This window comes from Klebsiella sp. JN_Kp126 (assembly GCF_033843325.1).
Classification (GTDB): domain Bacteria; phylum Pseudomonadota; class Gammaproteobacteria; order Enterobacterales; family Enterobacteriaceae; genus Klebsiella; species Klebsiella michiganensis.
Window position 1 is genome coordinate 1 of the sequence record NZ_JAWXQV010000086.1, and the last position, 114462, is coordinate 114462.

Annotated in this window: 108 protein-coding genes, 2 pseudogenes and 1 riboswitch (1 of these 111 only partly in view); of the genes and pseudogenes, 61 read left to right on the top strand and 49 right to left on the bottom strand. The window is 57.0% G+C overall.

Going from position 1 to position 114462, the window contains the following annotated elements; all coding sequences use genetic code 11:
• Both SIK97_RS21780 and SIK97_RS21785 read left to right on the top strand, forming a co-directional pair.
• Window positions 1-123: hypothetical protein (locus SIK97_RS21780; protein WP_224119073.1), on the top strand; the 123-nt coding region annotated here is incomplete at its 5' end.
• A 3-nt stretch (window positions 124-126) separates the two neighbouring features.
• Window positions 127-528 (top strand): annotated as a pseudogene (locus tag SIK97_RS21785) (glycoside hydrolase family 88 protein); the annotation flags it as partial.
• A 120-nt stretch (window positions 529-648) separates the two neighbouring features.
• Here SIK97_RS21785 and argS read toward each other — a convergent pair.
• Window positions 649-2382, bottom strand: coding sequence for an arginine--tRNA ligase (argS, locus tag SIK97_RS21790; RefSeq protein ID WP_025106115.1), 1734 nt, complete (start codon window positions 2380-2382; stop codon window positions 649-651).
• A 229-nt stretch (window positions 2383-2611) separates the two neighbouring features.
• Between argS and SIK97_RS21795 the strand changes: the two genes are divergently transcribed.
• Both SIK97_RS21795 and cutC read left to right on the top strand, forming a co-directional pair.
• Entirely contained in the window at window positions 2612-3181 is a 570-nt protein-coding gene (locus SIK97_RS21795) for a VOC family protein (protein WP_014838837.1), read from the top strand.
• Between the two features lie 76 nt (window positions 3182-3257).
• The gene (cutC, locus tag SIK97_RS21800) at window positions 3258-4001 is read left to right on the top strand and encodes a copper homeostasis protein CutC (protein WP_047723530.1); all 744 of its coding nucleotides are present in this window, start codon (window positions 3258-3260) and stop codon (window positions 3999-4001) included.
• Between the two features lie 223 nt (window positions 4002-4224).
• On the opposite strand, the gene cmoB is transcribed toward cutC, so the two are convergent.
• Genes cmoB through SIK97_RS21825 form a run of 5 tightly spaced genes read right to left on the bottom strand, consistent with a single transcriptional unit; the run spans window position 4225 to window position 7857 of the window.
• Complete coding sequence (gene cmoB / locus SIK97_RS21805) at window positions 4225-5247, bottom strand: tRNA 5-methoxyuridine(34)/uridine 5-oxyacetic acid(34) synthase CmoB (protein ID WP_004852151.1); 1023 nt, start codon at window positions 5245-5247, stop codon at window positions 4225-4227.
• Window positions 5244-5987 (bottom strand): carboxy-S-adenosyl-L-methionine synthase CmoA, encoded by a 744-nt coding sequence (gene cmoA, locus SIK97_RS21810; RefSeq protein ID WP_009652021.1) that lies wholly within the window; start codon window positions 5985-5987, stop codon window positions 5244-5246. Before cmoA ends, cmoB begins: the two co-directional genes overlap by 4 nt.
• 39 nt (window positions 5988-6026) lie before the next feature.
• Complete coding sequence (locus tag SIK97_RS21815) at window positions 6027-6422, bottom strand: MAPEG family protein (RefSeq protein ID WP_025106117.1); 396 nt, start codon at window positions 6420-6422, stop codon at window positions 6027-6029.
• Window positions 6423-6475: 53 nt separating this feature from the next.
• Window positions 6476-7294: a DUF72 domain-containing protein gene (locus SIK97_RS21820; RefSeq protein WP_047723532.1), complete on the bottom strand. Its 819-nt coding sequence runs from the start codon at window positions 7292-7294 to the stop codon at window positions 6476-6478.
• Window positions 7291-7857, bottom strand: a complete 567-nt coding sequence (locus SIK97_RS21825) for a hydrolase (RefSeq protein WP_046878055.1) — start codon at window positions 7855-7857, stop codon at window positions 7291-7293. The genes SIK97_RS21820 and SIK97_RS21825 overlap by 4 nt, the downstream gene beginning before the upstream one ends.
• A 268-nt stretch (window positions 7858-8125) precedes the next feature.
• Here SIK97_RS21825 and aspS point away from each other — a divergent pair, with 268 nt between their 5' ends.
• The 6 genes from aspS to ruvB all read left to right on the top strand — a co-directional run bounded on the left by aspS (window position 8126) and on the right by ruvB (window position 13517).
• The gene (aspS, locus tag SIK97_RS21830; RefSeq protein ID WP_047723535.1) at window positions 8126-9913 is read left to right on the top strand and encodes an aspartate--tRNA ligase; all 1788 of its coding nucleotides are present in this window, start codon (window positions 8126-8128) and stop codon (window positions 9911-9913) included.
• A 1-nt stretch (window position 9914) separates the two neighbouring features.
• Window positions 9915-10358: a dihydroneopterin triphosphate diphosphatase gene (gene nudB, locus SIK97_RS21835; RefSeq protein WP_004852138.1), complete on the top strand. Its 444-nt coding sequence runs from the start codon at window positions 9915-9917 to the stop codon at window positions 10356-10358.
• A 30-nt stretch (window positions 10359-10388) separates the two neighbouring features.
• Window positions 10389-11129, top strand: coding sequence for a YebC/PmpR family DNA-binding transcriptional regulator (locus tag SIK97_RS21840; RefSeq protein WP_004122063.1), 741 nt, complete (start codon window positions 10389-10391; stop codon window positions 11127-11129).
• A gap of 154 nt (window positions 11130-11283) precedes the next feature.
• Window positions 11284-11805, top strand: coding sequence for a crossover junction endodeoxyribonuclease RuvC (gene ruvC / locus SIK97_RS21845; RefSeq protein ID WP_014229855.1), 522 nt, complete (start codon window positions 11284-11286; stop codon window positions 11803-11805).
• A gap of 81 nt (window positions 11806-11886) precedes the next feature.
• On the top strand, window positions 11887-12498 hold the full coding sequence (gene ruvA / locus SIK97_RS21850; RefSeq protein WP_004103390.1) for a Holliday junction branch migration protein RuvA: 612 nt from the start codon (window positions 11887-11889) through the stop codon (window positions 12496-12498).
• Window positions 12499-12506: 8 nt separating this feature from the next.
• A complete protein-coding gene (gene ruvB, locus SIK97_RS21855; RefSeq protein ID WP_004852130.1) occupies window positions 12507-13517 on the top strand; it encodes a Holliday junction branch migration DNA helicase RuvB in 1011 nt (336 codons plus the stop codon).
• Between the two features lie 208 nt (window positions 13518-13725).
• Here ruvB and znuB read toward each other — a convergent pair whose 3' ends face one another.
• Both znuB and znuC read right to left on the bottom strand, forming a co-directional pair.
• Entirely contained in the window at window positions 13726-14511 is a 786-nt protein-coding gene (gene znuB / locus SIK97_RS21860; protein WP_014229854.1) for a zinc ABC transporter permease subunit ZnuB, read from the bottom strand.
• Window positions 14511-15263: a zinc ABC transporter ATP-binding protein ZnuC gene (gene znuC, locus SIK97_RS21865; RefSeq protein WP_014229853.1), complete on the bottom strand. Its 753-nt coding sequence runs from the start codon at window positions 15261-15263 to the stop codon at window positions 14511-14513. Before znuC ends, znuB begins: the two co-directional genes overlap by 1 nt.
• A gap of 78 nt (window positions 15264-15341) precedes the next feature.
• Between znuC and znuA the strand changes: the two genes are divergently transcribed.
• The 3 genes from znuA (at window position 15342) to lpxM (ending at window position 18716) form a co-directional block, all read left to right on the top strand.
• Window positions 15342-16286 (top strand): zinc ABC transporter substrate-binding protein ZnuA, encoded by a 945-nt coding sequence (gene znuA / locus SIK97_RS21870; RefSeq protein ID WP_004852123.1) that lies wholly within the window; start codon window positions 15342-15344, stop codon window positions 16284-16286.
• Window positions 16287-16301: 15 nt separating this feature from the next.
• The gene (gene mepM, locus SIK97_RS21875; protein ID WP_057173088.1) at window positions 16302-17624 is read left to right on the top strand and encodes a murein DD-endopeptidase MepM; all 1323 of its coding nucleotides are present in this window, start codon (window positions 16302-16304) and stop codon (window positions 17622-17624) included.
• Between the two features lie 117 nt (window positions 17625-17741).
• Window positions 17742-18716 carry a lauroyl-Kdo(2)-lipid IV(A) myristoyltransferase gene (lpxM, locus tag SIK97_RS21880; protein WP_047723542.1) on the top strand — a complete coding sequence of 325 codons (975 nt, stop codon included), beginning with the start codon at window positions 17742-17744 and terminating at the stop codon, window positions 18714-18716.
• Between the two features lie 69 nt (window positions 18717-18785).
• On the opposite strand, the gene pyk is transcribed toward lpxM, so the two are convergent.
• Both pyk and SIK97_RS21890 read right to left on the bottom strand, forming a co-directional pair.
• Complete coding sequence (pyk, locus tag SIK97_RS21885; protein ID WP_047723544.1) at window positions 18786-20228, bottom strand: pyruvate kinase; 1443 nt, start codon at window positions 20226-20228, stop codon at window positions 18786-18788.
• A gap of 125 nt (window positions 20229-20353) precedes the next feature.
• The gene (locus tag SIK97_RS21890) at window positions 20354-21259 is read right to left on the bottom strand and encodes a MurR/RpiR family transcriptional regulator (RefSeq protein WP_161505349.1); all 906 of its coding nucleotides are present in this window, start codon (window positions 21257-21259) and stop codon (window positions 20354-20356) included.
• Window positions 21260-21584: 325 nt separating this feature from the next.
• On the opposite strand from SIK97_RS21890, the gene zwf reads away from it, so the two are divergent.
• The 3 genes from zwf (at window position 21585) to SIK97_RS21905 (ending at window position 25771) form a co-directional block, all read left to right on the top strand.
• On the top strand, window positions 21585-23060 hold the full coding sequence (gene zwf / locus SIK97_RS21895) for a glucose-6-phosphate dehydrogenase (RefSeq protein WP_004122041.1): 1476 nt from the start codon (window positions 21585-21587) through the stop codon (window positions 23058-23060).
• Between the two features lie 220 nt (window positions 23061-23280).
• Window positions 23281-25092, top strand: coding sequence for a phosphogluconate dehydratase (gene edd / locus SIK97_RS21900; RefSeq protein ID WP_025106126.1), 1812 nt, complete (start codon window positions 23281-23283; stop codon window positions 25090-25092).
• A 37-nt stretch (window positions 25093-25129) separates the two neighbouring features.
• Window positions 25130-25771 carry a bifunctional 4-hydroxy-2-oxoglutarate aldolase/2-dehydro-3-deoxy-phosphogluconate aldolase gene (locus tag SIK97_RS21905; RefSeq protein WP_004103368.1) on the top strand — a complete coding sequence of 214 codons (642 nt, stop codon included), beginning with the start codon at window positions 25130-25132 and terminating at the stop codon, window positions 25769-25771.
• A 45-nt stretch (window positions 25772-25816) separates the two neighbouring features.
• Here SIK97_RS21905 and purT read toward each other — a convergent pair whose 3' ends face one another.
• Complete coding sequence (gene purT, locus SIK97_RS21910; RefSeq protein WP_004852102.1) at window positions 25817-26995, bottom strand: formate-dependent phosphoribosylglycinamide formyltransferase; 1179 nt, start codon at window positions 26993-26995, stop codon at window positions 25817-25819.
• A gap of 135 nt (window positions 26996-27130) precedes the next feature.
• On the opposite strand from purT, the gene SIK97_RS21915 reads away from it, so the two are divergent.
• The 3 genes from SIK97_RS21915 (at window position 27131) to ptrB (ending at window position 30509) form a co-directional block, all read left to right on the top strand.
• Window positions 27131-27490 carry a YebG family protein gene (locus SIK97_RS21915; protein ID WP_025106127.1) on the top strand — a complete coding sequence of 120 codons (360 nt, stop codon included), beginning with the start codon at window positions 27131-27133 and terminating at the stop codon, window positions 27488-27490.
• Window positions 27491-27634: 144 nt separating this feature from the next.
• Window positions 27635-28315, top strand: a complete 681-nt coding sequence (locus SIK97_RS21920; RefSeq protein WP_047723549.1) for a tellurite resistance TerB family protein — start codon at window positions 27635-27637, stop codon at window positions 28313-28315.
• A 133-nt stretch (window positions 28316-28448) separates the two neighbouring features.
• Complete coding sequence (gene ptrB / locus SIK97_RS21925) at window positions 28449-30509, top strand: oligopeptidase B (RefSeq protein ID WP_033836507.1); 2061 nt, start codon at window positions 28449-28451, stop codon at window positions 30507-30509.
• Window positions 30510-30515: 6 nt separating this feature from the next.
• On the opposite strand, the gene exoX is transcribed toward ptrB, so the two are convergent.
• The gene (gene exoX / locus SIK97_RS21930; RefSeq protein ID WP_014229839.1) at window positions 30516-31175 is read right to left on the bottom strand and encodes an exodeoxyribonuclease X; all 660 of its coding nucleotides are present in this window, start codon (window positions 31173-31175) and stop codon (window positions 30516-30518) included.
• Between the two features lie 78 nt (window positions 31176-31253).
• A complete protein-coding gene (locus SIK97_RS21935) occupies window positions 31254-31484 on the bottom strand; it encodes a DNA polymerase III subunit theta (protein ID WP_004103351.1) in 231 nt (76 codons plus the stop codon).
• Window positions 31485-31619: 135 nt separating this feature from the next.
• Here SIK97_RS21935 and yobA point away from each other — a divergent pair, with 135 nt between their 5' ends.
• From yobA to SIK97_RS21950, 3 genes are read left to right on the top strand one after another with little or no spacing between them, the layout of a single operon-like run.
• Window positions 31620-31994 (top strand): CopC domain-containing protein YobA, encoded by a 375-nt coding sequence (gene yobA, locus SIK97_RS21940; protein ID WP_014229838.1) that lies wholly within the window; start codon window positions 31620-31622, stop codon window positions 31992-31994.
• Window positions 31995-31998: 4 nt separating this feature from the next.
• Window positions 31999-32868: a copper homeostasis membrane protein CopD gene (copD, locus tag SIK97_RS21945; RefSeq protein WP_057173089.1), complete on the top strand. Its 870-nt coding sequence runs from the start codon at window positions 31999-32001 to the stop codon at window positions 32866-32868.
• A 16-nt stretch (window positions 32869-32884) separates the two neighbouring features.
• Window positions 32885-33223 (top strand): YebY family protein, encoded by a 339-nt coding sequence (locus tag SIK97_RS21950; protein WP_004103344.1) that lies wholly within the window; start codon window positions 32885-32887, stop codon window positions 33221-33223.
• Between the two features lie 384 nt (window positions 33224-33607).
• On the opposite strand, the gene SIK97_RS21955 is transcribed toward SIK97_RS21950, so the two are convergent.
• From SIK97_RS21955 to SIK97_RS21985, 7 genes are all read right to left on the bottom strand, one after another.
• Complete coding sequence (locus SIK97_RS21955) at window positions 33608-34567, bottom strand: spore coat protein U domain-containing protein (protein WP_057173090.1); 960 nt, start codon at window positions 34565-34567, stop codon at window positions 33608-33610.
• A 14-nt stretch (window positions 34568-34581) separates the two neighbouring features.
• The gene (locus SIK97_RS21960) at window positions 34582-36912 is read right to left on the bottom strand and encodes a fimbria/pilus outer membrane usher protein (protein WP_047723554.1); all 2331 of its coding nucleotides are present in this window, start codon (window positions 36910-36912) and stop codon (window positions 34582-34584) included.
• A 2-nt stretch (window positions 36913-36914) separates the two neighbouring features.
• Window positions 36915-37679, bottom strand: coding sequence for a molecular chaperone (locus tag SIK97_RS21965; protein ID WP_025106133.1), 765 nt, complete (start codon window positions 37677-37679; stop codon window positions 36915-36917).
• An 18-nt stretch (window positions 37680-37697) separates the two neighbouring features.
• A complete protein-coding gene (locus SIK97_RS21970) occupies window positions 37698-38216 on the bottom strand; it encodes a spore coat U domain-containing protein (RefSeq protein ID WP_004852079.1) in 519 nt (172 codons plus the stop codon).
• Between the two features lie 22 nt (window positions 38217-38238).
• Window positions 38239-38790, bottom strand: coding sequence for a spore coat U domain-containing protein (locus SIK97_RS21975; RefSeq protein WP_032694913.1), 552 nt, complete (start codon window positions 38788-38790; stop codon window positions 38239-38241).
• Window positions 38791-39369: 579 nt separating this feature from the next.
• Entirely contained in the window at window positions 39370-39513 is a 144-nt protein-coding gene (locus SIK97_RS21980; RefSeq protein WP_009651986.1) for an Ecr family regulatory small membrane protein, read from the bottom strand.
• A gap of 111 nt (window positions 39514-39624) precedes the next feature.
• Window positions 39625-40569 carry a VirK/YbjX family protein gene (locus SIK97_RS21985; RefSeq protein WP_004852075.1) on the bottom strand — a complete coding sequence of 315 codons (945 nt, stop codon included), beginning with the start codon at window positions 40567-40569 and terminating at the stop codon, window positions 39625-39627.
• Window positions 40570-40733: 164 nt separating this feature from the next.
• Between SIK97_RS21985 and pphA the strand changes: the two genes are divergently transcribed.
• Window positions 40734-41387 (top strand): protein-serine/threonine phosphatase, encoded by a 654-nt coding sequence (gene pphA, locus SIK97_RS21990; RefSeq protein WP_025106137.1) that lies wholly within the window; start codon window positions 40734-40736, stop codon window positions 41385-41387.
• Here the strand turns inward: pphA and SIK97_RS21995 are convergent.
• The 5 genes from SIK97_RS21995 to yebS form a co-directional block, all read right to left on the bottom strand.
• Complete coding sequence (locus SIK97_RS21995) at window positions 41384-41575, bottom strand: YebW family protein (protein ID WP_004122014.1); 192 nt, start codon at window positions 41573-41575, stop codon at window positions 41384-41386. The genes pphA and SIK97_RS21995 overlap by 4 nt on opposite strands.
• Window positions 41576-41672: 97 nt before the next feature.
• Complete coding sequence (locus SIK97_RS22000) at window positions 41673-41912, bottom strand: YebV family protein (protein ID WP_004852069.1); 240 nt, start codon at window positions 41910-41912, stop codon at window positions 41673-41675.
• A 115-nt stretch (window positions 41913-42027) separates the two neighbouring features.
• On the bottom strand, window positions 42028-43461 hold the full coding sequence (gene rsmF, locus SIK97_RS22005) for a 16S rRNA (cytosine(1407)-C(5))-methyltransferase RsmF (protein ID WP_071957332.1): 1434 nt from the start codon (window positions 43459-43461) through the stop codon (window positions 42028-42030).
• A 78-nt stretch (window positions 43462-43539) separates the two neighbouring features.
• Window positions 43540-46173 (bottom strand): PqiB family protein, encoded by a 2634-nt coding sequence (locus tag SIK97_RS22010; protein WP_046878044.1) that lies wholly within the window; start codon window positions 46171-46173, stop codon window positions 43540-43542.
• Window positions 46142-47425, bottom strand: a complete 1284-nt coding sequence (gene yebS, locus SIK97_RS22015) for a membrane integrity lipid transport subunit YebS (RefSeq protein WP_025106140.1) — start codon at window positions 47423-47425, stop codon at window positions 46142-46144. Before yebS ends, SIK97_RS22010 begins: the two co-directional genes overlap by 32 nt.
• Before the next feature lie 132 nt (window positions 47426-47557).
• Between yebS and SIK97_RS22020 the strand changes: the two genes are divergently transcribed.
• The 4 genes from SIK97_RS22020 (at window position 47558) to htpX (ending at window position 52023) form a co-directional block, all read left to right on the top strand.
• Window positions 47558-48055: a GAF domain-containing protein gene (locus tag SIK97_RS22020; protein ID WP_014229825.1), complete on the top strand. Its 498-nt coding sequence runs from the start codon at window positions 47558-47560 to the stop codon at window positions 48053-48055.
• 97 nt (window positions 48056-48152) lie between these two features.
• Window positions 48153-48836, top strand: coding sequence for an RNA chaperone ProQ (gene proQ / locus SIK97_RS22025; protein ID WP_004852059.1), 684 nt, complete (start codon window positions 48153-48155; stop codon window positions 48834-48836).
• A 19-nt stretch (window positions 48837-48855) separates the two neighbouring features.
• Window positions 48856-50904: a carboxy terminal-processing peptidase gene (gene prc, locus SIK97_RS22030; protein ID WP_047723566.1), complete on the top strand. Its 2049-nt coding sequence runs from the start codon at window positions 48856-48858 to the stop codon at window positions 50902-50904.
• A gap of 237 nt (window positions 50905-51141) precedes the next feature.
• Complete coding sequence (gene htpX / locus SIK97_RS22035) at window positions 51142-52023, top strand: protease HtpX (RefSeq protein WP_014229823.1); 882 nt, start codon at window positions 51142-51144, stop codon at window positions 52021-52023.
• 72 nt (window positions 52024-52095) lie between these two features.
• Here htpX and SIK97_RS22040 read toward each other — a convergent pair whose 3' ends face one another.
• On the bottom strand, window positions 52096-53469 hold the full coding sequence (locus tag SIK97_RS22040) for an MFS transporter (protein WP_032750368.1): 1374 nt from the start codon (window positions 53467-53469) through the stop codon (window positions 52096-52098).
• A gap of 177 nt (window positions 53470-53646) precedes the next feature.
• Here SIK97_RS22040 and kdgR point away from each other — a divergent pair, with 177 nt between their 5' ends.
• A complete protein-coding gene (gene kdgR / locus SIK97_RS22045) occupies window positions 53647-54438 on the top strand; it encodes a DNA-binding transcriptional regulator KdgR (protein ID WP_004103314.1) in 792 nt (263 codons plus the stop codon).
• Between the two features lie 44 nt (window positions 54439-54482).
• On the opposite strand, the gene SIK97_RS22050 is transcribed toward kdgR, so the two are convergent.
• Complete coding sequence (locus SIK97_RS22050) at window positions 54483-54722, bottom strand: YobH family protein (RefSeq protein ID WP_032750366.1); 240 nt, start codon at window positions 54720-54722, stop codon at window positions 54483-54485.
• 159 nt (window positions 54723-54881) lie between these two features.
• Between SIK97_RS22050 and mgrB the strand changes: the two genes are divergently transcribed.
• From mgrB to rlmA, 6 genes and pseudogenes are all read left to right on the top strand, one after another.
• Window positions 54882-55025 carry a PhoP/PhoQ regulator MgrB gene (mgrB, locus tag SIK97_RS22055; RefSeq protein WP_002911375.1) on the top strand — a complete coding sequence of 48 codons (144 nt, stop codon included), beginning with the start codon at window positions 54882-54884 and terminating at the stop codon, window positions 55023-55025.
• Window positions 55026-55099: 74 nt separating this feature from the next.
• On the top strand, window positions 55100-55390 hold the full coding sequence (locus SIK97_RS22060; protein ID WP_004103312.1) for a YebO family protein: 291 nt from the start codon (window positions 55100-55102) through the stop codon (window positions 55388-55390).
• A gap of 610 nt (window positions 55391-56000) precedes the next feature.
• Window positions 56001-56146: pseudogene (locus tag SIK97_RS22065) on the top strand (DUF2627 domain-containing protein).
• A gap of 12 nt (window positions 56147-56158) precedes the next feature.
• Window positions 56159-56368 (top strand): transcription antiterminator/RNA stability regulator CspE, encoded by a 210-nt coding sequence (gene cspE / locus SIK97_RS22070; protein WP_001062678.1) that lies wholly within the window; start codon window positions 56159-56161, stop codon window positions 56366-56368.
• Between the two features lie 189 nt (window positions 56369-56557).
• A complete protein-coding gene (ftsI, locus tag SIK97_RS22075) occupies window positions 56558-58303 on the top strand; it encodes a peptidoglycan glycosyltransferase FtsI (RefSeq protein WP_047723571.1) in 1746 nt (581 codons plus the stop codon).
• Window positions 58304-58363: 60 nt separating this feature from the next.
• Window positions 58364-59158, top strand: coding sequence for a 23S rRNA (guanine(745)-N(1))-methyltransferase (gene rlmA, locus SIK97_RS22080; protein ID WP_047723573.1), 795 nt, complete (start codon window positions 58364-58366; stop codon window positions 59156-59158).
• 3 nt (window positions 59159-59161) lie between these two features.
• Here the strand turns inward: rlmA and mntP are convergent, their stop codons facing one another.
• From mntP to manX, 5 genes are all read right to left on the bottom strand, one after another.
• Window positions 59162-59728: a manganese efflux pump MntP gene (gene mntP, locus SIK97_RS22085; RefSeq protein ID WP_014229818.1), complete on the bottom strand. Its 567-nt coding sequence runs from the start codon at window positions 59726-59728 to the stop codon at window positions 59162-59164.
• Window positions 59729-59799: 71 nt separating this feature from the next.
• Window positions 59800-59954, bottom strand: a riboswitch (yybP-ykoY riboswitch).
• A 198-nt stretch (window positions 59955-60152) separates the two neighbouring features.
• Window positions 60153-60611 carry a DUF986 family protein gene (locus SIK97_RS22090; protein WP_004852044.1) on the bottom strand — a complete coding sequence of 153 codons (459 nt, stop codon included), beginning with the start codon at window positions 60609-60611 and terminating at the stop codon, window positions 60153-60155.
• A 53-nt stretch (window positions 60612-60664) separates the two neighbouring features.
• Entirely contained in the window at window positions 60665-61516 is an 852-nt protein-coding gene (locus SIK97_RS22095) for a PTS mannose transporter subunit IID (protein ID WP_004103307.1), read from the bottom strand.
• 12 nt (window positions 61517-61528) lie between these two features.
• The gene (gene manY / locus SIK97_RS22100) at window positions 61529-62329 is read right to left on the bottom strand and encodes a PTS mannose transporter subunit IIC (protein ID WP_004103305.1); all 801 of its coding nucleotides are present in this window, start codon (window positions 62327-62329) and stop codon (window positions 61529-61531) included.
• Between the two features lie 60 nt (window positions 62330-62389).
• Window positions 62390-63358: a PTS mannose transporter subunit IIAB gene (gene manX, locus SIK97_RS22105; protein WP_004103303.1), complete on the bottom strand. Its 969-nt coding sequence runs from the start codon at window positions 63356-63358 to the stop codon at window positions 62390-62392.
• 446 nt (window positions 63359-63804) lie between these two features.
• Here manX and yoaE point away from each other — a divergent pair, with 446 nt between their 5' ends.
• Window positions 63805-65364: a CNNM family cation transport protein YoaE gene (yoaE, locus tag SIK97_RS22110; protein WP_057173091.1), complete on the top strand. Its 1560-nt coding sequence runs from the start codon at window positions 63805-63807 to the stop codon at window positions 65362-65364.
• A 38-nt stretch (window positions 65365-65402) separates the two neighbouring features.
• Here the strand turns inward: yoaE and SIK97_RS22115 are convergent, their stop codons facing one another.
• The 4 genes from SIK97_RS22115 to pabB all read right to left on the bottom strand — a co-directional run bounded on the left by SIK97_RS22115 (window position 65403) and on the right by pabB (window position 70564).
• Window positions 65403-66968 (bottom strand): EAL domain-containing protein, encoded by a 1566-nt coding sequence (locus tag SIK97_RS22115; protein WP_057173092.1) that lies wholly within the window; start codon window positions 66966-66968, stop codon window positions 65403-65405.
• A 131-nt stretch (window positions 66969-67099) separates the two neighbouring features.
• Window positions 67100-68464: an L-serine ammonia-lyase gene (gene sdaA / locus SIK97_RS22120; RefSeq protein ID WP_014229814.1), complete on the bottom strand. Its 1365-nt coding sequence runs from the start codon at window positions 68462-68464 to the stop codon at window positions 67100-67102.
• A gap of 162 nt (window positions 68465-68626) precedes the next feature.
• Complete coding sequence (locus SIK97_RS22125) at window positions 68627-69205, bottom strand: CoA pyrophosphatase (protein WP_057173093.1); 579 nt, start codon at window positions 69203-69205, stop codon at window positions 68627-68629.
• A gap of 3 nt (window positions 69206-69208) precedes the next feature.
• Complete coding sequence (gene pabB, locus SIK97_RS22130; protein ID WP_046878458.1) at window positions 69209-70564, bottom strand: aminodeoxychorismate synthase component 1; 1356 nt, start codon at window positions 70562-70564, stop codon at window positions 69209-69211.
• A gap of 90 nt (window positions 70565-70654) precedes the next feature.
• Between pabB and SIK97_RS22135 the strand changes: the two genes are divergently transcribed.
• Window positions 70655-70834: a YoaH family protein gene (locus SIK97_RS22135; protein WP_004103292.1), complete on the top strand. Its 180-nt coding sequence runs from the start codon at window positions 70655-70657 to the stop codon at window positions 70832-70834.
• 14 nt (window positions 70835-70848) lie between these two features.
• Here SIK97_RS22135 and SIK97_RS22140 read toward each other — a convergent pair whose 3' ends face one another.
• Window positions 70849-72861 (bottom strand): heparinase II/III family protein, encoded by a 2013-nt coding sequence (locus tag SIK97_RS22140; RefSeq protein WP_057173094.1) that lies wholly within the window; start codon window positions 72859-72861, stop codon window positions 70849-70851.
• Window positions 72861-74099 carry an alginate lyase family protein gene (locus tag SIK97_RS22145; RefSeq protein WP_025106145.1) on the bottom strand — a complete coding sequence of 413 codons (1239 nt, stop codon included), beginning with the start codon at window positions 74097-74099 and terminating at the stop codon, window positions 72861-72863. Before SIK97_RS22145 ends, SIK97_RS22140 begins: the two co-directional genes overlap by 1 nt.
• 525 nt (window positions 74100-74624) lie before the next feature.
• Between SIK97_RS22145 and SIK97_RS22150 the strand changes: the two genes are divergently transcribed.
• From SIK97_RS22150 to SIK97_RS22170, 5 genes are read left to right on the top strand one after another with little or no spacing between them, the layout of a single operon-like run.
• The gene (locus SIK97_RS22150; protein WP_025106146.1) at window positions 74625-75914 is read left to right on the top strand and encodes an ABC transporter substrate-binding protein; all 1290 of its coding nucleotides are present in this window, start codon (window positions 74625-74627) and stop codon (window positions 75912-75914) included.
• An 11-nt stretch (window positions 75915-75925) separates the two neighbouring features.
• Window positions 75926-76867, top strand: coding sequence for a carbohydrate ABC transporter permease (locus tag SIK97_RS22155; protein ID WP_077254503.1), 942 nt, complete (start codon window positions 75926-75928; stop codon window positions 76865-76867).
• A 9-nt stretch (window positions 76868-76876) separates the two neighbouring features.
• Window positions 76877-77716: a carbohydrate ABC transporter permease gene (locus SIK97_RS22160; RefSeq protein ID WP_009651976.1), complete on the top strand. Its 840-nt coding sequence runs from the start codon at window positions 76877-76879 to the stop codon at window positions 77714-77716.
• A 10-nt stretch (window positions 77717-77726) separates the two neighbouring features.
• Complete coding sequence (locus SIK97_RS22165; protein ID WP_014229809.1) at window positions 77727-78821, top strand: ABC transporter ATP-binding protein; 1095 nt, start codon at window positions 77727-77729, stop codon at window positions 78819-78821.
• A 7-nt stretch (window positions 78822-78828) separates the two neighbouring features.
• The gene (locus SIK97_RS22170; protein WP_014229808.1) at window positions 78829-79968 is read left to right on the top strand and encodes an alginate lyase family protein; all 1140 of its coding nucleotides are present in this window, start codon (window positions 78829-78831) and stop codon (window positions 79966-79968) included.
• 170 nt (window positions 79969-80138) lie between these two features.
• Here SIK97_RS22170 and SIK97_RS22175 read toward each other — a convergent pair whose 3' ends face one another.
• Window positions 80139-80483 (bottom strand): RidA family protein, encoded by a 345-nt coding sequence (locus tag SIK97_RS22175; protein ID WP_004113724.1) that lies wholly within the window; start codon window positions 80481-80483, stop codon window positions 80139-80141.
• 132 nt (window positions 80484-80615) lie between these two features.
• Between SIK97_RS22175 and SIK97_RS22180 the strand changes: the two genes are divergently transcribed.
• The 5 genes from SIK97_RS22180 (at window position 80616) to rnd (ending at window position 87008) form a co-directional block, all read left to right on the top strand.
• Window positions 80616-82526 (top strand): ATP-dependent DNA helicase, encoded by a 1911-nt coding sequence (locus tag SIK97_RS22180; protein ID WP_048263760.1) that lies wholly within the window; start codon window positions 80616-80618, stop codon window positions 82524-82526.
• A gap of 67 nt (window positions 82527-82593) precedes the next feature.
• A complete protein-coding gene (gene tsaB / locus SIK97_RS22185; protein ID WP_004852009.1) occupies window positions 82594-83289 on the top strand; it encodes a tRNA (adenosine(37)-N6)-threonylcarbamoyltransferase complex dimerization subunit type 1 TsaB in 696 nt (231 codons plus the stop codon).
• Between the two features lie 43 nt (window positions 83290-83332).
• Entirely contained in the window at window positions 83333-83917 is a 585-nt protein-coding gene (locus SIK97_RS22190) for a Slp family lipoprotein (protein ID WP_004852007.1), read from the top strand.
• Between the two features lie 208 nt (window positions 83918-84125).
• Window positions 84126-85811, top strand: a complete 1686-nt coding sequence (fadD, locus tag SIK97_RS22195; protein WP_100248262.1) for a long-chain-fatty-acid--CoA ligase FadD — start codon at window positions 84126-84128, stop codon at window positions 85809-85811.
• Window positions 85812-85892: 81 nt separating this feature from the next.
• Complete coding sequence (gene rnd, locus SIK97_RS22200) at window positions 85893-87008, top strand: ribonuclease D (RefSeq protein WP_004852003.1); 1116 nt, start codon at window positions 85893-85895, stop codon at window positions 87006-87008.
• A gap of 64 nt (window positions 87009-87072) precedes the next feature.
• On the opposite strand, the gene minE is transcribed toward rnd, so the two are convergent.
• Genes minE through minC form a run of 3 tightly spaced genes read right to left on the bottom strand, consistent with a single transcriptional unit; the run spans window position 87073 to window position 88880 of the window.
• Window positions 87073-87342 (bottom strand): cell division topological specificity factor MinE, encoded by a 270-nt coding sequence (minE, locus tag SIK97_RS22205; RefSeq protein WP_002910902.1) that lies wholly within the window; start codon window positions 87340-87342, stop codon window positions 87073-87075.
• Window positions 87343-87345: 3 nt separating this feature from the next.
• On the bottom strand, window positions 87346-88158 hold the full coding sequence (gene minD, locus SIK97_RS22210; protein WP_004103267.1) for a septum site-determining protein MinD: 813 nt from the start codon (window positions 88156-88158) through the stop codon (window positions 87346-87348).
• 23 nt (window positions 88159-88181) lie between these two features.
• The gene (gene minC, locus SIK97_RS22215; RefSeq protein ID WP_004852000.1) at window positions 88182-88880 is read right to left on the bottom strand and encodes a septum site-determining protein MinC; all 699 of its coding nucleotides are present in this window, start codon (window positions 88878-88880) and stop codon (window positions 88182-88184) included.
• 126 nt (window positions 88881-89006) lie between these two features.
• Between minC and SIK97_RS22220 the strand changes: the two genes are divergently transcribed.
• The 3 genes from SIK97_RS22220 (at window position 89007) to SIK97_RS22230 (ending at window position 90506) form a co-directional block, all read left to right on the top strand.
• A complete protein-coding gene (locus SIK97_RS22220; RefSeq protein WP_004138522.1) occupies window positions 89007-89288 on the top strand; it encodes a YcgL domain-containing protein in 282 nt (93 codons plus the stop codon).
• 17 nt (window positions 89289-89305) lie between these two features.
• Window positions 89306-89965, top strand: a complete 660-nt coding sequence (locus SIK97_RS22225) for a fumarylacetoacetate hydrolase family protein (RefSeq protein ID WP_047723588.1) — start codon at window positions 89306-89308, stop codon at window positions 89963-89965.
• Between the two features lie 94 nt (window positions 89966-90059).
• A complete protein-coding gene (locus tag SIK97_RS22230; RefSeq protein WP_004851995.1) occupies window positions 90060-90506 on the top strand; it encodes a YcgN family cysteine cluster protein in 447 nt (148 codons plus the stop codon).
• An 8-nt stretch (window positions 90507-90514) separates the two neighbouring features.
• On the opposite strand, the gene SIK97_RS22235 is transcribed toward SIK97_RS22230, so the two are convergent.
• From SIK97_RS22235 to nhaB, 3 genes are all read right to left on the bottom strand, one after another.
• Window positions 90515-90859, bottom strand: a complete 345-nt coding sequence (locus tag SIK97_RS22235) for a DUF1971 domain-containing protein (RefSeq protein WP_004103255.1) — start codon at window positions 90857-90859, stop codon at window positions 90515-90517.
• Between the two features lie 116 nt (window positions 90860-90975).
• A complete protein-coding gene (gene dsbB / locus SIK97_RS22240; protein ID WP_014229804.1) occupies window positions 90976-91506 on the bottom strand; it encodes a disulfide bond formation protein DsbB in 531 nt (176 codons plus the stop codon).
• A gap of 129 nt (window positions 91507-91635) precedes the next feature.
• Window positions 91636-93189: a sodium/proton antiporter NhaB gene (nhaB, locus tag SIK97_RS22245; protein WP_025106151.1), complete on the bottom strand. Its 1554-nt coding sequence runs from the start codon at window positions 93187-93189 to the stop codon at window positions 91636-91638.
• A 245-nt stretch (window positions 93190-93434) separates the two neighbouring features.
• Between nhaB and fadR the strand changes: the two genes are divergently transcribed.
• A complete protein-coding gene (gene fadR, locus SIK97_RS22250) occupies window positions 93435-94154 on the top strand; it encodes a fatty acid metabolism transcriptional regulator FadR (RefSeq protein ID WP_004851987.1) in 720 nt (239 codons plus the stop codon).
• 59 nt (window positions 94155-94213) lie between these two features.
• Here fadR and SIK97_RS22255 read toward each other — a convergent pair whose 3' ends face one another.
• Complete coding sequence (locus SIK97_RS22255; RefSeq protein WP_004138526.1) at window positions 94214-95746, bottom strand: SpoVR family protein; 1533 nt, start codon at window positions 95744-95746, stop codon at window positions 94214-94216.
• Between the two features lie 321 nt (window positions 95747-96067).
• Here SIK97_RS22255 and SIK97_RS22260 point away from each other — a divergent pair, with 321 nt between their 5' ends.
• Both SIK97_RS22260 and dadX read left to right on the top strand, forming a co-directional pair.
• Window positions 96068-97366 (top strand): D-amino acid dehydrogenase, encoded by a 1299-nt coding sequence (locus SIK97_RS22260; RefSeq protein WP_004851984.1) that lies wholly within the window; start codon window positions 96068-96070, stop codon window positions 97364-97366.
• Window positions 97367-97378: 12 nt separating this feature from the next.
• Window positions 97379-98449: a catabolic alanine racemase DadX gene (dadX, locus tag SIK97_RS22265; RefSeq protein WP_057173640.1), complete on the top strand. Its 1071-nt coding sequence runs from the start codon at window positions 97379-97381 to the stop codon at window positions 98447-98449.
• A gap of 16 nt (window positions 98450-98465) precedes the next feature.
• Here the strand turns inward: dadX and SIK97_RS22270 are convergent, their stop codons facing one another.
• Window positions 98466-100199 carry a potassium/proton antiporter gene (locus tag SIK97_RS22270; RefSeq protein ID WP_004851981.1) on the bottom strand — a complete coding sequence of 578 codons (1734 nt, stop codon included), beginning with the start codon at window positions 100197-100199 and terminating at the stop codon, window positions 98466-98468.
• Between the two features lie 92 nt (window positions 100200-100291).
• The gene (gene ldcA / locus SIK97_RS22275) at window positions 100292-101206 is read right to left on the bottom strand and encodes a muramoyltetrapeptide carboxypeptidase (RefSeq protein WP_057173638.1); all 915 of its coding nucleotides are present in this window, start codon (window positions 101204-101206) and stop codon (window positions 100292-100294) included.
• Window positions 101207-101301: 95 nt separating this feature from the next.
• Between ldcA and emtA the strand changes: the two genes are divergently transcribed.
• Window positions 101302-101913, top strand: a complete 612-nt coding sequence (gene emtA / locus SIK97_RS22280; protein ID WP_009651970.1) for a membrane-bound lytic murein transglycosylase EmtA — start codon at window positions 101302-101304, stop codon at window positions 101911-101913.
• Between the two features lie 104 nt (window positions 101914-102017).
• On the opposite strand, the gene SIK97_RS22285 is transcribed toward emtA, so the two are convergent.
• Window positions 102018-103766, bottom strand: a complete 1749-nt coding sequence (locus SIK97_RS22285; RefSeq protein ID WP_025106154.1) for an alpha,alpha-trehalase — start codon at window positions 103764-103766, stop codon at window positions 102018-102020.
• Window positions 103767-104284: 518 nt separating this feature from the next.
• Between SIK97_RS22285 and SIK97_RS22290 the strand changes: the two genes are divergently transcribed.
• The 8 genes from SIK97_RS22290 to SIK97_RS22325 all read left to right on the top strand — a co-directional run.
• Window positions 104285-105643 carry a glycoside-pentoside-hexuronide (GPH):cation symporter gene (locus SIK97_RS22290; RefSeq protein ID WP_057173636.1) on the top strand — a complete coding sequence of 453 codons (1359 nt, stop codon included), beginning with the start codon at window positions 104285-104287 and terminating at the stop codon, window positions 105641-105643.
• 102 nt (window positions 105644-105745) lie between these two features.
• Complete coding sequence (locus tag SIK97_RS22295) at window positions 105746-107137, top strand: carbohydrate porin (RefSeq protein ID WP_057173635.1); 1392 nt, start codon at window positions 105746-105748, stop codon at window positions 107135-107137.
• An 83-nt stretch (window positions 107138-107220) separates the two neighbouring features.
• Window positions 107221-110001, top strand: a complete 2781-nt coding sequence (locus SIK97_RS22300) for a glycoside hydrolase family 3 protein (RefSeq protein WP_057173633.1) — start codon at window positions 107221-107223, stop codon at window positions 109999-110001.
• A 21-nt stretch (window positions 110002-110022) separates the two neighbouring features.
• Window positions 110023-110913: an alpha/beta hydrolase gene (locus tag SIK97_RS22305; protein WP_038424661.1), complete on the top strand. Its 891-nt coding sequence runs from the start codon at window positions 110023-110025 to the stop codon at window positions 110911-110913.
• A gap of 207 nt (window positions 110914-111120) precedes the next feature.
• A complete protein-coding gene (locus tag SIK97_RS22310) occupies window positions 111121-112560 on the top strand; it encodes a circularly permuted type 2 ATP-grasp protein (protein WP_014229793.1) in 1440 nt (479 codons plus the stop codon).
• Window positions 112554-113483, top strand: coding sequence for an alpha-E domain-containing protein (locus SIK97_RS22315; RefSeq protein ID WP_004103215.1), 930 nt, complete (start codon window positions 112554-112556; stop codon window positions 113481-113483). The genes SIK97_RS22310 and SIK97_RS22315 overlap by 7 nt, the downstream gene beginning before the upstream one ends.
• On the top strand, window positions 113480-114295 hold the full coding sequence (locus SIK97_RS22320) for a transglutaminase family protein (RefSeq protein ID WP_047723596.1): 816 nt from the start codon (window positions 113480-113482) through the stop codon (window positions 114293-114295). Before SIK97_RS22315 ends, SIK97_RS22320 begins: the two co-directional genes overlap by 4 nt.
• 18 nt (window positions 114296-114313) lie before the next feature.
• A protein-coding gene (locus SIK97_RS22325; protein ID WP_032749981.1) for a proteasome-type protease crosses the window boundary here: on the top strand, window positions 114314-114462 show its 5' end (the start). Its footprint extends 604 nt past the window's final position; only the first 149 of its 753 coding nucleotides appear in the window; its start codon is at window positions 114314-114316; the stop codon falls past the right edge of the window.

Genomic DNA, 114462 nt, shown 5'->3' on the forward strand with positions numbered 1-114462 from the left:
CGCTTAGGCATGGAAGTTTTGCGGCATTCTGGCTACACAATAACAAGGGAAGACTCACTCGTGGCTGCAACCCTGCTTACTCAAAATCTATTCACACATGGTTACGTTTTGGGGAAATTATGAGGGGATCTCTCAGAGAACAGCGCGGTACGGCGTTATCTGGTGCAGGTGCTGAATGCGCAGATTGCGGCGCTGGCCCGCTGTCAGGACGATAGCGGCCTGTGGCATACGCTGCTTGACGATCCTGACTCCTATCTGGAAGCGTCGGCGACCGCCGGTTTTGCTTATGGGATCCTCAAAGCGGTGCGCAAGCGCTACGTGAGCCAGGCGTATGCGGAGGTTGCGGAAAAAGCGATTCGCGGCATCGTGCAGAATATCTCAGCGCAAGGGGAGCTGCTGCAAACGTCGTTCGGTACCGGCATGGGTTCGAATCTGGATTTTTATCGCGACATTCCGCTGACGTCGATGCCGTATGGCCAGGCGATGGCGATCCTGTGCCTGACGGAGTATCTGCGGAAGTATTTCTGAGAAGGTCGGAATTTCCCCGGTGGCGCTTACGCTTACCGGGGATACAATGATGCTGCAGGTCTGATGAGCGTGGCGCCATCAGGCGTTATAAACCAAACCCGGCTTTCGCCGGGTTTGGTTTTACATCCGTTCTACGGTTTCGATACCCAGGGTATCCAGACCCAGCTTCAGCGTTTTCGCCGTCAGCAGCGCCAGCTTCAGGCGGCTGTTGCGCGTCTCTTCGCTTTCGGCGCTCAGGATCGGGCAGTGCTCGTAGAAGCCGGAGAACAGACCCGCCAGATCGTACAGGTAAGAACACATCACGTGCGGCGTGCCTTCACGCGCGACGACCGTCAGGGTTTCTTCAAACTGCAGCAGACGGGCCGCCAGCTGGGCTTCGCGCTCTTCGGTGATGACCACCGGCGCCGCCGCCAGCGCGCTTTCATCGATATCCGCTTTGCGGAACACGGAGAGCACGCGGGTATAGGCATACTGCATATAAGGCGCGGTATTGCCCTCAAAGGCCAGCATGTTGTCCCAGTCAAAGATGTAGTCGGTGGTGCGGTTTTTAGACAAGTCGGCATATTTCACCGCGCCGATCCCGACCGCGTTCGCCAGTTTTTCCAGCTCATCGGCGGGCATCTCCGGGTTTTTCTCCGCCACCAGACGGCGCGCGCGCTCCAGCGCTTCGTCCAGCAGGTCGGCGAGCTTCACGGTACCGCCGGCGCGGGTTTTAAACGGTTTGCCATCTTTGCCGAGCATCATGCCGAACATGTGGTGCTCCAGCGGGACGGAATCCGGCACGTAGCCGGCTTTACGCACGATGGTCCACGCCTGCATCAGGTGCTGGTGCTGGCGAGAGTCGATGTAGTAAAGCACGCGGTCAGCATGCAAATTTTCGTAGCGGTATTTTGCGCAGGCGATATCGGTGGTGGTGTAGAGATAGCCGCCATCCTTCTTCTGGATGATAACGCCCATCGGTTCGCCTTCCTTGTTTTTGTACTCATCAAGGAACACCACGGTCGCGCCTTCGCTTTCTACCGCCAGACCTTTGGCTTTCAGATCGGCAACGATACCCGGCAGCATCGGGTTATAGAGGCTTTCACCCATCACGTCGTCGCGGGTCAGGGTAACGTTGAGGCGGTTATAGGTTAACTGGTTTTGCGACATGGTGATGTCGACCAGCTTGCGCCACATTTCGCGGAAGTACTCGTCGCCGCCCTGCAGCTTAACGACATAGCTGCGCGCGCGCTCGGCGAAGGCTTCATCTTCATCGTAGTGTTTTTTCGCTTCGCGATAGAAACCTTCGAGGTCGGCCAGCGCCATTTCACCGGCGTTTTCCTGCTGCTGTTTTTCCAGGTACGCGATGAGCATGCCGAACTGGGTGCCCCAGTCGCCCACGTGGTTAGCGCGGATCACTTTATGGCCGAGAAACTCCAGCGTACGCACCGCGGCGTCGCCAATAATGGTGGAGCGCAGATGGCCTACGTGCATCTCTTTCGCCACGTTCGGCGCGGAGTAATCGACGACCACCGTCTGCGCCTGCGGCTGAGCCACGCCCAGACGTTCCGATTTCAGCGCGCTGCTGACGTTTTCCGCGAGGAAGGCCGGATCGAGGAAAATATTAATAAAGCCAGGGCCGGCGATCTCTACCTTATTGGCAATCCCGCTCAGATCGAGATGAGACAGTACCTGCTCTGCAAGTTGTCGCGGCGCCATGCCCAGTTTTTTGGCAACGGCCATCACGCCGTTGGCCTGATAGTCGCCGAACTGGACTTTTGCTGACTGGCGGACCTGAGGTTCGCAATCGGCAGACGCGCCTGCCGCGATCAGGGCCTGACTGACTTTTTCTGAGAGAAGAGCCTGAATATTCACCGAAACACCTTACGTTAACACGCCGTCACCCTGATGGGGCGGCGCGGGAATGTGGACAAATTAGGGCAGGAGTATACTGCATTTGCACCCACGCGTCAGCACCGCGCGGAGGTTGCTGAGCCTCGCGCTCAACGAATAACCGTTCGCGGGACGCTGCCGGCGATTGCCGGTTGGTTGGTCGCGGAAAACGCGATAGATTAGCGCTTTTTAGCGAGTACCGAGGCTTACGATGGCGAACTGGCAGCAGATAGATGAACTGAACGATATTTCCGCGGACCTGCCGCGCTTTACCGAGGCGCTGAACGCGCTTGCTCACCGGCTCGGTCTCGATATTACGCCCCATGACGCCGACCATATTTCCCTGCGCTGTCACCAGAACGCTACGGCGGAGCGCTGGCGTCGCGGCTTTGAACAATGCGCTACTCTGCTGTCGGAAAATGTCATTAACGGTCGACCCATCTGCCTGTTCAGGCTGGATGAGCCGGTGGTCGTAGCGCACTGGCGTTTTAGCATCGTTGAACTGCCGTGGCCGGGCGAAAAGCGCTATCCGCATGAAGGCTGGGAGCATATTGAAATCGTTCTGCCGGGCGATCCTGAAACGCTCAATACCCGCGCGCTGGCGCTGCTTTCCGATGAAGGGCTGGGCCAGCCGGGCATTTTTGTGAAGACCAGCGCGCCGAAAGGAGAGCGTGAGCGTTTACCGAATCCGACCCTGGCGGTAACGGATGGCAAAGTGACGATCAAATTTCACCCGTGGTCGATTGAGCAAATTGTCGCCAGCGAACACGCTGAACGATAACAGTGTGAAGCGACGCGGCGTCTGCCGGAAGAAATCGTGACATTCTGTAGTGCCTGCCCTATCGACGGAGAGAAGAATGACCTTACTGGAAGTCTGTTGTTACAGCATGGAGTGCGCGCTGGAGGCCCAGCGCCGGGGCGCCGATCGCATCGAGCTATGCGCCGCGCCGCAGGAGGGAGGGCTGACGCCTTCGCTGGGGGGACTGAAATCGGTGCGTGAAGCGGTGACCATTCCCGTTCATCCGATTATTCGCCCGCGCGGCGGTGATTTTTGCTATACCGCCGGCGAATTTGCCGCGATGCTTGATGATGTGGCCGCGGTGAAGGATCTCGGTTTTCCCGGCATGGTGATCGGCGTTCTGGACGCCGACGGTCGGGTGGATAGGGCGCGAATGAAAAAAATAATGGCGGCGGCGGGAACCCTGGCCGTCACCTTTCATCGGGCCTTTGATATGTGCGCCGACCCGCGCCAGGCCAGCGCTGAGCTGGCTGAACTCGGCGTTCAGCGTATCCTGACTTCGGGCCAGCAGTCTTCAGCCGAAAAAGGAATTTCATTAATCAGGGAACTTATTTCCCAAAGCGATACTCCTATTATTATGGCCGGTGCAGGCGTCCGCGCCGCCAACCTGCCGCTATTTTTGCAGGCAGGGGTAAAAGAGGTGCATACCTCGGCAGGCCAGTGGTTACCGTCCCCGATGCGCTTTCGCAATCCCGGACTGTCGATGTCTACGGATGCCGAAGCAGATGAATACTTACGCTACGCCGTCAATGGCGAAGCGGTAGCGGAAATGAAGAAGATTATTTCCGCACAGAGAGATTAAGACCCTAAATAATTCGAGTTGCGAGAAGGCGGCGACGCAGGGGATCCACAGGAGCTTACTCAAGTAAGTGACTGGGGTGAGCGAGGAAAGCCAACGCACATGCAACTTGAAGTATGACGGGGATAAACCGTTTTTTGCTGCACATCATGTCGCCCAATATGATGATTGCCCGTACCAGGCCCCTGCCCATTAAACAGGGGCCTTTTTTTATCCTGAAAACGCGTTAGCCAGGCTGCTTGTCGGCCCGCTTTTTCGCCGCCAGCGACTGTTCTGTTTCCGGTTTGGTGGCAATAAGCACCGCGCGCAGCGGGGCAGGGTAGCCTTCGCGGGTTTTGCTGCTATCCTGCGGATCGAGGAAGTCGGCCAGAGACTCGGTGGTCATCCACTCGGTGCGGCGCTGCTCTTCGGTGGACGTCACGCACGCGTCGACGATGCGTACATCGATAAATCCGCATTTCTCCAGCCACTGCTTTAGCGCGGCGGCAGAAGGGATAAAGTAGACGTTGCGCATCTGCGCATAGCGATCGCCCGGCACCAGCACGGTATTTTCGTCGCCCTCGACGACCAGCGTCTCCAGCACCAGTTCGCCGCCGGGAACCAGCTGATCTTTGAGCTGCCACAGGTGATCGAGCGGGGAGCGGCGGTGGTACAGCACGCCCATCGAAAAGACGGTATCAAAGGCGTTCAGCGCCGGAAGCTGCTCAATGCCCAGCGGCAGCAGATGCGCGCGCTGATCGTTGCCCAACAGTTTTCGCACCGCTTCAAACTGGCAAAGGAACAGCTGGGTGGGATCGATGCCTACCGCCAGACGAGCCCCGGCGCCAATCATCCGCCACATGTGGTATCCGCTGCCGCAGCCGACATCAAGGATGGTACGTCCGGTGAGGTCGGAAAGGTGCGGCAGTACGCGTTCCCACTTCCAGTCGGAACGCCATTCGGTGTCGATATTCACGCCGTAAAGCGACCAGGGCCCTTTACGCCACGGCATCAGATTCTTCAGCAGGTTTTCAATCCGCAGACGCTGACCGTCGCCCAGCGGCGTTTCGCTCTCCGCGGTGACGCTATGCAGCAGATCCAGTCGGTAGGGCGAAAACTCGGGCAGAAACTCGACGGCCCGCTCCCATTCCCGGTATTTCCCGTGCAGCGCGTCACGCTGCCAGGCCGCCACCTGGGCGGGCAGCGTCTCCAGCCAGTGCGACAGCGGGCTTTTGGCAATTAACTGATAAAAGTTGCTGAAATCAATCATGCCTGGTCCCCGGATTTTACGGCGATTAACGATCCGAAGTTAAAGCACTGGAACCACAGTTCGGCATGTTCGAAACCGGCCTTGCGCAGGCGCGCTTTGTGGGTTTCGACGGAATCGGTGAGCATCACGTTTTCCAGCATGCTGCGCTTTTGGCTGATTTCCAGCTCGCTATAGCCGTTGGCGCGTTTGAAATCATGATGCATGTTGAACAGCAGTTCGCCGACGTTGTCATCTTCGAAGCTGAATTTTTCCGACAGCACCAGCGCGCCGCCCGGATTGAGTCCCTGATAGACCTTATCAAGAATGGCCTGGCGTTCGCCCGGTTCGAGAAACTGGATGGTGAAGTTCAGCACCACCATCGAGGCGTTTTCTATCGTGACGTGGCGAATATCGCCTTCAATCACTTCGACCGGCGTCGGCGCCTTATAGGCATCAATATGGCGACGGCAGCGTTCGACCATGGCCGGCGAATTATCAACGGCGATGATTTTGCAGCCGGCATGCGCAATATTGCGGCGCACGGACAGCGTGGCTGCGCCAAGCGAGCAGCCGAGATCGTAAACCTGGGTATCCGGCTGAACGAAACGTTCCGCCAGCATGCCGATCATAGAAATGATATTGGAATAGCCGGGAACAGAGCGCTGGATCATATCCGGGAAGACTTCAGCAACCCGTTCATCAAAGGTCCAGTCGCCGAGGCTGGCAATCGGCGCGGAAAAAAGCGTATCGCGGTGAGACATAACGTTAAACCCGAAAAATCGAAAACGGCGTATTGTGCGCTAACGGACGGAGAAAACCAACTCCCAGGGCATATACCAGAAGTTCGCCAGCACCATCAGCAACAACGAACACCACGTCGCGCTCATGCCGGAACGACGCCAGCGGTAGAGACGATGATGAAAGCCATAGGAGTGCATCAGGCGCCCGGCGATCAGTAAAATACCGCAGACGTGGACCATCCAGGTCTGCGCGCCGTTCATTTCCATAAACAGCAGCAGAATCAGGCCAATGGGAATATATTCCACCGCGTTTCCGTGCACGCGTATAGCAACCTGCAGTTCGCTAAAACCGCCGTCGCCGTAGCCAACGCGATATTGCGTCCTCAGTCGTACAACGTCCCAGGAAAACTTAATAAGCAATAACGCACCTAAAACCGCATACAGCGCGCTGACCATACTCAAAACTCCCTTTTATCGCTTCCGGTGGCTCAATTGAGGATAGCAGGATATCAGAAAAGAGAGGTTTGCTGCGGAATTGAAGGTGCCACCCCTATTTCCGGTAGGGCGGCGCGCAGATCGCTCCACAGGGTGTCGACCAGTTCCGGCGCCTGGGCGATATCCGGGGTATGGAGGAACAGGTACGGCGTGGTTGTCTGCGCCCATTTTGGCAGCGTGCGTAACCACACGCTAAACAGCTCACGATTTTGCGCCATGTCATCGCTGCCGATAAAACGCACCATCGGATGGTGGGCCGTCACCAGCGCATGGACGGGGACTTTTGGCTTCTTTCTTTGCGCGTCGAGCATCGCCGGGCTGCGGGCGACGGCGCTATGAACCGGACGGCTATCCAGGATGACGCGGTTGACGTTTCGCTGATGCAGCCCGCGATTGAGCTGCTGTTCCGCTTCCTCTTTGGCGAAAAACTCCGGATGCCTTACCTCAACGCCGTAGCTAAATGCGCGCGGCAGGCTGTCGAGGAACTGCCAGAGCGCGGGAAGATCCCGAGGGCCGAACGTGGCCGGCAGCTGCAGCCAGTATTGGCCAATGCGCGATGACAGCGGCGCCAGGCGGGTGAAAAACTCGTGGCTTAAGTCGTCGCAGTTGCGCAGCGATGCCTGGTGCGAAATGGTGGCCGGAAACTTGAAGCAGAAGCGAAAATCATCGTGGGTTTGTTCATACCAGCGGCTGACAATCTCAGCTTTTGGTAAAGCGTACAGGGTCGTGTTGCCCTCCACGCAGTTAAAATGGCGGGCATACTCTTCAAGGCTGGTGATACCCAGGCGCACCCACTTCGGGTGCGCCCATTGGGGAAGCCCAATATAGATCATAACGCGGCAAGTACCTCCTCGGTACTGCGTACGCGGGCAATACGCGGGAAGATGTGCGTCATGCTGCCCTGATGCTGTTCAGCCGTTGCTGCGCTGCAGGCGTCTTCAACGAGAATCAGATTGAAGCCCAGCTCCCAGGCGTTGCGCGCCGTCGATTCGACGCCGATATTGGTTGAGATACCGCACAGGATAATCGTATCGATACCGCGACGGCGAAGCTGCAGCTCCAGGTCGGTGCCGTAAAAGGCTCCCCACTGGCGTTTGGTGACTTCGATGTCGCTCTCCTGTTTTCCCAGCGCCAGCGGATAGGTCCACCAGTTTTCCGGTAGCGTATGGGCGCCTGCCTGGGCATCGACCGGCTGCTTCAGCGCTTCGGCGAAATCCGCCGACCAGCCAACGCGAACCATGACCACCGGGGAACCCTGCTGGCGGCACTTTTTGGCCAGACTCGCGGCGCGCTCAACCACGTCGTCAGCCCGATGCGGGCCGCCGGCAAACGGTAAAATGCCTTCCTGCAGGTCTATAACCACCAGCGCGGTTTTTTTTGCATTGAGTTCTAACATGATATCCCCGTATCTTCTTCTGTTGTCAGGTCGCTACAATACCGTTGCCGATCTCGCCCGAGGGTAACAAATTTTGTTAATTTTTGTGAGTACAAGCAATAAGCGCTCAGCAAAGCAACGCTGCGCGCTGCGCCGGGCTTATCGTGCGCCATAATTTCCAGTATAATAGCCGCCTTTTTTCATTCAGTTGTGACATCAGCTAAAGCTGCGACCTCGTCGCCTGCAAGACAGGCAACAATCCGCCTGCGGCTAAGTTAAGGGATATCTCATGCGTACAGAATATTGCGGGCAGCTTCGTCTGTCCCACGTAGGGCAGCAAGTGACTCTGTGTGGTTGGGTCAACCGTCGTCGTGATCTCGGTAGCCTTATCTTTATCGATATGCGTGACCGCGAAGGCATCGTACAGGTGTTTTTCGATCCGGATCGTGCCGACGCATTGAAGCTGGCCTCTGAACTGCGTAATGAGTTCTGCATCCAGGTCACCGGTACCGTGCGCGCGCGTGACGAAAAAAACATCAATAGCGATATGGCCACCGGTGCCATCGAAGTGCTGGCATCGGATCTGACGATTATCAACCGCGCTGAAGCGCTGCCGCTGGACTCCAACCACGTCAATACCGAAGAAGCGCGTCTGAAATATCGCTACCTGGACCTGCGTCGTCCGGAAATGGCGCAGCGCCTGAAGACCCGTGCGAAAATCACCAGCCTGGTGCGCCGCTTTATGGATGACCACGGTTTCCTCGACATCGAAACGCCGATGCTGACCAAAGCCACGCCGGAAGGCGCGCGCGACTACCTGGTCCCATCCCGCGTGCATAAAGGGAAATTCTACGCGCTGCCGCAGTCTCCACAGCTGTTCAAGCAGCTGCTGATGATGTCCGGTTTTGACCGCTACTATCAGATCGTTAAATGCTTCCGCGACGAAGACCTGCGTGCCGACCGTCAGCCGGAATTTACCCAGATCGATGTGGAAACCTCCTTCATGACCGCCGGGCAGGTGCGCGAAGTCATGGAAGCGCTGGTGCGCAACCTGTGGCAGGAAGTGAAGGGCGTGGATCTGGGCGATTTCCCGATCATGACCTTCGCCGAAGCCGAGCGCCGCTATGGTTCTGACAAACCAGACCTGCGTAACCCGATGGAGCTGGTGGACGTCGCCGATCTGGTGAAAGCGGTGGAATTCGCCGTCTTCGCCGGCCCGGCTAACGACGCCAAAGGGCGCGTTGCCGCGCTGCGCGTACCGGGCGGCGCTGCGCTGACCCGTAAGCAAATCGACGAATACGGTAAGTTTGTCCAGATCTACGGCGCGAAAGGGCTGGCCTATATAAAAGTAACCGAGCGGGCGAAAGGCCTTGAAGGCATCAACAGCCCGGTGGCTAAATTCCTCAACGCCGACATCGTTGAAGCGATCCTTGAGCGCACCGGCGCGCAGGATGGCGATATGATCTTCTTCGGCGCGGATAACAAAAAAGTGGTCGCCGACGCGCTGGGCGCTCTGCGTCTGAAGCTGGGCAAAGACCTGAACCTGACCGACGAAGACAAATGGGCGCCGCTGTGGGTTATCGACTTCCCGATGTTTGAAGACGACGGCGAAGGCGGCCTGACCGCGATGCACCATCCGTTCACCTCGCCGAAAGACATGTCCGCCGCCGAGCTGAAAACCGCGCCGGAAGACGCGGTGGCCAACGCCTACGATATGGTCATCAACGGCTATGAAGTGGGCGGCGGTTCCGTGCGTATTCACAGCGGTGAGATGCAGCAGACCGTGTTCGGCATCCTGGGCATTAACGAGCAGGAGCAGCGCGAGAAGTTTGGCTTCCTGCTGGACGCGCTGAAATACGGTACCCCGCCGCACGCGGGCCTGGCTTTTGGCCTCGACCGTTTGACCATGCTGCTGACCGGTACCGATAATATCCGTGACGTTATCGCCTTCCCGAAAACGACCGCAGCCGCTTGCCTGATGACTGAAGCGCCAAGCTTCGCTAACCCGGCATCGCTGAGCGAACTCGGTATTCAGGTGGTGGCGAAAGAGGCAAAAGAGTCTCTGGAGAATAAGTAAGATGTCATTCAAGCTCCCCGTTTCCGTACTGGTGGTGATTTACGCCGAAGATACGAAGCGGGTGCTGATGTTGCAGCGGCGCGACGATCCCGCGTTCTGGCAGTCGGTTACCGGCAGCCTGGAAGAGGGAGAAACCGCGCCGCAGGCTGCCGCGCGTGAAGTTATGGAAGAGGTCGCCATCGATGTTGCCTGCGAGCAGCTGGCTTTGGTTGATTGTCAGCGTACGGTAGAATTCGAGATATTTTCTCATTTACGTCATCGCTATGCGCCGGGCGTTGAGCGCAATACGGAGTTTTGGTTCCGTCTCGCGCTCCCCCATGAACGCCAGATTGTCTTTACGGAACATCTGGACTATCGCTGGGTTGACGCGGCGGAAGCCGCCACGTTGACCAAGTCCTGGAGCAACCGGCAGGCGATTGAAGAATTTGTAATTAACGCCGCCTGAAAGGGCGCGCTTTTTTTTGGAGAGTTTTTTATGGCAGGTCATAGTAAATGGGCCAACACCAAGCACCGCAAAGCGGCACAGGATGCCAAGCGCGGTAAGATCTTTACGAAAATTATTCGCGAGCTGGTCACCGCCGCGCGTCTGGGCGGCGGCGATGCGGGCTCTAACCCGCGTCTGCGCGCGGCAATCGACAAAGCGCTGAGCAACAACATGACCCGCGACACCCTGAACCGCGCTATCGCGCGCGGCGTCGGCGGCGATGATGATGCGAACATGGAAACCATCATCTATGAAGGTTACGGTCCTGGCGGCACGGCGGTAATGGTTGAATGTCTGTCCGACAACCGCAACCGTACCGTGGCGGAAGTACGTCATGCCTTCACCAAAACCGGCGGTAACCTGGGGACCGACGGTTCCGTTTCCTACCTCTTCAGCAAAAAAGGCGTTATCTCCTTCGAGAAAGGCGACGAAGATGCGATCATGGAAGCGGCGCTGGAAGCGGGCGCGGAAGACGTTGTGACCTATGACGACGGCGCGATTGACGTTTATACCGCCTGGGAAGAGATGGGCGCGGTACGCGATGCGCTGGAAGCCGCCGGCCTGAAAGCGGACGCCGCTGAAGTCTCGATGATCCCGTCAACCAAAGCGGATATGGACGCGGAAACTGCGCCGAAACTGCTGCGTCTGATCGATATGCTGGAAGATTGCGACGACGTGCAGGAAGTTTATCACAACGGCGAGATCTCTGATGAGGTCGCCGCAACCCTGTGATATCCGTAATCTTTCAGCCCACAGCGGTGTTGGCTCTCCTCGCTTACCCCGGTCACGCAGTGAATCTACGCTCCCGGGGATGCGCTGCGTGGCCGCCTGGCTGTGAACTGAAATCTTTAGGGGCTCACGGGTTAGTTATGACCGGAGGCGCGTGATGGCCATTATTCTCGGCATTGACCCGGGGTCGCGCGTCACTGGTTATGGCGTCATCCGCCAGGTTGGACGCCAGCTGAGCTACCTGGGCAGCGGCTGTATTCGCACGAAAGTGGATGATTTACCGTCTCGCCTGAAGCTTATCTATGCGGGCGTGACGGAAATTATCACCCAGTTCCAGCCGGACTACTTCGCCATCGAACAAGTGTTTATGGCAAAGAACGCCGACTCGGCGCTGAAGCTCGGCCAGGCGCGCGGCGTGGCGATTGTCGCGGCGACGAATCAGGACCTGCCGGTCTTTGAGTACGCCGCCAGGCAGGTAAAGCAGACCGTTGTCGGCATCGGCAGCGCGGAAAAGAGCCAGGTGCAGCACATGGTGCGCACGTTGCTTAAGCTGCCGGCTAACCCGCAGGCGGATGCGGCAGATGCTTTAGCCATCGCCATCACCCATTGCCACGTCAGCCAGAACGCGGCTCAGATCGGCGAAAGCCGCCTGAACCTGGCGCGCGGACGCTTACGATAACCTGAAATCAGGCTGGATATCTATCCAGCCTTTTTTTATGATACCGCATTAGACTTTCGGCCCTTAATCCAGGAGCTCCATGTGATAGGCAGACTCAGAGGCATCATTCTCGAAAAACAACCCCCGCTGGTTTTACTTGAAACGGGAGGCGTAGGCTATGAGGTTCATCTGCCGATGACCTGCTTCTATGAGCTGCCGGACGTGGGTAAAGAGGCGATCATTTTCACCCACTTTATCGTCCGTGAAGATGCACAGCTGCTGTATGGCTTTAACAACAAGCAGGAGCGCACGCTGTTTAAAGAGCTGATTAAAACTAACGGCGTCGGTCCGAAGCTGGCGCTGGCGATCCTTTCCGGCATGTCGGCGCAGCAGTTTGTCAATGCCGTTGAGCGCGAGGAGCTGGCGGCGCTGGTGAAGCTGCCGGGTATCGGCAAGAAAACCGCGGAACGTCTGATTGTCGAGATGAAAGACCGCTTCAAAGGACTGCACGGCGATCTGTTCACGCCGGCAGCGGATCTGGTCCTGACGTCGCCGGCCGGCCCGTCTGACGATGATGCTGAACAGGAAGCGGTTGCCGCGCTGGTGGCGCTGGGCTATAAACCTCAGGAGGCCAGCCGGATGGTCAGCAAAATCGTACGCCCGGATGCCAACAGTGAAACGCTAATTCGCGAAGCGCTCCGCGCCGCGTTGTGAGGTAAGGGATGATTGAAGCAGACAGGCTGGTATCGGCGGACAGCAGCGGTTTTGAAGAGGCGGCCGATCGCGCAATTCGTCCTAAATTGCTGCAAGAGTACGTGGGCCAGCCGCACGTCCGTTCGCAAATGGAGATCTTTATCCAGGCGGCGAAGCTGCGCGGCGACGCGCTCGATCACCTGCTGATTTTTGGCCCGCCGGGGCTGGGGAAAACCACCCTGGCAAACATCGTCGCCAACGAGATGGGCGTTAACCTGCGCACCACCTCCGGCCCGGTGCTGGAGAAGGCGGGCGATCTGGCGGCGATGCTGACCAATCTTGAGCCCCACGACGTTCTGTTTATCGACGAGATCCACCGCCTGTCGCCGGTGGTCGAAGAAGTCCTGTATCCGGCAATGGAAGATTATCAGCTGGATATCATGATTGGCGAAGGGCCCGCGGCGCGTTCGATAAAAATCGATCTGCCGCCGTTTACCCTGATTGGCGCGACGACTCGCGCCGGCTCGCTGACATCACCTCTACGCGACCGTTTTGGCATCGTTCAGCGCCTGGAGTTCTACCAGATCCCGGACCTGCAGCATATTGTCAGCCGCAGCGCCCGCTATATGGGACTGGAGATGAGCGAAGAGGGGGCTCTGGAGGTCGCGCGCCGCGCGCGCGGTACGCCGCGAATCGCCAACCGTCTGCTGCGCAGGGTGCGTGACTTTGCCGAGGTTCGCTACGACGGGCGTATCTCTGAGGAGATTGCCGCTCAGGCGCTGGATATGCTCAACGTGGATGCCGAAGGCTTTGATTATATGGACCGTAAGCTGCTGCTGGCGGTCATCGATAAATTCTTTGGCGGGCCGGTCGGCCTGGATAACCTGGCGGCGGCCATCGGTGAAGAGCGGGAAACCATTGAAGACGTGCTGGAGCCATATCTGATCCAGCAGGGCTTTTTACAGCGTACGCCGCGCGGGCGAATGGCGACGGTACGGGCCTGGACCCACTTCGGCATTACGCCGCCGGAAATGCCGTAATCGTTGTCCGGCTATAAAACGGCAGACTGCAGAGGCCAGTAGCCCGGCTAAGCGGAGCGCAAGCCGGGGAAATAGCTGAAGCGGTATTGCGGTTTGATGTCCCGGCTTGCGGCGTGAACGCCTTAGCCGGGCTACAACGTCCGCAGACGGCCATGAGCCCATAGCCGTCTGCCGAGTTTTGATGACGGCTGACGCGGGCGCATAAGCGTCAGGCGGCCGGTTTCTTGCTCATGCTGAAAATAAACAGCAGCGCGGCGCACAGCACCACGGAAGGCCCCGCCGGCGTGTCGTAGAACGCGGAGAAGGTCAATCCTCCGGTAACCGCAATCATTCCAACGCCAACCGCCACTCCCGCCATTTGCTCCGGCGTACGGGCAAAGCGGCGGGCCGTGGCGGCGGGAATAATCAACAGCGACGTGATAATCAGCGCCCCGACGAACTTCATCGCCACGCCGATGGTCAGCGCGGTCACCAGCATCAATAGCAGCTTGACCCGCTGAAGCTTAACGCCATCAACAAACGCCAGGTCCGGGCTAATGGTCATCGACAGCAGGTTGCGCCATTGCCAGAGCAGGATCGCCAGCACGATAACCACGCCAATCGCAATGGAGATCAAATCTTCCGGCGTCACCGCCAGCAGATCGCCGAACAGATAGGCCATCAGATCGACGCGCACGTTTGACATCAGGCTGACCACCACCAGGCCCAGCGACAGCGCGCTGTGCGCCATGATGCCGAGTAGCGTGTCTACCGCCAGGTGGGGGCGTTTCTCCAGCCACACCAGGCCGCCCGCCAGCAGCAGCGTCACCGCGATGACCGCATAGAACGGATTGACGTTGAGCAGTAAACCAAAAGCCACGCCGAGCAGAGAGGCGTGGGCCAGGGTATCACCGAAGTAGGACATCCGGCGCCAGACGACGAACGATCCCAGCGGACCCGCCGCACAGGCGAGCATCATTCCGGCCAGCCAGCCGGGGAGCAGTAATTCAATCATTAACGGTCATTTCCCCGACGCAGTACAATCCGCCCCTGCAGGTCGTGGCGGTGGTTATGATGATGGCGATAGATCCCTAGCTGTTCCGCGCCGCGCTGGCCGAACATCGAGATAAATTCCGGGTGCATAGAGACCACTTCCGGCGCGCCGGAGCAGCAAATATGCTGATTCAGGCACAGCACTTCGTCGGTTTTGGCCATTACCAGATGCAGGTCATGAGAAACCATCAGTACGGCGCAATCAAGCTCCTGGCGCAGCTGGTTAATCAGATCGTAAAGCGCCACCTGACCGTTGACGTCAACGCCCTGCGTCGGCTCGTCGAGCACCAGCAGCTGCGGCTGATTGAGCAGCGCCCGCGCCAGCAGTACCCGCTGGGTCTCTCCGCCGGAAAGCTTCTGCATAGGGGCGTCGATCAGATGCCCGGCCTGCACGCGCTTAAGCGCTGGCAGAATGTCGCGTTTGTGCGTTCCCGGACGTAAAAGCATAAAGCGGCTGACGGTCAGCGGCAGGGTAGCATCAAGGTGCAACTTTTGCGGCACATAGCCGATCCGCAGATGCCCGTCGCGTTTGATAATCCCTTCCGAGGGTGCTACCAGCCCCAGAACCACTCTCACGAGGGTCGATTTACCGGCGCCGTTCGGCCCCAGTAAGGTTAAAATTTTGCCCGGCTTTAGCGTTAGCGAAATGTCAGACAGCACGCGCCTTTGGCCATAAACGACCGCGACGTTTTCCAGAGTTACAAGATTTGTCATATCAAATTAGAGGTTGCACAAGCCAGTGAATGTTATAATATCACATCTTTCTCATTCTATACGATGATTAGACGCATTATGTTACATAAAAATACGCTTCTTTGCGCTGGACTTAGCGCCGCTTTTTTGTTCGCCCATGCGCCGTTGGCCAGCGCCGCGGTTGTCACTTCCCTTAAGCCACTGGGCTTTATCGCTTCCGCTATCGCGGATGGGGTGACACAGACGCAGGTACTGCTGCCGGACGGGGCCTCGGAGCATGACTATTCGCTGCGGCCATCGGATGCAAAACGCTTACAGAACGCAGACTTAGTGGTCTGGATTGGTCCAGAGATGGAGGCGTTTATGGATAAGTCAACGCAAAGCATTGCGCCGAACAAAAAGGTGACGATTGCCGAGCTTGACGGCGTGAAACCGTTACTCATGAAAGGCACCGACGACGACGACGACCATCACGGTCACGACCATGGCGCCGGGGAAAATAGTGACGACGATCACCATCACGGCATCTATAACATGCATCTGTGGCTTTCCCCAGAGATAGCGCGCCTTTCGGCGGTTGCAATCCACGATAAATTATTGGAACTTATGCCGCAGAGTCGAGCCAAACTTGACGCCAACCTGAAGGATTTTGAGGCAAAATTAGCCGCAACCGACAAGCAGGTTGGGACCGAGCTGGCACCGCTGAAAGGGAAGGGATATTTCGTTTTTCATGACGCCTACGGCTACTTTGAAAAACATTACGGTTTGACCCCTCTGGGCCATTTTACTGTCAACCCTGAAATCCAGCCTGGTGCGCAGCGTTTACACGAAATCAGAACACAGCTGGTTGAGCAAAAAGCAACTTGCGTTTTTGCTGAGCCACAGTTCAGGCCAGCGGTCATCGAAGCTGTTGCCAGGGGAACGTCCGTGCGCATGGGAACCCTGGATCCACTTGGAATCGGAATTAAGCTGGGTAAAGAGAGTTACCCGCAATTCCTGAGCCAGATGGCGAATCAGTATTCCAGCTGCCTGAAAGGAGAATAACGAGGAAGTGAATACGTGCAACAGATAGCCCGCGCTGTCACTCAGGCATTTAACAATCTGCCACGACCTCACCGCGTTATGCTGGGGTCGCTTAGCGTTCTTACCTTAGCGGTCGCCGTCTGGCGACCCTACATCTACCACCATCCCGAAACGGCTCCCATCTCCAGAACCATTGAGCTGGAACAAAGCGAAATTCGTTCGCTGCTGCCAGAGGCTTCGGAACCCATCGATCAGGCGCCTCAGGAAGAAGAAGCTATCCCTCAGGACGAGCTGGATGATAAAGCGGACAGCGATTCCGGCGGCCATGAATATGTGGTGTCGACCGGCGATACGCTCAGCAGCATTCTTAATCAGTACGGTATTGATATGGGCGATATCGCCCGGCTCTCCTCGGCGGATAAAGAGCTGCGTAATTTGAAAATCGGCCAACAGCTCTCCTGGACCCTGACGGCGGACGGTGACCTGCAAAGCCTGACCTGGGAGATGTCGCGCCGCGAAACCCGCACCTATGACCGGGTTGCAAACGGTTTCAAAATGAGCAGCGAGCTGCAAAAAGGCGACTGGGTCAATAACGTACTGAAAGGTACCGTGGGCGGCAGCTTTGTCGCCAGCGCTCGCGATGCCGGCCTGACCAGCACCGAAATTAGCGCGGTGATCAAAGCCATGCAGTGGCAGATGGACTTCCGTAAGCTGAAAAAAGGCGATGAGTTTTCCGTACTGATGTCGCGTGAAATGCTCGACGGTAAGCGCGAGCAAAGCCAGCTGCTTGGCGTACGTCTGCGCTCGGAGGGTAAAGACTATTACGCGATCCGCGCTGAGGATGGCAAATTCTACGACCGCAACGGTACCGGCCTGGCGAAGGGGTTCCTGCGCTTCCCGACCGCACGTCAGTTCCGCGTCTCTTCGAACTTTAACCCGCGTCGTCTGAACCCGGTGACCGGCCGCGTCGCGCCGCATCGTGGCGTCGATTTTGCGATGCCGCAGGGTACGCCGGTGCTGTCGGTAGGGGATGGCGAAGTGGTGGTGGCTAAACGTAGCGGTGCGGCAGGTTATTACGTCGCCGTCCGTCATGGTCGCACCTATACCACCCGCTATATGCACCTGCGTAAGCTGCTGGTCAAACCCGGGCAGAAGGTGAAACGCGGCGATCGTATTGCGCTGTCGGGCAACACCGGGCGTTCTACCGGTCCGCATCTGCATTATGAAGTGTGGATCAACCAGCAGGCGGTCAACCCGCTGACGGCGAAACTGCCGCGTACGGAAGGGCTCAGCGGTTCCGACCGTACCGATTATCTGGCGCAGGCAAAACAGGTGATTCCGCAGCTGCGGTTTGAGTAACCTTCCGTCAGTTAAAGCCGGTGCATGCTGTGCGCCGGCTTTTTCTTTTGTACGTTACTCAACGTATCGCTAAACTAACCCATTATCTTTATTGAGCGGAAATTCTGCGGATTGGGCATGGAAACGAAAAAAAATAATATTGAATTTATTCCAAAATTTGAAAAATCCTTTTTGCTACCGCGCTACTGGGGCGCGTGGTTAGGGGTTTTTGCCTTCGCCGGTATCGCTCTGACGCCGGCCTCTTTCCGCGATCCGATTCTCGGCAAAATGGGGCGCTTTGTGGGGCGCCTGGCAAAGAGTTCGCGCCGTCGGGCACAGATTAACCTGCTGTACTGTTTCCCGGAAAAGAGTGAGCAGGAACGAGAAGCCATTATTGATGCAATGTATGCCTCCGCGCCGCAGGCGATGGTCATGATGGCGGAGTTAGGCCTGCGCGACCCGCAGCGCATTCTTTCTCGCGTCGACTGGCAGGGCAAAGAGATCATCGAGGAGATGCAGAGAAACAACGAGAAAGTGATCTTTCTGGTTCCCCATGCCTGGGGCGTGGATATTCCGGCGATGCTGATGGCTTCCGGCGGGCAAAAAATGGCGGCGATGTTCCATAATCAGGGCAATCCGGTATTTGATTACGTCTGGAATACCGTGCGCCGTCGTTTCGGTGGACGTATGCACGCGCGCAACGACGGGATCAAACCGTTTATTCAGTCGGTGCGTCAGGGGTACTGGGGCTACTATCTGCCGGATCAGGATCACGGCGCCGAGCACAGCGAGTTTGTTGATTTCTTTGCCACCTATAAAGCGACGCTCCCGGCGATCGGCCGTTTAATGAAAGTCTGCCGCGCCCGCGTCGTACCGCTGTTCCCGGTCTATGATGGTAAAACGCATCGTCTGACGGTGCTGGTGCGCCCGCCGATGGACGATCTGCTGGAGGCGGACGATAACACTATCGCCCGGCGGATGAACGAAGAGGTGGAAGTGTTCGTGAAGCCGCATACCGAGCAGTACACCTGGATCCTCAAGCTGCTGAAAACGCGCAAGCCGGGTGAAATCGAACCGTACAAGCGCAAAGAGCTGTATCCGAAAAAGAAATAGTCCGCGTTGACGCTGCGGGCAAAAAAATCTGCCGGCAACTGCCGGCAGGTTTTTTTATGGTGCAGCAAATTACTCGACGGTCAGAATGCGGGTGGTGTTGGTGCTACCGATGGTGCTCATCACGTCACCCTGAGTGACGATAACCAGGTCGCCGGTCACCAGATAGCCTTTATCACGCAGCAGCGTTACCGCGTCGTGCGCAGCGGCTACGCCTTCATTGATGCTATCGAAATGCACCGGGGTCACGCCGCGATACAGCGCGGTCAGGTTCAGCGTGCGCTCGTGGCGAGACAGCGCGAAAATCGGCAGGCCGGAGCTGATGCGGGAAGTCATCAGCGCGGTCCGACCGGATTCCGTCATGGTAATGATAGCGGTGACGCCCTTGAGGTGGTTCGCCGCGTACATGGCGGACATCGCAATGGCTTCTTCCACGTTATCGAACTGAATGTCCAGGCGGTGCTTGGAGACGTTGAGGCTGGGGATTTTTTCCGCGCCGAGGCAGACGCGCGCCATCGCGGCAACGGTCTCAGACGGATACTGGCCCGCGGCGGTTTCTGCCGACAGCATCACGGCGTCGGTGCCGTCCAGCACGGCGTTCGCCACGTCCATGACTTCGGCGCGGGTTGGCATCGGGTTGGTGATCATCGACTCCATCATCTGCGTCGCGGTAATGACCGAGCGGTTCAGCTGACGGGCGCGGCGGATCAGCGCCTTCTGGATGCCGACCAGCTCCGGATCGCCGATTTCCACGCCGAGGTCGCCGCGTGCCACCATGACAACGTCGGAGGCGAGGATCACGTCATCCATCGCGTCCTGATCGCATACCGCTTCCGCGCGCTCGACTTTGGCGACGATTTTGGCATCGCAGCCGGCATCGCGCGCCAGGCGACGAGCGTAGTTCAGGTCTTCGCCGCAGCGCGGGAAGGAGACGGCCAGGTAATCGACGCCAATTTTGGCGGCGGTGATGATGTCCGCTTTGTCTTTCTCCGTCAGCGCTTCTGCCGAGAGGCCGCCGCCCAGCTTGTTAATCCCCTTATTGTTGGACAACGGTCCGCCGACGGTGACTTCGGTGAATACCTTCATGCCCTGAACTTCCAGGACCTTCAGCTGTACGCGGCCGTCGTCCAGCAGCAGAATGTCGCCCGGAACCACGTCAGCCGGGAGCCCTTTATAGTCGATGCCGACTTTCTCTTTGTCGCCTTCGCCTTTACCCAGGTTTGCGTCGAGGAGGAATTTATCGCCGATATTGAGGAAAATTTTGCCTTCTTTGAAGGTGGAAACGCGGATTTTCGGCCCCTGTAGGTCACCGAGAATCGCGACATGACGGCCCAGTTTCGCCGCAATCTCACGGACTTTATCCGCACGGATCTGATGATCCTCCGCGGTGCCGTGAGAGAAGTTCATACGTACCACGTTAGCGCCTGCGGCAATAACCTTCTCAAGGTTGTTATCGCGGTCGGTAGCCGGGCCTAAGGTAGTCACGATTTTGGTTCTGCGAAGCCTTCTGGACATGTAATACTCCGTTGACTGAAACAACTTTGGTGTTGCGTGAACATGGATTCGGTAGCGCCGACGAGCAAAGTCGCTATACCGGAACGTTACCGACGGTGTAATAGGATAGTGCTTTGTTTCTACTTTTATTGGTCATTGCTGTGTACGCTGAGCTCTTTATCAAAGCGCGATTCCTTGAGCGCTTCCTTGACCCTCTTCAAGTTATCTCTGAATTTTGCTCCCCGCCGCAGGGTGAAGCCGGTCGCCAGGACATCAATCACCGTCAGCTGCGCTAAGCGGGAGACCATCGGCATATAGATATCGGTATCTTCCGGTACGTCCAGGGTAATCGCCAGCGTTGATTCCCGGGAAAGCGGCGTGCCGGGGGAGGTAATCGCGATCACCATCGCATCGTTTTCGCGGGCCAGCTGAGCCAGCTCCACCAGGCTTTTAGTCCTGCCGGTATGCGAGATAATCACCACCACATCATCGTCATTACAGTTCATACAGCTCATGCGTTGCAGGACGATGTCGTCGGAATAGATCACCGGCACGTTAAAACGGAAAAACTTGTTCATCGCGTCGTGGGCGACGGCGGCCGAAGAGCCCAGGCCAAAAAAGGCGATTTTCTTCGCCTGCGTGAGCAGGTCAACCGCGCGATTGATCGCCGACATGTCGAGAGAATGATGGACCTGATCTAAACTGGCCATGGCTGACTCAAATATCTTTCCCGTATAGGACTCAACGCTGTCGTCTTCATCGACGTTGCGGTTAACATAGAGCGTACCGTGCGCCAGGCTTTGTGCAAGATGCAGTTTGAAATCCGGGAAACCGCGCGTTTCCAGGCTGCGGCAGAAACGGTTAACTGTGGGCTCGCTGACGCCGGCTTCCAGCGCCAGGGCGGCAATACTTGAATGAATGGCCTGCGCGGGGGTAGCAAGGATGACTTCCGCCACTTTGCGTTCAGATTTGCTAAGGTGTTCCAGCCGGGACTGGATTTTTTCCAGCATATTCATGGGTAATCGGGCGCTCATCAATGGAAGCGATTTCATTAATGGGTGAAATCATCAGGCGTTTTAGCAAGAATATACCCCTCCGTAGTCGGAAACGGTGAGGAATGACCTGAAAATATGTTGTTTTTTTTCATTACATGATCAGAGTCGTATTTTACTAACTGATAATCGGTCGAAACAACGAACAATATTAGCCGCATGCCCAAAATCTCAGCCTCTATTTTCCACCCTGTGCGATTTAGCAGCGGGAACGGCCGCTGAGGGTTTCGGGAAATTCGTAAACACAGTACGATGCAGTGAAAGAAAATTACAAATACAACTATAGTCTGGCATAAGCACCGGGCTATCAACTAAGGAGAATGACATGGCGGTAACGCAAACGGCCCAGGCATGCGATCTGGTCATTTTCGGCGCGAAGGGTGACCTGGCGCGACGTAAATTGCTGCCTTCCCTGTATCAGCTTGAAAAAGCGGGTCAGATCCACCCTGACACCCGCATCATCGGCGTCGGTCGCGCCGACTGGGACAAAGACGCTTACACCAAGGTAGTCCGTGAAGCGATGGAAACCTTCATGAAGGAGAAAATCGATGAAGGTTTGTGGGAGACCCTGAGCGGGCGTCTGGATTTTTGTAACCTTGATGTCAACGATACCAAAGCGTTTACCCGCCTGGGCAAAATGCTCGATCAGAAAGAGCGGGTGACCATTAACTATTTCGCCATGCCGCCGAGCACCTTTGGCGCGATTTGCAAAGGTCTGGGTGAAGCGAAGCTGAACGCCAAGCCGGCCCGCGTGGTGATGGAGAAACCGCTGGGTACCTCCCTGGAAACCTCCCGCGAGATCAACGATCGGGTGGGTGAGTTCTTTGAAGAGTGCCAGGTCTACCGTATCGACCACTATCTGGGTAAAGAGACGGTGCTGAACCTGCTGGCGCTGCGCTTTGCCAACTCGCTGTTCGTCAATAACTGGGACAGCCGCACCATCGATCACGTCGAGATCACCGTGGCGGAAGAGGTGGGCATTGAGGGCCGCTGGGGCTACTTCGATCAGGCCGGGCAGATGCGCGACATGATCCAGAACCACCTGCTGCAAATTCTGTGCATGATTGCCATGTCCCCGCCGTCAGATTTGACTGCCGATAGCATCCGCGATGAAAAAGTGAAGGTGCTGAAATCGCTGCGCCGCATTGACCGCACCAACGTGCGTGAAAAAACGGTGCGCGGCCAGTACACCGCCGGTTTTGCCCAGGGCAAAAAAGTGCCGGGCTACCTCGAGGAAGAGGGGGCCAACAAGTCCAGCCATACAGAAACCTTCGTGGCGATCCGCGTGGATATCGACAACTGGCGCTGGGCGGGCGTACCGTTCTACCTGCGTACCGGTAAACGTCTGCCGACCAAGTGTTCCGAAGTCGTGGTTTACTTCAAGACGCCGGAACTGAACCTGTTCAAAGAGACCTGGCAAGAGCTGCCGCAGAATAAGCTGACCATTCGTCTGCAGCCGGATGAAGGGGTGGATATCCAGGTGCTGAACAAAGTTCCCGGACTTGACCACAAGCATAACCTGCAGATCACCAAGTTGGATCTGAGCTACTCGGAAACCTTTAATCAAACCCACCTGGCGGATGCCTATGAGCGCCTGCTGCTGGAAACGATGCGCGGTATCCAGGCGCTGTTCGTCCGTCGTGATGAAGTGGAAGAGGCGTGGAAGTGGGTCGATTCCATCACTGAAGCCTGGGCTGCCGATCGTGATTCGCCGAAACCGTATCAGGCGGGTACCTGGGGGCCGGTTGCCTCCGTGGCGATGATCACCCGCGACGGTCGTTCGTGGAACGAGTTTGAGTAATCGCCAGCTCCTCCGTCAGGGTTATTTTACCGGTAACATGATCTGACGCAGCAAGTCGCGTAATTTTTAATCTTTTAAGCCCCGGAGGATTCACCCCCGGGGCTTTTTTTATTACACTGCCTGCAGATATTTTGCCCCTGAGCCCCAGTACTGGTGCCCTAAGCCCCTAAAAGTACCGCTAAAGCGCTGCGGCCGGACAGATGAAATTTGAGGAGCCTTTATGAATTCTGAAATGTTACGGGTAACAAATCGCATCATCGAACGCTCGCGCGATACCCGCGAAGCCTACCTCGCCCGGATTAACCAGGCCAAAACCGACACCGTTCATCGCGCCCAGCTGGCATGCGGTAACCTGGCCCACGGCTTCGCCGCCTGCCAGGCGGATGACAAAGCCTCGCTGAAAAGCATGCTGCGCAATAACATCGCCATTATTACCTCCTACAACGATATGCTGTCCGCCCACCAGCCCTATGAGCGCTATCCGGACATTATCCGCAAAGCGCTGCACTCCGCGAACGCGGTAGGCCAGGTCGCCGGCGGCGTTCCGGCGATGTGCGATGGCGTGACGCAGGGGCAGGATGGGATGGAGCTGTCGCTGCTCAGCCGCGAAGTGATTGCCATGTCCGCCGCGATTGGCCTGTCGCACAACATGTTTGACGGCGCGCTCTACCTCGGCGTCTGCGATAAAATTGTCCCCGGCCTGGCGATGGCTGCGCTGTCGTTCGGCCACCTGCCGTCCATCTTTATCCCTTCCGGGCCGATGGCCAGCGGCCTGGCGAATAAAGAAAAAGTGCGCATTCGTCAGCTCTATGCGGAAGGCAAAGTGGATCGTATGGCGCTGCTGGAGTCCGAAGCCGCGTCTTACCATGCGCCTGGCACCTGTACCTTCTACGGTACCGCCAATACCAACCAGATGGTGGTTGAGTTTATGGGGATGCAGCTGCCCGGATCGTCATTCGTGCATCCGGATGCGCCGCTGCGCGAAGCGCTGACCGCCGCCGCCGCCCGCCAGGTGACCCGCCTGACCGGCAACGGTAACGAGTGGATGCCGCTGGGCAAAATGTTTGATGAAAAAGTGGTGGTCAACGGGATTGTCGCGCTGCTGGCAACCGGGGGCTCCACCAACCACACCATGCACCTGGTGGCTATGGCGCGGGCGGCAGGGATCATCATTAACTGGGATGATTTCTCCGATCTCTCTGACGTGGTGCCGCTGCTGGCGCGCCTCTACCCGAACGGCCCGGCGGATATTAACCACTTCCAGGCGGCTGGCGGCGTGCCGGTGCTGGTGCGCGAGCTGCTGAAAGGCGGCCTGCTGCATGAAGATGTTCACACCGTGGCCGGCTTCGGCCTCTCTCGCTACACCATGGAGCCCTGGCTTAATAACGGCGAACTTGACTGGCGCGAAGGGGCGACCGCGCCGCTGGACGAACAGGTTATCGCCACGTTTGACAAACCGTTCTCTCGCCACGGCGGCACCAAAGTGTTGAGCGGTAACCTCGGACGCGCGGTCATGAAAACCTCCGCCGTGCCGGTTGAAAACCAGATTATTGAAGCTCCTGCGGTGGTTTTCGAGAGCCAGCATGACGTACTGCCCGCCTTTGAAGCGGGGCTGCTCGACAAAGATTGCGTGGTTGTCGTCCGTCATCAGGGGCCAAAAGCGAACGGCATGCCAGAATTACATAAACTTATGCCGCCACTTGGTGTATTATTGGACCGCCGTTTCAAAATTGCGCTGGTAACCGATGGTCGTCTCTCCGGCGCATCAGGCAAAGTGCCATCGGCAATCCACGTGACGCCCGAAGCGTACGATGGGGGCCTGCTGGCCAAGGTACGCGATGGCGATATCATCCGCGTCAACGGCCAGACGGGCGAGCTAACGCTGCTGGTTGATGACGCAGAGCTGGCCGCGCGTCAGGCGCATATTCCTGACCTGAGCGGTTCGCGCGTGGGAACCGGCCGGGAAATGTTCGGTGCGCTGCGTGAGAAACTCTCCGGAGCAGAACAGGGCGCAACCTGCATCAATTTTTAAGACGATTCGATTTATAGATCTGGCGAGAGAAAATCTGATGAAAAACTGGAAAACAACTGCAGAAGCAATCCTCACCTCCGGCCCGGTAGTACCGGTAATCGTGGTGAAAAAGCTGGAACACGCTGTGCCAATGGCGAAAGCGCTGGTTGCAGGCGGCGTACGCGTACTGGAAGTGACCCTGCGTACCGAGTGTGCGATGGACGCTATCCGCGCGATCGCCAAAGAAGTCCCGGAAGCGATTGTCGGTGCCGGTACCGTCACTAACGTTGAGCAGCTGAAAGAAGTGACCGAAGCGGGCGCGCAGTTTGCTATCAGCCCTGGCCTGACCGAATCCCTGCTGAAAGCGGCGACCGGCGAAGGCACTATTCCGCTGATCCCGGGGATCAGCACCGTATCCGAGCTGATGCTGGGTATGCAGTATGGCCTGAAAGAGTTCAAATTCTTCCCGGCGGAAGCAAACGGCGGCGTGAAAGCGCTGCAGGCGATTGGCGGCCCGTTCGCGCACATTCGCTTCTGCCCGACTGGCGGCATCTCTCCGGCGAACTATCGCGACTATCTGGCGCTGAACAGCGTACTGTGCATCGGCGGCTCCTGGCTGGTGCCGGCGGATGCGCTGGAAGCCGGTGATTACGACCGTATCACCAAACTGGCTCGTGAGGCGGTAGAAGGCGCGAAGTAATCTTCGCGCACTCACCAGAGGCCCGGTCTGCGACCGGGCTTTTTTTTATCCTGCGACCACGACCGCTGACGCCGCCGCTTTGGCGCGCGCAACAGCTTCCTCAACGTTATCGGCTATCGCCAGCGTCACGCCCAGACGACGCGAACCGTCAATTTCCGGCTTGCCGAACAGACGCAGCTGCAGTCCCGCGCCGACCGCGGCCTGAATATTGCTGAAAGTGACGTTCTGGCTGGTTAGCTGCGGCAGGATCACCGCCGAGGCCGCCGGGCCGTACTGGCGAATCGCGCCAATCGGCAGGCCGAGGAAGGCGCGAACGTGCAGGGCGAACTCGGATAAGTCCTGTGAAATCAGCGTGACCATACCGGTGTCGTGCGGGCGCGGCGAGACTTCGCTAAAAATCACCTCATCACCGCAGACGAACAGTTCGACGCCGAACAGGCCGTAGCCGCCCAGCGCCAGCACCACTTGGCGGGCGATTTCCTGCGCGCGTTCCAGCGCCAGCGCGCTCATCTGCTGCGGCTGCCAGGATTCACGATAGTCGCCATCTTCCTGGCGATGACCGACCGGCGCGCAGAAGTGTACGCCATCCGCGGCGCTGACGGTGAGAAGGGTAATCTCGAAATCAAAATTCACCACGCCTTCGACGATAACGCGTCCGGCTCCGGCGCGGCCGCCCTGCTGCGCATACTGCCAGGCGTCAGCCAGCTGTTCGCTGGAACGAATAAAGCTCTGGCCTTTACCCGATGAGCTCATTACCGGCTTGACGATGCACGGCAGGCCTATCCCGGCGACGGCTTCGCGGAAGGCGGGTTCGCTGTCGGCAAAACGGTAGGCGGAGGTCGGCAGCTTCAGCTCTTCAGCTGCCAGGCGGCGGATCCCTTCGCGATTCATGGTGAGCTTTGCCGCGCGCGCGGTGGGGACGACTTTCTGCCCGGCCTGCTCCAGCGCGACCAGTGTATCGGTGGCGATGGCCTCGATTTCCGGCACGATAAAGTCAGGTTTTTCCTGCTCAATCAGCGCCTGCAACGTTTCGCCGTGCAGCATATTGATGACGTGCGAACGGTGTGCGACCTGCATGGCCGGAGCGTCAGGGTAACGATCGACGGCGATGGTCTCAATTCCCAGTCGCTGGCATTCAATGGCCACTTCTTTACCCAGTTCACCGGAACCTAACAGCATTACCTTTGTTGCCGCAGGGCGCAGCGCCGTACCTAATACAGTCATAACTCTCTTCCGCAGTAAAAAAACATGCGCCGCATTATAAACGAAAACGTTTGCGCATGTCTTTATGCGCGTCATTTGAGTTCGGGGAAGAAATTTGATATACTGTATAAAAATACAGTACTGAGAGGCTGCATCATGGCGGTTGAAATTAAATATGTAGTGATTCGCGAAGGTGAGGAAAAAATGTCTTTTGCCAGCAAAAAAGAGGCCGATGCTTATGACAAAATGCTCGATCTGGCGGAAGTACTGAACGACTGGCTGGTTGAATGCCCGCTAACGCTCGATGAAGAGCAGCGCGATAGCATGGCGATGTGGCTGGCCGAACGTAAAGACACCCTCAACCATATTTTGCGCTCCGGTAAGCTGCCGGAAGCCGAGGGCGCCGCCGAGGCGCCAGCCGATCGCGCAGAAGCAGAAGAGGGCGACAAGACCGACGACGTCGTCGAATCTGAAGCTCCGGCGCCGGCGAAGCCGCGCAAAGCGAAAGCGGCCTGAGCTACGCTGCCGCCACCAGCGGTTCTGGCGGCAGGCTCCCGCGCTTCCCGGCGCGACATTTGCTCATCTTTAGCTGCCGATAACGTTTCCTGACGTCGCGTCGTTTAGGCTGGTGGTATCGCTTATCGCGCAACGAGGAAATGTATGGCTAACTGGCTTAATCAACTGCAGTCTCTGCTGGGTCAGCAGGGGCGGTCTTCTTCATCTGACGATCAATCAAGCGGCAAAAATTTACTCCTGCCGGGCGCGCTCGGCGGGCTGGCCGGGCTGCTGGTCGCCAGCAAATCATCGCGCAAGCTGTTAGCCAAATACGGCACCGGTGCGCTGCTGGTCGGCGGCGGCGCGGTTGCGGGCAGCGTTTTATGGAATAAATATCAGCAGAAGATGCGCGCCAGCGCGCAGCAGGCATCGGCTGATGTCGCGCCCTCACAGACGCCATCTCCCGCACCGGCCGAACTCGACGCCCGCAGCGAACGGCTGATTATGGCGCTGGTCTTCGCCGCCAAAAGCGATGGACATATTGACGAACGCGAACGGGCAAATATTGAAGAGCAGCTGCGTGCGGCAAACGTCGACGTCCAGGGCCGGGTGTTAATTGACCGGGCGCTGGCGCAGCCCCTCGACCCGCAGAGCCTGGCGCAGGGTATCAGCAGCGAGCAAGAGGCGCTTGAAGTTTACTATATCAGCTGCGCGGTCATTGATATTGACCACTTTATGGAACGCAGCTATCTGAACGCCCTCGGCGAAGCGCTGAAGCTCCCGCAGGAAGTGCGTGAGGATATCGAACGGGATATTCAGGCGCAAAAACAGGCCGTAACGCTCTAAATCCGCACGTTTCGCTTGCATCGCTGGCGACTTTTGCCACCCTTATATATTGTGTAGTCACGTCACCCTTCAGGCTGTGTTGAAGCAGCCTGAAATTTTTAGTACTCAATACAAGCCGCAGAAGAATAAGCAGATGCCACCAAAAGCGAAACGGATCCCCCATGCCATGACATTACATGGCGACACGCGAATCGATAATTACTACTGGCTGCGCGATGACGATCGCTCGCAGGCGGAAGTGCTGGATTATCTGCGCCAGGAAAATGAGTACGGCAAAAAAGTGATGTCTTCGCAAAGTAGCCTGCAGGACAGGGTACTCAAGGAGATTATCGACCGTATTCCGCAGCGCGAAGTGTCAGCCCCCTACAGCAAAAATGGCTATCGTTACCGTCAGGTCTACGAGCCGGGCTGCGAGTACGCGATTTATCAACGCCAGCCGGTAGTCAAAGAGGAGTGGGATGAATGGGATGTCCTGCTTGACGGCAACCAGCGTGCGGCCGGCAGCGAATTCTATACCCTCGGCGGATTAGGCGTTTCGCCCGACAACAGCCTGATGGCGGTGGCGGAAGACTATCTCTCCCGACGCCAGTATAGCCTGCGCTTCTTTCCCTTAAACGACGACCGGCAATTTGCGGAAGTGCTGGAGAACGTCTCGCCTGATTTTGCCTGGAGTAACGATTCGCAGACCCTGTGGTACGTGCGCAAACATCCCACCACGCTGCTGCCGTATCAGGTCTGGCGCCACCGTCTGGGGACGCCGGCCAGTGCGGATGTTCTGGTGTATGAAGAGCAGGACGATACTTTTTACGTCAGCGTGCACAAAACGACTTCCCAGCAGTTTGTGGTGATCTATCTGGCCAGCGCGACCACCAGCGAAGTGCTGCTGCTCAATGCGGAAATGACCGACGCCGAGCCGGTCTGTTTTCTACCGCGGCGTAAAGATCATGAATATAGCCTCGATCACTATCAGCACGCTTTCTATCTGCGCTCTAACCGTGAGGGTAAGAACTTCGGCCTTTATCGCACTACCCTGCGCGATGAGCAGCAGTGGGAGACCCTGATCGCGCCGCGGCACGAAGTCATGCTGGAAGGATTTACCCTGTTTACCGACTGGCTGGTTGTGGAAGAGCGCCAGCGCGGGCTGACCAGCCTGCGTCAGATCAATCGTAAGACAAGAGAGTCCCAGGGCATTGCCTTTGACGATCCGGCCTATGTGACCTGGCTTGCCTATAATCCGGAGCCGGAAACCGCCCGCCTGCGCTACGGCTACTCCTCTATGACGACGCCGGATACGCTGTTTGAGCTGGATATGAATACCGGCGAGCGGCGGGTGCTGAAACAGCAGGAAGTCAAAGGGTTCGATGCCAGCCACTACCGCAGCGAGCATCTGTGGATCAACGCCCGCGACGGCGTCGAAGTCCCGGTCTCGCTGGTCTACCGTCATGAACATTTCCGCAAAGGTGCCAGCCCTCTGCTGGTGTACGGCTACGGCTCCTACGGCGCAAGCATGGATGCGGATTTCAGCGCCAGCCGCCTGAGCCTGCTCGACCGCGGCTTTGTGTTCGCTATCGCCCATATTCGCGGCGGCGGCGAGCTGGGACAGCAGTGGTACGAAGACGGTAAGTTTTTGTGCAAGAAAAATACCTTCAACGATTATCTCGACGTCTGCGATGCGCTGCTGGCGCAGGGCTACGGCGATCCGCGTTTTTGCTACGGCATGGGCGGCAGCGCCGGCGGTATGCTGATGGGCGTCGCGGTGAACCAGCGGCCGGAGCTCTTTCACGGCGTGGTGGCCCAGGTTCCCTTTGTCGATGTCCTCACCACCATGCTCGATGAGTCGATTCCGCTGACCACCGGCGAGTTTGAAGAGTGGGGGAATCCGCAGGATGAAGCCTATTACCGCTATATGAAAAGCTACAGCCCGTACGACGGCGTGCAGGCTCAGGCGTATCCGCATTTGCTGGTCACCACGGGCCTGCATGATTCGCAGGTACAATACTGGGAGCCGGCAAAATGGGTGGCAAAACTGCGCGAGCTGAAAACCGACGATAACCTGCTGCTGCTGTGTACCGATATGGATTCCGGCCACGGCGGTAAATCCGGCCGCTTCAAAAGCTATGAAGGCGTGGCGCTGGAGTATGCGTTTCTGATTGGCCTGGCGCAGGGGACGCTGCCGGGCCAGGCGGAGGTATAGCGCCGATTACTCCCCGAGATAGTGCTTCAGCGTCAGGCGCAGCTCGGGGCTCATGCGATCCAGGTTATTAAACAGCCAGCGTAAATAGCCAGGATCGTTTTCCGCCACTTCCGAGACCGGCTTGCCGCGGTATTTGCCGAAGGTAAAGGTGGAGAGCAGCGCCGGGCGGCCGGTAATGGTCGCCATCTCCTCAGGCGTCCAGCCGGAGGTGTTGATGATATCGAGCAGCAGGGCCGCGGTGATATAGCAATCGTATAGCGCCCGGTGATGATGCAGTCCCGGTGGCGTCGCGACGCTGAGCTTGCGCGATTTATACAGCCCCATATTGCTGTACTTGATGCCTGGCCACAGGCGGCGCGCCAGCTTCATCGTGCAGATCCACTCGCCCTGCATTTCCGGCAACACCCGGCGGTCAAAGCTGGCGTTATGGGCGACATACCACGGACTGCCCATATACAGCGGCACAATCTCCTCGATCCACGGCTTATCGGCGACCATCTCTTCGGTGATATGGTGAATCGCCATCGCCTGCGGGCTGATAGGCCGGTCGGGGCGAACCAGGTGGCTCATGGGATTGGTGATGTGTCCGTCGACAATATCTACCGAGGCGATTTCAACAATGCCTCCCTGCAATCCGCAGGTTTCTGTATCGATTACGCGCAGCATGGCTCGCTCCAGGCCAAAGAAACCAGCGTAATAGAATGCGCGGGTCTTGCCAACGTGGATGTCCGCAGGGGACGGGAATTATTTCTGTTTCGGTTCATAGGGCAGGCGAGAGAGCGAAACGGAGGCCAGTCGATGGGCAATCAGACGTTCACGAAACCAGCCGCGCAGATGCTCGGGCTGTTCTCTTTCGACTAAATCAGCCACCACCGGCATATTGTAGCGTTCTTTAAACGCGACGCCCGCCGCGGCGAGATCGACATTCACTTTGTCCATCTCCTCCTGGGATAGTTTAGCCAGGTTCTTTTCCATCGGTTTCTCCTCTGATAACGCCGCAAAAAGTACTAAGCACGCGGCAAAAAGGCAAGTCTCAGACGCTTAGCTCGACTGCGCCATTATACAGGGTTATTCTCTGTGCTACATACATAACAAAAAGGAATGACAACTATGCCAATCATCGCCGGGCGCGCGCTGCGTCTGTCTCTGTTTCTCGCCGGTTGCCTGACCGCAGCAGGCGCATCGGCCCACGCCCATCTACAACAACAGCTTCCGGCGGCCAATACCGTGGTGAACGCTTCACCGCAGGCGCTGACCCTGAACTTCTCCGAAGGCATCGAAACGCAGTTTAGCGGCGTAACCCTCACCGGGCCGCAGCAGAAGACCATCACCCTCGGTAAACCCGTCCGCAGCGACAGCAATAAGGCTCAGCTGACGGTACCGGTTGAGCAGGCGTTGACGCCGGGCGAATATACCGTTAACTGGCACGTGGTCTCCGTAGATGGCCACAAGACGAAAGGGCAATACACCTTTACCGTGAAGTAAGCCGATGCTGAGTGGAGTCTATGTCAGTTTACGCTTTATCCATTTCATTTCGCTGATCGTCGCTTTCGGCTGCGTCCTCTACGGCGCATGGTGGGCGCCGGTGGCCTTACGTCGTTTGATGATGCAGCGCTTCTATCCGCTGATGCGCTATTTATTATCAGCAAGCGCGCTGTCGGCGCTGCTGATGCTGACGGCGCAGGGCGGCTTGATGGGCAACGGCTGGCCGGACGTCTGGCAGCCGGCTATCTGGCAGGCGGTGGCCGGAACGCAGTTTGGCAGCGTGTGGGTATGGCAAATTTTACTCGCCTTTGTGGCGCTGGCGTTGGTCTGGCTGAAGCCCCGGCGACCGGGACGTTTGCTGCTGGTGCTGTTTTGCGCTCAGCTGCTGCTGCTGGCCGGCGTCGGGCATGCCGCAATGAACGATGGCTGGCTGGGGATAGTGCAGCGAACCAACCATGCGCTTCATCTGTTTTGCGTGGCCAGCTGGTTTGGCGGTCTGCTGCCGTTTATCTACTGTCTTCGCCTGGCGCACGGTCGCTGGCGGCAGGCGGCCATCTGCACCATGATGCGTTTTTCGCGCTACGGGCATCTGGCGGTTGCCGGCGCCATCGCCAGCGGCGTGGTAAATGCGCTGCTGATCCAGGGCGGACTTATCAGCGCCTCGCCCTGGGGGCGTATGCTGTTGTTCAAATGTGCGCTGGTGGCGGCAATGGTGGCAATTGCGCTGGTGAACCGGTATGTTCTGGTGCCACGCATGTCGGCAGGCGGAACGCGAGCGGAGCAGCTCATCGTGCGCACCACGCAGATAGAAATTGCGCTGGGGGCGCTGGCGCTATTTGCCGTCAGCCTGTTTGCCACCTGGGAACCTTTCTGAATAAACTGGTTAAATCATGAAAAAAATCGTTCTGACAATGTTGTTACTGGCAAGTTCTGGCGCTGCGCTGGCGGCACCGCAGGTGATTACCGTAAGCCGCTTTGAGGTGGGTAAGGAGAGCTGGGCGTTTAACCGCGAAGAGGTGATGCTGACCTGCCGTCCGGGCAACGCGCTGTTCGCCATTAATCCCAGTACCCTGGTGCAGTACCCGCTAAACGACATCGCCGAACAGCAGATGAAAGACGGTAAAACCAACGCGCAGCCGATTTCTGTGATCCAGATTGACGATCCGCAGCAGCCGGGACAAAAAATGAGCCTGGCGCCCTTTATTGAGCGCGCGCAGAAGCTCTGCTGATCGCCGCCTGCATCCCGCTGTATTTACATGAAAAAAACCGCCATCCCCCGATACCGGGCGTGGCGGTTTTTTGTTGGCATCAGCAATTTTGATACGAATTATTCGTCCACTTTTGTCGCGGACTGGAAAACCTGACACGGTAAACTATTCTTATAAGGCAAGGCGACTTAGCCTGCATTAATGCCAACTTTTAGCGCACGGCTCTCTCCCAAGAGCCATTTCCCTGGACCGAATACAGGAATCGTGTTCGGTCTCTTTTTATCTGTTTTTCACAAACCGCAGATTCCATTGCAAAACCCCAGTCGCTTTTTTCGGGGCTTTTTTCTTATACCACAACAATAATTTCCTAAACATTTCTTTTACAAAAAATCGTCTGCTAACGTTTTAGTAGCTCACGGTCACCAGTACGGTATCGCTGTAGGTTCCCGCAGGCTGGTTGCTCTGGGTCGGGTTAATCTTGAGGGTGTAGTTCGCGGACTGCGCGGCGCCGGAGCCGGTTACGCTGAGATTGTTGCTTTCCGTCCAGGCGCTGCCGTTGGGCTGGTAAAACTGATACTGCAGCCAGGCGGTTGGTTGGTTCGCAATGGGCTGGCTCATCTGCCGCCAGTCGCCGACGCTGGCGTTAGTGCTGGCGAGGTTGACGGTGTAGGCCGCGTTTTTAGTGCAGCGGATGGCAAGCTGGCCGCTGTAGTGGCTAAAACCGGACGGAAGAGCGGCAGAGGCAAATTCGACGTCCGGCGCGCTGTCGATATAGCAAACATTGGTCACCTTCACCGACACGTTGACCGTCGAGGTCAGGGTTCCGTTATTCGGAATACATATCTTAATGCCCAGCAGATCGAGCCCGACGTAGCAGAATCGGTACACCCAGGTGATGGTTAACACATCGGTATAGGTACCGGCGGGGACGTTGGCTCCCGGCGTGGTTCTGAAGTAGAGCGGCATGGTGCCATCGCTTGAGTTAAATAAACCCAGCAGTTCGAGCAGCGTTGTTCTGGACCAGCTAATCACGCCGCCGTCCTGATAGGCCGGCGAGCACGAGGCGTCAGAACAGACGCTATAAGGGATGGCATCGCCCGCGCCATTAAGCAGCCGCGGAACGCCGTTGCTCTTGTTGGCCGACGCCAGAGTGGCGCTTAACGTATTGGTTGAGTTCAGCGCCACCAGTTCCGGGGTGCAGTAAAACCCCGCGCCGGCCATCACGCCCTGAGGCGCGCTGTTGAGCGCAAAGGAGTCGACCGGGCCGATCGCTGGCGAACTGGTTTTGATACTGCAGGCGGCCAGAGCGGTGCTGGCTTGCCTGAGCGCTAAGAGCATCGCGAATACGAGGATAATACTTTTCAACGTTATCTCCGCTGTTAAGAGGGGCAGCTGACCGGACCTATCCGCTGCGGAACCGGCGTTGAGGACGGAAGTTCGAACTGGACGCTGCATCGAAGCTCTCCGGCGTTTATTTTGACTTCGTTGTGGCGTCCAAGGTGCGAGAACCAGACCACGCCGTCATAGCCCACCAGGCCGCGCTGCTTGCTGTTAACCTCCTCGACCGGCGTACCGACCGGCAGCGGTTGCCCCCTGGCATCGACGAAGACGAGGGTTGCTGAGCGCACGCGGTTCACCGGGAAATCGACCAGCGCTCCGCTGCCTTCGCGCACGGCGATGCGTTTCTCCACCGTCAGAGCTTCGGTGTCCGTTGGCAGCGGTAGCGTATCGAGAGTGACTTTCCCCGGATACCACGCCGTCGCCCACGGGATCAGCAGATGACCATTTTTATCGGTCACGCCGACTTTGCGATTTTCATAATTCACCGCAATATTCGGGTAGTTGCCGGTGGAGACGACGATAAAGGCGTCGTTAATTTGCCGGGCGAAAAACAGACTGTTATCCATCAGCACCACCGAGCCCGCGGCCTCAAACCAGCTGTGACGATCGTCGCGCGACCCGTAGTAGCCTCCGCTCAGCGTTGACACGCGGTTGATCCAGGTCAGATCCGCCTGACTATAGTTATCGCCGCCGATCGAATGGGCGAGGTTCCAGCCCAGCCCGCCTTCTGCCGGAGCAGAGCGGCTGACGCTGATATTTTCTCCCCATTGTCCGGCGCTGGCGCGCTGGCCGCTTAGCTGGACAGAGGTTTGCGAATCGAAAGGGATGATGACCTGCAGCATGCTGGCGTAGCTACCTTCCTGCAGATCGCGGTTGACGCTCAGGCTGAGGCTGCTGCTGAGCCACAGGCCGCGGCTCCAGGAGAGGTTCAGCAGCCGGGTGCGCGAATTATCCTCGGCTTTGATATCAAAGTAGCCAATGCTAAAAGAACCGAGGGTTCGTCCCCACGGACTCAGGCTCAGCGTGGCCTGGTCTGACTGACGGCTGAGCGTGGCGGTAGACCCATAGGTGCTGAGGTTGTCGTAGCCGGCGCTGCGGCGGATATGTTGATAGCTCACTCCCCAGCTACTGCCATAGTAAGAGTAACCCGAGGTGAACTGGTTTCCGTCTCCCTCGCCACGGCTGGCGCTGCCCGACAGGCTGAGGGTGCCCAGATTCCCCACGCCGATATCGCTGCCAATGCCGGCATTGGTTAACCCTTCGCGGTCTTCGGTATGCGTAGAAAGCGTGAGCCAGTTGTTGAATCCGTAGCGATAAATAGCGCTTACCGCGCCGGCGCCATAATCGGCACTCCTGATACCGTAGTTGTTGCGCAGGGCGCCGAGGGTGAAATCAAAATCGCTCAGTCCTTCCCGCAGCAGGGTATTGGAGACATAAAAAGGGATGCTGGTGGAGACCTGGCGACCCAGAGCGTCGGTGGTCACTACGGTGGCTTCGCCGGCGCCGCTGATCCAGGGAACGTTGGTCAGCGTATAGGGGCCGCCATTGATTTGCGCAGAGCTGCTCTTATAGCCGTTAATAAACAGATCGACGCTTGAAGGAACCGCCGCGCTGCCGGATAAGTTAAGCAGCGGATATGTCACCAGATCCGGGCGAACGCTGAAGTTGCGGCTCAGGCGTAGCCCCCCCATGCGCACGGAACTGCTCCACGTCAGGGCGTTACTGACCACGTCCCCGGCCTGGTAGCTAATCATTTGGTCGCTATCGCTGTACTTCCACAGGGTGTCGTAGCGCATATAGCCCTGCTGCTCGTAGCCCGTCGAAGACCAGTTTTGCCGAATCACGGCGTTATTGGAAAGGACGCCCGGCGGGCCGAAAAGGCGCGTTTCGGTGAAGGTGCTGGTGGTTTGCGAACCGCCGGATGAAAAGAGGCTGTAAGCGTCGTAGTTAAATAAAATTCCCGGGCTGCTTATCGCGGTCTGGCCAGGTTGTTCCGTAGTCCCCCCTATGTGCTGCTCGGGGAGCCATTTGTCCGGAACCTGGAGCTTGAGGATCTGACCCGGCTGGTCATATTCCACTTTCACCGAGGGTAGCGTCGTCACATCAACCAGCGCGTCGCCGGTTTGCAGGGGAATATGCGCTTGCTGCAACACGCTGGCCGCGATCCAGTAGTGGCCAGCGTTGACCTTTACCGGAACGGCGCCGGCAAGAATATTGCCGTTGACCGATACGCTGAGGTACAGCTCGTATTCCTGCTTTTCGCCGTAGGATGCCGCAGGCGCAGGCAGGGAATCATAGGTCGCGGCGCAGGCCGTTACCGACGCCATCGCCAGCAGCCCCCCGGACGCCGTCCTTTTCAGATCTCTCATTTTTAACGATTCGCCGGAATTTCCACCGCCTGACCGTTATCCGTTAATTTCGCGAACAGATGCATTCCTGACGGCACGGAAGCGTTTCCGGCGCTCGGGAAACAGCTCTTTTTCTGCGCCAGAACGTAGCCGAGAAGACCATTAGCCTGGGGAATGCGCCCCTTGCCGCTCGCGTTCGCCCAGTAAACCGCGCTGAGGCGCGCGTGCTGATTGCCTCTGTTTTCGATGCACAGCGTCTGGCGGTTATTTTGCTGCGAGAGCGACCAGCGCAGCGTGGCCCTTACCGGTTCGACTGAACCCGCGTTCTTTAGCGGCGTGACGCCCTGCCCATAGGTAAACAGCGGCAGGACATAGCGCATGCGCATTTTCAGCCCGGCGGCGTTCTGTTCCGTCTGCGCCGCGGGTTGCGCGGCAGGGATCTCATCGATAACAATGCGATAGGACTGCTCTTTGCCGTTTGCGATGGGGGCGACGCGCATGAGCCGCACCAGCTGGCGCTGCCCCGGCGCTACCGTGGTAAAAGGCGGGCTGGCGACAACATCCCGCTGATCGGCGTAGACGTCCGCTGACGCTTTTTGATCCCAGGCAAACACGCGCAGCTGCAAATTAACCGGCGCGCTGCCGCGATTCTCCAGCCACAGTTCAGACCCTGTTTCGTGGCTTTCGATCGTTTGAAATATCGGCCATACCAGAACGGAGCTGGCGGCCAGCGCGGATGAGGGAAGCAATAAAGCGAATATAAACGGCGCAAATCTACAGCGAATCATAGTTAACCTGTGAATTATCTAATAGGTCAGCGTGACGGTGACCGTGTCGGTATAGGAGCCCACCGCCGGGAAGCCATTCGTGGCAAAAAGGCGGCCATAAACCGTGTAGGTTTGCGTGGTGCTCGGAAAGGATGCAACGCTCAGGGCCAGCGTACTGCTGCCCCAAACGTTAGCGCGGTTGGCGTCCTGATAAAGCTGGTACGCCAGCGTGCTGCTGTTGCCGTTCGACATGTAGCGCTGAGTGGCTGAGCCGCCGTTGACGCCATAGTCGAGGGCGATTGAAATAGCGGTGCCGGGCGTGCAGGTCACGATGATGGAACCTGCGCCGGCGGTACTCGCGACATCCACGTTGCTGTAAAGCGATGACAGGGTGCCAAAATTCAGCGTGCCGAAGTCCGTCGTTTGGGAGCCGTCCCCGGCGCCCAGCGCGCAGCCTGCGGTTATCTGCGCGGAGACTTTGAACGTCTTTTGGGCAACGGCGGCATGGGCGCCCGAGGTAAAAAGCAGAAGTAATGTAAGCCACTCTGGTCGAAGCATGACGCCCATTTTCCTTATGCGGTTACCAGGCTAAGGTCGCGGTAACAATGTCGTCATACACATCGGCTGTCGGCGCGTTGACGCTCTGGTCTTCAGGGCGAATGCGGGCAAAAACAGGAATCGCCTGTGGATTCCCTGTGCCAACGATAGGTATTGTGCCGCCAGGCAGGATTTCGTTATTGCGGGCGGCATCCGAATAGAGCCGATAGGCAATCTGCTGGGTGCCACCGGCGTTTTTCATATAGCGCAGCGCAGCATCGCCAGACTGGCCGCCGTCAAGCGTCAGGGTCGAGGCAAGATCCTCGGTGCAGGTCACGGTTAGGGCGTTTCCGCCGCCGCTGCCGGTGATCTCCGCATCAATGGAGTTGGCTAAATCGCCATAGGAGCCGAAATTAATGTTGCCCCAGCGGTTGTTTTCGCCATTGCGGACATTCGATACGCTGCATCCGCTGCCGAGCGTCACCTGAACGCCAATCTGGCCGCTTAAGGTTCCCGCTGCAGAAGCCGGTTGAAGAATAACTATGGCGCTCAGTAAGCCGCCCAGGAGACTGCGCGAGATCGTTGTGACGTTCATAGAGAACCTCTTAGTGGAAAGCCGCTGAAGAAAAACAACAATGTAGCGATAGACGTTGGTCACCGATTAAGTGCCGCGGTTTTGTTGGTTAACGTATAACTACTCCTGCAAGATATGTGTAATTTTGTATTTATGGCTGGTTATGTGTTTTTTATTGGATTTTTATTCTGCATTTATGCCTTTTATATGGATGAAAACTCTTTTTGTTAATTAATTGTTGGTGTTATGTTTTTTAATTGTGTTTTGAAGGGGCGTGGAAATAGGGCGATTTTTTCTTAAATCACAATCTGGCGCAAAGTTTGCAACAAAAAATCTGGACAAAAAGACGGGTATAGACACTGGAGGCGCCGTTGAGCAAGGGCGAGGAGAAAACACCTGCACAAAATCAGGCCCATAGTGCAGGTGAACTTTACGGGCCAACATCGGAAGTGACCCAGTATACACATTTGTATGACAAATGAAATAATAGATAAGAGACGGTTTTTCACTTTTTTGGCGGTTATTCTTCTGACCGCGCTATGGGTTATTGTCAGGGAGGCGAAGGGGGCGAACGACGGCGTGAAAATAATGGGCAACGATTTATTCTGGCGCCACAAAAGAGGGGTACAGCCATGTTTCCAGAAAGCTCACCAGAAACCATATTTGTCCACTAAAAATAAACCACAGAGCAGCGGTCAAAATAATCAACAGGATAGCCAGCAGGAGTAATTCTGTTTTGCTCATAACTTCACTAGCCGTCCGCAAGGAGTACAACGAAGTTATGATAGTAACTAAAGCGCCGTTGAAGATGCAAACGCCGTTGTGCTAAACGGCGTTGGCGAAGCGGCGGGAGAGCTAATCCATGAGTATCGCCATCTGAGCGGCCATATCATCCAGCAGCTGGAAGCGGCGACGATATTCGGCGCGTTTCTTACTGGCGATGCTCTCAAGCGTCTTTCTTTCCAGCTGCAGCGGCAGGCGCCAGCGCCAGGCGCCGTCGGCGACCCCATCGATAGAGTGCCAGAACTCGTTATAGCTGGCGTGAAAATGGCGCCCTTTACTCAGCCGATAGCGCAGCGCGCGGAAGACGTGGCCGCTGTCGCTGACCCCGTAAATGTGATGAATGTTGCAACGCGCCGCCATTAACCAGATAAATTCCATCAGCAGACGTTTCGGGAACAGGCCGTAACAGGCGCGGGTCGCCCGTTTAATCACTTCGTGCGGAACGGTGCTGCGCGGCCCCTGCAGGCCGCCGATAGTCAACTGCCATTGCTCCTGCTGGCGGGTGACGCTAAAGGTCGCGCTGGCAAGCACAATCTCATCGCTATCGCGCAGCCACAGCGTCGTTTCGCCCTCGCGTTCGGCTTTGCCCGCCGAGGACGCGGAGAGCGTAAACCGGCTGTCGTCTTTGCCTGTCAGCTCAAGCAGCGGCACATCTTTCGCGGCGGTCATGGCCCCGGCGAGGCGCGAGGCGCCCAGGGAATCAACGAACTGATAGTGGCTGATAATGGCCTGAGCGCGCTGGCTGGCGTTTAACCCGCGGGTTAAATACTGGCGATGGACTTTACCCGGCAGCGTCACCTGAGCGGCGAGCAGCTGATTGAAATCCGCACGCGCCGACAGGCTCTCCAGCATGCTGCGCGTTGGCGCATAAAATAATGCCGTGCGCAGTAAAAACTTAAGCCGGTAATGACGTTGTTGCCAGATGGGGGCGGGGGTGATCCGGCCCATCACCAGATCGGCAATGAGATTTGGGCGTCGCTCAACTACGCTGGCTGAATGCAGGCTGTTATCCGTCACGATGAATACCTCGGTGTTATTTAGCCTCTATTCTATGGATATATCGTGGGGAGCTTAATGCCCGGCCGGACTATATTTGGCTTTCGTTTAAAATCGATTGAGGTGCCAATTTACGGGCGGTGAAGCCGCAGGGTTTTCCTATAATTATGCGAGGAGGACGAAATATGTATCAGCGTATTTACGGTTGCGACTGGCGTAATATCTGGCTGGTGGGCGACCTGCACGGCTGTTTCGCACGCCTGATGGCGGCCCTTCGTGAGCGCAAGTTTGACCCTTACCAGGATCTGCTTCTTTCGGTGGGCGATCTGATCGATCGTGGGCCACAAAGCGCGGAGTGTCTGGATTTACTGCGCTATCGCTGGGTTTACGCGGTGCGTGGAAACCATGAACAGATGGCGCTGGAGGCGCTTGCCGACGGCGATATGAGGCTCTGGGAGATGAACGGAGGCGACTGGTATACGCAGCGTGCGGCGAGCCAAAAGCAACGCCTTACGGCGCTTATTGCCCGCTGCCGCCGACTGCCGCTAATTATTGAACTCCACAGCGGTGAGCAGGTGCACGTGATTGCCCACGCTGATTACCCCGCCGCGGTTTATCGCTGGCAGCGCGTTGTTGATGAGCACCAGGTGCTGTGGCGTCGGCAGCGTCTCACTGACCATCTCGCCGGGCGTCACGGGGCGATTGCCGGCGCTGACCATTTCTGGTTCGGCCATACGCCGCTGAAGCGACGCTACGATAGCGATAACCAGCACTATATCGATACGGGGGCCGTGTTTGGTGGAGAGCTAACCCTGGTGGCGCTACAGCTGGCAGGCTAAAAATCGCTGTATTCTCGGGCGGGAAGCCAGAAACTATCGATAAAATCTTCTACCGGAAAGCAGCCGCCGTGGCGTATCCGCTGATCGTCCATGGCCGTTGTGCACTGCCGCTCGTTATCGTAAACATCGACAACGATATCTTCACAGCCGCCGTCCAGGTAACAAATAAACAGCACTAAGGCAAACATCCGAGCCTCATATCCTGAAAAACATAGCGTTAAGTGTAGGAGATGACGGAGAAGCGGGGAAATAAATAACCCGTCTCAGGCGACGGGTTCAATTGAGTCAGGCGAGGCGCATGACCCAGGCATCGGACTGGCGATCGTAGTGCTTACGGTAGAGGACGGAATGTTCACCATCAAGTATGGCGGGTACGCTGGTATCCGCGTCCCATGCATCAAGCTGCATGCATAAATCCGGATCGGATTTACAGGGGATGCTTAACGTTCGCTCTCCCTGCTGTTCGCCGTGCAGTTCGGCGTCGTCTATCTCAAACGCGCCGATACGTACGTTAGTTTTGGCCATAAATTCCCCCCGTTTGTCTGCTGAGTTGTGGTACGACCAGTTAAGGCCGCCATTTTTCAGCGTAGACAAACGGGCGTAAAGCGCCAGTGAAAAAATGCTGTTTTTCGACGCGCCATCACGCTTTTTTGCTAAAAAGCTTACCGTCACGCACCAGTTCGCGGGGATAGCTATTTTTTAAACGCGACCCGACTTTTTTCGCCAGCCCGATCGGCGCGCCCTGATAGGTGACAATCGCATCATCCTTCTGCGGGAGCGTTTCAGGATAGATATCGCGACCGCGATACCACTCTTCCGCTTCGGCTTCCGTCAGCGCCAGGGGAGCGGCCGGCGCAGCAAGCGCAATCACCGCTTCGTGCTGCCAGCGGTAGCCTTTGTTATGGGTTTCGGCGAGCCGGATGCCGATGCGGGAAAAGCGCACTTTGCCGAATAACGCTTCGAGCGCCTGTGGGAATAACCAGATTTCTTTATCGCGCTGCCAGAGCGTATGGTCGGCGGTCCACTGCAAACCGACGGCGGCGGCGGCGGCAATTACGGCGGCGGATTCGCGGGTTTTAAGCGGCGTGAAGGGGAATTTCCCCACTTTATAACCCGGCGCCGGGAGCGGATCGATGGCCGCGGTTTTACGTAAACGGGCGACGAAGAACCCTTCGCAGTCAAAAATTTGCGGGAAGACGTGCAGGAAGCCCTCCTCGGTGAGGGCTTCGCTGGCCTGCGGGAACAGTGAGCCGAGCGGCAAGACTTCTACCGCCTGCGGATAGCGCGCCAGCAGCCCGTTGACCACCTCTTCGTTTTCTTGCCGGTTCAGGGTACAGGTGGAGTAAACCAGCGTCCCGCCGGGGCGAAGGGCGTGAAACGCGCTGTCAATCAGCTCGTGCTGGGTTACCGCAATTTCCGCGTTGCTTTCCGGCGACCAGTTTTTCAGCGCATCGGGATCTTTACGTACTACCCCTTCGCCGGAGCAGGGGGCGTCGAGCAGGATCGCGTCAAAGCATTCCGGCAGCGCGGCGCCGAATACCCGACCATCGAAATGGGTCAGCGCCACGTTGCTGATTCCACAGCGGCTGATGTTGGCGTGCAGGACTTTAACCCGGCTGGCGGAATATTCATTGGCCAGAATGCCGCCTTCGTTACCCATGCGGGCGGCGATTTGCGTGGTTTTAGAACCCGGCGCGGCGGCGACGTCCATCACCCGCTTCGGCATCTGGCCGTCGGCAAACAGCGCGGCGACCGGCAGCATGGAGCTGGCTTCCTGAATGTAAAACAGCCCGCTAAGGTGCTCGGCCGTGCTGCCCAGCGGCAGGTCGTCTTCATCTTCACGCTCGATCCAGAAACCCTCTTCGCACCACGGAACCGGCGTGAGCTGCCAGCGGTAGGGGGCGACCAGCTGCAAAAAATCAGCCACCGTGATTTTCAGCGTATTGACGCGAATGCTTCGCCGCAGCGGGCGCTGGCAGGCGGCGATAAAGTCGTCGAAAGAGAGATGCGTCGGCATTGCCGCACGCATTTGAGCGAGGAATTCTTCAGGAAGATAGACAGCGTTTTGAGCCACGGGGAGCGCACCACAACGAAAAAAGGGGGCGTAGTTTACCATAAAGGCTCCGGCGGCGGACACCGGAGCCTGTTATGCTTAGCGCGGCAGGGCGGTGCCCCATTCGCGCCACTCTTTCGGTTCGCTCTCCAGCAGCAGGAAGTGTTTGCCATCCTGCGCTTTCGGCGCCAGCGGCGTACCCGGAGGCGTCGCAAACGCGATGCCGCCGCGAATGAACTGATTAAAGGTACCGGTTTTCACCACCCCGCCAATCAGGCCAAAGTCGAGGCTATAGCCGGAAGCCAGCCAGAATACCGAGTTGTTGCGCACCAGATACTGATAACGCTTGCTGATACGCAGCTGTACCATCACGCGATCCGACATCGAACCGAGCATCAGACCGGTCACCGTGCCGACTTCGAGCCCGCGGAACAGCACCGGCGTGCCGATACCCAGCGAACCCGCTTCCGGTACTTCGACGATAATGCTCAGGCCGTCGATATAACGTGAATCGCTGATCGTGGTTTCCTGAATTTCGAAATCACGGCGCGGCGCACCGCGTCCCGGCTCGACGTTGATATAGGCCTGGAAAAGGGTATCCAGATGTTCAACGCCCGCCGCAGATATCTGCGGCGTAATCACCGAGAAACGCGTCCCGGCGCGGGCAAAAGTATTGACGTATTCCGGGTAGAGAACCGCTTTCGCCTGCACTTCGTTTTTCGCGGTAATTAAATTCAGCGACTGGATCTGGCCAATATCAATCCCCAGGTAGCGAATTGGCATCCCTTCGGCGATTTTACCGGCGTCGAAGGCGTGCAGGGTTATCTGCCCACCCACCGCGCGGGCGGCGGTTTCTGACGCATACAGCACGCGTTTGTTATCGATCCGCGCGCTGGCGCTGGCGCCGCTGAGGTTATCAAAGCTAATCGCGCCCTTCAGCGCGCGGGAGAGCGGGGATGCCTGCACCGTCAGGCCGCTACCGTTAAGCCGCACTTTCGCGCCGCCTTCGGCCCAGAACACGCTGTTGCTGGTCAGCAGATGGCGATATTCCGGCTTGATATGGATATTGATCTCAAAGGCGTTCTTGCGCGGCTGCACGGTGATGATTTCCCCGACCGCAAATTTACGGTACAGCACCACGGAGCCTGCCTGCACGTCCGGCAGCGTCTCGGCTGAGAGCGTAAGCGTGGTGGTCGGCAGATCGCTCATACTGTTTTCCAGCGCCTTTTCCTGGTTCGCGTACAGCGGATAGCGGCTTTGCATCGCCCCTTTGTCGCCCGGGATAACGCGGATCCCGCCGCTGACCCATTCGCTGGCGCTGGCCCCGAGGAACTCCACGCCATCGATGCCGACTTTAACGTCGATGCGGCTGTTGACCACGAATTTGCTATCGCCGCGTACCAGAGAACGGTACTCCGGCATCACCGCCACCTGGAACGTGACGCCATCGGCGTTCAGCTTGCGTTCCAGAACCTGGCCAATCTGCACGCCGTGCAGAATCAGCGGCTGCCCGGCGTCGATGCCGTAGCTTTCCGGCGCGGTGAGCGTGACGGTCGCGACATCCGGCTCTTCCAGAATGGATTTATCGGCAGGCAGCACCGCAAACTGGTTGCGGGGTTCACCCTCGCCGGGGACCAGCTCGAAGGTGGTGCCGGTCAGCAGGGCGCTGACGCTGGGGTTATCCAGCGAGATTTTCGGCTTCTTCATCTGAATCAGCGTCTTCTCGCGCAGCAGGCTGACGACGCTCGGGTCGACGGTCATTTCGCCGGTCACTTTCCCGTCGCCATTGAGATTCAGCTTACTGAGCTGGCCGACCTCCAGGCCCTGGTACATCAGCGGCGTAGAGCCCGCTTTTAAGCCTGCACCATCCGGGAGATCCAGTTTAACCACCACGCCGCGCTGGCTGTGCGCCAGGTCTTCGTATAAGTGATAGTCCGTGTTTTGCTGAGCCTGTGGAGAATCATCCGGGGAATCAAAGGCGATAGCGCCGTTCACCAGCGCCGAGAGGCTGTCCAGCTGGACTTTCGCTCCGCTCAGGCTGACGTCCGCCTTCACGCCGGATACGTTCCAGAAACGGCTCTCTTTTTTCACCAGGTTGGTGAAACGCCGCTCGATCAGCACATCAATGGTGACGCCCTGATTGTTCGGATTAATGGCGTAGTCATATACCCGGCCGACCGGAATCTTACGGAAGTAGACCAGCGAGCCGCTGGTTAACGAACCCAAATCCGCTGACTTGAGATGAATCATCAGCTCGCCGTTGTTGATGTGGTACTTCGGCTGGGTATCGAGGGCGACAAAGTGATCCTCGGGCTCGCCCTGGCCGGGCATCATGCCGATATAGTTACCGCCCACCAGCGCATCCAGGCCGGACACGCCGGCAAGCGAGGCTTTCGGCGTTACCAGCCAGAACTGCGTCTCCTTGCGCAGCGCATCTTTCATATCGCCCTTGACGCTGGCGGAAACCTCAATTTTGCTCAGATCTTTACTCAGCGAGATGTTCTCCACCGTACCGACTTCTACCCCCTGATAGCGGATAGGCGTGCGGCCAGGAACGATACCGTTAGCGGACTGGAAGTCGATAACGATCGTCGTACCGCGATCCTGGTAGCTGGTCCATATCAGCCAGCCGGCAATCAGCAGCGCGATGACCGGCAGCAGCCAAAATGGCGAGATACGGCGTTTAGTTTTAATTTTGGCTTCAGTCGGCGAAGCGGGCGTTTCCTGACTCATGTGCGTCCCAAAGTAAGCGGCTGTCCAGCCATTCAACAGCAAGGATAGTTAATATTACCGCGGCGCCAAAATAGACTGCGGCGGGCCCCATCGTAAACGCGAGGAGCTGATCGCGGTTGATCAGCGACATGGTTAATGCGATGACAAAAAGATCCAACATAGACCAGCGGCCGATCCAGGTAATCAGCCGCAGTAGCAGGATGCGGGTACGTAATCCCTGTTCACACTTGAATTGTATGCTGACCAGCAGCGTAAACAATACAATTACTTTGGTGAATGGGACCAGAATACTGGCGATGAACACGACGCCGGCGATAGCGACGTTGCTGCTGGCCAGCGACATAATGCCGGAAAGGATGGTGTCATCCTGACGCGCGCCGTTGACGTAGATAATCGAGATCGGCAGCAGGTTGGCAGGCAGCAGGAAAACCATTGACGCAATCAGCGCAGCCCAGCTCTTTTGCAGGCTCTGGCGGCGTCTGTGGCGCAGGGGAGTGTGGCAGCGACGGCAGCGGCCGCGCGAATCGCGATGGCCGGTATAATGGCAGCCGAGGCAAACCTGCAGGTTTTCATCCGGCCGCAGCGCCGGGCGCTGGGGGTAAAAACGCTCCCAGAGCTCCTCAACGTTCATATGGATAAGCGTCAGGATACTGAGCAGAGTGAGGGAGATATAGGCGATAAGCCCGATGCCCGGCTGCAGGAAGGCGTAATCCTGCACCTTAATGGAGGCGACGCCGATGCCGACCAGGTAAATATCCAGCATCACCCACTCTTTGAGCCGCTCCAGCATCAGCAGTATCGGGCGCAGATTCATGCCCAGCACGTTGCCCAGCCACAGATAGGCGATTGAGACCACCAGCAGCACCGGCGCCACGACCGCGCAAAATAGCACCATCGCCGCCGTGAGCGGATCGCCCTGGCCGGTCATTTGCCAGATGCCCTGAAGGACGTTAGCGTCGATACGCACGCCCAGCAGATGCAAACGCAGCAGCGGTTCGCTCCAGGCAAAAGGCATCAGCAGCAGCATCGCGATTGCCATGCTGCCCAGCCGGGTAAGCGACCAGTCGCGGCCATCGCGCACTTTGGCGTTGCAGCGGGGACACCAGGCGCTTTGATTCTTTTTTAGGACCGGTAAACGAAACAGCAGGTCGCACTGCGGACAGCGCTGATAGTGAGCGTGCTCAACGGGGGCGCTGACCGAGTAGACGACCATTTTTTTTGCTGGCGTAATCCTGGGTGTTTTTAGTGGCATTTATAGCTTACAGAAATGAGTGTATCTCTCTATCTTAACTCAGGAATGAATTCATCTTGAGCATGAATGCATTTAAAGCTTATTTTATTAGGCTGTAAGTGTAAGGTAGTAAGACAACTAAGCGACCAAATAATGAACAAATCAGAATTCTACGCGGATTTGAACCGCGATTTTCAGGCGTTAATGGCAGGCGAAACCAGTTTTCTGGCGATGATTTCAAATACCAGCGCGCTGCTGTTCGAGCGGCTGACCGACGTGAACTGGGCCGGTTTCTATCTTCTGGAAGGTGACACGCTGGTGCTTGGCCCGTTCCAGGGCAAGCTGGCCTGCGTGCGGATTCCGGTCGGACGCGGCGTATGCGGGACTGCCGTCGCGCAGAATCGCGTGCAGCGGGTAGAGGATGTTCACGCGTTTGATGGGCACATCGCCTGTGACGCCGCCAGTAATTCGGAAATTGTCTTCCCGTTACGGGTGAACAATCAAACTATCGGCGTCCTGGATATCGATAGCACGGCGCATTCCCGCTTCACCGCTGAAGATGAGCAGGGACTGGCAGAACTGGTCGCGCATCTGGAAAAACTCATTTCTGCGACTGATTATCAAAAAATATTCACCCGCGTCGCAGGATAATCAACGGATAACGTAGCATTTACCGATGACGTCATTATAATGACGCCTGTTCATGCCTGCGGCTTGTTGGCTACGTCCGTTGTAATCAGGAAATTTCATGGAAAATCAACCTAAGTTGAATAGCAGTAAAGAAGTCATTGCGTTTCTGGCCGAACGTTTCCCTCAGTGTTTTAGCGCTGAAGGCGAAGCTCGCCCCCTGAAAGTCGGTATTTTTCAGGATCTCGTTGAGCGCGTTGGCGGAGAGATGAATCTCAGCAAAACCCAACTTCGCGCTGCTTTGCGTCTTTATACTTCGAGCTGGCGCTACCTGTACGGCGTTAAGCCTGGCGCAGTCCGCGTTGACCTTGATGGCAACCCGTGCGGCGAACTGGAAGAGCAGCACGTCGCTCATGCCCGTCAGCAGCTTGAAGAAGCAAAAGCCCGCGTCCAGGCGCAGCGCGAAGCGCAGCAGGCCAAAAAACGCGAAGCCGCTGCCGCAGCAGGCCAGCCGGAAGAGGGGGCACGTCGCGAGCGTAAACCGCGTCCTCAGCCTCAGGCGCGTCGTAAAGACGGCGCTGAGCAGCGTAAACCTCGCCCGGCAGCAGCAGCCAAAGCGCCGCGCGAAGAGCGTCATACCCCTGTATCAGATGTGTCTGTATTGACCGTTGGCCAGGCACTGAAGGTGAAAGCAGGCAATAATGCAATGGACGCCACCGTCCTGGAAATCACCAAAGATGGCGTTCGTGTACAGCTGACTTCTGGTATGTCAATGATTGTACGCGCAGAACACCTGGTGTTCTGAAACGGAGGCCGGGCCAGGCATGAACAAATTCTTTAAGCTCACCGCGTTGGCGGGCCTGCTGGTAATCGCAGGCCAGTCGTTCGCCGTGGACGATATCACCCGGATCGATCAAATCCCCGTGCTGAAAGAAGAGCCGCAGCACGCGACGGTGAGCGAGCGCGTCACATCGCGCTTTACCCGCTCTCACTACCGGCAGTTCGATCTTGATAATGCCTTTTCGGCAAAAATTTTCGATCGCTACCTGAACCTGCTCGACTACAGCCATAACGTGCTGTTAGCCAGCGACGTGGCCCAGTTTGCCGCGAAAAAGAATCAAATCGGCGATGAGCTGCGCAGCGGGAAGCTGGACGTTTTTTACGACCTGTATAACCTGGCGCAGAAGCGTCGATTTGAGCGTTATCAATATGCATTGAAAGTGCTGGAACGTCCGATGGACTTTACCGGCAATGACAACTTCAACCTTGACCGCAGCAAGTCTCCCTGGCCGAAAGATGAGGCCGAACTGAATGCGCTGTGGGACGCCAAGGTGAAGTTTGATCAGCTCAGCCTCAAGCTGGCTGGCAAAGATGATAAAGAGATTCGCGAGACCCTAACCCGTCGCTACAAGTTTGCCATTCGCCGTCTGGCGCAAACCAATAGTGAAGACGTTTTCTCGCTGGCGATGACCGCCTTTGCGCGTGAAATCGATCCGCATACGAACTATCTCTCTCCGCGCAATACCGAACAGTTCAACACCGAAATGAGCCTGTCTCTCGAAGGTATCGGCGCGGTACTGCAGATGGATGACGACTACACGGTGATTAACTCACTGGTGGCCGGTGGTCCTGCGGCGAAGAGTAAATCCATCAGCGTGGGCGACCGTATCGTTGGCGTTGGCCAGCCGGGTAAAGGCATGGTTGATGTCATCGGCTGGCGTCTTGATGATGTCGTGGCGCTGATAAAAGGTCCCAAGGGCAGCAAGGTTCGTCTGGAAATTCTCCCGGCGGGTAAAGGCGCGAAAACGCGGATTGTGACCCTTACGCGCGAACGCATTCGTCTTGAAGACCGCGCGGTTAAGATGTCAGTCAAAACCGTCGGCAAAGAGAAGGTTGGCGTGCTGGATATTCCGGGTTTCTATGTTGGCCTGACGGACGACGTCAAGGTTCAGCTGCAGAAACTGGAGAAACAGAATGTTAGCAGCATCGTTATCGATCTGCGCAGCAACGGCGGCGGGGCGCTGACCGAAGCGGTTTCGCTTTCTGGCCTGTTTATTCCATCCGGCCCGGTTGTCCAGGTTCGCGATAATAACGGTAAGGTGCGTGAAGACAGCGATACCGACGGCGTGGTGTACTACAAAGGCCCGCTGGTGGTGCTGGTCGACCGTTTCAGCGCCTCGGCTTCTGAAATTTTCGCCGCCGCGATGCAGGACTATGGCCGCGCGCTGATCGTCGGTGAGCCGACCTTTGGCAAGGGGACCGTCCAGCAGTATCGTTCGCTGAACCGCATTTACGATCAGATGCTGCGCCCTGACTGGCCGGCGCTGGGGTCCGTACAGTACACCATCCAGAAATTCTACCGTATTAACGGCGGGAGTACTCAGCGCAAGGGTGTGACGCCGGACATCATGATGCCGACCGGAACCGAAGAGCGTGAAACCGGCGAGCAGTATGAAGATAACGCGCTGCCGTGGGATAGCGTCAATGCGGCAACCTTCGTGAAGTATGGTGACCTGACGCCGTTCGGAGCCGAGCTGCTGAAGCGCCACGATGCGCGTATCGCCAAGGATCCTGAGTTCCAGTACATCATGAAGGACATTGCTCGCTATAACGCGATGAAAGATAAACGCAACATCGTCTCCCTGAATTACGCGCAGCGTGAAAAGGAGAATGAAGAAGATGATGCGATTCGTCTGGCCCGCGTTAACGATCGCCTGAAACGCGAAGGCAAGCCGCTACTGAAAAAGCTGGAAGATCTGCCGAAGGATTACCAGGAGCCTGACCCGTATCTTGATGAAACGGTTCATATTGCGCTCGACCTGGCCCATGAGGAAAAGGATCGGCCAGCGGTAGAGCCTCCGGCCAGTAAATAATCCCCCAACGGGCACACTAAGTTGTGCCCGTTTTTCTTTCTCGCCTTTCCCAACGTTCATTGCCTGATTTCAACAAAATGTCAACGCTTTTGCCCAGCGTCAGCAATATGCTACAAAATGTAAAGTTGTGTCTTTCTCGTGACTTAGCGGGGCCTGATGGTTGAAAATTGGCGTTCTACCCATACCATGTGGGTAATCGCATAGTGCGTTTTGTTAAATCGAGGTTAAAAGAAAATTATGATGCGAATCGCGCTTTTCCTGCTGACCAACCTGGCAGTGATGGTGGTGTTCGGGCTGGTGCTGAGCCTGACGGGAATTCAGTCAAGCAGCATGACCGGGCTGCTGATCATGGCCCTGTTGTTTGGTTTCGGCGGCTCAATCGTTTCGCTGCTGATGTCGAAATGGATGGCGCTGAAATCGGTGGGTGGGGAAGTCATTGAGCAGCCGCGTAACGAAACCGAGCGCTGGCTGATGAATACCGTCGCGCAGCAGGCGCGTCAGGCGGGCATCGCTATGCCGCAGGTCGCTATCTACCATGCGCCGGATATTAACGCCTTCGCGACCGGCGCGCGCCGCGATGCGTCGCTGGTGGCGGTCAGTACCGGGCTGCTGCAGAACATGAGCCGTGATGAAGCGGAAGCGGTTATCGCCCATGAGATTAGCCACATCGCCAACGGTGATATGGTTACCATGACGCTGATCCAGGGGGTAGTGAACACCTTCGTTATCTTTATCTCGCGCGTTATCGCGCAGATTGCGGCGGGCTTCCTCGGCGGCAACCGCGATGAAGGTGAAAGCAGCAACGGCAACCCGCTGATCTACTTTGCGGTCGCCACGGTGCTGGAGCTGGTATTTGGTATTCTGGCCAGCATCATCACCATGTGGTTCTCCCGCTACCGCGAGTTCCATGCGGACGCCGGTTCAGCGAAGCTGGTAGGGCGTGAGAAAATGATCGCCGCGCTGCAGCGGCTGAAAACCAGCTATGAGCCGCAGGAGGCCAGCAGCATGATGGCGTTCTGCATTAACGGCAAAGCGAAATCCATGAGCGAGCTGTTTATGACTCACCCGCCGCTGGATAAACGTATTGAAGCCCTGCGCAGCGGCGAATACCTGAAATAACCGTCGCGCCTGGCCCTGAAAACAAAAATCCGCAACCTTCGGGCTGCGGATTTTTTTATGCCGGTTTTTGCGTTACAGCCTGACGCGCGGCTGCGTGACGCGTAGCCCGCTGACGGCGGCCGCGACGACGGCAAACGTTCCGGCCAGCAGAAGCGCGGTGTGGGTTCCGCTATTGCCCAGCAGGTTAAACAGCAGCGCCACCAGCGCGGCGCCAGTGCTCTGTCCAAGCAGGCGCGCGGTCCCCAGCATGCCGCTTGCGCCGCCGCTGCGATGAGCCGGCGCTGACGAGACGATGGTGTGATTGTTGGGGGACTGGAACAGGCCAAAGCCCGCGCCGCAGAGCGCCATTCGCCAGATAATATCCAGGTCCGACGGCGCGGAGGGCAGTAAAGCCAGGCCGAACAGGCCGCAGGCCATGATGATTAGACCCATCGCGCCCAGCAGCCCGGCGTGAACTTTCTCAATCAAATATCCCGCCAGCGGCGCCATGACCATAGTGGCCAGCGGCCACGGCGTCAGGAGCAGACCGGTTTCCACCTCGCTACGCCCCATCATTGACTGCAGGAAGAACGGCAGCGAAACCATCGCCAGCATCTGGGCGCAAAAAGAGCATATCGACGTACAAATTGACAGAGAGAATAGCGGAATGCGCAGCAGGTCAACCGGCAGCAGGGGGACCGGCATTTCGAGCTGGCGGCGGACAAAAAAGAACCCGACGACCAGCATGGCCATAACCTCCGCCGCAACCAGCGCGCCTGACTGGCCCTGAGCGAACCCGCCGAGGGCGGTAATCAGTAAGCCAAAAGTGAGGGCATTCATGATGGCGCTCGGCAGGTCGAAGCGGGTGACCTTGCTGCGGCCGGTGTTAGCAGGCAGATAGCGCATCGCGAGAAGCAGTGAAATAATCCCCAGCGGAACGTTAATCAGAAACAGCCATTGCCATGAAGCCATTGAGAGAATCGCGGCGGCGATGGTCGGCCCCGCCGCGGAGGAGACGGCCACCACGAAAGAGTTGATCCCCATCCCGCGGCCGAGAAAGCGCTGAGGATAAATCAGGCGAATCAGCGCGGTGTTCACGCTCATCAGCGCCGCGCCGCCGAGCCCCTGCGCCACGCGCGCCAGGGTCAGCATTTCGAGGCTTCTGGAGAGCGCGCAGGCCAGTGAGGTAAAGGTAAAAAGCACCAGGCCGATTTTATAAATACGCCGGTAGCCGACCATATCGCCGAGGAAAGAGAGCGGCAGCAGCGCGATAACGATAGCGATTTGGTAGGCATTAACTATCCAGATTGAAGAGGCCGGGGATGCGTTTAAATCGCTGGCGATGGTCGGCAGGGCGACGTTGGCGATAGCGCCGTCCAGCACCGCCATCGCCAGGCCTAATACAATGGTCAGAATGGCGCCGTAACGCTGCGGTAAAGGCAGCCCATCGGAGATGTTTTTATCCATGTGAAGTCTGTATCTTATCGGGAACTATTAACTGGTTAATAATTTTAGCATTGATTATTCAGCGGCATGTCGCAGATTTGTAACGAATCGGCAGAAGAACGATTGCGGGTAACGGGATGCGAATTTATAATAAAAACCGGTTCTAATTTTTATAAAACAGTTGCGATGAGGTGATAAATGGCAGTTGCAGATTTGGATAAACAGCCAGATTCTGTCTCTTCGGTATTGAAGGTTTTTGGCATTCTGCAGGCGCTTGGCGAAGAGCGTGAAATTGGCATTACCGAACTGTCCCAGCGCGTCATGATGTCAAAAAGCACCGTTTATCGCTTTTTGCAGACCATGAAATCGCTGGGATACGTAGCTCAGGAAGGTGAGTCCGAGAAATATTCTCTGACCCTGAAACTCTTCGAACTTGGCGCGCGGGCTTTGCAGAACGTTGATTTGGTGCGCAGCGCTGATATTCAGATGCGCGAGCTTTCACGCCTGACGAAAGAGACCGTCCACCTGGGCGCCCTGGATGAAGACAGCATTGTTTACATCCACAAAATCGACTCAATGTACAATTTGCGCATGTATTCGCGCATCGGGCGTCGTAACCCGCTGTACAGCACCGCGATCGGTAAAGTGCTGCTGGCCTGGCGCGATCGTGCCGAGGTTGAGCAGATTCTGGAAGGGGTGGAGTACAAACGCAGCACCGACCGAACTATCACCAGCACCGAAGAGCTGCTGGCGGTTCTCGATAAGGTCCGCGAGCAGGGGTATGGCGAAGATAACGAAGAGCAGGAAGAGGGGCTGCGCTGCATCGGGGTTCCGGTTTTCGACCGCTTCGGCGTGGTTATCGCGGGTCTGAGTATCTCTTTCCCGACGCTGCGTTTCTCGGAAGAGCGCCTGAACGAGTACGTCGCGATGCTGCACACGGCGGCGCGTAAAATTTCAGAACAGATGGGCTACAACGATTATCCGTTCTGACCTTGTGCGTAAATCGGGCTACAGCGTCTGTAGCCCGATCGTGACTAGCCGTTATCGACTATCGTGGCGCTTTTTCGCAGGATAGGGCAATCGGTAATGCCGATAATACCGCTGCTGGAATGAACATATTGTGCGGTACTGATGCCGCGAGCCGTGAGATATTTACACTGCAATCCCAGCCCCCCGGCATTCTCGCTGCTGCCCATTAATACGCCGTAGCCGCTTAATAATACGCCAATCCACAAGATAGCCAGCACCACAATGGTACGAATGATCAATCGCATTGTTGCCTCATTATTTGTATTATCCTTGCGTCCATTCTGGCATGAACATCGTTTGAAACAAGTCTATGATTCCTAAACTTGCCTTTCGTATTACAGTTAGCCGCGGTTTAAGAAGGTCATGTTATCCTGGCGACATCTGGTACTGATGCGGAGTGTGGAGTGAAAAAATTACGCTGGGTTTTGCTGATAGTCATCATCGCAGGTTGTTTACTGCTATGGACTCAGATGCTTAACGTAATGTGCGATCAGGATGTACAGTTCTTCAGCGGCATCTGCACTATCAATAAATTTATTCCCTGGTAAGACATTTTTAATATGACTGATTTTCTTCTGCCGCGCGGGTGGTAGAATAAACGCCTTCTCTTTGAGGTGGTGAAATGAGTGAGTTACTAAATCCTGGGATTGTAAGCCTGGCATCCGTGGCGCTTTCAGTTGTGCTGTTGCTTGTCGGCCTGTTGTTATGGTTTTTTGTTAATCGCGCCAGCTCGCGCGCTAATGAGCAGATAGCGCTGCTGCAGGCGCTGCTGGATCAGCAAAAGCGGCAAAACGCGCTGCTGCGCCGTCTCTGCGAGGCCAATGAGCCAGAGAAGGAGAGTGCCGCAGAACCTTCCATCGCCGAGAAGGGGAAAGGCGACGACGACTTCATTCGTCTGGTCGCAGAGCGCTAATCTGATTGTCAGGTGTACATCGTGACGGTGTGCACCTGTATCTCCCCCGGTGTATAACTTATACTTATCGATAATTTCTCTTCCGAACGTAAACCTGCCCACCGGCAAGCGGAGGCGGCGCGTTTATGCTCTCTTTAATTAGTTTGTTTAATTCATCAAATAAAAGAACAGGAAAGACCTGACTGTCATCAGGCGTTCATTATTGCGGTGAAGTATAGTCAATATTTTAACTACTTCAATTAACGCGCTTCGATATTATGCCATGGGCCGGTAAAGCAATTTTTCAACTATCGATATGAGCTTTTAAATGCATCTTTATGCAATGCTTTCTGACTCCCCCTAAAATTGGCAGTTTGGCTCTACGCGGGGCCCGGCAAGCTGAAATCATTGAGCAATGGCGGATAAACTCCCAGGCAGGGGGCCGTCTCAGCGGCGCCAGCGCGGGGGGAGAAGGATAAGCCAGAGGAAGCAAAGTCGCATAAATGTGCAGGTGATCAAATGATTCCCTTATAATTTGTGCGAGCGATCGAGAGCCGTCTAAAAATGGCTTGCCATTATTTACGTAGTATGTGATAACACGTTTCGGGTTAAACGAGGTACAGTTCTGTTTATGTGTGGCATTTTCAGTAAAGAAGTCCTGAGTAAACACGTTGTCGTTGAATACCGCTTCTCTGCCGAACCTTATATTAGTGCCTCATGCAGTCATGTGTCAGTTTTATCTATGTAAGTGCCCCACGGGCGAAGAAAACAGTCTAAGGAATTTTGCAAATGGCAAAGATTAAAGGTCAAGTTAAGTGGTTCAACGAGTCTAAAGGTTTTGGCTTCATTACTCCGGCTGATGGCAGCAAAGATGTGTTCGTACACTTCTCCGCTATCCAGGGTAACGGCTTCAAAACTCTGGCTGAAGGCCAGAACGTTGAGTTCGAAATTCAGGACGGCCAGAAAGGTCCAGCTGCAGTTAACGTAACTGCTATCTGATTTAGACCACTGAATCTTGTAAGAAAGCCTCGCAGCCGCGGGGCTTTTTAGTCTTTATTGCAAATCATGTCATTTTTCCTCCCTCTGTTGCGCTTTGTTGCAAAACAACATCCTTATTAGCACTGTTTAGCAACCTGTTTTGTATATATCTGTTAAATCAGGTGGTTGCAAAATAATGATGGAGCTAAGGTGCAAAAGAACAAACTTAAGTCGGCCGCCAACTTTACCCCTCTGCGGTTTGGGTTGTTATGCGTGGCCATTCTTTGCTGTATGGGTCTGCTGCTGGCCCGGGTAGGCTGGCTGCAAATTGTCTCTCCCGACAATTTGGTTAAACAAGAAGATATGCGCTCCTTGCGCGAAGAGCCTATCGACGTGCAGCGCGGCATGATTAGCGATCGCGAGGGCCGCCCGCTGGCGGTTAGCGTGCCGGTGAGCGCCATCTGGATCGATCCGCAAACAACTCTCGCAAAAGGCGGCGTCGGATATGGCCCGCGCTGGCAGGCGATGGCGCAAGCTTTACACCTCAACCTTAGCGAGCTTGCCCATCGCGTGCAGGCGCATCCTCATGCGCGTTTTCTCTATCTGGCGCGCCAGATAAACCCGGAGCAGGCGGAGTGGATCGACAAGCTGCACCTGCCGGGGATTAATCTGCGCGATGAGTCGCGTCGTTTTTATCCCGCGGGGCACGTTGCGGCTAATCTGCTGGGCTTTACCAATATCGATAATCAAGGAATCGAGGGGGTAGAGAAAAGCTTTAATGCCCAGCTAACCGGTCAGCCCGGGCGTCGCCTGGTGCGCAAAGACCGGCACGGCAACGTCATCGAAAATATCACCGAAGTCCCGGCGGTCCCGGCCCACAATTTGCAGCTCAGTATCGATGAGCGTCTGCAAACGGTGACCGAGGACGCGCTGGATAACGCCGTGCGCTGGAACAAAGCGGAATCAGGGGCGGCGGTATTAATTAAAATTGATACCGGGGAAATCCTGTCGATGGCCAGCTACCCCGATTTCAACCCTAACAATCGCGATGACGCGAAGCTGGATGATTTCCGCAATCGCGCGATTAGCGATACTTTCGAGCCGGGGTCGACGGTTAAGCCGCTGGTGCTGATGACCGCGCTCCAGCAGGGCATTGTTCAGCCGGATAGCGTGGTGGATACCCATCCGTTTACCCTCGATGGTCATCGTATTCGCGACGTCGGTTACTACCCTGAGCTGTCCCTCACCGGCATTCTGCAAAAATCCAGCGATACCGGCGTTTCACATTTGTCGCTGGCCATGCCGATTCAACATCTTATCGATACCTATAAAGCGTTCGGTTTCGGCGACTCTACCGGTCTGGGATTAACCGGTGAAAGCGCCGGGCTGATGCCGCAGCGTCGCTACTGGGGACAGCTGGACCGGGCGACATTCGCCTTCGGCTACGGCCTGATGGTTACGCCGCTCCAGCTGGCGCACGTTTACGCAACTATTGGCAGCTACGGTATTGAGCGTCCGCTATCGATCACGCGTATCGATCCGCCGGTCATGGGCACCCGAGTGATGCCGGAGCAGATTGTGCATGAAGTCGAACATATGATGGAGAGCGTTGCCTTGCCGGGCGGCGGGGGCACAAAAGCGGCGGTGCGCGACTATCGGGTGGCGGTAAAAACCGGTACCGCCAAGAAAATTGGCCCTGACGGGAAATATATCGACAAATACGTGGCCTACACCGCAGGGGTGGCGCCCGCCAGTAACCCAAAATTTGCGCTGGTAGTGGTGATGAACGACCCCAGCAACGGTTCGTATTACGGTGGGGCAGTGTCGGCGCCGGTATTCAGCCAGATCATGGGCGATGTCCTGCGCCTGGAAAACGTGATGCCAGATGGGATGCCGCAGGGTTCTGAAAACCTGATCGTCATGCATCATGACGGCATGCTGCCGCCTGCGCTGTAACGGTGGCCTGGAGGGGCGAATAGCGCTACACTTTCGCCCTTTCAGCACACCGGAGTTGCCATGTCTTACAGTTGCCCACTTTGCCACGCGCCGCTTGAGCGCCGCGATAATAGCTTTATCTGCCCGCAGCGGCATCAGTTCGATCTGGCGAAGGAAGGGTACGTCAATTTACTGCCGGTGCAGTTTAAGCGCTCCCGCGATCCGGGCGACAGCGCTGAAATGATGCAGGCCCGGCGGGCGTTTCTCGATGCGGGTCATTATCAGCCGCTTCGCGACGCGATCTGCGCTTATCTGCACACTTTCGCTCCGACCGATTTACTGGACATCGGCTGCGGGGAAGGCTACTACACGCACGCTTTTGCCGCCATCGCCAGCCGCAGCTGGGGTCTGGACGTGTCGAAATCCGCTATCCGCGCGGCGGCAAAACGGTACCCGCAGGTCAACTTTTGCGTCGCCTCCAGCCAGCGTTTACCGTTTGAGGATGCAAGCCTGGATGCGATAGTACGTATTTACGCCCCCTGCAATGCCGTTGAGCTGGCGCGCGTTGTCCGCCCCGGCGGCTGGGTCATCACCACGACGCCGGGGCCTCGTCACCTGATGGAGCTGAAAGGGTTGATATACGACGAAGTGCGTTTGCACGAGCAAAACGCGGAAGAGATGGCAGGGTTTACGCTACGTCACCAGCAGCAGCTGGCCTATCCGATGCAGCTTAACGGCAGAGAGGCGGAAGCTTTACTGCAAATGACGCCGTTTGCGTGGCGGGCTAAGCCGCCGGTTCGGGAAGCGCTGCGTCAACAGGTGGGATTTGGCTGCCAGACCGATTTTGCCATTCACTGCTGGCAGCGCGACGCCTGAGGATCAGCCGGCGAAATGGCTCCAGAGGATCTGGGCGCCGATGCCAATCAGCACGATACCGCCGAGGATTTCCGCCCGTTTGCCGAGCAGCGGGCCGATAAAACGTCCCACCATCATACCGAGCGTCGACATTATCAGCGTGGCGCAGCCGATTGCCAGCGCGGTGGCGATAATGTTGACCTGCAGAAACGCCAGGCCAACGCCGACGGCCATGGCGTCAAGGCTGGTAGCGAATGCGGTGGTCACCAGCAGCCAGAAACCGTGGCGTCGCGGAGTTTCGCAGTCGTCGTCGTTGCCGCCGCGAAACCCTTCGATAACCATTCGACCGCCGAGAAACACCAGCAGCACAAAGGCAATCCAGTGGTTCCACTCGAGAACGAACTGGCTGGCAAGCATCCCCATTCCCCAACCGACCAGCGGCGTGAGCGTTTCGATAGCGCCAAAGATAAGACCCGTACGCAGGGCTTCAGAAAATTTAGGTTTATGGAGAGTGGCGCCTTTGCCAATAGAGGCCGCGAAGGCGTCCATGGACATGCCGAAGGCAAGAAGAATTGTAGCGGATACATTCATGAGAGCGTCCTGACCGGGGATAATCCATATGACACATCGCCGCCCCCAGTAAAAATACGCAGCCCATCCTGAAGATGAGGCGCCGCGTACAGCAGCGATGCGTCTATGGTCTCGCCTGATTGAAGACGTTCTTCTTCAACCCGTACGTGCCACGTTTTGCAACGAGTATGTTGACACGTACATTTTCTGGCAGGCAGAAAATTGGCTACTCCCCAACGACGGGCGCAACCTTAACATAATTTTAGAATATAAAACAATAACAGAGTCAGGTTATTTTGCTAACCAAATGATAACGATTTTCATTTAAATTTAGAAGTGAATAATTCGTTAATAAATATCGGCGAATTAAACGAATGGAATATAGCCGCGGCTATATTCCATTCGCCGGGGAATGACAAAATATAGCGCAGGCTATATTTGTAACTCATTGAGTTGAAATGAGAAGTTTGTATATTTTTTCCAGGTCGTCGATATTTTGTACGCGAATTAGCAGGCGACGCTGCTCTAATTGCATGACCAGCACGCCATCTTCCGATAAATTCATCTCTTTAATACGCTTATATTCGATCCAGATATTGGCGAAAAAAAAGCCTTCTTTTTTGAAGATGATTTTGGGTGAACGGATCCAGAAAAGATATAACCCCATCAAGGCCAGGGCAGATAATAGCCAGGTGGTGATAAGTTCGCCCTGGCTGGCAATATTGTTATAAATCAGGATAGCAATGAGGCCGACGAAGATAATGCCATCGACGCGATTGCGGCGGAGCAGGGGGATAGCCAGCAAAACGGGGCCATTGCGACGCGGCATGATGAACTGATCGTAAATCGCAAACGCGAGCAGAACGAGAATAAACAGGATTAACACCAGGTCCGTGATTGTCATCCATCCTCCAAATAAAAAAGCCGGGGGCAAGCCCCCGGCGCACAGCGTGTAGATTACTGGCCCAGCAGGCCGACAGCGTAGCCCGCGATACCGATGACGAAGAAGCCAACGATGATCCACAGGGCGTTAACTTTCTTGCGCAGCAGCCACATACAGGCGAAGGTCAGCAGCAGCGGCACCAGGCCCGGCATCAGCTGGTCAAGGATAGTCTGCACGGTGGTCACGCGCGTCTGGCCATCCTGACCGGTGATGGTGGAAACCACCAGCGGGATGTTCACGTGCGTCCACTTGTTAACCAATGCCCCCATGACAAACAGGCCGAGAATTGACGCCCCCTCGGTCAGTTTCTGCAGGAAGCCGCCGCCCATATCTTTAACGATATCGATACCTTTACGGTAACCGTACGCTACGCCGTAATAACGGGTCAGCAGACGCACCGCGTTAAACAGGATAAAGAACAGCAGAGGCCCGAGCAGACTGCCGCTCATGGCGATACCTGCGCCCAGCGCGGCGAACACCGGACGAACGGTACCCCAGAAGATAGGGTCGCCCACGCCGGCCAGCGGGCCCATCAGACCAACTTTGATACCGTTGATAGCACCATCGTCGATCTCTGCGCCGTTAGCACGCTGCTCTTCCATCGCCAGCGTTACGCCGAGAACCGGCGCCGCAACGTAGGGATGGGTGTTAAAGAACTCAAGGTGACGCTTAATCGCCTGTTTACGCGCATCGTTGTTCTCCGGATACAGGCGACGAATAGCCGGCACCATGGAGAAGCAGAAGCCCAGCGCCTGCATACGTTCGAAGTTCCATGAACCCTGGAACAGGTTAGAACGAATGAACACGCCACGAATATCACTCTGAGTCAGTTTTTTCTCGGTGGTATTTTTAGTCATATCAACCATTTCGCTCACCTGTTAGTCCAGTTCGTTGTCGAGATCGTTATTACCAGCAGCCTGCACAGGCGCACCCGCTACGCGGTTGTATTTCGGGCTCAGCTGGATGTAGAGCACCGCCATCACGGTACCAATTACACCCAGAGCAACCAGGTTGAAATCGGTGAACGCGGCGGTCACAAAGCCCAGGTAGAAGAACGGCATCAGGTAGCCTGCGCGCATCATGTTGATGACCATCGCGTAACCGACGACCACGATCATGCCGCCCGCGATGTTCAGACCGCCGGTAACCACTTCTGGAATGGCGTTCAGCATACCCTGTACTTCGCTGGTGCCGACGGAAATCGCCACGATAACGGCAGGGATAGCGATACGCATGGCCTGCAGGAACAGCGATGAAACGTGCAGCCAGGATATGGCCGTCAGGTTTCCATTCTCCGCGGCCTTATCCGCCGCGTGCTGGAAGGCAACGGTGATGGTACGAACGATAATGGTCAGAACCTGGCCTGCCGCGGCCAGCGGGATTGCCAGCGCGATACCGGCACCGATGCTTTGATGGCCGGCGATAACCAGAACGGTAGAGATGATAGAAGCAAGGGCGGCATCCGGCGCAACGGCCGCACCGATGTTCATCCAGCCCAGGGCGATCATTTCCAGGGTACCACCGATAATAATACCGGTTTTCATATCCCCGAGAACGGCGCCAATCAGCGTACAGGCCACCAGAGGACGGTGGAACTGAAATTCATCAAGTACCGACTCCATACCCGCAATACACGCGACGATGAACACCAGCACAATCTGAAGAAAGGTAATCTCCATTGTACTTCTCCTGTTGATTAAGTCTTAAGTTGAAAATTGCGTTGCGATCCGCGGGGTGACTTATTTCACCTTGGCGATCAGATCCATCATTTTCAGTTTCTGGTCGGTGGAAACTTTGCGGGCCTCCAGTTCGATACCGCGGGCATTCAGCTTTTTGAACGCTTCGATATCTTTCTCATCGACCGAAATGGCGTTGTTCACCTGCGTTTTACCCTGGCGGAAAGCCATGCCGCCGATGTTGACGCTGGTGATTTTCACACCGCCTTCAACCACGCGTTCAACGTCCGTTGGGTTAGTGAACAGCAGCATAATGCGCTCGCCTGCGTATTTGGGGTTGTTATAGACGCGGATCATTTTCGCGACGTCTACAACGTGGGCGGTAACGCCCGGAGGAGCAACCTGAGTCAGCAGCGTTTTACGTACGGTATCCGCCGCAACTTCGTCGCTGACGACGATAATGCGGGAAACGTTGGTTTCTTTAGTCCAGCGAGTGGCGACCTGGCCGTGGATTAAACGGTCATCGATACGCGCAAGCCCGATAACCATGTAGTCGTTTGGACCCATTGGCTTCAATGGCGCAGCCGCTTTCGGTGCAGCCGCCTGAACCGGAGCAGGGGCGGCCTTTTCCACCGGCTTCGCTTTCAGCGCCTTAACGCCCTCGCGACCAGTTTCTACCGCCAGGGCAACCAGCTCATCGAACGACGGGTTGTCGTCACGCGCCATCAGCGTTTCGACCAGCATCGGAATATTAACGCCTGCGATGACTTCATAATGTTCTTTATCGACGACAATGCGGCTGGCCGCGTTAAACGGGCTGCCTCCCCATGTATCGACGAGAAATAACACGCCTTTTGCTGTATCCAGCTTTGCCAACTGAGCGTTGTACTTTTCGATTAACGTTTCTGCGTTTTCGCCAGGGACGAAATCAATCCAGCCAACGTTTTCCTGTTCGCCCAGCAGCATTTCTGCCGTTTTTAACAGCTGTTCTGCAGCCCAACCATGTGTGCCTATTACAATAGCAATCGTCACTTGCTACCTCCTTTATAATCGTGAATGCATCATCTGTTCTGATACATCCTGAATCACTCTTGCGAACAAAATCGATTCAGTAAGGGTGTAAGATATAAAGTAATTACTACAGCGAATTATTTTAGACAGTGAAAAAATAATTAATGTGATGAAGCTCCGCTAATTATGCATCTGTTGGTAATTATTTTGCAGCGCAAAAAATAGTCTTAGCTATTGCAAAGACAGGTAAATTTTTTCCAATTACGCTCTATATTTTGCTATGTTTACGTTCCGTTTAATTACTCAGGAGTATAGGGCATAGCCCGCTATATGGACCGTCACCGACGTCTTTTCACCTTCCGGCACGCGTTTGCCGCCGCCACCTGCTACGTCTTTTCACCAGCAACAAGTGTCTCGTCTGTGCATGACACAGCGATGACTACGCCTGTCGTTAACTGGAGCTGCTCATGGAATTCTTAATGGATCCCTCTATTTGGGCCGGTTTGCTGACGCTTGTCGTCCTTGAAATCGTACTGGGTATCGACAACCTGGTGTTTATCGCCATCCTTGCCGACAAGCTGCCGCCAAAGCAGCGGGACAAGGCGCGCCTGATCGGCCTCTCGCTGGCGCTGTTTATGCGCCTGGCTCTGCTGTCGGTTATTTCGTGGATGGTGACCCTAACGAAACCGCTTTTCAGCGTTGCCGATTTCTCGTTTTCCGGACGCGACCTGATCATGCTGCTCGGGGGGATATTCCTGCTCTTTAAGGCGACCACCGAACTGCATGAACGGCTGGAGAACCGCCAGCATGACTCCGGTCATGGTAAAGGCTATGCCAGCTTCTGGGTGGTGGTACTACAAATCGTGGTACTGGACGCCGTGTTCTCGCTGGACGCCGTGATTACCGCGGTCGGGATGGTTAACCACCTGCCGGTGATGATGGCGGCGGTGGTGATCGCGATGGCGGTGATGCTGCTGGCTTCGAAGCCGTTGACTAATTTTGTCAACCAGCATCCGACGGTGGTAGTGCTCTGTCTGAGCTTCCTGCTGATGATCGGTCTGAGCCTGGTGGCTGAAGGTTTTGGTTTCCATATACCGAAAGGTTACCTGTACGCCGCGATTGGCTTCTCGATAACCATCGAGTTCTTTAACCAGATTGCGCGCCGTAACTTTATTCGTCATCAATCGACCCTGCCTCTACGCGCGCGCACTGCCGATGCGATCCTCCGTCTGATGGGCGGGCGTAAGCAAAGCGCCGCGGCGCATGATAGCGATAGCGCGTCGGTCGTGCCGATCCCCGAAGGCGCGTTTGCGGAAGAAGAACGCTATATGATTAACGGCGTGCTGACCCTGGCCCAGCGTTCGTTGCGCAGCATTATGACCCCGCGCGGGGAAATTAGCTGGGTAAACGCCGAGCAAAGCGAAGAGGAAATTCGCCGTCAGCTGCTCTCTTCACCGCACAGCCTGTTCCCGGTCTGCCGCGGCGAGCTGGATGAAATCATCGGTATCGTGCGGGCGAAAGAGATGCTGGTGGCGCTGGAAGCGGGTGACAATGTTGCCGCTCTGGCTTCCGCCTCGCCGGCGATTGTGGTCCCGGAAACGCTGGACCCGATCAATCTGCTGGGCGTGCTGCGCCGCGCCCGCGGTAGCTTTGTCATCGTGACTAACGAGTTTGGCGTCGTACAGGGGCTGGTTACGCCGCTGGACGTACTGGAGGCGATTGCCGGCGAGTTCCCGGACGCTGACGAAACGCCGGAAATTGTCATCGACGGCGACGGTTGGCTGGTGAAAGGTTCAACCGACGTGCATGCGTTGCAGCAGGCGTTGGGGGTAGACGATCTGGTTGATGAGGACGAAGATATTGCCACGGTTGCCGGCCTGGTGATTGCCGTCAACGGCCATATTCCGCGTCCGGGCGACGTGCTTGAGCTATCACCTCTGCAGTTCACGATTGTTGAAGCCAACGACTATCGCGTCGATCTGGTACGCGTCGTCAAGCTGCGACAGTATAACGACGAAGAAGAGTAACGGCTGATGCCCGTCGGCCCTCGGGCCGACGGGCATTTTTAAGCGTTCAGCTCCCGACGCTTTTCCGCCTCCAGCCACTGCGGAAAGTCCTCTACCGGCATCGGCCGGGCGTAGTAAAATCCCTGCAATAAATCGACGCCGTTGCCGCGCAGATACTCTTCCTGATCCCGGGTCTCTACGCCTTCCGCGACCGTCACAATCTTCAGCCGATGGGCGAGAGCAATGATCATGTCGGTCACCGTTGCGTTGACGCTATCAATCCCAATTGCGCTGGTGAAGGATTTATCGATCTTCAATACATCAGGACGCAGCTTTTCCAGCCAGGAAAGGGAGCTGTTGCCGGTGCCGAAATCATCGATAGCCAGCTGCACCCCTTTGAAATGAAGATGCTCGGCCATATGGTGGTCGCCATCCTGAAGTACGTCGCGTTCGGTGAGCTCCACCACCAGCTGCTGTACCGGATGGGCGCTGAACCAGTAGTGATGCAGATCGCGCAGCAGTTCGCCGTTGGCGAAATGGCGGGCGGCGACGTTGATGCTGATGTGAAAATGTTTGTCCTGCGGAAAAAGGGCTAATTTGTGGGCCGTCTGGGAGATGACATAGCGGGTGAGGGGAACGATCAGATTATAACCTTCGGCTATGGGGATAAATACCTCCGGCGAAATAGCGCCTCTGCGTGGATTATTCCACCGCAGCAGTATCTCCACGCCGCAGCACTGACGGGTGCGCAAGTCCTGCAGGGGCTGGCACCAAAGCGTGAACTCGTGGGCGGCAATACCGAGATTAATTTCCCGGGAAAAGCTCATTCTTCCCGCGGTCGCCAGCCAGGCGATGCCGGTCATTAACAGGCTGATTATCAGCGCCAGCGGCAGTTCGGCCGGTAGCTCATTGAGGGCGACCGCTGAGGCGCCCGGCCCGCTGACGTTAATGGTGAAGGGAAACTGCGTCGACGACTGGCGGTAGATGATTTGCTCGCCCGGCAAGGATTCCTGTTTAATCAGCCCGGAACCGCTAATAAAGCTTTTATCGCCAACGCTGAGGCCAATTCCGGTAATTAATGGCGATTTTGCGTTAAAAATTAACTCGCCCAGCAGCTCGATATTGATCACCAGCAGCACGCCGTCGGCGCCGCTAAGCGAAGCGGGATACCACTGGATAAGCACCGGCGTCCCTTTAAGCAGCGATGCGTCGTAGCTGAAGGTGAGCAGGGCGTGATTGGCGGGGAGCGCCGGCTGTAACTGGTGAACCGGAATATTTCGTTGGCCAAAAATACTCGAGCAATAGAGCAGGTCAGACTGGACCAGCGCGATGGAACGTACCGTTTGCAGCGATGCCGCCAGCTTACGTAACGTGAGGTGGACGTCCTGACAGGGATGGTTCACAAGTTGCAGCAGCGTGGCGTGCTGGGCCGCCAGGGGCCGCAGAATATTATCCATCGCGGCCACCATTTTATTGGTGCTGAGCTGGACGCGCTGCTGATTTAAGCTACGCTGCGAAATAAATCGTATCACTAATGTTGTCGTCAGGGTCAGTAGCGCGACCAGCAAGCAAACCAGGATACGTTTCCTGCGGTAGGTTGTGATAACTTTTTGTGCAGTCTGCATGCGCGACGCCCTGTCGGCTAAAAGTGTTAGTGAGAGTAACAGCCGTTATAGAGCAAGTGTAGTGGGCGCAGATAATAATATAGCGTGGAAAAAGAAGAATGCGCCCGGGGGCGCATTCTGTAGGACACGGATTAGTCGCACTGAACTTTAATTGCCAGGCCGCCGCGCGACGTTTCCCGGTATTTGGCGTTCATGTCTTTACCGGTCTCGTACATGGTCTCAATGACTTTATCGAGCGAGACGCGCGGCTCGCTGGTGCGGCGCATGGCCATCCGGCTGGCGTTGATCGCTTTGACGGAGGCAATGGCGTTACGTTCGATGCACGGCACCTGTACCTGGCCGGCCACCGGGTCGCAGGTGAGGCCAAGGTTGTGCTCCATGCCGATTTCCGCCGCCACGCAGACCTGCTCGGGGCTGGCGCCAAGGATTTCCGCCAGGCCCGCAGCGGCCATCGAGCAGGCCACGCCCACTTCGCCCTGACAGCCCACCTCCGCGCCGGAAATGGACGCGTTCATTTTATACAGCGTGCCGATAGCCCCTGACGCCAGGAAGTAACGAATATAGATATCCGGGCTGACGGACTCGATAAAGTGGTCGTAGTAAGCCAGCACCGCCGGTACGATGCCGCAGGCGCCGTTCGTCGGTGCCGTCACCACGCGGCCACCGGCGGCGTTTTCTTCGTTGACCGCCAGCGCGAACATGTTGACCCAGTCCACCACGTTCATCGGATCGTGGGAGAGTTTATCGCTGGCAACCAGCATCCGCCGCAGCGCCGAGGCGCGACGAGGCACGCGCAGCGGGCCGGGCAGAACGCCTTCGGTATTCATTCCGCGATCGATACAGGCGCGCATGGTCTGCCAGATATTGGCAAAATAGTCTTCAATCTCTTTTTTGCTGTGCAGCGCCAGCTCATTCTGCATCACCATGCCGGAGAGCGACATGCCGGTCTCTTTGCAGTAGCCCAGCATTTCCTGAGCGGATTTAAACGGATAGGGTACGGCGAGTTCGCTGGCGCTCTCTTTGCCGAAATGCTCTTCATCGACGATAAAACCGCCGCCGATGGAGTAATAGGTTTTGCTGTAGATTTCTTTCTCGCCAGCCCAGGCATGAATGGTCATGCCGTTTTCATGCAGCGGCAGGTTGTCGCTGCGAAAACGCATGCCGTCATTCTGCGGGAAATCGACTTCATGCTGCCCCTGGGCCAGCAGCAGACGACCGCGCGTTTCAACGTCGCGGATAAATGCCGGTATCGCGTCAATATCGACCGTATCGGGCTGATTGCCCGCCAGTCCCATAATAATGGCGATATCCGTATGGTGGCCTTTGCCGGTTAATGACAGTGAGCCGTAGACGTCAACCGCCACGCGCGTCACTTCATTAAGCAATCCCTTTTCGACCAGGTCATCGACGAACTGTTTACCGGCCTTCATCGGCCCTACAGTATGGGAAGATGAGGGGCCGATCCCCACCTTGAACATGTCGAATATACTAATCACGCTAACACTCCTGACAGGGTTGTCGCGGGTGCGACAACGATGTAATCACTGCGCATAGTGTAAGAGGGAACCGGGTCATCAGCTTATCTATTCACATGAATTAAACTAATGCATAACCCCGGATTTACTAATGCTGAGAACGCCGTCTCAGTTTGAGTATAGCTAAGGACGGGCGCCTATCTGTAGCGCCAGCTCGCGAATAATGCCGGCGGTCATTCCCCAGACAAAATAATGCTGGTACCAGGAGAGCCAGACGCGATGCGAATTGCCGCGGCGATGGATATCCAGCGGATGGTAGCGCCCCAGGCGCAGCGCTTCGGCCAGCGGCATTTCGAAGACCGCGGCCACTTCATCCTGGCTGGCGTGATAGTACAAATTGGGTGGGATAATCCCTACCACCGGAGTAACCTGAAAGCCGGTCACGCTATCGACCGGCGGCAGAACGCCAATCACCTCAACCGACTCCGGCGGGATCGCCACTTCTTCCTGCGCTTCACGCAGCGCGGCGGCGATTAGCGTTGCATCGCTGTTATCTACCGCGCCGCCTGGGAAGGCCACCTGACCCGCATGCTTGCGCATCAGCGGCGAACGCTGGGTCAGCAGCAGCCCCGGCTGCGGGCGGCGAACTATCGGTACCAGCACAGCGGCCTGGCGCTGGTTGAGCGCGTGGCGCGTGGGCTGCGGACGCAGAAGCTGAAAACGTGAGAGGAAATCGTCAAGTTCGAGGGCGCTGTCCGCCATGTTCTAGCTCTCCAGTTGATGCAGGATACGATTAACTTTATCAAAAGTTTCCTGATATTCCGCTGCCTCTTCGCTATCGGCCACAATTCCGCCGCCGGCGGAGCAGTAGAGGTGTCCCTGCCAGGCCGTCAGCGTACGGATAGTGATACTGGTATCCATGTTGCCGCAGAAGCTGAGATAGCCGATGCTGCCGCACCACGCGTTGCGCCGCTGCGGTTCCAGTTCATCGATGATCTCCATCGCTCTGACCTTCGGCGCGCCGGTGATTGAGCCGCCGGGAAAGGCCGCGCGCAGCAGGTCGGCGGCGTGCAGATGAGCGGGCAGCCTGGCGGTGACGGTGCTCACCAGATGATGCACGGCGGGGAAGGGCTCCACCACAAACAGCTCAGGAACGCGAACGCTACCGGGTACCGCAACCCGGCCAATATCGTTACGCATTAAATCGACGATCATCAGATTTTCGGCGCGGTCTTTTGGCGAGTTCGCCAGCTTTTGCGCCTGCAGCGCGTCCTGCTCAGGGTCGGCCAGCCTGGGTAATGTCCCCTTGATGGGGCGGGTCTGAATTTCGCCTTGCCGGAGCTGAATAAAACGCTCGGGCGACAGGCTTAATACGGCCCCTTCATCCAGGCGAATAAAGGCGCTGAACGGCGCGCGATTGGCGCGGTTAAGCTGACGAAAGGCCTGCCACTCATCCCCGCGATAGCTCGCCGTAAACCGCTGCGCCAGGTTGACCTGATAGCAGTCGCCGCTGTGCAGATAAGCCTGAATCTGGCGGAACTTCTCGCCATACTCCTCGCGGCTCATATTAGCGCGCCACGCTGAGGTCAGGGTAAAGGTTGCAGCGACAGGCGCTGTCTGTGCTTCCAGCCACGCCAGGCGCGCCTGCGGATCGTCATAGCTGAATAACGACACCTCCCGGCGATGATGATCGACGATTAACGCCCAGTCATAAATACCTACCGCCATATCCGGCAGTTCGATATCCGCGTCGGCCCGCGCCGGCAGATGTTCAAAACGACGACCCAAATCGTAGCCGAACAGTCCCAGCGCGCCGCCGAGAAACGGCAGATGCGGATGAGGCTGCGGCTGCAGGTTACAGTGCGCCAGCTGCTGATGCACCAGCGTAAGCGGATCGGCGGCGGAGGTTGAGACGGTTTCCCCTTCGCGTAGGGTGGTTAGTTGACCGTGAGTCACCAGCGTGGCGCGCGGCTGGGCGACAATGATGTCAAAACGGTTATGCGCATGTTCGGCAAAACCGGAATGCAGCAGCATCGCCCAGGGCTGGGAACTCAACGGGCTAAAATAGTATTCAGCGGCATCCGGACGCCAGGGCAGGGAAATCATTGCGGGGGACAACATCGTCTTCTTCAATCCTGATCGTTACCGTCCGCTGGTATACGCGCGGACGGCGTGAAATAATTACGCCCCACAATGTAGCAGGAGTCAGTCATGTTTGCAGGTTTACCTTCGCTGAGCCACGAGCAGCAGCAAAAAGCAGTGGAACGAATTCAGGAGCTGATGTCGCAGGGCATGAGCAGCGGCCAGGCGATTGCTTTAGTGGCGGATGAACTGCGCGCCTCGCATACCGGGGATCGGATTGTGGCGCGCTTTGAGGATGAAGACGAGTAAATCCCCCGTTGCGATCAGATGCCGCTTTCCGGGAGCGGAAGGATCGCATCAGGTCGTTTCCCGGGATCGTCGTACAGCGTCACGTGCGTTACGCGATCGCCGCGCCAGAAGGTAATGTGCGTACCGGCTGGCGTATGATGCACATTCACCTCCGTCAGCGGCGCGCGGTTAGCGAAATCCCACAGGCAGACGAAACGCGCCTGCGGCAGGTGATTGCGCATCACCAGATAGCTGAGATCGCGAATCGCCGGGTTATCGGGCGCCAGCCCTTGCCAGAGTTCACCATCGCCGGAAAGCCAGAGCGCAACGGTGTCTTTGTCGCGCGCAAAGTGGCGCGGCTGGCAGCCGTTCAGCGGGGTCATGGTGGCATTGGCCATATGCCGCAGCGGTCCGCTGAGCGAAAAAGGCTGCGGCGTACCGCTCTGGTCCAGCGCCCGCGCCGCCAGGTGCAGTGTCCAGTCAAGCTGCTGGCGATGCGGATTTTCCACGGTAGAGAGATCGATCAGTACCTCTTCAAGCCACAGCAGGCGACGGCGAAAGCGCACGCCTCGCCAGGCCGCCGCGTCCCACTCGACGCGGCTATGGCTGTTGAGCTCCGGCGGCGGCTTTCCCCAGTCAACCTCGCTATCCAGCCACAGAGAGTCGCTATCCATATGCCAGCCTAGCACCTGCGGATTGGCCGGAGGCTGGTTGGTCTGATTGACCGAAAGCGTATTATGGGTGGCGCTGTTTTTGTAATAGTCATAGTGCATTTTCGCACCGTAGCCGGTGGTGCCCATATCCGTGAGCAGCCAGCCGTCGCGATGCCAGAGCATCAGCCCCAGCCTGTCGTAATGGTCGTGCTCGCCGCCCCAGGGGCTGTGCTTAATCAGCAGCGCCTGCTGTGGTCGCCGCCATAACGTCAGGCCGGCGCCGGGCGCAAACAGCGACTGCTGCGGGATCAGCGGCAGGGGCGTTTCCGGCAGGGGGTGTTCGCGCCACAGTAAGGTTTCACGCTCGTCGGGCGTCGTTTCGGTAAACTGCAGCACCGCGGCGTACTGCGGGTCACGCCAGATAAACCAGGCGAACTCGTAAAGATCCCGATGGTTGAGCTTCTCCTGCCCGGCGAGGCAGTCATTAAGCCGCGGGAAGGTACCGTCCGGCAGCAGCAGCGACAGCGGGAACGTCAGCATCGCCTGATACCACGGGCCGTCCAGCAGGCTCCAGCGGGTGCCGCGCGCCAGCTTCTCAAAGGCCAGAAACCCCTGCAGCGCGTAGTAGTGATAGTGAATGGAGCCTTCAAACCATAGCCCCTCCGCCAGCAGGCCATTTTCCAGCTGCCAGCGCAGGCCGTACGGTTGGTTCACGGCAAACTCCAGCAGCGTCTCATCTTCGAGAATGAAACCCAGTACGCCAAGCGCCGCGCTGATTTTAACCTCATGGTTATGGATCTGCGGGCTACGATGGTCGCGCAAAAACGCTGCCGCGCAGCGCAGCAGGTTTTCACTGATGTGCCGCTGCTCGCCGGGCGCCAGGCTGTCGCGAATGAAGTCATAACCCAGCGCCATTTCCAGAATGCAGTTGGCTTCGCACAGCGTCTGGGCGTTCATCTTGCCCGGTCCGTTGTTGGGAATATCGCCGTGGATCTCATAGCCGGGATAGACATCCGCGTAGCCCATCAGCAGCGTGCGAACTTTATCGCGATACGCCGTTTCGCCGGTCAGCCGCCATAACAGGCCAAGCTGCTGACAGGCGCTGGCGTTACGGCCATTCATCTCGCGCCACCATGCGCCATCCCACGGTTCACCGCTAAATATTTCCCCATCGACCGGGCAGGCATGCTGGTGGGGCGTATCCGCCCGCCACGCCAGGCGCACGCCGTGGTGCGGACAAAAGTAGTAGAGATTCCAGCTGGCGATCCCTGACTGCGGAATGCGAACCGCTGCATCTAATACCGGCTGAGCATCCTTCACCAGCCGCTCAAGCAGTCCGCTATTCGCGGCTGCACGTCCGACAATGTCGGGCCAGAGCCCGGAGAATTGTTTCATTAGCGGTTATCCCTGACCTCTGACGATGCGGAAAGCGGGGCGATGAGCGTAGTGATATCGTCGGGGTATTTCGCCCGCAGCCACTGCGCTTTGTCACGGAACAGCGGATCTTCCGGCCAGGCGTGCGCGGCGGTGGCGATATTGCGCAGCGCTTTCTTGTCATCCATTTTATCCAGGTCCTTCCAGGGCCACGGCGTATCGCTGTTAATAAACCCGGCGATGTATTGATAGCCTTTGCGCAGGCTATGGTCGTCGAGGGTGAAGTTCCAGATATCGACGCCCGCCTTCTCGCCGAGCCTTCCCAGGCGGTTGTAGGCTTCAAGGTTAAAATTGCTGTAGTGCCACGGGCGCGTGCGCTCCAGTTCGGCCATCTGGCGGCCTTCAATATCAAATTGTCCCGCAATACGCCGCAGCTGGGTGATGTACAGGCGCTTTTTCGCCTCGTCGATTTTCCCGCTGAACAGGGCGAAGGCGGCGGCCTGCATATCGAAATAGCTGCCGTGATTGTTATGCCAGTTCTCTTCTTCAAAGCCGTTCTGGCTGGTGGTCATCCAGTGATAATAGTCACCAAACCACTGCTTCAATGCGCTAACGTCGTTTTCGCTCAGCGCATCGGAGGATTGCAGCAGGGCGATGGCGTCAACGACGTCAACCAGCGCGCGGCTATCAATAATGCCGATACCGCGTCCGGTATTGATGCCGGGAATGGCCTGGGCATGCTGCAGGTTGGGGGTCATGCGCGTTTTGGGATCGAGGAACCAGGTCTTTAACTGCGCCGCCGCCTTTTGCGCGTAGCGATCGTCGTGAGAGAAGTACCACGCCAGCGCCAGCGTTGACACGTCGTTACTCATCTTCACCAGCCGGTTCTTATCGGTGGCGTCGCTATTGGCGTCAGGGTTGGTTTGCCCATCTTTGCGAATATAAGGAAGCCCGTCTTTGGTATCGGGATTCGGCCACCAGTAAGGCGGAAAGCTGTAGTAGTCGTGCTTATTGCCGCTGGCGGCGACCAGCGTTTTATCCATCACCGAGAACAGCGGATGATTGAGCGCCAGATCGGCTTTTTTTAGCAGCGCCGCTTGCGCCTGAACAAATAGCGGATCTTTCGCGGCGATCTGCTGCCGGCTAAAGGCTAAATCCTTTCCGTCTAGCGTGTACGGCTCGGCGGCATACGAGGCGGCGCTCAGGCCGGAACAAAACAGCGCAATGCCTAACAAACCTCGGCGAGGTATTGAGTTCATCGTGATAACCCTTCTGCAAATATGAGAAAAGATAACAACAGAATTATACCTGACGCGTATTTAAAGAACGCGTGAAACAGGCGGTGTAATTAAAAACAATATATTTAAATATTCGATGGCGAGCAGTGTAAAAGACAAAGTGATTTTTTTTGTGATGTCCTTCAAGTTTAACGTTTTGGATAAATAATGACGCTTTTAATGCAGCGTACATCACGTTTTTTGCCGTTTTTCTCTATTTTTTGAATCTTTTAACAAAATCAGTAAAAATATAACCAATTGATTTTTATGATTATTTATTTTCTGTCACTTTTTTTGTCACTTCCCTGTGTGATCTGTCTCAATTTTCTTGTTTTTGAAACGTAATTTCTTTTTTATACGGTTGTATTGGGAAATACATTTCTATCTAATGAATGGAAATAATTCTTGCGCCAGCTGTATTAACGCCTGAGCGATATTCAAATTCTTTTTAGTGTATTAATTGAGAATTTAATTACCTTTGTGCCCTACAATAAAGGATATGCCATCATGTCTGCCTGTAAATTACGTTCACTGTTACTTCTCACCGCACTCGGGCTCGGCGTTAGTCAAAGTTACGCCGCCACCACTCTCAACGTCTGGATCCGCGCCAGCAATGACTCGAAGAATATCTACAAACAGGAGGCGGAAAAATTTGAAGAAAAAACCGGTATCAAAATCGCGTATTTCAACGCCACCACCGACTTTGAACAGCGGCTGGCGCGCGCCACGGCGGGCAACGCCTTACCCGATTTGATTTTTAACGATGCGGCGTCGCTAGGGCAGTTCATCCAGCTGGGTATTGCCGAAGAAATTGACCCGCAGGCGATCGCGGGCGGCGACCAGCTATTCCAGACGGCATGGAAGAGTACCCGCTATATCGACGGTAAGTATTACGGCGTGCCGACCTCGGCGCAAACTTTCGCGCTCTTCGTGCGTAAAGACTGGCGTGAAAAACTGGGGCTGCCGCAGCCTAAGAGCTGGGATGATATCCAGACGCTGGCGAAAGCCTTCACCACTCAGGATCCCGATGGTAACGGCAAAAATGATACCTACGGCTTTATCGTTCCCGCTTCCACGACGCGCGGCTACGCCAGCTGGTTTATGAGCAGCTTTATCTGGCAGGCGGGTGGTGATTTCGTTAAAGAAGAGAACGGAAAATTCAGCGCTTCGCTCAATACGCCGGAAGTGGCTCAGGCGATGACCTTTATGCGCACCATGATGTGCGACAAAGTCACCCAGCCGGGCGCGATTAACGCCACCACCGCCGACGTTATTCCCTCCTTCCGCTCCGGGCAAAGTGGCATGTTCTTCAGCGGGCCGTACCATATCGCGCTGTTCGATAAAGACCCCGGTAAAGACAACTTCGAAGTGATCCCGGTGGCGGGGCCGAAAGGCGAAGCCACCCTCGCCGAGGGCACCACGGTCTTTATGATGAAGAGCAGCATACAGAAAGAGGCGGCGCGAAAATTTATCGAATTTATGATCTCTGCGGAAGGCCAGGAGATCGGCATGGGTAAAGGCAGCCAGCATATTCCGGTAGTGCGTCTGCCGGTGAATAAGAACGTCGACGTCAAAGCCGTGTATCAGGACGCGCGCTGGGAAACTTTCGCCAGACTTTACAATGAACAGGGACGCTACGTGCCGCAAATTCCCAACTGGACGCCGGTGCGCCAGGTGGTTGCCGACGGTTTTAACCGGATTTTTGCCGACTGCGGCAGCGATATTCCCGGCGAGCTGAAGACGCTCGACGGCAAGGTGAACGCTGAGCTGAAAAAACAAAATGTGCTGGCTAACTGAGGACATAGGTTATGACGCTGCATGAGACGAAGTCCTCGCCGATAAAGCAGGCCGCTTCGCCTGACTCGACCGGATGGCTGAGCGCAAAGCGTAAGCGGGCGCTGATCCCGTGGCTGTTTTTAGCGCCTGCGCTGATTATTTTTAGCTGGTTTAAGTTTATCCCGATGATTCAGGGTCTGGTGATGAGCTTTTACAAGGTTAACTTTAATCAGCCCAACGAGTGGGTGGGGCTCGATAATTTCACCCGCGCTTTTGCCGACGCAGAGCTGCACGCGGCGGTGGTGAATACCCTGCTTTACGTGGTGGTAACGATGTTCGCCGCGGCTATCCTGGCGTTTTTCCTCGCCATGCTGCTGGAAGGCCCGGCGCGCCATCTGCGCTTTATTCGAACCGCCATCTTTTTACCGGCGGTTACCAGCGCGGCGATCGTCGCCGAAATGTGGCGAATTTTGTTTAACCCGACGCCCAACGGCGTGGTTAACCACATCCTCAGCTGGTTTGGCGTCGCCGACCAGGGCTTTCTTGCCAGCTCCGATCAGGCGCTGGGCGTCATCATGCTGCTGCATATCTGGAAAGCGGTGCCCTACAACATGGTGATCTTTATTGCCGGCCTGGCGGGAATCAGCCGCGATTTATACGATGCGGCGAACGTCGACGGCGCCAGCTGGTGGAACCGCCTGCGCTACGTCACGCTGCCCGGCATGATCCCGGCGCTCTCGGTGGTACTGATGCTCTCCTTCATTCGTGGTTTCCGCGTGTTTGCCGAGGTGTACGCCACCACCGGAGGGGGGCCTTCTAACGCCACGGAAATGGTCATGACCCACATCTACAAGCTGGGCTTTGAGCAGTTTGACTATGGCTACGCTTCGGCGGTGTCGTTCCTGCTGTTCACCTTCACGGTTATCTTAACCCTCAGTCATCTGACGCTGAAAAAACGTATCGCCCGTTACTAAGGAGCCGCGATGTTAAGCAAACGTTGGGATACAGCAGGGCGCTGGTGCATCTACGCGCTGCTGCTGATTGTCTTTGTCGGGCCGTTCTGGGGCATCGTCGCCACGGCATTCAGCGGCGCGCCGGTGAAGCCGGGCGAGCTGCTGGCCTGGCCGCATCAGTTCTCGTTGGAAAACTTCATCTTCGCGTGGATGGATATCGGCGTCTGGCAGTATCTGCTGAACTCCATTCTGGTGGTGTTCTTCGGCACCGTTCTGCAGGTGTCGGTCAGCGCGCTGGCGGCGTACGCCCTGGCGCGGAAGAAGTTTCGCGGCGTAGCGCTGGTGAGCCTGGTGATTTTGTCCACCATGATGCTGCCGGAAGAGGTCATCGCCATTCCGCTGTACATGATTATCAACTGGCGGCTGCCGCTGATCGACGCCTCGCTCTACAACAGCTATCTCGGAATGATTTTACCGGTCGTCGGCTGGGCGTTCTCCATCTTTGTCCTGACCGAATTTATGTCAGCGATACCGAAAGAGCTGGAGGAGGCGGCGCGGATTGACGGCGCGAATGAATGGCAGATTTTTTTCCACGTCATTCTGCCGCTGGTAAAACCGGCGCTCGGCACGGTGGTGACCTTCGGCTTTATTATGATTTGGGATCAGTACCTGCTGCCGCTGATTGTGGTCAACCAGGACAGCCTGAATACCATTCCGGTGATCCTCGGCACGCTGCGTACCGATGAAAGCATCACGCCGAACATTTTTATCGCCATTACGCTGCTGGCGATGCTGCCCAGCATCATCGTCTATCTGGGTCTGCAAAAACATTTCAATCGCGGGATTATGTCCGGCGCGGTCAAAGGATAAGGGGTTAACGATGGGATCGGTTGTATTAAATAGCGTGCGCAAATCATACGGGGATGCCCACGTCATTAAAGATGTGTCGCTGACGATTCCGGACGGCGAGTTCTGCGTCCTCGTTGGCCCCAGCGGCTGCGGCAAATCCACGCTGCTGCGCATGATTGCCGGGCTGGAGGAGATCTCCGGCGGCGAAGTGCATATCAACGAGCGTAACGTCACCGAGGTGGAGCCGAAGCTGCGCGACATTGCGATGGTGTTCCAGAGCTATGCGCTCTACCCGCAGATGACGGTGCGTGAAAATATGGGCTTTGCCCTGAAGATGGCTAAGCTGCCGAAAGCGGAAATCAGCCAGAAGGTGAATGAAGCGGCGGCGCTACTGGGGCTGGAGCCGCTGCTGGAGCGCCTGCCCAAAGATCTCTCCGGCGGCCAGCGCCAGCGCGTGGCGATGGGGCGGGCGATCGTGCGTAAGCCGCAGGTGTTCTTGTTCGATGAACCGCTCTCCAACCTTGACGCCAAGCTGCGAACCCAGGTACGCGGTGAGATCCGCGAACTGCATCGTCGGCTGAAAACCACCTCGGTGTACGTCACCCACGATCAGATTGAAGCCATGACCATGGGGCAGATGATTGTGGTGCTGCGCGACGGGCGAATAGAGCAGGCGGGGACCCCGCTGGAACTGTACGACCGGCCGGCGAATCTGTTTGTCGCCGGGTTTATCGGCTCGCCGGAGATTAACCAGCTGCCGGGCGTCGTGGTCTTGAACGGTAGCGCCACCAGCCTGCGTCTGAAAGATGGCTCCCTGTTGGCTTTGCCCGCCGGTTTACGGGTCACCGATGGCCAGCAGGTGGTGTACGCCATTCGCCCCGAACAGGTCAACGTGGTTCATGAAGCGCGGGACGATGCGCTGGCGGCGAAGGTGACGGCGGTGGAGAACACCGGCTCGGATATGCAGCTCTTCTGCGATACCGGCGGCGGGGCGTTTACATCGGTGTTCAAACAGCGTCTGGCCGTAAAAGAGGGCGATAAGATCTGGCTGCAGCCGAAGCTCGCCGGCGTGCACCTGTTCGATGCGCAAAGCGGCCAGCGCATAGCCTGCCGGGAGGGAAATTAAGGTGGCGATGAAGCTGTACACCCTTGACGAAACCTGCCTGGAAAACGCCCGGGCGGGCCTGAAGCAGCCCTTCTCGCCGCTGCAGCTGGCGCTAAGCAAGCTGGTATCGGAGGCGGATATCCTGCGTCGGGAAGCGCCGGAAAGCGTGGTACATAAAAAGCTGCGCCCGGCGAGCGGCGACGCGCACGATTACTACAGCCTGGGGACCTACTGGTGGCCAAACCCGCGGCGGCCCAACGGACTGCCCTATATTCGCCGCGACGGGCATATTAATCCGCAGTGTGAGAACAACGACACGGATACCTCGCGCATTATCCGCATGTGCGAACGGTGCCTGACCCTCGGGCTGGCGTGGTACTTCACCGGTCAGCGCCAGTACGCGCAGGCGGCGGCTGCGCAGATCCGCTGCTGGTTCCTTGATGCGGAAACGCGGATGAACCCGCATCTGAATTATGGCCAGGCGATCCCGGGGATTGTTTCCGGTCGCGGTACCGGGCTTATTGATACCCGCTTAATGTGGATGGTGGTGGACACCATCGGTTTGATTAACGCGGCGAGCGTGCTTGATACCGACGATATCATCGGCCTGCACCAGTGGTTCCGCGACTTTAACCACTGGATGTACTACAGCGACATCGGCCACTCTGAGTACGTCTGGCACAACAACCACGGCACCTGGTACGACGCTCAGCGGACGGTTAACGCGCTATTTTATGGCGATAAAGGGCTGGCGGCGCGGATCATCGAGCAGGGGATCACCCAGCGGATGGCGGCGCAGATTGACCAGGACGGCAGGCAGACGATGGAGCTGGAACGTACCATTCCGTTCCACTACTCGCTGTTTAATCTGGAGGCGCATCTGCTGCTCAACCGCTACGCCGAACACGTTGAGTTCGATCGCTGGAATGCCATCCGCGATGGGCGAGGCGTGAAGCAGGGGATTGATTACCTGGTGCCGTTTATCCGGGAACCGGATCTCTGGCCCTATAGCGACCTGCAGGGAATCGTGTGGGATAGCGCGCTGCGCGTGCTGCTGCAGTCAGTGCGGGGCTATGCAAAACAATCTGCCAGCTATCGTGAAGCGCTGAAATGTGTGCCGCAGGAGACGCTGCAGCTGAAGGAACAGCTGATGTGGTGTCCGGGCTGATAGAACAATACTTCTTGCCTCGCGACGGCGCTGTGCCCGATCGGCCTGGCTGCTATGTAGCCCGGATAAGGCGTTTACGCCGCTATCCGGGGAATGCGCCGGATAGCGGCTTTGGCGCGGCTTCTTCCCGGGCGGCGCTACGCTTGCCCGGGCTACGGGGCCACGCTGTCTTACACGGCGGCGATGATTTTAATCTCGACTTTGTACTTCGGATTCATCAGCTTCGCCTGCACCGTACAGCGCACCGGGGCATGACCGGCGACGACCCACGCATCCCAGGCCTGGTTCATCGCCGCAAAGTCTGCGCCGTCGGCAAGAAAAATCGTCGCATCAAGAATACGCGACTTGCTGCTGCCCTGTTTCTCCAGCACGGCGTCAATCTGCGCCAGGGTATCGGCGGTTTGCGCGCAGGCATCGGCATCAAGGTTGGACGGCACGCCGGTGTAGTACAGCGTCTGGTTGTGAATCACCACATCAGACCAGCGGGCTTCGGCATCAATACGCGTAATGGTCATGTTTATTTCCTCTTTGTTCCGGTTCATTAAGCTGCGGCAAGACTGCCATAATGTTTCACCTGCGTCACTACCCGCACTGGCGAAAACGACTCCACCCTGAAATAATCACTGTCCAAATAACCAGGGGGTAATGTGATCGACGATTTTGCAGCAGACGGCCAGCTGGCCAGCGCGATTGCGGGATTTAAACCACGCGAGCCGCAGCGTCAGATGGCTTTCGCCGTCGCCAGCGCGATTGAAGAAACCCGTCCGCTGGTGGTTGAGGCGGGGACCGGGACCGGGAAAACCTACGCCTACCTGGCGCCTGCGCTCCGCGCCAATAAGAAAGTCATTATCTCCACCGGCTCGAAAGCGCTACAGGATCAGCTCTACAGTCGGGATTTACCCACTGTCGCCAAAGCGCTGAAGTACACCGGTAAGCTGGCCCTGCTGAAAGGGCGTTCGAACTACCTGTGCCTGGAGCGGCTGGAACAGCAGGCGCTCGCCGGCGGCGACCTGCCGGTGCAAACCCTCAGCGATGTCATTCTGCTGCGTTCGTGGTCTAACCAGACCGTTGATGGCGATATCAGCACCTGCGTTAGCGTGGCCGAAGATTCCCAGGCCTGGCCGCTGGTCACCAGTACCAACGATAACTGCCTCGGCAGCGACTGCCCGTTATATAAAGACTGTTTTGTGGTGAAGGCGCGGAAAAAGGCGATGGATGCTGACGTGGTCGTCGTCAACCACCATCTGTTCCTCGCCGATATGGTGGTCAAAGAGAGCGGATTTGCCGAGTTGATTCCCGAAGCGGAAGTGATGATCTTCGACGAAGCGCATCAGCTACCGGACATCGCCAGCCAGTACTTCGGCCAGTCGCTCTCCAGCCGCCAGCTGATGGACCTGGCGAAAGATATCACCATTGCTTATCGCACCGAACTCAAAGACACCCAGCAACTGCAGAAATGCGCCGACCGCCTGGCCCAGAGCGCGCAGGATTTTCGCCTGCAGCTGGGGGAACCCGGCTATCGCGGCAACCTGCGCGAGCTGCTGGCGGATAACAACATTCAGCGCGCGCTGCTGCTGCTTGATGATGCGCTCGAACTCTGTTACGACGTGGCAAAGCTGTCGCTGGGCCGCTCGGCGCTGCTCGACGCCGCCTTTGAGCGGGCCACCGTCTACCGCGGCCGCCTGAAGCGGCTCAAAGAGACCAACCAGCCCGGCTTTAGCTACTGGTATGAGTGCACTTCGCGTAATTTTACTCTGGCGCTGACTCCGCTGACGGTGGCGGATAAGTTTAAAGAGGTGATGGCGCAAAAATCGGGGAGCTGGATTTTTACCTCGGCGACGCTCTCGGTCAATGACGATTTGCACCACTTTACCGAACGCCTGGGAATTGGCGAAGCGCAAACCCTGCTGCTGCCCAGCCCCTTTGATTATGCCCATCAGGCGCTGCTGTGCGTACCGCGCAATTTACCTTTGCCGAACCAGCCCGGCGCGGCGCGCCATCTGGCGGCGATGCTCAAACCGCTGATTGAGGCCAACGACGGGCGCTGCTTTATGCTCTGCACCTCGCACGCCATGATGCGCGATCTGGCGGAACAGTTCCGCGCCACCATGACGCTGCCGGTGCTCCTGCAGGGAGAAACCAGCAAAGGTCAGCTTTTGCAGCAGTTCGTCAGCGCCGGAAATGCGCTGCTGGTGGCGACCAGCAGCTTCTGGGAAGGGGTGGACGTGCGCGGCGATGCGCTTTCGCTGGTGATTATCGACAAACTGCCGTTCACCTCGCCGGACGATCCGCTACTCAAAGCGCGGATGGAAGATTGTCGCCTGCGCGGCGGCGATCCTTTTGACGAGGTCCAGCTACCGGACGCGGTGATTACCCTTAAACAGGGGGTGGGGCGTCTGATTCGCGACATCGACGATCGCGGGGTACTGGTTATCTGCGACAACCGTCTGGTGATGCGTCCCTACGGCGCGGTCTTCCTCGCGAGCCTTCCGCCTGCGCCGCGCACGCGCGATATCCGCCGGGCGGTGCGTTTTCTTGCGGTGCCGCCGGCGAGGTAATCCGGCGCAAAATGTGGTAAGCTGCGCGCCATTTTGTCAATCTGCTAGAGCGAGAGCGCGACAACCCATGCGAATTTTAGCTATCGATACCGCCACGGAGGCCTGCTCCGCGGCGCTGTGGAATGATGGCACCCTCAGTGCTCATTTTGAAATCTGCCCCCGTGAACATACCCAACGTATCCTGCCCCTGGTGCAGGATGTCCTCAATGAAAGCGGAACGCTATTGACCGAGCTTGATGCGCTGGCCTTTGGCCGCGGGCCGGGGAGCTTCACCGGCGTGCGTATCGGTATCGGTATCGCGCAGGGGCTGGCGCTGGGGGCCGGGCTGCCGATGATCGGCGTATCTACGCTGGCGACCATGGCGCAGGGCGCGTGGCGGAAAAACGGCGCCACCCGCGTGCTGGCGGCCATCGACGCCAGAATGGGCGAAGTCTACTGGGCGGAATATCAGCGCGATGAGCAGGGCGTCTGGCACGGCGAAGAGAGCGAGGCGGTGCTGAAGCCGGAAGCGGTTCGCGAGCGGCTTCAGCGGCTGGAAGGCGAGTGGGCCACCGTGGGCACCGGCTGGCAGGCGTGGCCGGATATGGCTCGCGACTGCGGTTTAACGCTCGTCGATGGCGACATTCAGCTGCCTGAAGCGCAGGATATGCTGCCGCTGGCCTGCCACCTGTTTACGGCGGGAAAAACCGTGGCCGTCGAACACGCTGAGCCAGTTTATTTACGTAATGAAGTGGCGTGGAAGAAACTTCCTGGCCGCGAGTGAATCTCAGTAACTATATGTCTGAGAAGAAGGAAGGAGTCGCGTCATGGCGGGTCAAAAAAGGGTAGTGCGTTGGTTAGTCGCGGCAGCAGTCGTTGCTGCGCTGAGCGGGTGCGCTTCGGTGCCGGATGCCATTAAGGGCACCACCCCGACGCCGCAGCAGGATTTAGTCCGCGTGATGAACGCGCCGCAGCTGTATGTCGGTCAGGAAGCGCGTTTTGGCGGTAAGGTCGTCAGCGTGCAGAATCAGCAGGGTAAAACTCGCCTGGAAATTGCCACCGTTCAGCTTGACGACGCCGCGCGTCCGGAGCTGGGCGAAGCGTCGCGCGGGCGTATTTTTGCCGACGTGAACGGCTTTATCGACCCGGTGGATTTTCGCGGACAGCTGGTTACCGTGGTTGGCCCGATCGTCGGCGTCGTCGACGGTAAAGTGGGCAATACGCCGTATAAATTCATGCTGATGAACGCCACTGGCTACAAACGCTGGAACGTAGTCCAGCAGGTGGTCATGCCGCCGCAGCCGATGATGGACCCGTGGATGTTCGGCCCGCGTCCGTGGGGCTACGGGTACGGCGGCTGGGGCTGGTATAACCCCGGTCCTGCCGAAGTCAGAAACGTTGTAACCGAATGATTTTGTAGTCTTTGTAAGCAAAAAGAAACAGCGGCTGGTCCGCTGTTTCTTCGTTTTCAGTCAAATAAGAAAAATAAATAGTGACGCGCTTCGCAACCTGTACAACGGCTAATTAATAAACTGGTACGCTGAGTTAATATAATGTTAACAAAATGTTTGTTGATCAGGGGCTGTGATGACGACGAATAACTATTTCAGAGGTGATGCAGTGAAAAAGGTTTGGCTAAACCGTTATCCCGCGGACGTTCCTGCGGAGATAAACCCTGACCGCTATCAATCCCTGGTTGAACTGTTTGAACACGCCGTCCGCCGCTATGCCGATCAGCCGGCCTTTATCAATATGGGCGAGGTGATGACCTACCGTAAGCTGGAGGAGCGCAGTCGGGCGTTCGCCGCTTATCTACAGGAAGGGTTAGGCCTGCAAAAAGGCGACCGCGTCGCCCTGATGATGCCTAACCTGCTGCAGTATCCGGTGGCGCTGTTTGGTATTCTGCGCGCCGGCATGATCGTGGTGAACGTTAATCCGCTTTACACCCCGCGCGAACTGGAGCACCAGCTCAACGACAGCGGCGCCGCCGCCATTGTGATCGTTTCCAACTTCGCGCATACCCTGGAAAAGGTGGTTGATAAAACCCAGGTCAAGCACGTGATCTTAACCCGCATGGGCGATCAGCTTTCCACGGCGAAAGGGACGCTGGTTAACTTTGTGGTGAAGTACATCAAACGGCTGGTGCCAAAATATCATCTGCCGGACGCCATCTCGTTTCGCAGCGCGCTGCAGCATGGCTACCGTATGCAGTACATTAAGCCGGAAATCGTCTCTCAGGATCTCGCTTTTCTCCAGTACACCGGCGGGACCACCGGCGTGGCGAAGGGGGCGATGCTGACTCATCGTAATATGCTGGCGAACCTTGAGCAGGTCAACGGCACCTACGGGCCGCTGCTGCACCGCGGTAAAGAGCTGGTTGTTACCGCGCTACCGCTGTACCACATTTTTGCCCTGACCATGAACTGTCTGCTGTTTATAGAGCTGGGCGGGCAGAACCTGCTGATCACCAATCCGCGCGATATTCCAGGCCTGGTCAAAGAGCTGGCGAAATATCCCTTCACCGCGATGACCGGGGTCAACACCCTGTTTAACGCGCTGCTCAATAACAAAGAGTTTCAGCAGCTCGATTTCTCTTCACTGCATCTCTCCGCCGGCGGCGGAATGCCGGTACAGCAGGTGGTGGCGGAGCGCTGGGTTAAGCTGACCGGGCAGTATCTGCTGGAAGGCTATGGCCTGACGGAGTGCGCGCCGCTGGTGAGCGTCAATCCGCACGATATCGATTATCACAGCGGCAGTATCGGCCTGCCGGTGCCCTCCACCGAAGCGAAGCTGGTGGGTGATGACGATAATGAAGTCGCGCCGGGAGAACCGGGAGAGCTGTGCGTGAAAGGGCCGCAGGTGATGCTGGGCTACTGGCAGCGTCCGGACGCGACCGCTGAAATTATCAAAGACGGCTGGCTGCATACCGGCGATATCGCGGTGATGGATGAAGAGGGCTTCCTGCGTATCGTCGATCGCAAAAAAGATATGATTCTTGTCTCGGGCTTCAACGTCTATCCGAATGAAATCGAAGATGTGGTGATGCAGCACGCCGGGGTTCAGGAAGTGGCCGCGGTCGGCGTGCCGTCCGGCAGCAGCGGTGAAGCGGTGAAGATTTTCGTGGTCAAGAAAGATCCGGCGCTGACGGAAGAGATGCTGATCGCTTTCTGCCGTCGCCAGCTAACCGGCTACAAGGTGCCGAAGCTGGTGGAGTTTCGCGATGAGCTGCCGAAATCCAACGTCGGGAAAATTTTACGTCGAGAACTGCGTGACGAAGCCCGTGCTAAAGTAGACAATAAAGCCTGAGCTAAGAGTGAATCGCCAGACGCCGGCTAAGCCGGCGTTTTTTATGGGCGCAAGTTAAGAGAGTATGATTTGAACTATCAGATGATCACCACCAACGATGGCCTTCGCGCCGTCTGCGACGCGGCAAGCGCGGTTTCCGCCATCGCGCTGGATACGGAATTTGTCCGTACTCGTACCTACTACCCGCAGCTCGGTCTGCTCCAGCTGTTCGACGGCAGCCAGGTTTCGCTGATTGACCCGCTGGTCATCACCGACTGGGAACCGATGCGTGAACTGCTGCTGAATAAAGATGTGACCAAATTTCTGCACGCCGGCAGTGAAGATCTGGAAGTATTCCTCAATGCTTTTCATTTGATGCCGCAGCCGCTGATCGACACGCAAATTCTCGCCGCTTTTTGCGGCCGCCCGATGTCGTGGGGCTTTGCGTCGATGGTGGAAGAGTTTACCGGCGTGGCGCTGGACAAGAGCGAGTCCCGCACCGACTGGCTGGCGCGCCCGCTGACCGAACGCCAGTGCATTTATGCTGCCGCCGACGTCTGGTACCTGCTGCCGATTGCCGGAAAGCTGATGGCTGAAACCGACAGCGCAGGCTGGCTCTCCGCCGCCCTGGATGAATGTCAGCTGATGCAGCAGCGGCGTCAGGAGATTCAGGATCCCGCCGAGGCGTGGCGCGATATCGGTAATGCCTGGCAGCTGCGTACTCGTCAGCTGGGCTGCCTGCAGCTGCTGGCGGAGTGGCGTCTGCGCAAAGCGCGCGAGCGCGATCTGGCCGTCAACTTTGTGATCCGGGAAGAGCATTTGTGGAACGTGGCGCGCTATATGCCCACCAGCCTCGGGGAGCTTGACAGCCTCGGACTCTCGGGCAGCGAAATTCGTTTCCACGGCAAGACGCTGATCGGCCTCGTCGAGAAAGCGCAGGCGCTGCCGGAAGAGGCGCTGCCAGAGCCGCTGCAGAACCTGATCGACATGCCGGGCTACCGCAAGCTGTTTAAGGATATCAAAGCGCTTGTGCAGACCGTGAGCGCCGAGAAGGGCGTCAGCGCGGAGCTGCTGGCCTCAAGAAGACAGATTAACCAGCTGCTGAACTGGCACTGGGGGCTTAAAAACGGCAACGGGCAGCCTGAACTGGTTTCCGGCTGGCGCGGAGAATTGATGGCCGATCGCCTGAATGCGCTATTGAGCGACTACCCGCGCTAGCGCCGAACGGCATAGAGAAAAACCGGCTTCGCGCAGCGTTGCCGGTTTTTTTATACCTTCAGGCTCAGGACTTCGACTCTTCAGTTTCCGGCAGGGTCACGTTCAGCTCCAGAATCGAAATATCACCGTCCCTCTGCTCCAGCTGTACGCTGACCATTTCCGGGTCGATTTGCACATACTTGCAAATCACTTCGAGAATGTCTTTGCGCAGCTGCGGAAGATAGTGCGGTTCAGCGTCGCCGCGGCGGCGCTCCGCGACGATAATTTGCAGGCGCTCTTTCGCAATGTTGGCCGTGTTCTTTTTCCGCGAGAGAAAAAAGTCGAGTAATGCCATAATTTATCCTCCGAACAGGCGTTTGAGGAAACCTTTCTTCTCTTCTTCTACGAAGCGGAAAGGGCGTTCTTCTCCGAGCAGACGTTCAACGGTATCGGCATAGGCTTTACCCGCATCCGAGGCGTCATCCAGAATAACCGGTTCGCCCTGGTTAGACGCGCGCAGCACGGACTGATCTTCCGGAATCACGCCCACCAGATTGATGCGCAGAATTTCCAGCACGTCTTCCATGCTCAGCATGTCACCTTTGTTCACGCGGCCTGGGTTATAGCGCGTCAGCAGCAGATGCTCTTTAATCGGATCTTCGCCCCTTTCCGCGCGGCGGGATTTGGAGGCCAGGATGCCAAGGATACGGTCGGAGTCGCGAACGGAGGAGACTTCCGGGTTGGTGGTGATGATGGCTTCATCAGCGAAGTACAGCGCCATCAGCGCACCGGTTTCGATGCCTGCAGGGGAGTCACAGACGATAAAATCAAAATCCATTTTTTTCAGTTCTTCGAGAACTTTGTCTACGCCTTCGCGGGTCAGGGCGTCTTTGTCACGCGTCTGGGAGGCCGGAAGGATGTAGAGGTTTTCCGTGCGCTTGTCTTTAATCAGCGCCTGGTTCAACGTGGCATCGCCCTGGATGACGTTGACGAAGTCATAAACGACCCGGCGTTCACAGCCCATGATCAGATCGAGGTTACGCAGGCCGATGTCGAAGTCGATAACGACCGTTTTCTTTCCCTTCTGGGCCAAACCAGTAGCGATGGCCGCGCTGGAGGTGGTCTTGCCAACGCCTCCTTTACCCGAAGTCACAACAATAATGCGTGCCATAGAAATTCCTTGTTAAAAAGGGATTAATTCAACGATTGAATCGTCAAAGCGCTGTCGTCTAAACGTAGACGGGCCGCTTTGCCATAAAATTCGGCCGGAATGTTATCACTCAGCCAGTATTCCCCGGCGATGGAAACCAGTTCCGCCGAGAGGTTGCTGCAAAATATTTGGGCGTCTCTGTCGCCGCCGGCGCCGGCAAGCGCACGTCCCCGCATCATGCCATATACATGGATATTACCATCGGCAATAAGTTCAGCCCCGGCACTCACATGGTTTGTAACAATTAGATCACAGTGTGGCGCATAAATACGCTGACCGGAACGTACCGGCTGATCGATCAAGCGCGTTTTTGTGATCTGATTAACAGCTGGCGGCGGGGCAACGGGTTCTGGCGCGGCCTGACGGGTAATTTTTTCTTTCCCTTCGGTTAATAAAGGGATCCCGGCGCGGTCAATTTCGGTTTTCAGCCGAGGAAGTTTACATCCGCTTACGCCCATAATACGCAGGCCGGTAGCCGCGATAGCCTCATGAAGAGGGCGCCAGTCGACGTCATCTTCAATGCTGCTGATATTCACCACCACGGGGGCATGACGTAAAAAGGCGGGAGCCTGGGCGATTTTGTCTTCTAACGCCTGACGAATAACCTCGGGATTTGCATCGTGCAAATGAATCACAGATAAGGTGAAGCTACTGCCCTTAAGTTCGATTGGCGTATTTGACATCCTGGCCTTACTCAATTTGCTGTTTATCACTCGCTGAAGTGCGGTGATATTCCGAAGACTAAAAGGCATGTTATAGTCACTCATATATAGAGGCAAGTGACCACAGGTCTAATTCCGAGTAAAACTATGTTTTGTGTGATCTATCGAAGTACTAAACGTGAGCAAACCTATTTATATGTCGAAAAAAAGGACGATTTCTCCCGCGTTCCTGACGAATTAATGTATAGCTTCGGTACGCCCAAACTGGCAATGATTTTACCGCTCGATGGGCGAAAAAAACTCATCCACGCCGATTTGGATAAAGTGAAACAGGCGCTGGCCGATCAGGGCTATTACCTTCAGCTCCCTCCTCCGTCTGAAAATTTACTCAAGAAACACCTGGCGGAACAGGGGAATAAATCTGATTAACCCACAGAGGGAAAACAATGTACCAACATCATAACTGGCAGGGTGCGCTACTGGATTATCCGGTAAGCAAAGTGGTGTGCGTGGGCAGCAACTACGCAAAACACATCAAGGAGATGGGCAGTGCGACGCCGGAAGAGCCGGTGCTGTTTATTAAACCTGAGACGGCGCTATGCGACATCCGCCAGCCGTTGGTGCTTCCTGAGGGGCTGGGGTCGGTGCACCACGAGGTTGAGCTGGCGGTGCTGATTGGCGGCACGCTGCGTCAGGCGACGGACGAACATGTGCTCAAAGCCATCGCCGGCTATGGCGTGGCGCTGGACCTCACTCTGCGCGATCTGCAGGGCAAAATGAAAAAAGCCGGGCAGCCGTGGGAAAAGGCGAAAGGCTTTGATAACTCCTGCCCGATTTCGGGGTTTATTCCCGCCGGCGAATTTCACGGCGACGCGCAGAATACGCCGCTGAGCCTGAAGGTAAACGGCGAGGTGCGCCAGCAGGGCACGACGGCCGACATGATTCATAAAATTGTGCCGCTGATCGCCTATATGTCGCGCTTCTTCACCCTGAAAGCCGGTGATGTGGTGCTGACCGGCACCCCGGAAGGCGTGGGGCCGCTCGCCAGCGGCGACGAGCTGGAAGTCGGTTTTAACGGGTTTTCGCTGACCACCCGCGTGCTGTAACGACCGCTTGCCGCCTTCTCCGGGCGGCAAAACTTGCATCGGCGTGCCAGACTGGTTATAAGGTGCACCCTGAACTGCAATGACGGACATCCCAATGAGCGAACAACCTTTCTGGCAACACAAAACACTGGATGAAATGAGCGATGCGGAGTGGGAATCACTTTGCGACGGCTGCGGACAGTGCTGCCTGCATAAGCTGATGGATGAGGATACCGACGAAATCTACTTCACCAACGTCGCCTGCCGTCAGCTTAATATCAAAACCTGCCAGTGCCGTAACTATGAGCGCCGTTTCGAATATGAACCGGACTGCATTAAGCTCACCCGCGACAACCTGCCTACGTTTGAATGGCTGCCGCCGACCTGCGCCTATCGTCTGCTGGCGGAAGGTCAACCGCTGCCGCACTGGCACCCGCTGTTAACCGGTTCGAAGGCGGCGATGCATGGCGAACGCATCTCCGTTCGCCATATTGCAGTGAAAGAATCCACGGTGGTTGACTGGCAGGACCATATCCTGAACAAACCAGACTGGGCGCAGTAGGCGCTCAGTTAGCCTTTCTTCGCGTGGAATAGCCCGCTTTCACCGTCGGCGTCATCTGCAACCCAAAAGTTAATATTGAACTGCGCGTCGTCGCTAAGTTCAATGCGGTGCCAGTACTGCGGCGGGCTGGTCGCGAACTGTCCGGCGTTGATAACGACCTTTGCTTCAGGCTCTGTCGCCTGTTCGTCGGCGAAACCATAATAGGTTACCGTACCTTCCATCACGCAAAGCTGGCCGAAAACACCCGCAGCGGTGTTGTGGTGCGTCAGCAGAGCGGCAGGGACGTTCTGTTTGGTAAAGAATGGGGTGGAGCGTTTTACCTTCCAGCTAGCGGGAATACGCAAATGAGACATCATGTGCTCCTTAGTTAACATCGATAAGTTGCATTTAATATGCAACTTTATGTGACCGACGTCAACGTGCAGGCAAAAAAAACGCTCCCGGAGGAGCGCTTTATCAGCAATCGTTCTTAGCGGCCAAACAGATCGCGCTTTTTAGGTTTAAACGGCTGTGCGATAAGCACCAGCGCGCCGACAACCAGATAGGCGGCGAAGATCCCGACCAGCCACTGCGGCATTTCCAGCGTCAGGAATTCCCACTGGCGTACGGAGCAGTCACCGGTGGCGACAAATACCTGAGGCAGCCATTTATCCAGCGGCAGCCACGTGGGGAAACGAGCGGCGAAATCGCAGGTCTGGAAGGGGGAAGGGTGAAGCTGAATCATGGTGTGTTCCCATGCCAGCTGCAGCCCGCGCAGGGCGCTGTAGAGCCAGATAATAATCGCCACATAGCGCAGAGGCGATTTTGGCGCGATGGCGCCGACAATACCGGCACCCATAATGCCAAAAAGCGCGCAGCGTTCGTAAATACAGAGTACGCAGGGTTGCAGCAGCATGACGTGCTGGAACCACAAAGCAACCAATTCAAGAACAAACGCGGTAAGCGCCATCAGGAGCCAGGCACCGCGTCCCCTTGAGCACTGGTTTAAATATCGCAACATAATCATTTCCCTGGAACATGCTAAATCATGGCAGTGTAAACGAAAACCGAAGCGACGCCAGCAGCTAGTCTGAAAATATTACGTAAGCGAATATGGAATACCCGGATTTTTGATCCGGGTATTGCTTTTTTATTTCAGCAGCTGAGGCGTCACCAGCCAACCCTGCTCCAGCATCCACTGGGTCGCCGGCATCAAGGTAAACTCGACGCACGCCAGGCCCACCAGGGTCAGGACGAGAGTATACGGCAGCGCCATCCACACCATACGGCCATAGGAGAGGCGAATCAGCGGGGCCAGCGCGGAGGTGAGCAGGAACAGAAACGCGGCCTGACCGTTCGGCGTGGCGACGGATGGCAGGTTAGTACCGGTATTAATGGCCACCGCCAGCAGCTCAAACTGCGGCAGGCCGATCGTCCCATGCTCCAGGGCCGTCTTCACTTCGTTGATGTACACGGTGCCGACGAAGACGTTATCCGAAATCGACGATAGCAGGCCGTTAAACAGATAGAACAGCGATAGCTGGGCGTGCGGCGAGGCCTGGAGAACAAATTCGATCACCGGGGCAAACAGGTGCTGATCGATGATCACCGCCACGACGGCAAAAAAGACCGTCAGCAGCGCGGTAAACGGCAGCGCTTCGGTAAACGCTTTGCCGATGGCGTGTTCGTCGGTGACGCCGGAAAAAGTCGTTGCCAGAATGATGACCGACAGGCCAATCAGGCCGACTTCCGCCAGATGCAGCGCCAGCGCAACGATCAGCCAGACGCCAATAACCCCCTGGGCGATAAGACGCAGGCGATCCTGACGGCTGCGGCTCTGACGGCTACGATCGTCGAAATCCTGTAGCACTTTGCGCACCGTAGGCGGCAGCGGTTCGCCGTAGCCAAACAGGCGGAATTTCTCCAGCAGCAGGCAGGTGAGCAGGCCGCATACCAGCACCGGTAAGCTTACCGGCAGCATGCGTATGAAGAATTCACCGAAGTGCCAGCCCGCGGCTTTGGCAATAATCAGGTTCTGCGGTTCGCCGACCATCGTCATTACGCCGCCGAGCGCGGTGCCGACCCCGGCGTGCATCATCAGGCTGCGCAAGAAGCCGCGAAACTGCTCCAGAACATCGCGATAGTGCTGCTCGATATGGCTGTCGTCGAGCATGTTGTCATCGTCCGGCCGCGCCGAAGCGGCTTTGTGATAAATACCGTAGAAGCCAACGGCTACGCTGATCACGACGGCGACAACGGTCAACGCGTCGAGGAAGGCGGAGAGGAAAGCGGACGCGACGCAAAACGCCAGCGACAGCAGCATCTTGCTGCGAATGCCGAGCAGCAAACGGGTGAAGATGAACAGCAGCAGCTGCTTCATGAAGTAGATACCCGCCACCATAAACATCAGCAGCAGCAGGACTTCAAGATTACTGGCCACTTCTTCGCGAATATGCCCGGGCGTGGTCATACCGATAAATACCGCTTCAATAGCCAGCAGGCCGCCCGGCAGCAGCGGATAACATTTAAGCGCCATCGCCAGGGTGAAGATAAATTCGATAACCAGCAGCCATCCGGCAATAAACGGATGAAGATAAAAGACCAGCGGATTAACGATCAGGAAAATGATGAGAGTGAGTTTGTACCAGTCCGGGGACTGACCAAGAAAGTTGCGCCACAGGGCGCGGCCATACGACATTTCCACGACAGACATCCTTTCTCCGTCAAATTCTGAAACATGATTTTATGCGTAACTATACGCAAGATTACCAGTTGCGCAAAACGAGACGCAACTTTCTTCGCATCACGTTCTTTAGCCACAGAAAGTGTGAAATGAAAAGTTGAAAATGAAACGGCGATCCCTTTTTAATTACTTTCTGGCGCTATCTGCCTTATGGCCGCTCTGGTATGATGAGTCGAATAGCAACGCTGTGTAATGGAAATCTTATTATGGTCATTAAGGCGCAAAGCCCTGCGGGTTTCGCTGAAGAGTACATCATTGAAAGTATCTGGAATAACCGCTTCCCTCCTGGTTCAATTCTTCCCGCTGAACGTGAACTTTCTGAACTGATTGGTGTTACCCGTACAACCTTACGTGAAGTGTTGCAGCGTCTGGCCCGCGATGGCTGGTTAACCATTCAGCACGGTAAGCCTACCAAAGTGAACAACTTCTGGGAAACGTCAGGTCTGAATATTCTCGAAACCCTCGCGCGTCTCGATCACGACAGCGTTCCGCAGCTGATTGATAATCTGCTGTCCGTGCGTACCAATATTTCGACTATTTTTATCCGCACCGCTTTCCGTCAGCACCCGGATAAGGCGCTGGAGGTTCTGGCGAGCGCGCGTGAAATTGAAGACCACGCCGATGCGTTTGCCGAGCTGGATTATAATATCTTCCGCGGTCTGGCCTTTGCTTCAGGTAACCCCATCTACGGCCTGATCCTCAACGGGATGAAAGGTCTGTACACCCGCATAGGTCGTCACTATTTTGCCAACCCGGAAGCGCGTAGCCTGGCGCTCGGCTTCTATCATCAGCTGGCGAAAGTATGTGAAGAAGGGCTTCATGAACAGGTTTATGAAATCGTTCGCCGCTACGGGCATGACAGCGGGGAGATTTGGCATCGTATGCAGAAGAATTTGCCGGGTGACCTGGCGATTAATATGCGCTAGGCCCCGCCCACGAATAAACAACGCCCGGTGCTGTCACCGGGCGTTTTGCTGTTTACGCGCTACAGCGGATTGGGCCGCGGCGGCGTACGTTCCAGCAGCTCAACGCTACCATCGGCGTTTTGCTGCTCCAGAAGAACGTCAAATCCCCACAGGCGGTGGACGTGCTTCAGCACCTCGCGGCGGCCTTTATCCAGCGGCACGCGGTTGTGCGGCACGTAGCGCAGGGTGAGCGAACGGTCGCCGCGCAGATCCACATTCCATACCTGAATGTTCGGCTCGAGGTTGCTCAGGTTGTACTGCGCTGAAAGCTTCGAACGAATCTCACGATATCCCTCTTCATTATGAATGGCGGATATTTCCAGATAGTTGTTGTGATCGTCATCGAGCACGGTAAAGAAGCGGAAATCGCGCATGATTTTCGGCGACAGGAACTGGCTGATAAAGCTTTCATCCTTGAAATCGCGCATGGCGAAGTGCAGGGTTTCGAGCCAGTCGGATCCGGCAATATCCGGGAACCAGTACCTGTCCTCTTCCGTCGGCGACTGACAAATACGTTTGATATCCTGGAACATGGCGAAACCCAGCGCATAGGGGTTAATGCCGCTATACCACTGGCTGTTATAGGGCGGCTGGAACACCACGTTGGTGTGGCTGTGCAGAAACTCCAGCATAAAGCGCTCGGTGACTTTTCCTTCATCATAAAGATGATTCAGGATGGTGTAGTGCCAGAAGGTCGCCCAGCCTTCGTTCATCACCTGAGTCTGCTTCTGTGGATAAAAATACTGGCTGACCTTACGCACGATACGCAGGATCTCACGCTGCCATGGCTCCAGCAGGGGCGCGTTTTTCTCCATAAAGTAGAGCAGGTTTTCCTGCGGCTCAGAGGGATAGCGGCGCGCCGCTTCAATGGTCTTTTCCTCTTCGCGCTTCGGCAGGGTGCGCCACAGCATATTCACCTGGCTTTGCAGATACTCTTCCCGGCTTTTTTGCCGCGCTTTTTCCTCCTGCAGCGAGATTTTCTGCGGGCGTTTATAGCGGTCAACGCCGTAGTTCATCAAGGCGTGGCAGGAGTCGAGCAGCTTCTCGACTTCATCAACGCCGTAGCGCTCTTCACATTCGGTGATGTATTTACGCGCGAAGATGAGATAGTCGATGATGGAGCTGGCGTCGGTCCAGCTGCGAAAGAGGTAGTTATTTTTGAAAAACGAGTTGTGCCCGTAGCAGGCGTGCGCCATCACCAGCGCCTGCATGGTGATGGTGTTCTCTTCCATCAAATAGGCGATACAGGGGTTGGAGTTAATGACGATTTCATAGGCCAGCCCCTGTTGCCCGTGCTTATAGGCCTGTTCGGTCTCAATGAATTTTTTACCAAACGACCAGTGCGGATAGTTAATCGGCATCCCGACGCTGGAGTAGGCATCCATCATCTGTTCGGAAGTAATGACTTCGATTTGGTGCGGATAGGTGTCAAGACGATACAGCTTCGCCACCCGATCGACTTCTGCCAGATAGGTCTCCAGCAGCTCAAAAGTCCAGTCGGGTCCATCGCTTAAACGGGTTGTGTCCTTGTTCATGGAATCAATCGTAGCCATTAGCGCGCCCTCGTTGTTGATGGTTCTCTCTGTACGGAAAACCTCTTAACAAGCATAGAACACGGCGTCGCAAACTGCGTGCATCCGCATTTTCTTTTCTTCGCGATTTCACAATCTTAAAGGCGTTGTTTTACGGTTTAAACAGGATTTTATTCTGTAGAAAAATGAGGCGCAGCAGGAGATGGTAAACCGACGGGGGCAGTGCTGGCGCAGAACCCTGTGAGATAAGTCACCATAAATAAAGCGTATGTTGAATAATATTTTCATCTGAGTTATCAATTTGTAATCAGATGATTGTTCTTTAACGATTACGGAGCCGCTATGCGCGTCGTCATACTGGGAAGTGGGGTAGTTGGAGTCGCTAGCGCCTGGTACTTAAGCCAGGCAGGACATGAAGTGACGGTTATCGATCGTCAGCCGGGGCCGGCCGAAGAGACCAGCGCCGCTAACGCCGGGCAGATCTCTCCCGGCTACGCTGCGCCGTGGGCGGCGCCGGGAGTACCGTTGAAGGCGATTAAGTGGATGTTCCAGCGCCACGCGCCGCTGGCTATCGGGCTGGATGGCACTCCGTTCCAGCTGAAATGGATGTGGCAGATGCTGCGCAACTGCGACACTCGCCACTATATGGAAAACAAAGGGCGTATGGTGCGCCTGGCGGAGTACAGCCGCGACTGCCTGAAGGCGCTGCGCGAGAGCACCGGTATCCAGTATGAAGGCCGGCAGGGCGGCACGCTGCAGCTTTTCCGCACCGACAAGCAGTTCGAAAACGCGACCCGCGATATCGCGGTACTGCAGGAGGCGGGCGTGCCTTACCAGCTGCTGGAGGCAAACCGCCTGCTGGACGTTGAACCGGCGCTGGCGGAAGTGAGCCATAAACTGACGGGCGGTTTACGTTTACCTAATGATGAAACCGGCGACTGCCAGCTTTTCACCACGCGTCTGGCCCTGATGGCGGAACAGGCGGGCGTGACTTTCCGTTTTAATACACCGGTGGATGAACTGCTCTATGAAGGGGATCTCATCTCCGGCGTGAAGTGCGGCGCTGAAATCATCAAAGCCGACGCTTACGTGATGGCATTCGGATCATATTCGACGGCCATGCTGAAAGGGCTGGTGGATATTCCGGTCTACCCGCTGAAAGGCTATTCGCTAACGATTCCGATCGCGGAAGAAGACGGCGCGCCGGTTTCGACTATCCTTGATGAAACCTACAAAATCGCCATCACCCGTTTCGACAGGCGTATTCGCGTTGGCGGAATGGCGGAAATTGTTGGATTTAATAAAGAACTGCTGCAGCCGCGGCGTGAAACCCTGGAGATGGTGGTGCGCGATCTGTTCCCGCGCGGCGGCCACGTTGAACAGGCAACCTTCTGGACCGGACTGCGTCCGATGACCCCGGACGGTACGCCGGTGGTGGGCCGCACGGCGTATAAAAATCTGTGGCTCAACACCGGCCACGGCACGCTGGGATGGACCATGGCCTGCGGTTCAGGCCAGCTGATCAGCGATCTGATCTCCGGGCGTACGCCGGCGATCCCGTATGACGATCTTGCCGTCGCCCGCTACGGCCGCGGCTTTACGCCGGCCCGCGCTCAGCATCTGCATGGCGTTCACAATTAACAAGGAGCTTTCATGTCTCGTCCTGTAAAGGCCAGCATTGATATGTCAGCCTTACGCCAGAATCAACACATTGTTCGCCGCGCGGCGCCCGGCTCGCGCCTGTGGGCGGTGGTCAAAGCCAATGCTTATGGCCACGGCCTGGCAAGGGTCTGGAACGCGCTGAGCGCCGCGGACGGTTTCGCGATGCTCAATCTTGAAGAGGCGATCCTGCTGCGCGAGCTCGGCTGGAAAGGGCCGATACTGATGCTGGAAGGTTTCTTCCATGCCGATGAGCTGGCGCTGTTTGATAAATACCGATTGACTACCAGCGTGCACAGTAACTGGCAAATCAAGGCGCTGCAGCAGGCGAAGCTGCACGCCCCCCTCGATATTTACGTCAAGGTGAATAGCGGGATGAATCGGCTGGGTTTTATGCCGGACCGTTTGCACATCGTCTGGCAGCAGCTGCGAGCGCTCGGTAACGTCAGCGAAATGACGTTAATGTCGCATTTCGCCGAAGCGGAAAACCCGGACGGCATTGTCGAGCCGATGCGGCGCATTGAGCAGGCGGCGGAAGGGCTGGATTGCCCGCGCTCGCTGGCGAACTCGGCGGCAACCTTGTGGCATCCGGAGTCGCATTTTAACTGGGTGAGGCCGGGGATCGTGCTGTACGGCGCCTCGCCTTCCGGCCTGTGGCAGGACGTGGCCAACACCGGGCTGAAACCGGTGATGACGCTAAGCAGCGAAATTATTGCCGTACAGAACCTGAAAGCCGGTGAAGCGGTCGGCTACGGCGCAACCTGGCGCGCGGCGGAGGAGCGGCGTATCGGCATCGTTGCCTGCGGCTATGCTGATGGTTACCCGCGGCTGGCGCCGAGCGGTACGCCGGTGCTGGTTGACGGCGTACGCACCGTGACGGTCGGGCGCATCTCAATGGATATGCTGGCCGTGGATTTGACCCCATGCCCGCAGGCAGGGATCGGCGCGCCGGTTGAGCTGTGGGGCAAAGAGATCAAAATTGACGATGTCGCGGCCGCCTGCGGCACCGTCGGATATGAATTAATGTGCGCGCTCGCGCCGCGCGTACCGGTTGTGACGGTGTAACTTAGCCTGAGGCGGATCACTCCGCCTCATCTTCCGCCATCCGTACGCCAACCCGCAGTACGTGATCCTCTTCTTTTTCCGCCACCGTCCACACCATCCCGGCAAATTCCACCTGGTCGCCGACCACCGGGGCGGCGCCTAACAGGTGCTGTATGACGTCACCCAGAGACTGCTGGCGATCGCGAAACTCTTCTCCCCCGTCAATGCCGTAAATCTGCGCGACGTCGGCAAATCTGGCACTGGCATCGAGAATAAAATCACCGAAGAAGCGCTGATCCAGCGCCACCGGCGGCGACTGGCTGAACAGTTTACCCAGCGCGGGCAGGTCGCGCTCGCGGCCAATCACGCAGAGAATATCGCCTTCCAGCAGTCGGGTACTGCCGGTAGGGTGCAGGAGTACGTTGTCGCGAAACAGCGCGGCAATCCGCGTCTCCGGCGGCATATGCAGGTCGCGCAGCGCCGCGCCGACGCACCATTTTTCGGCGCTAAGCTGGTACACGAACTGCTCCCACGGGTTTTCCGGATGGATATCCAGCCCGACGCGGGAGATGGGCGAGCCGACCGGCGGCACCACCACTTTGGCTTTCTTCGCCGCCCAGGAGAGCGAGGTCCCCTGTAAAAGCAGCGAGACCAGCACCACGAAGAAGGCCACGTTAAAGAACAACCGCGCATTCTCCAGGCCCGCCATCATCGGGAAGACGGCGAGAATAATCGGCACCGCGCCGCGCAGGCCCACCCAGCTGATAAATATCCGCTCGCGCAGGTTGAAGCCGCGAAACGGCAGCAGACCGGCAAACACCGACAGCGGACGGGCGATAAAGATCATCCACATCGACAGAATGAGCGCCGGGATGGCGATAGGCCACAGGTCGGACGGGGTGACCAGCAGGCCGAGCACCAGGAACATGGCGATCTGCGCCAGCCACGCCAGGCCGTCGAAGTTTTGCAGGATACCGTGGCGGTTGCGAATCGGCCGGTTGCCGAGCAGGAATCCGCACAGGTAGACCGCGAGGATGCCGCTGCCGTCCAGCGAGGTGGTGGCGGCGAAAATCATGATCCCGCCGCTCAGCGCCAGCAGAGGATAAAGCCCGGCCGGCAGCACAATGCGATTAATCATCTGCAGCAGCAGATAGCCGCCGCCGAGGCCAATAGCGATACCCAACCCGAACTGCTGCACGATATGCACCGCGAACATCCAGCTCAGGCCGGTCTCGTGCTGCTGAATCATCTCGATAAGAGTAATGGTCAGGAACACCGCCATCGGGTCGTTGCTGCCGGATTCAATTTCCAGCGTCGAGCCGACGCGTTCGTTCAGCCCTTTACCGCCGAGGAGTGAGAACACCGCCGCGGCATCGGTTGAGCCGACGATAGCGCCGATCAGCAGCCCTTCAATCAGGTTGAGATGAAACAGCCAGGCCGCCATCAGTCCGGTCAGGGCCGAGGTGATCAACACCCCGACCGTGGCGAGCGAGAGGGCGGGCCACAGCGCCACGCGAAAAGAGCTGGCCTGAGTGCGCATCCCGCCGTCAAGCAGGATAACCGCCAGCGCCAGGTTGCTCACCATGTAGGCGAAAGGGTAGTTGTCAAACGGAATGCCGCCGATACCGTCAATGCCCGCCAGCATCCCAATCGCCAGGAAGATAACCAGAATCGGGATACCGAGGCGTGAGGAAAAGGAACTTAATAAAATACTACAGGTTACTAAAACAGAACCCAGGATAAACAGACTGATGACCGCAGCGGCGTCCAATGTTGACGTACTCCTTACCGGCGTGAAGATAAATTAAAAACTACACCATTTTAACAATCTGACGCCGATCGGGATATGCGTTAGAGGAATTTTTATTCCGCCAGAACCGGGTGGCCGCTGATGCTTAACGTGGTGATGGATGCGTTGTTGACCAGCAATGCTCTGGCGCCAAGCGGCAGGGTGACCGTACGCTGCTCGTGACCGAAATCCAGGCCGCTGATGACCGGAATGTTAAGCTGCTGGCGAAGGTAGTCGTATACCATCGGCAGATCGTATCCGGCATCGTAGTCGTTGGCGTCTGCGCCGGTAAAACTGCCGAGGATAATCGCCCGCTGGCGCGCGAGAATACCGCTGTTGAGCAGCTGTAATAGCATGCGTTCGACGCGGAACGGGTGTTCGTTAATATCTTCCACCACCAGAATTCCGTCGCTAATCTGCGGCATCCACGGAGTGCCGATAAGCGAAGCCAGCATCGCCAGGTTGCCGCCCCACAGCGTGCCGTCGGCGCGACAGTCCGGGCCTTCACCGTGCCATTCGAGCGTAAACGCCGGGTTGCGCAGCGCCTGCCAGAAATGGTGCTCGGTAAATTCGTTCAGCGTTTCAGCGCCGAAGTTTCCCGCCAGCATCGGCCCGCTAAAAGTGATTATGCTACCCTTTGCCAGCAGCCCCAGCTGGATGGCGGTGAAATCGCTGTGGCCGCAAATAAGCAGCGGATCCTGCTGCTGGCGCGCGATCAGCGCCTGCCAGTCAATCTGCGGCAGCAGGCGAGTCGCGCCGTAGCCGCCGCGTACCGCCAGCACGATGCGGTTTTTACCGGCGAGGGCGGCGAGCTGGTTGATATCGGCAAGGCGTTCATTCTCAGTTCCGGCAAAGCGCAGCGCCCGGCGGGGAATGACTTCCTGGTGCGTGACCTGGTGCCCGGCCTCCTGCAGACGCTGCACGCCGCGATACGCCGCCTCCTGGTTGATGCAGTAACCGGAAGGGGCGACGAGATAAAACTGAGACATGACAATTCCTTGCTAAGAATGAAAGGGTTATCATGCCGCCTGGAGCGTTTATTGTCATCTCCGTGCGGCAAACTTCAGCCAATAAGGATAGATGTGTGAAATTGAGATGGTGTGTTTTTTTATGTGTATTGTTGGCCGGTTGTAGTTCAAAACACGATTATCGTAACCCGCCGTGGAACCCGGAAGTCCCGGTTAAGCGGGCGATGCAGTGGATGCCAATCAGCGAAAAAGCCGGTGCGGCGTGGGGCGTCGATCCCCAGCTGATTACCGCCATCATCGCCATTGAGTCCGGCGGTAACCCGACGGTGGTCAGCAAATCCGGCGCGGTTGGCCTGATGCAGCTGAAGCCCTCGACCTCCGGTCGCGATGTTTACCGGCGGATGGGCTGGAGCGGAGATCCTTCGGTGAGCGAGCTGAAGAATCCCGAGCGCAATATTTCGATGGGGGCGGCCTACCTCAGCATCCTCGAAAACGGTCCGCTGGCGGGGATTAAAGACCCGCAGGTGATGCGCTATGCGGTGGTGGTGTCCTATGCCAACGGCGCGGGCGCGCTGCTGCGGACGTTCTCGTCCAATCGCCAGGATGCGATTGAAGAGATTAACGATATGGACGCCGATGATTTCTTTGAGCACGTGGTGAAAAAGCACCCGGCACCGCAGGCGCCGCGCTATATCTGGAAGCTGCAGAAGGCGCTGGACGCCATGTAAAGGGCGCTCCCCGCAGGCTCAGCTTGCCGGGGAGCCATCGGCCCGGCCGATTCTGGAACTGCAAATTGATAAAGACGCGCGGCGGCCCCCCGCCGCGCGGAGGTTTACGGCGCGACTTTTTTCTCCTCTACCGCAGCCGGCTGCTGAGCGGCAGGCTGCGCCGAGACGTCCGCCGCTTTGCCGTTGTCGTCATTCGCCGCCGGGCGCGCGGTGGGGACGGAGTCACACGGCTTCTCTTTCGGACACACCAGGTCCAGCATCTTCAGGGTGACGCCGTTGGTCCAGCCAAAGCCGTCCTGTAGCGGATACTCTCCGCCACCGCCGCCTGTTCCGGTCGAGCTGACATCATATTTTTCCACCAGCTTCTGTTCGCTGTTGTAGGTGTGCTGAACGTTGCTGAGGAACCGCCAGCTCACCTCCATTGCGATTTTCTGCTGGCCATACTTTTGCAGGCCTTCAGCGGCAACCCACTGCAGCGGCGCCCAGCCGTTCGGCGCATCCCACTGCTGGCCGCTATTGACGGTCGTGGTGGTCAGGCCGCCGGGCTTGAGCAGTCGCGCTTCGGTGGCGGCGGCGACCTTCGCGGCGCGTTCGCTGGAGGCGGCGTTGACGTACAGCGGGAACAGCGCCGCGGCGGTCAGCTGATTGCGCACCTTATGACTTTTCAGATCGTAATCGGCGTACCAGCCCTCTTTATCATTCCACAGATATTTCTCCAGCGCTTTCTGACGGGCGTTGGCTAATGCGTCATACTGCGCGGATTTAGCGCTATCCCCTGCCGCTTTACTGGCGCGGGCGATGGTTTTTTCCATGTGGAACATCAGCGAGTTCAGATCGACCGGAACAATCGAGGTGGTGCGGATGGTGCCGAGCTGCTGCGGGTTATCCATCCAGCGGGAGCTGAAGTCCCAGCCGGATGCCGCGGCGGAGCGCAGATCGCGGTAGATTTCAGTGGCCGGGCGGTTGGGATTGTTTTTGGCGGTTGTGACGTCGTCCAGCCAGGATTCCGGACGCGGCGTGTCGTTATCGTCCCAGTAGCGGTTGAGCAGGGCACCGTCGGCCATCCGCACCACGCGCTTACTGGCGCTGCCGGGCTCAAGCGCCTCAGCGCCATCCATCCAGTACTGGTACTCTTTCTCCATCTGCGGCAGCCATTTTTTGAGCGCCTCATCGCCCTCGTGCGTGGCCAGCAGTTCAACCATAAACGGGAAGAACGGCGGCTGCGAGCGGCTCAGATAGTAGGTGCGGTTGCCGTTGGGAATATGGCCCCAGGCGTCGATCTCCGCGGCGAAGTTGGTCACCATATCTTCAATTTTATCCCAGTGGCCGCTCTCAGCGAGACCGAGCATGGTGAAGTAGCTGTCCCAGTAATAGACTTCGCGAAAGCGTCCGCCGGGCACCACGTAGGGCTTTGGCAGCGGCAGCAGCGAATCCCATTTTTCGACGTCGACGGTACTGCGGGTCAGTACGGGCCATAATCCGTTGATATGCTGGCGCAGCGTTTGTCCTTTTGGCGGAACGTACTGGTCGTTTTCGCGAGGCAGGGTAAAGTTGAGTTCGACGAAGTGCCGCAAATCAAAGCTGGTCTGGCTTTTCTGCATACGATAATCGGCAAGGATCATCAGCGGGTCGCCGTTCGGAATGGCGTCAGCAAACGTTTTCTGGTCAGAAAAAAGTTTCGCGCTTTGCACATCGTTAAATAGCGGACCGAGCAGGATATCGGGTGATTGCGGGGTGGGACGGGTTTCTTCAGCCTGAGCCGTCAACGTCGCCAGGGCGACAAACGCGCCCCCTAGCGCCAGACGAAGAGCAAAAGGCAGGGTAGCGGGGCGACGGGAAACGGGACTCGTCATAGATTGTTCTCCTTATCATTGCAGACTATGTGCCACTGCATTCGGCCATCAGAAAACCTTAGACGAATATCCGCCGCTGCGCGTGTCCGAGGTAACATTTTACGCGAAAACAGAGTATTTACCGCCCACTGGCCGGCACCCAACCGGCACTATTGTGCTAAGCACAATATTATAATCTTAATCATATGAAACTGGCATGACGTTATTTACGTTATGAATGTTTTTGTGCAAATAAAAAACACCGTTCAATAGTGATGCCAGTAAATAGAAAACGGAACTGAAGTTTATCTGTGACAATAATGGTCATATTTATCGCCTTTTAAAAATTGCGCAAAGGATGAAAACCTGTGATCTGTCAGACAAAATTCCCGGGATTAATATGACTGAAGGCTGACAGGATCACATAAATTAAAAAACATAAATAATTAATTAAAAAACATAATGGCGCCTGCATAGCGGATAAGTAAAAAATGCAGACATTACAGAAACCGGTTTCATTTTGCATAAAGGAGTGGTGTATGTCTGCTGGCGACAAAATTTCTGTCAGAGAGAAAATAGGCTATAGCCTGGGGGACGCGGCCAGTCACATTGTATTTGACTCGTCCGTGGCTATTCTGGCTTATTTTTATACCGATATTTATGGCCTGCCGCCCGCCGTGATGGGGACGATGTTTTTGCTGGTCCGTCTGCTGGATGCGATTACCGATCCGATTATGGGCGCGATTGCTGACGCCACCTCAACCCGCAGGGGCCGTTTCCGCCCCTGGCTGCTGGCGATCTGCGTCCCCTTTGCGGTGAGCTGCGTGCTGGTGTATTCCATTCCCTCTTTCTCCGACTCCGGAAAAATTGCCTACGCCGTGGCGGCCTATATATTTATGACCCTGATGTATACGGCGATTAATATTCCTTACTGCTCGCTGGGCGCGGCGCTGACCTCCGATCCACGCGAAAGCCTCTCGCTGCAGTCCTGGCGTTTCGCTATCACCCCAATCGGCGGCGCGCTCGGTACCGCGTTTATTTTACCGCTGGCTGACTTTCTCTATCCCGGCGACCGCGCGACCGGCATTCAGGTCTCGATGGCCCTGTTTGGCGTTATCGGCTGCCTGATGTTTATCACCTGCTTCGCCACCACCAAAGAGCGCGTGCAGCCGATTAAAGAAGAGAATCTGAACGTAGCGCGGGACGTGAAAATACTTTTTCGTAACGATCAGTGGCGTATTCTTTCCGTTTACAATTTTATGATGCTGGTCGCCGTAGTAATTCGCGGTGGCGCCGTCGTCTACTATGTGAATAGCGTGCTGCATAAAGGCGCCGACGTGATAACGATATTCATGCTCGGCGGGATGTTTGCCTCCATGCTGGGTTCGGTACTGGCCAAGCCCTTCGGGACGCGTTTTTGTAAGGTCCGACTCTCTTTCTGGATTAACCTGCTCACCGCCGCGCTGGGCGTGGTCTGCTTTATCGTTCCGGTGCAATACTGGATTGCGGTGCTCGGCGTGCATATTCTGATTTCTATTATTCAGGGCGGCAACGGCGCGCTGCAGTGGTCGATGATTACCGACGTGAATAACTATGGCGAATGGAAAACCCAGCGGCGTATTACCGGTATGAACGTTGCGGCAAATATCTTTGTTATCAAGCTGGGCGTCGCCGTTGGCGGGGCGATCCTCGGCTGGATATTGGCCTATTACCATTACGCCGCTAACACCGCGGTGCAGCCAGCTTCAGCGGTGCAGGGCGTGGTGCTGTTGTTCACCCTGGTTCCTTCTGTTTTTTATGTTCTTACCGCCGTCTCTATTAAATTCTACGGCTTAACGGAAAAGAGAATGAACGGCATCGTCGATGATTTAAACCACGGAACCTTCGCTGAATCCTGATTATTCAACGCCGTATTTAAAGGGCTGTACAGACTATTTCTCTGGATAGCCCTGGTTTTACCCTGGATGAAACAAATAATAATGTAATTAGGGATGTTAATAATGAAAGTAAAGTATATAGCTCTGGTTATTAGTGGCCTGTTCTCCTCTGGCCTTTGGGCAGCGACAAATAATGCTCCTGCGGATATTGAAAAGCGTTTAGCGCAGCTGGAACAGCGCTTAATAAATGCTGAGCAACGGGCGGCCGATGCGGAAGCGAAAATTCAGACCTTAACCCGGCAGCAGGCCGCTGTGGCGAAAAGCGCACCAACCGTAAAAGTGGAATCCGCCGAGCCCGTCGCACCGGGCGCGGAGCCGACGACACTGACGCTGTCCGGCTACGGGGATATCAAATTTTATGGCGATGTGGAATTCAATATGGATGGCGCCAGCAGCAGCGGTAGCCTGACTTCGGTAAAAACCACGGCGAATAAAGATTGGGTGCCGGGCAATAACGAACGCTGGGATATTAATGGCCGCCTGCTGCTAGGTTTTGACGGTATGCGCAAAATGGATAACCGCAGCTTTGCCGGTTTTTCCGTCCAGCCGCTGGCTGACCTGAACGGCAAAATGAATCTTGATGATGCGGTATTCTTCTTTGGCCAGGAGAACGACTGGAAGGTGAAGGTCGGCCGTTTCGAAGCCTACGATATGTTCCCGCTGAATCAGGATACGTTCGTGGAATACTCCGGGAACACCGCCAACGATCTCTACAGCGACGGCTATGGCTATATCTACATGATGAAGGAAGGGCGCGGCCGCAGCAGCAGCGGCGGCAACTTCCTGATGAGCAAAACCCTTGATAACTGGTATTTCGAACTCAATACCCTGCTGGAAAACGGCAGCACGCTGTTCCAGGACCAGCAGTATCACGGTACTGAACTGGAAAATGAGAAAAATGTCGCCTATTTACGCCCGGTTATTGCGTGGAACAGCGGACGCTTCTCCACCGCCATCGCCATGGAGAGCAACGTGGTGAATAACGCCTATGGCTATCACGATGCGAAAGGGCGCTGGGTCGACCAGTCCAGCCGCACCGGCTATGGCTATACGATGACGTGGAACGGGCAAAAAACCGATCCGCTGGATGGCGTGGTGACCAACCTTAACGTCGCTTATATGGATGCCGAAGATGAAACCGACTTTACCGCGGGGGTGAACTCCCTGTGGCACGGTATTGAGCTGGGCTACATTTACGCGCATAACAAGATTGAAAGCTTTAATACCGCTAACTTTATCGCTAACTGCGACGATAACTGCTGGATCGCCGATCCGGGAAAATATGATATCCACACCATTCATGCGTCGTATCTGTTTCCGAACGTGATGAATATGAAGAACTTCAACATCTATCTGGGCGCCTACGCATCCTGGATTGAATCCCACCCGAACAACGGCGACGGCCAGGAAGACTCCCGCTACGGCGGCCGGCTGCGCTTCAAGTATTTCTTCTGAGCACAGCGGAGCCCGCATTTCGCGGGCTCTGTTCATTATGCTATTAAGCCTCCTGTCGGGGCATGAGTTAACAGGACAACACCATGTATGACAGTCAAGCGGGGACGCCGCTGGAAGGGTTTGCCGAATTTGCCGCCGCCGCCGCTGCCGAAGGCGCGGTGCTGTTGAGAAACGATGGCCAAATGTTGCCGCTCGCTCCCGAACGGCCGCTATCGTTATTTGGCCGAACGCAGATTGACTACTATCGCAGCGGTACCGGTTCCGGCGGGGCGGTTAACGTGGTGAGCAGCACAACCTTGCTGCAGGCGATGCGTGCGCGAAACGGGGTGAGGCTGAATACGCAGCTGGCCGGACTCTACGAACGCTGGGTTGAACAACACCCCTTCGACAACGGCGGAGGGGGCTGGGCAGCGGAACCCTGGTGCCAGCAGGAGATGCCGCTGAGCGATGAGCAGATTCGTCAGGCGCGCGCTTTCTCCAGCCAGGCAGTGATTGTTTTCGGGCGTACCGCGGGAGAGGATCGGGACAACGCCGACGTGGAAGGTGGCTATCGGCTCACCGCCGACGAAATGAACCTGCTGCATCAGGTCTGCGGCGAATTTGATGACGTGGCGGTGGTGCTGAATACCGCCGGGCTTATCGATCTCTCATGGGCTGACGATCCGCGGCTGCGTCAACGCATTCGTGCGCTGCTCTACGTCTGGCACGGCGGCGCCGACGGCGCTCAGGCGGCTACTTCGCTGCTCTATGGTGAGGTGACGCCATCCGGCAAGCTGGTAGGCAGCATCGCGATCTCTCTCGACGACCATCCGGCATCCCCCTGCTGGGGAGCGGAAGCGCAAAGCCTCTATCAGGAGGATATTTACGTCGGCTATCGCTACTTCGAAACCTTTTGTCCGCAGCGTCTGCAGTTCCCCTTTGGCTTTGGTCTCTCATACACCTCTTTCACCCTGCAATCGGCGCGGGCGGAGACCTTTGGCGACCTGATCAAGGCGACCGTCACCGTGACCAATCGCGGGGAGCGCTTCGCGGGCAAAGAAGTGGTGCAAATCTACCTCCAGGCGCCGCAGGGCGCGCTCGGCAAACCGGCCAAAGCGCTGGTGGCTTTTGCCAAAACTCGCCTGCTGCAACCGGGGGAAAGCGAAACCTTAACGTTATCGATCCCGCTGGAACGCTTTGCTTCTCTGGACGATAGCGGGGCGACCGGGCATCCACACTGTTATGTGATGGAGCCAGGGCTTTATCGTTTGCTGCTTGGTAACAGCGTGCGCGATCTACAGCCGCTGCCGGTTGACGGCGAGGCGGGGTACGCGCAGAAAACGCTGCGGATCCTCTCCTGCCATCAGCAGGTGCTGGCGCCGACGGTGCCTTTCGTACGTATAAAACCGGTCGCGGACGGCGATGATGGGCGCTATCAGATCGAGTGGGAGGACGTGCCGCGGCGGGAGATTAATCTGCGCGCGCGCATTGAGGAGCGTTTGCCAGAGGCTATCACCCTTACCGGTAACCAGGGACTGACCCTCAACGACGTGGCTGAAGGGCGTACCACGATGAATGCCTTTGTTGCTCAGCTGTCTGTTGAGGAGCTGGCCTGCCTGGTGCGCGGAGAAGGCATGTGTAGCCACAAAGTGACGCCCGGCGTCGCGTCGGCTTTTGGCGGCGTGGCCGACAGCCTGCTGGAAAAAGGTATTCCTCTGGCATCGACCGCCGACGGCCCATCCGGGATTCGCATGGATAACGGCGCAAAGGCCACTTTGCTTCCCAGCGGAACATTATTGGCCTCCAGCTGGGACCCGATCCTCGTGGAACGCTTATACGTGATGGAAGGCAAAGAGCTGCTGCGCAACGGTATCGACCTGCTGTTAGGGCCGGGGATGAACATCCAGCGCCATCCGCTGAACGGGCGTAATTTTGAGTACTTTTCCGAAGATCCGCTGCTCACGGGGATGATGGCGGCGGCGGTGGTTCGCGGCATTCGCAGCGGCGGCGGGATTGCCACCCTCAAGCACTTTGCCTGCAACAATCAGGAGTTCGCCAGAGCCAAAGCGGATTCGGTGGTGTCAGAGCGCGCGCTGCGTGAAATCTATCTCAAAGGTTTTGAGTATGCGGTGAAATCCGGCGGCGCAAATGCGGTAATGACCGCTTATAACCCGGTCAACGGCCACCATGCCGCATCCAACTACGATCTCACCACCACCGTACTGCGCGAGGAGTGGGGCTTTCGCGGGATCGTGATGACCGACTGGTGGGCAACGATGAACGATCCCATCGATGGCGGCGCGGCGAGCACTCACAACACCGCGGCGATGATCCGCGCGCAGAACGACCTTTATATGGTGGTCAATAATAACGGCGCGGAAGTTAATGCGGGGGGAGATAATACCCTGGCGGCGCTGGCGACAGGCGAGCTAACGCTCGGTGAGCTTCAGCGCTGCGCGATAAACATCCTCGACTTTATGCTGCAGACGCAGGTCTTTAAGCGCGGGGAGATGCCGCGGGCGGGGATTATTCGCCTGGCGGCGGATCCTGCGTGCGATGGGGCCTGTCCTGGCGCAATTAAAATCGCCGAGCAGTCGCGGCTGCGCTACGACGAGGAACTGGTGCTGAGCGTTGAGCGAACAGCGGTTTATGACGTGCTGGTGAGCGTTCACGCTAACGGTGCGCCGCTCGCACAAACCGCCTGCAACCTGCTGCTTAATGAACAATTTGTGGCGACGATCCAGACCAACGGTACGTTCGGTCGTGAGATTGTGCAGAAGCTGTGTCGGATTGAGCTACAGTCGGGGAAATATCGTGTAGGCTTTGATTTTATCAAGCCGGGTCTGGTGGTGGACTGGCTGGAACTCAAGCTCGTTAATGACTAATTTCCGTCTCAGGAGCCGCCGATGAACCGACGCCATTTTTTGTTTTTAAGCGCCGCCGCGCTGCTGGCGGACGGTCGTCTTCGCGCCGCTGAAAGCCAGCAAACGATCCGCCTGTGGCCTGGCGTGCCTCCCGGCGGCGGCGGACCGGACGGCCCCGTTCGCTTATCGGCACGCGGCGCGCTAAGCCATATCGCCCAGCCTGAACTGACGGTATGGCGTCCCGCAGCGCCACGCGGTCACGGCGTATTAATTGCTGCCGGCGGCGGCTATCGACGCATTGAAATGGCGAAGGAGGCCTGGCCCGCTGCGCGCTGGCTAACGATGCGCGGCTATACCGCGTACGTGCTGACCTATCGTCTTCCCGGGGAGGGGTGGCAAGCGGGCGGCCTTGCTCCGCTGCAGGACGCTCAGCGGGCGCTGCGCCTGATTCGTCAGCGGGAAGCCAAAGTCAGCCTTCTGGGGTTTTCCGCCGGCGGACATTTGTCGGGAATGGCTGCCTGTCGCGCCGATTTTGCCTCTTACCCGCCGATCGACGGCGTGGACGACACCCCGCCCCGGGCCGACGGCGCCGCGCTGATTTATCCGGTGATTTCCCTCGAACCTCCGTACACCCATACCGCCACCCATCGGCTCCTCGCCGGGCCTCACGCCGCGGAGGAGGTCGATCGCGCCTGGTCGGTACAAACCTGGGTCAGCGGGCGGACGCCGCCCTGTTTTCTGGTTCAGGCGGAGGACGATAATGTCTCCGATCCGCACAATACGTTGATAATGGCCGCCGCCTGCCGTCAGCATCAGGTCCCGGTCACCCTGTATCGTTACGCCAGCGGCGGTCACGGTTTTGCGCTGGGCCGGGCCGGTACGCCCAGCGTCGAGTGGCCCGAGCGCTACGCTGCGTGGCTCGCGGCGCGTTAGCATCGCGTGAATCGACTTGCCCCAAATTGGTGCGCTTTAAGCGAAAAACAGGCCATAAATAAGCAAAGCGTCTGATTGTTTTTTATTCAATTCAGCGTCATGGCATAACAGCGTAACGCCGCGCCGCCGCGCTGCGTTACCTGGCATAATTAATGCTTATCTCTTACCGGGATTACCTCAAAGTGAGTACAACCGGAGGAGACGGCCATGATAAAAATAACGCTTCCTGACGGGCATTATTATGATGAGATGCTTACCGCACAGGGAGAGCAGCGTCAGCACTATAACGCCTGGTGGCAATGGTTTCGCAGTACCGATCAATTCTCTATCCGGCAGAAGAAAGAGCAGGCGGAGCTGCTCTTTCACCGCATCGGCATCACCTTTAACGTCTACGGCGAGGATGAGGGCACCGAACGACTGATCCCTTTCGACAGCGTGCCGCGTATTATTCCCGCCGGCGAGTGGCAGCGGATTGACCGCGGCATCCGCCAGCGGGTGAAAGCGCTCAACGCTTTTCTTTACGATATCTACCACGATCAAAATATCCTTCGCGCGGGGCTGATCCCGGCCGAACAGGTACTGGCGAACGAACAGTATCAACCCTGTATGCAGGGGATAAATTTACCCAATAACACCTACGCCCATATCACCGGAGTCGATATGGTGCGCAACAGCGACGGCCAGTATTACGTGCTGGAGGATAATCTGCGCACCCCCTCCGGCGTCTCCTACATGCTGGAAAACCGCAAAATGATGATGCGGCTGTATCCCGAAATGTTCGAACAGCACCATATTGCGCCGGTAGAACGCTACCCCAGCTATCTGCTGCAAACGCTGCGCGAAAGCTCGCCGGTGGACGATCCGTGCGTGGTGGTGATGACCCCGGGGCGGTTTAACAGCGCCTATTTTGAACACAGCTTTTTGGCCCAGCAGATGGGCGTTGAGCTGGTGGAAAGCGCGGATCTGTTTATTAAAACCGGGGCGGTGTACATGCGCACCACCGAAGGACCGCGGCGCGTGGACGTCATTTACCGGCGTATCGACGACGCATACCTTGACCCGCTGGCCTTCCGCGCCGACTCCATGCTAGGCGTTCCGGGGCTGCTGTCTGTGTATCGCGCCGGGGGCGTGGTGCTGGCCAACGCCATCGGTACCGGCGTCGCCGACGATAAATCGATCTACCCCTTCGTACCGGAGATGATCCGCTTCTATCTGGGCGAGCAACCGATCCTGAGCAATATTCCCACCTGGCAGTGCCGTAAGGCGGAAGATCTCAGCTACGTGCTGAGCAATCTTGAACTGATGGTCGTGAAAGAGGTTCACGGCGCGGGCGGCTACGGCATGCTGGTTGGCCCGCGCTCGACCAAAGAGGAGCGCGATGCGTTTCGCCAGCGTCTGCTGGCGAATCCGGCCAACTATATCGCCCAGGACACCCTGGCGCTGTCGACCTGCCCAACCTTTGTCGACGAGGGGCTGGCGCCCCGCCATATCGATTTACGTCCCTTCGTCCTTTCCGGCCAGGAGATCCGCCTGGTTCCCGGCGGGCTGACGCGGGTGGCGCTAACCGAAGGCTCGCTGGTGGTGAACTCGTCGCAGGGCGGCGGCACCAAGGATACCTGGGTGATGGAGGATGATGAATCATGTTAAGCCGCACAGCGAGTGAACTCTTCTGGATGGCGCGCTACCTTGAGCGCGCGGAAAGCTATGCCCGGGTGCTGGACGTGACCTGGAAGCTGTCGATGATCCCCCGTCACAGCCAGCAGTCGCGGGATTTAGCCTTGCCGCTGAATCTGTCGCTGACCCATGAGCTGTTTCAGGCGCGGCACGCGCGTTTCACTATGAGCAACCTGCTTAATTTTTTCGCGCTCGACGGCAACAACCCGTACAGCATTTTCAGCTGCGTCGAGATGGCGTGGAACAACGCCCATGCGGTGCGCGGCAGCCTGTCGGCGGAGGTGTGGGAAAGCATCAACGCCACGCGCATTGAGCTGCGAAAGCTGCGCCAGCAGGGGATCGGCGAGCTGGGCAACGACGCTTTCTTTGAGTGGGTAAAAGAGCGGGTACATCTGTTTCGCGGGGCGATCCTCGGCACGCTGCTGCGTAACGACGCCCTGAGCTTTATCGGGATCGGGACGCTGATCGAGCGGGCATCCGCCACCGCGCAGCTGCTGTTGATTAAGGATCAGCAGCTGAACAGCGATCCCGATCCGGTACGCGAGTACTACCGGCTGGATACGCTACTTAATGCGGTCAGCGCCCGCGAGGCGTACAACAGCATTTACCGCCAGCCGGTCAGCCGCGAAACGGTGATGGAGCTGCTGATCCTGCGCAACGATGTGCCGAGATCGCTGAGAGCGAGTATTTCCGACCTCGTCGGGCAGCTGGAACAGATTGCCAACGACCGCTCGCACTTGCCGCTGCGGCTGGCGCACCAGCTCAACGTCGACCTGCGTTTCAGCACCCGCGACGATCTGGCGCAGGCCGATTTACAGGTCACCCTTAATGCACTACTGGCGCGGATTAACGCGCTTTCCGACAGCATCAGACAAACCTATCTGGAGGCGTTATGAAACTGGTTATCGATCACCTGACCCGCTACGGCTACGATGAAGAAGTGAAGTTTTCGACCCAGTATCTGCGCCTGACGCCGCGCAGCAGCGGTCGGCAGAAGATCACCGCCTGGACATTAACCCTGCCGGACGGTTCCGCCGTCGCCACCACCGACGCCTGGGGCAACGTGCTGCACGTGCTGACGCTGGATAATCCGCATAAAGAGATTACCATCCGCGCCAGCGGGATCGTCGATATCGCCGAAGAGGGGGACGACATCGGCGCGGAGCCGCAGGAGCTGCTGTCGCCGCTGGTTTTCTTGCGCTGTACGCCGCTCACCCGCGCTGACGGCCCGATCCGCGAATTCGCCCAGCGCTGGTATCAGCCGGAGGCGCAGGAGGAGAGCCTGAACCGGTTAATGGCCGATCTGCTGCTGAGAATGCCCTATTCGCCGGGCGCCACCCAGGTGCAGGACTCCGCCGCCGATGCCTTTGCGCGCGCGAAAGGGGTTTGCCAGGATCACACCCACGTGTTTCTCGCCTGCTGCCGGGCGCTGGAGATCCCGGCGCGCTACGTCAGCGGCTACGTTTACAGCGATAACGCCGAGCACGTCGCCATGCACGCCTGGGCCGAAGTGTGGCTCAACGAGCGCTGGCAGTCGTTTGATATCACCAATAACACGCGCAGCCTGAATCAACATTTGCGGCTGGCGACCGGGCTGGACTATCTTGATGCGTGCCCGGTACGCGGCACCCGCCTCGGCGGCGGGGGGGAAATCATGTTAACTAACGCTGAAGTGCGCGAGCATTCGCAGCAGGCGCAGCAGCAATAACGGCAGGAACAAAAAACGATGACCTACTGTGTGGCCATGTGTTTGTCAGATGGACTGGTATTTGCCTCAGACTCCCGCACCAACGCGGGAGTGGACCATATTGCAACGTTTAAAAAACTGCACGTTTTCCATCAGGATGGCGAACGGGTCATGGTCCTGCAGTCGGC

Excerpts from the sequence above, each read along its gene's own strand:
- SIK97_RS22150 (WP_025106146.1), top strand. The coding sequence starts at position 74,625 with ATGTCTGCCTGTAAATTACGTTCACTGTTACTTCTCACCGCACTCGGG.
- mntP (WP_014229818.1), bottom strand. The coding sequence starts at position 59,728 with ATGAATGTATCCGCTACAATTCTTCTTGCCTTCGGCATGTCCATGGAC.
- SIK97_RS22310 (WP_014229793.1), top strand. The coding sequence starts at position 111,121 with ATGATAAAAATAACGCTTCCTGACGGGCATTATTATGATGAGATGCTT.
- SIK97_RS21980 (WP_009651986.1), bottom strand. The coding sequence starts at position 39,513 with ATGAGCAAAACAGAATTACTCCTGCTGGCTATCCTGTTGATTATTTTG.
- SIK97_RS21825 (WP_046878055.1), bottom strand. The coding sequence starts at position 7,857 with ATGTTAGAACTCAATGCAAAAAAAACCGCGCTGGTGGTTATAGACCTG.
- SIK97_RS22095 (WP_004103307.1), bottom strand. The coding sequence starts at position 61,516 with ATGGTTGATATGACTAAAAATACCACCGAGAAAAAACTGACTCAGAGT.
- aspS (WP_047723535.1), top strand. The coding sequence starts at position 8,126 with ATGCGTACAGAATATTGCGGGCAGCTTCGTCTGTCCCACGTAGGGCAG.
- manY (WP_004103305.1), bottom strand. The coding sequence starts at position 62,329 with ATGGAGATTACCTTTCTTCAGATTGTGCTGGTGTTCATCGTCGCGTGT.
- htpX (WP_014229823.1), top strand. The coding sequence starts at position 51,142 with ATGATGCGAATCGCGCTTTTCCTGCTGACCAACCTGGCAGTGATGGTG.
- pphA (WP_025106137.1), top strand. The coding sequence starts at position 40,734 with ATGTATCAGCGTATTTACGGTTGCGACTGGCGTAATATCTGGCTGGTG.
- nudB (WP_004852138.1), top strand. The coding sequence starts at position 9,915 with ATGTCATTCAAGCTCCCCGTTTCCGTACTGGTGGTGATTTACGCCGAA.
- ldcA (WP_057173638.1), bottom strand. The coding sequence starts at position 101,206 with ATGTCTCAGTTTTATCTCGTCGCCCCTTCCGGTTACTGCATCAACCAG.
- ruvC (WP_014229855.1), top strand. The coding sequence starts at position 11,284 with ATGGCCATTATTCTCGGCATTGACCCGGGGTCGCGCGTCACTGGTTAT.
- SIK97_RS22295 (WP_057173635.1), top strand. The coding sequence starts at position 105,746 with ATGAAAGTAAAGTATATAGCTCTGGTTATTAGTGGCCTGTTCTCCTCT.
- SIK97_RS22225 (WP_047723588.1), top strand. The coding sequence starts at position 89,306 with ATGTACCAACATCATAACTGGCAGGGTGCGCTACTGGATTATCCGGTA.
- znuB (WP_014229854.1), bottom strand. The coding sequence starts at position 14,511 with ATGATTGAATTACTGCTCCCCGGCTGGCTGGCCGGAATGATGCTCGCC.
- SIK97_RS21905 (WP_004103368.1), top strand. The coding sequence starts at position 25,130 with ATGAAAAACTGGAAAACAACTGCAGAAGCAATCCTCACCTCCGGCCCG.
- fadR (WP_004851987.1), top strand. The coding sequence starts at position 93,435 with ATGGTCATTAAGGCGCAAAGCCCTGCGGGTTTCGCTGAAGAGTACATC.
- SIK97_RS22255 (WP_004138526.1), bottom strand. The coding sequence starts at position 95,746 with ATGGCTACGATTGATTCCATGAACAAGGACACAACCCGTTTAAGCGAT.
- pabB (WP_046878458.1), bottom strand. The coding sequence starts at position 70,564 with ATGTTGTCCCCCGCAATGATTTCCCTGCCCTGGCGTCCGGATGCCGCT.
- minC (WP_004852000.1), bottom strand. The coding sequence starts at position 88,880 with ATGTCAAATACGCCAATCGAACTTAAGGGCAGTAGCTTCACCTTATCT.
- SIK97_RS22040 (WP_032750368.1), bottom strand. The coding sequence starts at position 53,469 with ATGGATAAAAACATCTCCGATGGGCTGCCTTTACCGCAGCGTTACGGC.
- yebS (WP_025106140.1), bottom strand. The coding sequence starts at position 47,425 with ATGCCACTAAAAACACCCAGGATTACGCCAGCAAAAAAAATGGTCGTC.
- SIK97_RS22230 (WP_004851995.1), top strand. The coding sequence starts at position 90,060 with ATGAGCGAACAACCTTTCTGGCAACACAAAACACTGGATGAAATGAGC.
- SIK97_RS22305 (WP_038424661.1), top strand. The coding sequence starts at position 110,023 with ATGAACCGACGCCATTTTTTGTTTTTAAGCGCCGCCGCGCTGCTGGCG.
- SIK97_RS22000 (WP_004852069.1), bottom strand. The coding sequence starts at position 41,912 with ATGGCCAAAACTAACGTACGTATCGGCGCGTTTGAGATAGACGACGCC.
- SIK97_RS22175 (WP_004113724.1), bottom strand. The coding sequence starts at position 80,483 with ATGACCATTACGCGTATTGATGCCGAAGCCCGCTGGTCTGATGTGGTG.
- SIK97_RS21915 (WP_025106127.1), top strand. The coding sequence starts at position 27,131 with ATGGCGGTTGAAATTAAATATGTAGTGATTCGCGAAGGTGAGGAAAAA.
- SIK97_RS22020 (WP_014229825.1), top strand. The coding sequence starts at position 47,558 with ATGAACAAATCAGAATTCTACGCGGATTTGAACCGCGATTTTCAGGCG.
- cspE (WP_001062678.1), top strand. The coding sequence starts at position 56,159 with ATGGCAAAGATTAAAGGTCAAGTTAAGTGGTTCAACGAGTCTAAAGGT.
- SIK97_RS22160 (WP_009651976.1), top strand. The coding sequence starts at position 76,877 with ATGTTAAGCAAACGTTGGGATACAGCAGGGCGCTGGTGCATCTACGCG.
- lpxM (WP_047723542.1), top strand. The coding sequence starts at position 17,742 with ATGGAAACGAAAAAAAATAATATTGAATTTATTCCAAAATTTGAAAAA.
- minD (WP_004103267.1), bottom strand. The coding sequence starts at position 88,158 with ATGGCACGCATTATTGTTGTGACTTCGGGTAAAGGAGGCGTTGGCAAG.
- SIK97_RS21795 (WP_014838837.1), top strand. The coding sequence starts at position 2,612 with ATGGCGAACTGGCAGCAGATAGATGAACTGAACGATATTTCCGCGGAC.
- SIK97_RS21820 (WP_047723532.1), bottom strand. The coding sequence starts at position 7,294 with ATGATCTATATTGGGCTTCCCCAATGGGCGCACCCGAAGTGGGTGCGC.
- SIK97_RS22285 (WP_025106154.1), bottom strand. The coding sequence starts at position 103,766 with ATGACGAGTCCCGTTTCCCGTCGCCCCGCTACCCTGCCTTTTGCTCTT.
- SIK97_RS22115 (WP_057173092.1), bottom strand. The coding sequence starts at position 66,968 with ATGCAGACTGCACAAAAAGTTATCACAACCTACCGCAGGAAACGTATC.
- SIK97_RS21935 (WP_004103351.1), bottom strand. The coding sequence starts at position 31,484 with ATGGAAAAGAACCTGGCTAAACTATCCCAGGAGGAGATGGACAAAGTG.
- SIK97_RS21960 (WP_047723554.1), bottom strand. The coding sequence starts at position 36,912 with ATGAGAGATCTGAAAAGGACGGCGTCCGGGGGGCTGCTGGCGATGGCG.
- dadX (WP_057173640.1), top strand. The coding sequence starts at position 97,379 with ATGTCTCGTCCTGTAAAGGCCAGCATTGATATGTCAGCCTTACGCCAG.
- SIK97_RS21890 (WP_161505349.1), bottom strand. The coding sequence starts at position 21,259 with ATGAAATCGCTTCCATTGATGAGCGCCCGATTACCCATGAATATGCTG.
- SIK97_RS21965 (WP_025106133.1), bottom strand. The coding sequence starts at position 37,679 with ATGATTCGCTGTAGATTTGCGCCGTTTATATTCGCTTTATTGCTTCCC.
- dsbB (WP_014229804.1), bottom strand. The coding sequence starts at position 91,506 with ATGTTGCGATATTTAAACCAGTGCTCAAGGGGACGCGGTGCCTGGCTC.
- yobA (WP_014229838.1), top strand. The coding sequence starts at position 31,620 with ATGCCAATCATCGCCGGGCGCGCGCTGCGTCTGTCTCTGTTTCTCGCC.
- SIK97_RS21970 (WP_004852079.1), bottom strand. The coding sequence starts at position 38,216 with ATGCTTCGACCAGAGTGGCTTACATTACTTCTGCTTTTTACCTCGGGC.
- SIK97_RS22170 (WP_014229808.1), top strand. The coding sequence starts at position 78,829 with ATGAAGCTGTACACCCTTGACGAAACCTGCCTGGAAAACGCCCGGGCG.
- SIK97_RS22155 (WP_077254503.1), top strand. The coding sequence starts at position 75,926 with ATGACGCTGCATGAGACGAAGTCCTCGCCGATAAAGCAGGCCGCTTCG.
- minE (WP_002910902.1), bottom strand. The coding sequence starts at position 87,342 with ATGGCATTACTCGACTTTTTTCTCTCGCGGAAAAAGAACACGGCCAAC.
- proQ (WP_004852059.1), top strand. The coding sequence starts at position 48,153 with ATGGAAAATCAACCTAAGTTGAATAGCAGTAAAGAAGTCATTGCGTTT.
- SIK97_RS22125 (WP_057173093.1), bottom strand. The coding sequence starts at position 69,205 with ATGGCGGACAGCGCCCTCGAACTTGACGATTTCCTCTCACGTTTTCAG.
- SIK97_RS22145 (WP_025106145.1), bottom strand. The coding sequence starts at position 74,099 with ATGAACTCAATACCTCGCCGAGGTTTGTTAGGCATTGCGCTGTTTTGT.
- rlmA (WP_047723573.1), top strand. The coding sequence starts at position 58,364 with ATGTCTTACAGTTGCCCACTTTGCCACGCGCCGCTTGAGCGCCGCGAT.
- pyk (WP_047723544.1), bottom strand. The coding sequence starts at position 20,228 with ATGTCCAGAAGGCTTCGCAGAACCAAAATCGTGACTACCTTAGGCCCG.
- zwf (WP_004122041.1), top strand. The coding sequence starts at position 21,585 with ATGGCGGTAACGCAAACGGCCCAGGCATGCGATCTGGTCATTTTCGGC.
- rnd (WP_004852003.1), top strand. The coding sequence starts at position 85,893 with ATGATCACCACCAACGATGGCCTTCGCGCCGTCTGCGACGCGGCAAGC.
- znuA (WP_004852123.1), top strand. The coding sequence starts at position 15,342 with ATGTTACATAAAAATACGCTTCTTTGCGCTGGACTTAGCGCCGCTTTT.
- SIK97_RS22260 (WP_004851984.1), top strand. The coding sequence starts at position 96,068 with ATGCGCGTCGTCATACTGGGAAGTGGGGTAGTTGGAGTCGCTAGCGCC.
- SIK97_RS22135 (WP_004103292.1), top strand. The coding sequence starts at position 70,655 with ATGTTTGCAGGTTTACCTTCGCTGAGCCACGAGCAGCAGCAAAAAGCA.
- znuC (WP_014229853.1), bottom strand. The coding sequence starts at position 15,263 with ATGACAAATCTTGTAACTCTGGAAAACGTCGCGGTCGTTTATGGCCAA.
- purT (WP_004852102.1), bottom strand. The coding sequence starts at position 26,995 with ATGACTGTATTAGGTACGGCGCTGCGCCCTGCGGCAACAAAGGTAATG.
- SIK97_RS22235 (WP_004103255.1), bottom strand. The coding sequence starts at position 90,859 with ATGTCTCATTTGCGTATTCCCGCTAGCTGGAAGGTAAAACGCTCCACC.
- exoX (WP_014229839.1), bottom strand. The coding sequence starts at position 31,175 with ATGCTGCGCGTAATCGATACAGAAACCTGCGGATTGCAGGGAGGCATT.
- SIK97_RS21995 (WP_004122014.1), bottom strand. The coding sequence starts at position 41,575 with ATGTTTGCCTTAGTGCTGTTTATTTGTTACCTGGACGGCGGCTGTGAA.
- SIK97_RS22060 (WP_004103312.1), top strand. The coding sequence starts at position 55,100 with ATGAGTGAGTTACTAAATCCTGGGATTGTAAGCCTGGCATCCGTGGCG.
- SIK97_RS22300 (WP_057173633.1), top strand. The coding sequence starts at position 107,221 with ATGTATGACAGTCAAGCGGGGACGCCGCTGGAAGGGTTTGCCGAATTT.
- SIK97_RS21975 (WP_032694913.1), bottom strand. The coding sequence starts at position 38,790 with ATGAACGTCACAACGATCTCGCGCAGTCTCCTGGGCGGCTTACTGAGC.
- SIK97_RS21920 (WP_047723549.1), top strand. The coding sequence starts at position 27,635 with ATGGCTAACTGGCTTAATCAACTGCAGTCTCTGCTGGGTCAGCAGGGG.
- ruvB (WP_004852130.1), top strand. The coding sequence starts at position 12,507 with ATGATTGAAGCAGACAGGCTGGTATCGGCGGACAGCAGCGGTTTTGAA.
- SIK97_RS22315 (WP_004103215.1), top strand. The coding sequence starts at position 112,554 with ATGTTAAGCCGCACAGCGAGTGAACTCTTCTGGATGGCGCGCTACCTT.
- SIK97_RS21840 (WP_004122063.1), top strand. The coding sequence starts at position 10,389 with ATGGCAGGTCATAGTAAATGGGCCAACACCAAGCACCGCAAAGCGGCA.
- cutC (WP_047723530.1), top strand. The coding sequence starts at position 3,258 with ATGACCTTACTGGAAGTCTGTTGTTACAGCATGGAGTGCGCGCTGGAG.
- yoaE (WP_057173091.1), top strand. The coding sequence starts at position 63,805 with ATGGAATTCTTAATGGATCCCTCTATTTGGGCCGGTTTGCTGACGCTT.
- edd (WP_025106126.1), top strand. The coding sequence starts at position 23,281 with ATGAATTCTGAAATGTTACGGGTAACAAATCGCATCATCGAACGCTCG.
- SIK97_RS22190 (WP_004852007.1), top strand. The coding sequence starts at position 83,333 with ATGGCGGGTCAAAAAAGGGTAGTGCGTTGGTTAGTCGCGGCAGCAGTC.
- SIK97_RS22050 (WP_032750366.1), bottom strand. The coding sequence starts at position 54,722 with ATGCGATTGATCATTCGTACCATTGTGGTGCTGGCTATCTTGTGGATT.
- tsaB (WP_004852009.1), top strand. The coding sequence starts at position 82,594 with ATGCGAATTTTAGCTATCGATACCGCCACGGAGGCCTGCTCCGCGGCG.
- SIK97_RS22090 (WP_004852044.1), bottom strand. The coding sequence starts at position 60,611 with ATGACAATCACGGACCTGGTGTTAATCCTGTTTATTCTCGTTCTGCTC.
- ptrB (WP_033836507.1), top strand. The coding sequence starts at position 28,449 with ATGCCACCAAAAGCGAAACGGATCCCCCATGCCATGACATTACATGGC.
- copD (WP_057173089.1), top strand. The coding sequence starts at position 31,999 with ATGCTGAGTGGAGTCTATGTCAGTTTACGCTTTATCCATTTCATTTCG.
- cmoA (WP_009652021.1), bottom strand. The coding sequence starts at position 5,987 with ATGTCTCACCGCGATACGCTTTTTTCCGCGCCGATTGCCAGCCTCGGC.
- prc (WP_047723566.1), top strand. The coding sequence starts at position 48,856 with ATGAACAAATTCTTTAAGCTCACCGCGTTGGCGGGCCTGCTGGTAATC.
- SIK97_RS21950 (WP_004103344.1), top strand. The coding sequence starts at position 32,885 with ATGAAAAAAATCGTTCTGACAATGTTGTTACTGGCAAGTTCTGGCGCT.
- kdgR (WP_004103314.1), top strand. The coding sequence starts at position 53,647 with ATGGCAGTTGCAGATTTGGATAAACAGCCAGATTCTGTCTCTTCGGTA.
- SIK97_RS22320 (WP_047723596.1), top strand. The coding sequence starts at position 113,480 with ATGAAACTGGTTATCGATCACCTGACCCGCTACGGCTACGATGAAGAA.
- SIK97_RS22140 (WP_057173094.1), bottom strand. The coding sequence starts at position 72,861 with ATGAAACAATTCTCCGGGCTCTGGCCCGACATTGTCGGACGTGCAGCC.
- SIK97_RS21815 (WP_025106117.1), bottom strand. The coding sequence starts at position 6,422 with ATGGTCAGCGCGCTGTATGCGGTTTTAGGTGCGTTATTGCTTATTAAG.
- SIK97_RS22010 (WP_046878044.1), bottom strand. The coding sequence starts at position 46,173 with ATGAGTCAGGAAACGCCCGCTTCGCCGACTGAAGCCAAAATTAAAACT.
- cmoB (WP_004852151.1), bottom strand. The coding sequence starts at position 5,247 with ATGATTGATTTCAGCAACTTTTATCAGTTAATTGCCAAAAGCCCGCTG.
- SIK97_RS22165 (WP_014229809.1), top strand. The coding sequence starts at position 77,727 with ATGGGATCGGTTGTATTAAATAGCGTGCGCAAATCATACGGGGATGCC.
- SIK97_RS22290 (WP_057173636.1), top strand. The coding sequence starts at position 104,285 with ATGTCTGCTGGCGACAAAATTTCTGTCAGAGAGAAAATAGGCTATAGC.
- SIK97_RS22220 (WP_004138522.1), top strand. The coding sequence starts at position 89,007 with ATGTTTTGTGTGATCTATCGAAGTACTAAACGTGAGCAAACCTATTTA.